Annotated in this window: 104 protein-coding genes and 1 pseudogene (1 of these 105 cut by a window edge); 60 read left to right on the top strand and 45 right to left on the bottom strand. The window is 63.3% G+C overall.

The window, feature by feature from the left end; all coding sequences use genetic code 11:
- The 7 genes from tolB to U6115_RS00485 all read right to left on the bottom strand — a co-directional run.
- On the bottom strand, positions 1 to 187 hold the start of the coding sequence (tolB, locus tag U6115_RS00515) for a Tol-Pal system beta propeller repeat protein TolB (protein ID WP_043572796.1). The gene continues 1,100 nt to the left of window position 1, outside the view; 187 of the gene's 1,287 nt are visible here — the first part of the coding sequence; its start codon is at positions 185 to 187; the stop codon falls past the left edge of the window.
- Between the two features lie 32 nt (positions 188 to 219).
- A complete protein-coding gene (locus U6115_RS00510; RefSeq protein WP_043572794.1) occupies positions 220 to 1,122 on the bottom strand; it encodes an energy transducer TonB in 903 nt (300 codons plus the stop codon).
- A complete protein-coding gene (locus tag U6115_RS00505; RefSeq protein ID WP_043572793.1) occupies positions 1,119 to 1,532 on the bottom strand; it encodes an ExbD/TolR family protein in 414 nt (137 codons plus the stop codon). The genes U6115_RS00510 and U6115_RS00505 overlap by 4 nt, the downstream gene beginning before the upstream one ends.
- 114 nt (positions 1,533 to 1,646) lie before the next feature.
- The gene (locus tag U6115_RS00500) at positions 1,647 to 2,312 is read right to left on the bottom strand and encodes a class I SAM-dependent methyltransferase (RefSeq protein ID WP_043572790.1); all 666 of its coding nucleotides are present in this window, start codon (positions 2,310 to 2,312) and stop codon (positions 1,647 to 1,649) included.
- Between the two features lie 61 nt (positions 2,313 to 2,373).
- Positions 2,374 to 2,553: a DUF3460 family protein gene (locus tag U6115_RS00495; protein ID WP_043572787.1), complete on the bottom strand. Its 180-nt coding sequence runs from the start codon at positions 2,551 to 2,553 to the stop codon at positions 2,374 to 2,376.
- A gap of 64 nt (positions 2,554 to 2,617) precedes the next feature.
- Positions 2,618 to 3,208, bottom strand: coding sequence for a TMEM175 family protein (locus U6115_RS00490; protein ID WP_043572784.1), 591 nt, complete (start codon positions 3,206 to 3,208; stop codon positions 2,618 to 2,620).
- A gap of 40 nt (positions 3,209 to 3,248) precedes the next feature.
- On the bottom strand, positions 3,249 to 4,238 hold the full coding sequence (locus tag U6115_RS00485) for a sensor histidine kinase (protein ID WP_043572781.1): 990 nt from the start codon (positions 4,236 to 4,238) through the stop codon (positions 3,249 to 3,251).
- A gap of 125 nt (positions 4,239 to 4,363) precedes the next feature.
- Between U6115_RS00485 and U6115_RS00480 the strand changes: the two genes are divergently transcribed.
- The 7 genes from U6115_RS00480 to U6115_RS00450 all read left to right on the top strand — a co-directional run bounded on the left by U6115_RS00480 (position 4,364) and on the right by U6115_RS00450 (position 11,064).
- On the top strand, positions 4,364 to 5,134 hold the full coding sequence (locus U6115_RS00480) for a substrate-binding periplasmic protein (RefSeq protein WP_080770157.1): 771 nt from the start codon (positions 4,364 to 4,366) through the stop codon (positions 5,132 to 5,134).
- Positions 5,135 to 5,525: 391 nt separating this feature from the next.
- The gene (locus tag U6115_RS00475; protein WP_043572775.1) at positions 5,526 to 6,695 is read left to right on the top strand and encodes a Re/Si-specific NAD(P)(+) transhydrogenase subunit alpha; all 1,170 of its coding nucleotides are present in this window, start codon (positions 5,526 to 5,528) and stop codon (positions 6,693 to 6,695) included.
- Positions 6,688 to 6,987: a proton-translocating transhydrogenase family protein gene (locus tag U6115_RS00470; protein ID WP_043572773.1), complete on the top strand. Its 300-nt coding sequence runs from the start codon at positions 6,688 to 6,690 to the stop codon at positions 6,985 to 6,987. The genes U6115_RS00475 and U6115_RS00470 overlap by 8 nt, the downstream gene beginning before the upstream one ends.
- Before the next feature lie 4 nt (positions 6,988 to 6,991).
- Complete coding sequence (locus U6115_RS00465; RefSeq protein ID WP_043572771.1) at positions 6,992 to 8,365, top strand: NAD(P)(+) transhydrogenase (Re/Si-specific) subunit beta; 1,374 nt, start codon at positions 6,992 to 6,994, stop codon at positions 8,363 to 8,365.
- Between the two features lie 86 nt (positions 8,366 to 8,451).
- Positions 8,452 to 9,117, top strand: coding sequence for an META domain-containing protein (locus U6115_RS00460; protein ID WP_043572767.1), 666 nt, complete (start codon positions 8,452 to 8,454; stop codon positions 9,115 to 9,117).
- Between the two features lie 49 nt (positions 9,118 to 9,166).
- Positions 9,167 to 9,838, top strand: coding sequence for an META and DUF4377 domain-containing protein (locus tag U6115_RS00455; RefSeq protein WP_080509517.1), 672 nt, complete (start codon positions 9,167 to 9,169; stop codon positions 9,836 to 9,838).
- 404 nt (positions 9,839 to 10,242) lie between these two features.
- Positions 10,243 to 11,064: a class I SAM-dependent methyltransferase gene (locus U6115_RS00450; protein WP_043573085.1), complete on the top strand. Its 822-nt coding sequence runs from the start codon at positions 10,243 to 10,245 to the stop codon at positions 11,062 to 11,064.
- A gap of 48 nt (positions 11,065 to 11,112) precedes the next feature.
- Here the strand turns inward: U6115_RS00450 and U6115_RS00445 are convergent, their stop codons facing one another.
- Both U6115_RS00445 and U6115_RS00440 read right to left on the bottom strand, forming a co-directional pair.
- Complete coding sequence (locus U6115_RS00445) at positions 11,113 to 11,853, bottom strand: glycoside hydrolase family 16 protein (RefSeq protein ID WP_043572761.1); 741 nt, start codon at positions 11,851 to 11,853, stop codon at positions 11,113 to 11,115.
- Positions 11,854 to 11,936: 83 nt separating this feature from the next.
- On the bottom strand, positions 11,937 to 13,565 hold the full coding sequence (locus U6115_RS00440; RefSeq protein ID WP_047237855.1) for a methyl-accepting chemotaxis protein: 1,629 nt from the start codon (positions 13,563 to 13,565) through the stop codon (positions 11,937 to 11,939).
- Between the two features lie 223 nt (positions 13,566 to 13,788).
- Between U6115_RS00440 and U6115_RS00435 the strand changes: the two genes are divergently transcribed.
- Entirely contained in the window at positions 13,789 to 14,610 is an 822-nt protein-coding gene (locus tag U6115_RS00435) for an HDOD domain-containing protein (RefSeq protein WP_043572754.1), read from the top strand.
- 21 nt (positions 14,611 to 14,631) lie between these two features.
- On the opposite strand, the pseudogene U6115_RS00430 reads toward U6115_RS00435, so the two are convergent.
- Positions 14,632 to 15,132, bottom strand: a pseudogene (locus U6115_RS00430) (AMP-binding enzyme); the annotation flags it as partial.
- Between the two features lie 101 nt (positions 15,133 to 15,233).
- On the opposite strand from U6115_RS00430, the gene U6115_RS00425 reads away from it, so the two are divergent.
- Positions 15,234 to 15,383: a hypothetical protein gene (locus U6115_RS00425; protein ID WP_155294733.1), complete on the top strand. Its 150-nt coding sequence runs from the start codon at positions 15,234 to 15,236 to the stop codon at positions 15,381 to 15,383.
- Between the two features lie 59 nt (positions 15,384 to 15,442).
- Here the strand turns inward: U6115_RS00425 and U6115_RS00420 are convergent, their stop codons facing one another.
- The gene (locus U6115_RS00420) at positions 15,443 to 17,317 is read right to left on the bottom strand and encodes a ribonuclease catalytic domain-containing protein (RefSeq protein WP_043572750.1); all 1,875 of its coding nucleotides are present in this window, start codon (positions 17,315 to 17,317) and stop codon (positions 15,443 to 15,445) included.
- Positions 17,318 to 17,434: 117 nt separating this feature from the next.
- Between U6115_RS00420 and U6115_RS00415 the strand changes: the two genes are divergently transcribed.
- A complete protein-coding gene (locus U6115_RS00415; RefSeq protein ID WP_230623331.1) occupies positions 17,435 to 19,021 on the top strand; it encodes a GGDEF domain-containing protein in 1,587 nt (528 codons plus the stop codon).
- Between the two features lie 96 nt (positions 19,022 to 19,117).
- On the opposite strand, the gene U6115_RS00410 is transcribed toward U6115_RS00415, so the two are convergent.
- The 5 genes from U6115_RS00410 to U6115_RS00390 all read right to left on the bottom strand — a co-directional run bounded on the left by U6115_RS00410 (position 19,118) and on the right by U6115_RS00390 (position 23,609).
- A complete protein-coding gene (locus U6115_RS00410; protein WP_043572748.1) occupies positions 19,118 to 19,900 on the bottom strand; it encodes an outer membrane protein OmpK in 783 nt (260 codons plus the stop codon).
- A 246-nt stretch (positions 19,901 to 20,146) separates the two neighbouring features.
- Positions 20,147 to 20,464 (bottom strand): MGMT family protein, encoded by a 318-nt coding sequence (locus tag U6115_RS00405; protein ID WP_043572746.1) that lies wholly within the window; start codon positions 20,462 to 20,464, stop codon positions 20,147 to 20,149.
- Entirely contained in the window at positions 20,464 to 21,114 is a 651-nt protein-coding gene (locus U6115_RS00400; protein WP_043572743.1) for an MBL fold metallo-hydrolase, read from the bottom strand. Before U6115_RS00400 ends, U6115_RS00405 begins: the two co-directional genes overlap by 1 nt.
- Positions 21,115 to 21,256: 142 nt before the next feature.
- Positions 21,257 to 23,167 carry a B12-binding domain-containing radical SAM protein gene (locus U6115_RS00395; RefSeq protein WP_043572741.1) on the bottom strand — a complete coding sequence of 637 codons (1,911 nt, stop codon included), beginning with the start codon at positions 23,165 to 23,167 and terminating at the stop codon, positions 21,257 to 21,259.
- Positions 23,168 to 23,252: 85 nt separating this feature from the next.
- Positions 23,253 to 23,609 (bottom strand): carboxymuconolactone decarboxylase family protein, encoded by a 357-nt coding sequence (locus U6115_RS00390; RefSeq protein ID WP_043572739.1) that lies wholly within the window; start codon positions 23,607 to 23,609, stop codon positions 23,253 to 23,255.
- Positions 23,610 to 23,703: 94 nt separating this feature from the next.
- Here U6115_RS00390 and U6115_RS00385 point away from each other — a divergent pair, with 94 nt between their 5' ends.
- The 4 genes from U6115_RS00385 (at position 23,704) to U6115_RS00370 (ending at position 25,504) form a co-directional block, all read left to right on the top strand.
- Positions 23,704 to 24,012, top strand: a complete 309-nt coding sequence (locus tag U6115_RS00385; protein WP_043572737.1) for an ArsR/SmtB family transcription factor — start codon at positions 23,704 to 23,706, stop codon at positions 24,010 to 24,012.
- Positions 24,013 to 24,014: 2 nt separating this feature from the next.
- On the top strand, positions 24,015 to 24,446 hold the full coding sequence (locus U6115_RS00380) for a YeeE/YedE family protein (RefSeq protein ID WP_043572734.1): 432 nt from the start codon (positions 24,015 to 24,017) through the stop codon (positions 24,444 to 24,446).
- Positions 24,443 to 24,862, top strand: a complete 420-nt coding sequence (locus U6115_RS00375; protein WP_043572730.1) for a DUF6691 family protein — start codon at positions 24,443 to 24,445, stop codon at positions 24,860 to 24,862. The genes U6115_RS00380 and U6115_RS00375 overlap by 4 nt, the downstream gene beginning before the upstream one ends.
- A 63-nt stretch (positions 24,863 to 24,925) precedes the next feature.
- Complete coding sequence (locus U6115_RS00370; protein WP_146008404.1) at positions 24,926 to 25,504, top strand: c-type cytochrome; 579 nt, start codon at positions 24,926 to 24,928, stop codon at positions 25,502 to 25,504.
- A 115-nt stretch (positions 25,505 to 25,619) separates the two neighbouring features.
- Here U6115_RS00370 and prfA read toward each other — a convergent pair whose 3' ends face one another.
- A complete protein-coding gene (gene prfA / locus U6115_RS00365) occupies positions 25,620 to 26,696 on the bottom strand; it encodes a peptide chain release factor 1 (RefSeq protein ID WP_043572724.1) in 1,077 nt (358 codons plus the stop codon).
- Positions 26,696 to 27,949, bottom strand: coding sequence for a glutamyl-tRNA reductase (gene hemA / locus U6115_RS00360; RefSeq protein WP_043572721.1), 1,254 nt, complete (start codon positions 27,947 to 27,949; stop codon positions 26,696 to 26,698). The genes prfA and hemA overlap by 1 nt, the downstream gene beginning before the upstream one ends.
- Before the next feature lie 369 nt (positions 27,950 to 28,318).
- Here hemA and U6115_RS00355 point away from each other — a divergent pair, with 369 nt between their 5' ends.
- Positions 28,319 to 30,979, top strand: coding sequence for a TonB-dependent receptor plug domain-containing protein (locus U6115_RS00355; protein WP_043573081.1), 2,661 nt, complete (start codon positions 28,319 to 28,321; stop codon positions 30,977 to 30,979).
- Positions 30,980 to 31,039: 60 nt separating this feature from the next.
- Here the strand turns inward: U6115_RS00355 and U6115_RS00350 are convergent, their stop codons facing one another.
- Positions 31,040 to 31,501 (bottom strand): GNAT family N-acetyltransferase, encoded by a 462-nt coding sequence (locus tag U6115_RS00350; protein ID WP_043572718.1) that lies wholly within the window; start codon positions 31,499 to 31,501, stop codon positions 31,040 to 31,042.
- 118 nt (positions 31,502 to 31,619) lie between these two features.
- Between U6115_RS00350 and parC the strand changes: the two genes are divergently transcribed.
- Genes parC through U6115_RS00335 form a run of 3 tightly spaced genes read left to right on the top strand, consistent with a single transcriptional unit; the run spans position 31,620 to position 36,836 of the window.
- Positions 31,620 to 33,971: a DNA topoisomerase IV subunit A gene (gene parC, locus U6115_RS00345; protein WP_043572715.1), complete on the top strand. Its 2,352-nt coding sequence runs from the start codon at positions 31,620 to 31,622 to the stop codon at positions 33,969 to 33,971.
- The gene (locus tag U6115_RS00340; RefSeq protein WP_043572712.1) at positions 33,971 to 35,527 is read left to right on the top strand and encodes a two-component system sensor histidine kinase NtrB; all 1,557 of its coding nucleotides are present in this window, start codon (positions 33,971 to 33,973) and stop codon (positions 35,525 to 35,527) included. Before parC ends, U6115_RS00340 begins: the two co-directional genes overlap by 1 nt.
- The gene (locus U6115_RS00335) at positions 35,520 to 36,836 is read left to right on the top strand and encodes a sigma-54-dependent transcriptional regulator (RefSeq protein ID WP_043572710.1); all 1,317 of its coding nucleotides are present in this window, start codon (positions 35,520 to 35,522) and stop codon (positions 36,834 to 36,836) included. The genes U6115_RS00340 and U6115_RS00335 overlap by 8 nt, the downstream gene beginning before the upstream one ends.
- Positions 36,837 to 36,940: 104 nt before the next feature.
- Here the strand turns inward: U6115_RS00335 and U6115_RS00330 are convergent, their stop codons facing one another.
- The 10 genes from U6115_RS00330 to U6115_RS00285 form a co-directional block, all read right to left on the bottom strand.
- The gene (locus U6115_RS00330) at positions 36,941 to 38,233 is read right to left on the bottom strand and encodes a hypothetical protein (protein ID WP_043572705.1); all 1,293 of its coding nucleotides are present in this window, start codon (positions 38,231 to 38,233) and stop codon (positions 36,941 to 36,943) included.
- A gap of 184 nt (positions 38,234 to 38,417) precedes the next feature.
- The gene (locus U6115_RS00325; RefSeq protein ID WP_155294732.1) at positions 38,418 to 38,570 is read right to left on the bottom strand and encodes a hypothetical protein; all 153 of its coding nucleotides are present in this window, start codon (positions 38,568 to 38,570) and stop codon (positions 38,418 to 38,420) included.
- A 510-nt stretch (positions 38,571 to 39,080) separates the two neighbouring features.
- Positions 39,081 to 40,238, bottom strand: a complete 1,158-nt coding sequence (locus U6115_RS00320) for an acyltransferase family protein (RefSeq protein ID WP_043572702.1) — start codon at positions 40,236 to 40,238, stop codon at positions 39,081 to 39,083.
- Between the two features lie 53 nt (positions 40,239 to 40,291).
- Entirely contained in the window at positions 40,292 to 41,293 is a 1,002-nt protein-coding gene (locus tag U6115_RS00315) for a glycosyltransferase (RefSeq protein WP_043572698.1), read from the bottom strand.
- Complete coding sequence (locus tag U6115_RS00310) at positions 41,286 to 42,140, bottom strand: glycosyltransferase family 2 protein (protein WP_080770156.1); 855 nt, start codon at positions 42,138 to 42,140, stop codon at positions 41,286 to 41,288. Before U6115_RS00310 ends, U6115_RS00315 begins: the two co-directional genes overlap by 8 nt.
- Positions 42,141 to 42,158: 18 nt before the next feature.
- Positions 42,159 to 43,079, bottom strand: a complete 921-nt coding sequence (locus U6115_RS00305; RefSeq protein WP_197466041.1) for a transketolase family protein — start codon at positions 43,077 to 43,079, stop codon at positions 42,159 to 42,161.
- Complete coding sequence (locus tag U6115_RS00300) at positions 43,076 to 43,966, bottom strand: transketolase (protein WP_080509519.1); 891 nt, start codon at positions 43,964 to 43,966, stop codon at positions 43,076 to 43,078. The genes U6115_RS00305 and U6115_RS00300 overlap by 4 nt, the downstream gene beginning before the upstream one ends.
- On the bottom strand, positions 43,963 to 45,768 hold the full coding sequence (locus U6115_RS00295) for an asparagine synthetase B family protein (RefSeq protein ID WP_043572695.1): 1,806 nt from the start codon (positions 45,766 to 45,768) through the stop codon (positions 43,963 to 43,965). Before U6115_RS00295 ends, U6115_RS00300 begins: the two co-directional genes overlap by 4 nt.
- Positions 45,762 to 46,835 (bottom strand): hypothetical protein, encoded by a 1,074-nt coding sequence (locus U6115_RS00290; protein WP_146008405.1) that lies wholly within the window; start codon positions 46,833 to 46,835, stop codon positions 45,762 to 45,764. The genes U6115_RS00295 and U6115_RS00290 overlap by 7 nt, the downstream gene beginning before the upstream one ends.
- A gap of 158 nt (positions 46,836 to 46,993) precedes the next feature.
- The gene (locus U6115_RS00285; RefSeq protein ID WP_155294731.1) at positions 46,994 to 47,158 is read right to left on the bottom strand and encodes a hypothetical protein; all 165 of its coding nucleotides are present in this window, start codon (positions 47,156 to 47,158) and stop codon (positions 46,994 to 46,996) included.
- Positions 47,159 to 47,268: 110 nt separating this feature from the next.
- Between U6115_RS00285 and U6115_RS00280 the strand changes: the two genes are divergently transcribed.
- Positions 47,269 to 48,561 (top strand): HlyD family secretion protein, encoded by a 1,293-nt coding sequence (locus tag U6115_RS00280; RefSeq protein ID WP_230623330.1) that lies wholly within the window; start codon positions 47,269 to 47,271, stop codon positions 48,559 to 48,561.
- A gap of 1 nt (position 48,562) precedes the next feature.
- Positions 48,563 to 50,716 (top strand): peptidase domain-containing ABC transporter, encoded by a 2,154-nt coding sequence (locus tag U6115_RS00275; protein ID WP_043572691.1) that lies wholly within the window; start codon positions 48,563 to 48,565, stop codon positions 50,714 to 50,716.
- A gap of 15 nt (positions 50,717 to 50,731) precedes the next feature.
- Here U6115_RS00275 and U6115_RS00270 read toward each other — a convergent pair whose 3' ends face one another.
- Entirely contained in the window at positions 50,732 to 51,637 is a 906-nt protein-coding gene (locus tag U6115_RS00270; protein WP_043572689.1) for a LysR substrate-binding domain-containing protein, read from the bottom strand.
- Between the two features lie 350 nt (positions 51,638 to 51,987).
- On the opposite strand from U6115_RS00270, the gene U6115_RS00265 reads away from it, so the two are divergent.
- The 17 genes from U6115_RS00265 (at position 51,988) to U6115_RS00185 (ending at position 70,354) form a co-directional block, all read left to right on the top strand.
- The gene (locus U6115_RS00265; protein ID WP_230623329.1) at positions 51,988 to 52,290 is read left to right on the top strand and encodes a putative quinol monooxygenase; all 303 of its coding nucleotides are present in this window, start codon (positions 51,988 to 51,990) and stop codon (positions 52,288 to 52,290) included.
- Between the two features lie 194 nt (positions 52,291 to 52,484).
- Positions 52,485 to 53,189: an SDR family oxidoreductase gene (locus tag U6115_RS00260; protein WP_043572686.1), complete on the top strand. Its 705-nt coding sequence runs from the start codon at positions 52,485 to 52,487 to the stop codon at positions 53,187 to 53,189.
- Between the two features lie 47 nt (positions 53,190 to 53,236).
- Positions 53,237 to 54,160, top strand: a complete 924-nt coding sequence (locus tag U6115_RS00255) for an NAD-dependent epimerase/dehydratase family protein (RefSeq protein ID WP_043572684.1) — start codon at positions 53,237 to 53,239, stop codon at positions 54,158 to 54,160.
- Between the two features lie 733 nt (positions 54,161 to 54,893).
- Positions 54,894 to 55,121: an alpha-aminoadipate/glutamate carrier protein LysW gene (locus U6115_RS00250; protein ID WP_216595284.1), complete on the top strand. Its 228-nt coding sequence runs from the start codon at positions 54,894 to 54,896 to the stop codon at positions 55,119 to 55,121.
- Between the two features lie 2 nt (positions 55,122 to 55,123).
- Entirely contained in the window at positions 55,124 to 56,044 is a 921-nt protein-coding gene (locus tag U6115_RS00245) for a RimK family alpha-L-glutamate ligase (RefSeq protein ID WP_047236432.1), read from the top strand.
- Positions 56,041 to 56,649, top strand: coding sequence for a hypothetical protein (locus U6115_RS00240; RefSeq protein ID WP_043572682.1), 609 nt, complete (start codon positions 56,041 to 56,043; stop codon positions 56,647 to 56,649). Before U6115_RS00245 ends, U6115_RS00240 begins: the two co-directional genes overlap by 4 nt.
- A 2-nt stretch (positions 56,650 to 56,651) precedes the next feature.
- Entirely contained in the window at positions 56,652 to 57,971 is a 1,320-nt protein-coding gene (locus tag U6115_RS00235) for a DegT/DnrJ/EryC1/StrS aminotransferase family protein (protein ID WP_043572679.1), read from the top strand.
- Positions 57,971 to 59,014, top strand: coding sequence for an N-acetyl-gamma-glutamyl-phosphate reductase (gene argC, locus U6115_RS00230; protein ID WP_043572677.1), 1,044 nt, complete (start codon positions 57,971 to 57,973; stop codon positions 59,012 to 59,014). The genes U6115_RS00235 and argC overlap by 1 nt, the downstream gene beginning before the upstream one ends.
- The gene (locus U6115_RS00225; RefSeq protein WP_197466043.1) at positions 59,011 to 60,939 is read left to right on the top strand and encodes a M20/M25/M40 family metallo-hydrolase; all 1,929 of its coding nucleotides are present in this window, start codon (positions 59,011 to 59,013) and stop codon (positions 60,937 to 60,939) included. Before argC ends, U6115_RS00225 begins: the two co-directional genes overlap by 4 nt.
- Positions 60,936 to 61,757: a transketolase gene (locus U6115_RS00220; RefSeq protein WP_080509520.1), complete on the top strand. Its 822-nt coding sequence runs from the start codon at positions 60,936 to 60,938 to the stop codon at positions 61,755 to 61,757. Before U6115_RS00225 ends, U6115_RS00220 begins: the two co-directional genes overlap by 4 nt.
- On the top strand, positions 61,754 to 62,698 hold the full coding sequence (locus tag U6115_RS00215; RefSeq protein WP_043572675.1) for a transketolase family protein: 945 nt from the start codon (positions 61,754 to 61,756) through the stop codon (positions 62,696 to 62,698). Before U6115_RS00220 ends, U6115_RS00215 begins: the two co-directional genes overlap by 4 nt.
- Positions 62,699 to 62,713: 15 nt before the next feature.
- On the top strand, positions 62,714 to 63,967 hold the full coding sequence (locus U6115_RS00210; RefSeq protein ID WP_052257927.1) for an ATP-grasp domain-containing protein: 1,254 nt from the start codon (positions 62,714 to 62,716) through the stop codon (positions 63,965 to 63,967).
- On the top strand, positions 63,964 to 65,322 hold the full coding sequence (locus tag U6115_RS00205) for an amidohydrolase family protein (protein WP_047243056.1): 1,359 nt from the start codon (positions 63,964 to 63,966) through the stop codon (positions 65,320 to 65,322). The genes U6115_RS00210 and U6115_RS00205 overlap by 4 nt, the downstream gene beginning before the upstream one ends.
- Positions 65,319 to 66,512, top strand: a complete 1,194-nt coding sequence (locus U6115_RS00200) for an MFS transporter (protein ID WP_047243057.1) — start codon at positions 65,319 to 65,321, stop codon at positions 66,510 to 66,512. The genes U6115_RS00205 and U6115_RS00200 overlap by 4 nt, the downstream gene beginning before the upstream one ends.
- 63 nt (positions 66,513 to 66,575) lie before the next feature.
- Complete coding sequence (locus tag U6115_RS00195; protein WP_043572672.1) at positions 66,576 to 67,850, top strand: ATP-grasp domain-containing protein; 1,275 nt, start codon at positions 66,576 to 66,578, stop codon at positions 67,848 to 67,850.
- Positions 67,851 to 67,916: 66 nt separating this feature from the next.
- Positions 67,917 to 68,207, top strand: coding sequence for a hypothetical protein (locus tag U6115_RS00190; protein WP_043572669.1), 291 nt, complete (start codon positions 67,917 to 67,919; stop codon positions 68,205 to 68,207).
- A gap of 164 nt (positions 68,208 to 68,371) precedes the next feature.
- On the top strand, positions 68,372 to 70,354 hold the full coding sequence (locus U6115_RS00185; RefSeq protein ID WP_043572666.1) for a methyl-accepting chemotaxis protein: 1,983 nt from the start codon (positions 68,372 to 68,374) through the stop codon (positions 70,352 to 70,354).
- 86 nt (positions 70,355 to 70,440) lie between these two features.
- On the opposite strand, the gene U6115_RS00180 is transcribed toward U6115_RS00185, so the two are convergent.
- Complete coding sequence (locus tag U6115_RS00180; protein ID WP_043572663.1) at positions 70,441 to 71,346, bottom strand: LysR family transcriptional regulator; 906 nt, start codon at positions 71,344 to 71,346, stop codon at positions 70,441 to 70,443.
- A 134-nt stretch (positions 71,347 to 71,480) separates the two neighbouring features.
- On the opposite strand from U6115_RS00180, the gene U6115_RS00175 reads away from it, so the two are divergent.
- Entirely contained in the window at positions 71,481 to 72,347 is an 867-nt protein-coding gene (locus U6115_RS00175; protein WP_043573047.1) for an MBL fold metallo-hydrolase, read from the top strand.
- A 51-nt stretch (positions 72,348 to 72,398) separates the two neighbouring features.
- On the opposite strand, the gene U6115_RS00170 is transcribed toward U6115_RS00175, so the two are convergent.
- Positions 72,399 to 72,986, bottom strand: coding sequence for a TetR/AcrR family transcriptional regulator (locus tag U6115_RS00170; RefSeq protein WP_197466045.1), 588 nt, complete (start codon positions 72,984 to 72,986; stop codon positions 72,399 to 72,401).
- A gap of 342 nt (positions 72,987 to 73,328) precedes the next feature.
- On the opposite strand from U6115_RS00170, the gene U6115_RS00165 reads away from it, so the two are divergent.
- The 11 genes from U6115_RS00165 (at position 73,329) to U6115_RS00115 (ending at position 87,380) form a co-directional block, all read left to right on the top strand.
- Positions 73,329 to 74,483 (top strand): GNAT family N-acetyltransferase, encoded by a 1,155-nt coding sequence (locus U6115_RS00165; RefSeq protein WP_052257925.1) that lies wholly within the window; start codon positions 73,329 to 73,331, stop codon positions 74,481 to 74,483.
- Positions 74,484 to 74,583: 100 nt separating this feature from the next.
- Positions 74,584 to 76,008, top strand: coding sequence for an FAD-binding oxidoreductase (locus tag U6115_RS00160; protein WP_080770163.1), 1,425 nt, complete (start codon positions 74,584 to 74,586; stop codon positions 76,006 to 76,008).
- Positions 76,009 to 76,075: 67 nt separating this feature from the next.
- Positions 76,076 to 77,272, top strand: coding sequence for an acyl-CoA dehydrogenase family protein (locus U6115_RS00155; RefSeq protein ID WP_197466047.1), 1,197 nt, complete (start codon positions 76,076 to 76,078; stop codon positions 77,270 to 77,272).
- 63 nt (positions 77,273 to 77,335) lie between these two features.
- Positions 77,336 to 77,854, top strand: coding sequence for a cupin domain-containing protein (locus U6115_RS00150; protein WP_052257924.1), 519 nt, complete (start codon positions 77,336 to 77,338; stop codon positions 77,852 to 77,854).
- 30 nt (positions 77,855 to 77,884) lie between these two features.
- Positions 77,885 to 79,060 (top strand): MFS transporter, encoded by a 1,176-nt coding sequence (locus tag U6115_RS00145; protein ID WP_043572661.1) that lies wholly within the window; start codon positions 77,885 to 77,887, stop codon positions 79,058 to 79,060.
- A 67-nt stretch (positions 79,061 to 79,127) separates the two neighbouring features.
- Positions 79,128 to 79,886 carry an SDR family NAD(P)-dependent oxidoreductase gene (locus tag U6115_RS00140; protein WP_043572658.1) on the top strand — a complete coding sequence of 253 codons (759 nt, stop codon included), beginning with the start codon at positions 79,128 to 79,130 and terminating at the stop codon, positions 79,884 to 79,886.
- A gap of 69 nt (positions 79,887 to 79,955) precedes the next feature.
- Positions 79,956 to 80,444: a flavin reductase family protein gene (locus U6115_RS00135; RefSeq protein WP_052257923.1), complete on the top strand. Its 489-nt coding sequence runs from the start codon at positions 79,956 to 79,958 to the stop codon at positions 80,442 to 80,444.
- Complete coding sequence (locus U6115_RS00130) at positions 80,441 to 81,586, top strand: acyltransferase family protein (RefSeq protein ID WP_197466048.1); 1,146 nt, start codon at positions 80,441 to 80,443, stop codon at positions 81,584 to 81,586. Before U6115_RS00135 ends, U6115_RS00130 begins: the two co-directional genes overlap by 4 nt.
- A gap of 70 nt (positions 81,587 to 81,656) precedes the next feature.
- A complete protein-coding gene (locus U6115_RS00125) occupies positions 81,657 to 82,838 on the top strand; it encodes an efflux RND transporter periplasmic adaptor subunit (RefSeq protein ID WP_052257922.1) in 1,182 nt (393 codons plus the stop codon).
- A gap of 17 nt (positions 82,839 to 82,855) precedes the next feature.
- On the top strand, positions 82,856 to 85,999 hold the full coding sequence (locus U6115_RS00120) for an efflux RND transporter permease subunit (protein ID WP_043572656.1): 3,144 nt from the start codon (positions 82,856 to 82,858) through the stop codon (positions 85,997 to 85,999).
- Positions 85,992 to 87,380, top strand: coding sequence for an efflux transporter outer membrane subunit (locus tag U6115_RS00115; protein ID WP_043572653.1), 1,389 nt, complete (start codon positions 85,992 to 85,994; stop codon positions 87,378 to 87,380). Before U6115_RS00120 ends, U6115_RS00115 begins: the two co-directional genes overlap by 8 nt.
- Here the strand turns inward: U6115_RS00115 and U6115_RS00110 are convergent.
- Positions 87,377 to 88,273: a LysR family transcriptional regulator gene (locus U6115_RS00110; RefSeq protein WP_043572650.1), complete on the bottom strand. Its 897-nt coding sequence runs from the start codon at positions 88,271 to 88,273 to the stop codon at positions 87,377 to 87,379. The genes U6115_RS00115 and U6115_RS00110 overlap by 4 nt on opposite strands.
- A 132-nt stretch (positions 88,274 to 88,405) precedes the next feature.
- On the opposite strand from U6115_RS00110, the gene U6115_RS00105 reads away from it, so the two are divergent.
- The 7 genes from U6115_RS00105 (at position 88,406) to U6115_RS00075 (ending at position 95,875) form a co-directional block, all read left to right on the top strand.
- The gene (locus U6115_RS00105; protein ID WP_052257921.1) at positions 88,406 to 89,596 is read left to right on the top strand and encodes a serine hydrolase domain-containing protein; all 1,191 of its coding nucleotides are present in this window, start codon (positions 88,406 to 88,408) and stop codon (positions 89,594 to 89,596) included.
- A gap of 224 nt (positions 89,597 to 89,820) precedes the next feature.
- A complete protein-coding gene (locus U6115_RS00100; RefSeq protein ID WP_101527485.1) occupies positions 89,821 to 92,592 on the top strand; it encodes a type VI secretion system Vgr family protein in 2,772 nt (923 codons plus the stop codon).
- Between the two features lie 4 nt (positions 92,593 to 92,596).
- Positions 92,597 to 93,334 (top strand): hypothetical protein, encoded by a 738-nt coding sequence (locus U6115_RS00095; protein ID WP_146008406.1) that lies wholly within the window; start codon positions 92,597 to 92,599, stop codon positions 93,332 to 93,334.
- Positions 93,331 to 93,861, top strand: coding sequence for a hypothetical protein (locus tag U6115_RS00090; protein WP_146008407.1), 531 nt, complete (start codon positions 93,331 to 93,333; stop codon positions 93,859 to 93,861). The genes U6115_RS00095 and U6115_RS00090 overlap by 4 nt, the downstream gene beginning before the upstream one ends.
- A 381-nt stretch (positions 93,862 to 94,242) precedes the next feature.
- A complete protein-coding gene (locus tag U6115_RS00085; protein ID WP_146008408.1) occupies positions 94,243 to 94,548 on the top strand; it encodes a hypothetical protein in 306 nt (101 codons plus the stop codon).
- Between the two features lie 369 nt (positions 94,549 to 94,917).
- Positions 94,918 to 95,391 carry a hypothetical protein gene (locus tag U6115_RS00080; RefSeq protein ID WP_146008409.1) on the top strand — a complete coding sequence of 158 codons (474 nt, stop codon included), beginning with the start codon at positions 94,918 to 94,920 and terminating at the stop codon, positions 95,389 to 95,391.
- Between the two features lie 181 nt (positions 95,392 to 95,572).
- Positions 95,573 to 95,875 carry a hypothetical protein gene (locus U6115_RS00075; protein ID WP_146008410.1) on the top strand — a complete coding sequence of 101 codons (303 nt, stop codon included), beginning with the start codon at positions 95,573 to 95,575 and terminating at the stop codon, positions 95,873 to 95,875.
- 304 nt (positions 95,876 to 96,179) lie between these two features.
- Here the strand turns inward: U6115_RS00075 and U6115_RS22760 are convergent, their stop codons facing one another.
- The 6 genes from U6115_RS22760 to U6115_RS00055 form a co-directional block, all read right to left on the bottom strand.
- Positions 96,180 to 96,410, bottom strand: a complete 231-nt coding sequence (locus tag U6115_RS22760) for an ArsR family transcriptional regulator (protein ID WP_080770126.1) — start codon at positions 96,408 to 96,410, stop codon at positions 96,180 to 96,182.
- A 187-nt stretch (positions 96,411 to 96,597) separates the two neighbouring features.
- A complete protein-coding gene (locus tag U6115_RS00070) occupies positions 96,598 to 96,981 on the bottom strand; it encodes a DUF1484 family protein (protein WP_052257878.1) in 384 nt (127 codons plus the stop codon).
- Between the two features lie 70 nt (positions 96,982 to 97,051).
- Positions 97,052 to 97,438, bottom strand: a complete 387-nt coding sequence (locus U6115_RS00065) for a DUF1484 family protein (protein ID WP_043571644.1) — start codon at positions 97,436 to 97,438, stop codon at positions 97,052 to 97,054.
- Positions 97,439 to 97,711: 273 nt separating this feature from the next.
- Positions 97,712 to 98,110, bottom strand: a complete 399-nt coding sequence (locus tag U6115_RS00060; RefSeq protein ID WP_076098103.1) for a DUF1484 family protein — start codon at positions 98,108 to 98,110, stop codon at positions 97,712 to 97,714.
- A gap of 329 nt (positions 98,111 to 98,439) precedes the next feature.
- Complete coding sequence (locus tag U6115_RS22755) at positions 98,440 to 99,057, bottom strand: class I SAM-dependent methyltransferase (protein WP_080770127.1); 618 nt, start codon at positions 99,055 to 99,057, stop codon at positions 98,440 to 98,442.
- The gene (locus tag U6115_RS00055) at positions 99,054 to 99,683 is read right to left on the bottom strand and encodes a hypothetical protein (protein WP_146008411.1); all 630 of its coding nucleotides are present in this window, start codon (positions 99,681 to 99,683) and stop codon (positions 99,054 to 99,056) included. The genes U6115_RS22755 and U6115_RS00055 overlap by 4 nt, the downstream gene beginning before the upstream one ends.
- A 119-nt stretch (positions 99,684 to 99,802) precedes the next feature.
- Between U6115_RS00055 and dndB the strand changes: the two genes are divergently transcribed.
- From dndB to dndE, 4 genes are read left to right on the top strand one after another with little or no spacing between them, the layout of a single operon-like run.
- Complete coding sequence (gene dndB, locus U6115_RS00050) at positions 99,803 to 100,927, top strand: DNA sulfur modification protein DndB (protein WP_043571648.1); 1,125 nt, start codon at positions 99,803 to 99,805, stop codon at positions 100,925 to 100,927.
- Positions 100,924 to 102,402, top strand: coding sequence for a DNA phosphorothioation system sulfurtransferase DndC (gene dndC, locus U6115_RS00045; protein ID WP_043571650.1), 1,479 nt, complete (start codon positions 100,924 to 100,926; stop codon positions 102,400 to 102,402). Before dndB ends, dndC begins: the two co-directional genes overlap by 4 nt.
- An 8-nt stretch (positions 102,403 to 102,410) precedes the next feature.
- Positions 102,411 to 104,375 carry a DNA sulfur modification protein DndD gene (gene dndD, locus U6115_RS00040; RefSeq protein ID WP_043571652.1) on the top strand — a complete coding sequence of 655 codons (1,965 nt, stop codon included), beginning with the start codon at positions 102,411 to 102,413 and terminating at the stop codon, positions 104,373 to 104,375.
- On the top strand, positions 104,376 to 104,756 hold the full coding sequence (gene dndE, locus U6115_RS00035) for a DNA sulfur modification protein DndE (protein WP_080770128.1): 381 nt from the start codon (positions 104,376 to 104,378) through the stop codon (positions 104,754 to 104,756). It abuts the gene before it with no gap.
- Here dndE and U6115_RS00030 read toward each other — a convergent pair whose 3' ends face one another.
- The 6 genes from U6115_RS00030 to dnaA form a co-directional block, all read right to left on the bottom strand.
- Positions 104,757 to 105,947 carry a hypothetical protein gene (locus U6115_RS00030; RefSeq protein ID WP_146008412.1) on the bottom strand — a complete coding sequence of 397 codons (1,191 nt, stop codon included), beginning with the start codon at positions 105,945 to 105,947 and terminating at the stop codon, positions 104,757 to 104,759.
- The gene (locus tag U6115_RS00025; protein ID WP_080770129.1) at positions 105,910 to 107,871 is read right to left on the bottom strand and encodes a ParB N-terminal domain-containing protein; all 1,962 of its coding nucleotides are present in this window, start codon (positions 107,869 to 107,871) and stop codon (positions 105,910 to 105,912) included. The genes U6115_RS00030 and U6115_RS00025 overlap by 38 nt, the downstream gene beginning before the upstream one ends.
- Before the next feature lie 32 nt (positions 107,872 to 107,903).
- Complete coding sequence (locus tag U6115_RS00020) at positions 107,904 to 108,725, bottom strand: restriction endonuclease (protein ID WP_193603932.1); 822 nt, start codon at positions 108,723 to 108,725, stop codon at positions 107,904 to 107,906.
- 186 nt (positions 108,726 to 108,911) lie between these two features.
- Positions 108,912 to 111,302 (bottom strand): DNA topoisomerase (ATP-hydrolyzing) subunit B, encoded by a 2,391-nt coding sequence (gene gyrB / locus U6115_RS00015; RefSeq protein WP_043571655.1) that lies wholly within the window; start codon positions 111,300 to 111,302, stop codon positions 108,912 to 108,914.
- A gap of 131 nt (positions 111,303 to 111,433) precedes the next feature.
- Positions 111,434 to 112,543: a DNA polymerase III subunit beta gene (gene dnaN / locus U6115_RS00010; RefSeq protein ID WP_043571657.1), complete on the bottom strand. Its 1,110-nt coding sequence runs from the start codon at positions 112,541 to 112,543 to the stop codon at positions 111,434 to 111,436.
- A 48-nt stretch (positions 112,544 to 112,591) separates the two neighbouring features.
- Positions 112,592 to 113,992 carry a chromosomal replication initiator protein DnaA gene (gene dnaA, locus U6115_RS00005; RefSeq protein WP_043571659.1) on the bottom strand — a complete coding sequence of 467 codons (1,401 nt, stop codon included), beginning with the start codon at positions 113,990 to 113,992 and terminating at the stop codon, positions 112,592 to 112,594.

Below are 113,992 nucleotides of genomic sequence, written 5' to 3'. Positions count from 1 at the left end.
GGTCGTTGCCTATCACCGGGGTGAGGTTGCCCTGGGTGGGCGCCTCGTCCTTGAACGGCACGATGGAGATGGCGTGGCGGCTGTTGCCGCCGCCGATGATTTCGATATTCAGCTCGGCGCGGGCGCTGCCGGCGGCCAGCATCGCCAGCAGCAGCATCCCCTTCAGTACAGTTCGCAAACTCGGCATGTCTTCCTCGTGACAGGGGTGGCGCCGCCCGCTCAGTGCGGGCGGAAGGTCAGGGTAAAGGTTCGGTAGCCGTCGTTGAAGTTGGCCCCGGCGGGCAGTTTGGGGAAGGTTTTCGCCTCCCAGACCGCTCTTTGCACTGCATCATCATAGGCCGCCTGGCCGCTGCTTTTCACCAGCTGCACGGTTTTGACTTCCAGGGTGGGCAGCAGCGTGATCCGCAGCACCACCGCCGGATTGCCCTGGATGCCGGGCGGAATCTGCACCAGCGGGGTGACCTTGGCCTTGACCATGTCTATCCAGCCGGCGTTGACTCCGGAGCCGTTGACCGCGCCGCCGGCCACGCCGTGCTTGCTGCCGGCCTGGTCGCTGCGGGCGTTGGGCTTGCCGCTGACGCGGGTGCTGTCCAGGCTGGCGAGCAGGTCGTCGGCCTCGTTGTTGTAGGTTTTGGCCGGTTTATGGCCGTGCTTGGCCGGCGGCGGCGGGGTGGCCTTGACGGGCTTTTTCTCTTCGACCGGCTTGGGCTTGGCCTGCTCCGCCGGCTTGGGTTTGGGCTCGGGCTTTTTCGGCTCTTCCGGCTTGGCCACGTGCTTCTTCGCCTCCGGCTTGGGCTCTTCCGCGGGTTTAGGCTTTTCTTCCTTCTTCGGCTTCGGCGCGTCCTTCCGGCCCAGGTTCACCTCGGCCGGCGGCGCCGCGACCACGGGCGCCGGCGCGACCACCGGCGCGGGTGTCGGCGCAGGCGTAGGCTCAACCGGAACCGGCGTCGCTGCGGGCGGCGGCGGCGCGGTGGTCCACAGCTCCAGCGCCAGCGGCGCCGGGCTGGGCGGCGGCGTGGTCTGCAGGCCGCCCCACAGCAACAGGCCGATCACGATGGCGTGGAACAGCGCCGAGGCGATCAGGGTCCAGGGGCGCAGGGAGGAGGGCGATTGCGAACTCATTGCTTCGGCGTTTGCTTGACGGTCAACGCCACGCGCTTGACGCCGGCCTGGTGCAGGCGGTCGGCTATCCGCACCACCTCGGCGTATTTGAGGTTGGCGTCGGCGGAGATGGCCACCGGGCGCGGGTTCTCGCCCACCAGCGCCTGCAGCTGGCTGGCCAGGTCATCCAGCGAATCGACGCGGCTCTTCTGCTCGCCGTCCACCAGCTCGATCTTGCCGGTGGCGTCCACCGTGACTTCTATCGGCCGCACGTCGATGGCTGGCGCCTCTGAAACACTGGGCACGTCGATCACGCCGGGCGTGAACATCGGGGCGGTGACCATGAAAATCACCAGCAAGACCAGCATCACGTCGATATAGGGCACGACGTTCATCTGGTTCATCTGGCGGCGGGGACGGCGGTTTAGCATGACGGATTCTGGCTCGGCTCGGTCAAACGGTCATCATAGCATCGTCAATTCCAACGATGCTGAGGCCAAAAGGTTTCAGAGTGTTTGCTGCTCTGGAAAGTTCTAACGCCGCAATCAGCGCCGCGTGCACAGCGTCAGGCCGTCGCCCACCGGCAGCACGCACATGTGCACGCGCGGGTCGGCTTTCAGGCTGGCGTTGAATGCGTGCACCAGGTGGACGCCGGGCGGGTCTTCCGGCTTGGGCGCCACCACCCGGCCGGACAGGAAGATATTGTCGATGGCGATGACGCCGCCCGGCCGCACCAGTTGCAGGCAGGCTTCGTAGTAGTCGCGGTAGGACGGCTTGTCGGCGTCGATGAAGGCCAGGTCGAAACTGCCGGCCCGGCCGTCGTCCAGCAGTGTTTGCAGCGTATTGAGCGCCGGCTGCAGCCTGAGGTCGATGCGGCCGGCGACGCCGGCCTTGGCCCAGTATTCGCGGGCGATGGCGGTGAAGGTGTCGCTGACGTCGCAGGCCACCACTTCGCCGTCTTCCGGCATCGCCAGCGCCACGGTCAGCGCGCTGTAGCCGGTGAACACGCCGATTTCCAGGTAGCGGCGCGCGCCGATCAGCCGCGCCAGCCAGCCCATGAACTGGCCTTGCTCCGGCGCGATCTGCATCTTGGCCAGCCGGTGGCCGGCGGTGAATTCGCGCAGCTCGCGCTGCACCGGGTGCTCGGCTACGCCGATGTTGAACAGGTAATCGTGCAGGGCGCGGTCTAGCGCCACGGTGCGGCTGGTCATGACTGGGCTTCCGGAAAGACAAAACGCCCGCTGGGGGCGTTTGGAGACGGGCGGCGGCGGATTATTCCGGCTGGTAGACGTAAGGCTTTTGCGGCACTTGCGATTCTTTCCAGCGGCGCTGGTCTTCCAGGTTGGGCTGGCGGTCCCACAGGGTCAGGCGCAGTTCGCGGCGCTGGCTGTCCACTTCCGGGTTTTTCTCCAGGAAGCCATTGATGAACTGGGTGAATTCGGACTGGTACATCGTACCCTCCATGGTGGCTGATGCGTCGATTTTAATCGATTCCGCCGGCCGCCGCCATGCCGCCTCAGTCCGGCTGGCCGTCGCCGTACAGCAGGCATTCGATGCGCCGGTCGGGAATCAGCCAGGCCAGCGCCACCGCCAGGTACAGCAGGCCGGACAGCCAGGGCAGGCGCCAGGCCAGGCAGATCGCCAGCAGGTAGCAGACCGGCGAGATCTTGCCCTTGATGTCGCCGCCCAGCGCCTCGGCCAGCCGGGTGCGGTTGCCGGGCAGGCACAGCAGCGCCTGCTGCATGATCCACCAGGCGATCGAGCACATCAGCAGCACCGCGCCGTACAGCGCCACCGGCAGCGGCTGGAAATGGTTTTCGCCCATCCAGCCGGTGACGAAGGGAATCAGCGACAGCCAGAACAGCAGGTGCAGATTGGCCCACAGCACCCGGCCGTCGATGCGGCGGGTGGCGTGGTAGAAGTGGTGGTGGTTGTTCCAGTAGATGCCGACATAGACGAAGCTCAGCAGGTAGCACAGGAAGATCGGCCACAGCTGCAGCAGCGCGGCGAAGGTGGTGTCGTGCGGAATATGCAGATCCAGCACCATGATGGTGATGATGATGGCTATCACGCCGTCGCTGAACGCCTCCAGGCGGTTTTTCTCCATGCCTCGCTCCTCGTGTTTTGCGCCGCGCCTTGCAAGCAGCTTAGCCGTTCCGCTCCGGCTTGCCGGCGCGGCGGTAGGGCAGGCGGATCCGCGTCAGGTAGCGGTCGCCGCGCAGCTCGCCGGTCAGCGAGGCCTCGGCGTCGAAGAACAGCGCCAGCCGCTCGCGCAGATTGCTCAGCGCCATCCGGTTGCCGCCTGGCCGCGGCGAGGCCGGCGCCGGATTGTCCAGCGTCAGCTCCAGCTGGCCGCCGTAGAGGCGCGCGCCGATGACGATCTCCACCTCGCCGCCCGATTGCTCGGCGCCGTGGTAGACCGCGTTTTCCGCCAGCGGCTGCAGGATCAGCGGCGGCATCGCGGCGTCCAGCGGCGCCTCCACCCGCCAGCTGATCTTCAGCCGCGGCCCCAGCCGCTCGCTTTCTATCGCCAGATACATGCCGGCCAGCTCGATCTCGCGCGCCAGCGTGGAGGCGCGGTCGGGGTCGGCCAACTGGGCGCGGAACAGCTCGGCCAGGTTTTCCAGCACCGTCTCGGCCTGCTGCGGCTGAGAGCGGATCAGCGCGATGGCGGCGTTCAGGCTGTTGAACAGGAAGTGCGGTCGGATGCGCGCCTGCAGCGCGGCCAGCCGGGCTTCGGCCAGCGCCGGCGACAGCGCGCGCTGGCGCAGCGACAGATAGTGCAGCAGCAGCGCCATCGCCAGCATCGCCAGCGCCGGCGTCCGCCAGGCGAAAGGCGCTTCCGGCTGCAGCCGCCATTGGCAGAGCGCGAAGCCGGCGCCGGTCAGCGCGGTGGCCCAGCTCGGGCCCAGCCGCCGGCGGGCCAGCCAGGGGCTGGCCAGCGCCAGCAGCGCCAGCGAAAGCAGGCTGCCGGGCAGCAGCAGCAGCGCTAGCTGCAGCCAGCGCCACAGCGGCTCCGCCGTCGGCGGCGCCAGCAGGCCGTAGATGAATAACAGCGCCAGCGGCAGCAGCAGGATGCGCAGCATCACGCCTAGATTGCGGAAGTCCGGCAGCGGCGTCGGAATAGGGCTGGGCATGGCGGGACACGGGAAGGGGCGATGCTGCGATCATAGCAAGCGGCCGGCGGCGCGGCATCCGCCGCCGGAGAAAAGCGCCGGCGCGGTGTATAACGGAAGCGGAAGATGCGGGGAGGGGCGGAGCGATGAAATCGATGCTGGCCTGCGCGCGCGCGCTGTTGCTGGGCCTGTGGGCCGGCTGGACCGGCGCGGCCGAACTGCTGGTTTCCACCGGCGAATACGCGCCGTGGAGCGGGGCGCGGCTGCCGGGCCAGGGCTTCGTCAACCGGGTGGTGCGCGAAGCCTTCGCCCGCGAGGGCGTGGCGGTGCGCTTCCAGTACCTGCCGTGGGCGCGGGCGCTGGAGGCGCTGCGCAACGGCAGCGTCGAGGCCAGCTCCTTCTGGTTCGACGATCCGGACAAGGCCAGGGAGTTTCTCTACAGCGCGCCGTTGTCGGAGCACCGCGAACTGTTGTTCCACCGTAAGGATCTGGCGGTGCCGGCGTGGGCGCGGCTGCAGGACCTGCACGGCCTGCGCTTCGGCGCCACCCGCGGCTATTCCTACACCGCCGAGTTCCGTCAATTGGCGAAGCAGGGCGCCATCGAGGTGGAGGAAGCGGACGATGACAAGACCAATCTGCTCAAGCTGCTGGCCGGCCGCATCGAGCTGTTTCCGATAGATGAATTCACCGGCTGGCAGCTGCTGGCGTCCAACGCCTTTCCGCGCGGCGCGCACGACCTGGTCACCGCCGAGCCGCGCCCGTTCAGCATCCAGTACGGCCACCTGCTGATGCTGCGCTCCGCCCGCAACGAACAGCTGATGGGCCGCTTCAACGCCGGCCTGGCCAAGCTGCGCGCCGACGGCACGCTGGAGCGCTTCCGGCTCGACCTCTACCGTGGCAGCGGCCTGGGGCCGTGAGCGGCGTCTGATCTGGCGCAAGGCGTTGCCATTTTCGCGGCTTTCCCGTCTTTACAGCGCGGCGCGCTTTTCGCTAGTGTCGATTATTGCGCTGCAATATCAGATTGTTCTTATTTTGTGGGATTTTCCACACCTTGCCGCCGCTGCCGCGCCTTGTCATCGGCATGGCATGTCGAGCTGCTGCAATGGTGGCAAGGCTTAATGACTTTGGCATGATCGTGTCCGATCGCCCAGTTGAGGCTGCCCTGTCCGACGATATACGGTAGTCAATATATGCCTTGCATAACGTAGCGCAGCATGCTTCTAATCATTTTCAAACAGCCGTTCGAAATTGCGCCGCGCGGCGGTTTCAAGCTACTGATTTCACAATTCCATACCAGGAGACACGCAGATGCATATCGTCATCCCAGCCGAACGGCTGGCCGGTGAACGCCGCGTGGCGGCGACGCCTGACACGGTGAAGAAGCTGGTCGGCGCCGGCCATGCCGTCACGGTGGAGCGCGGCGCCGGCATCCAGGCCGCCATCCCCGACGCCGCCTACGCCGAAGCCGGCGCCAAGCTGTCCGAGCAGCGCCAGGCGCTGCTGGCCCAGGCCGACATCGCGCTGACGGTGCGCATGCCGGCAGCCGCCGATCTGGAGGCGCTGAAACCCGGCGCGGCGCTGATCGGCATGCTGGCGCCATATGGCAACCCCCTGCTGCCGGAGCTGGCGGCTAGGGGCATTTCCGCCTTCGCGCTGGAGCTGCTGCCGCGCACCACCCGCGCGCAGAGCATGGACGTGCTGTCCAGCCAGAACAATATCGCAGGCTACAAGGCGGTGCTGCTGGCGGCGGAATACTACCCGCGCTTCATGCCGATGCTGATGACCGCCGCTGGCACGGTGAAGCCGGCGCGGCTGCTGGTGTTGGGCGTCGGCGTCGCCGGCCTGCAGGCCATCGCCACCGCCAAGCGGCTGGGCGCGGTGGTGGAGGCCTACGACGTGCGTCCGGCCACCCGCGAGCAAGTGGAGTCGCTGGGCGCCAAATTCATCGAGGTGCCGATGACGGACGAGGAGAAGGCGGCCAGCGGCGGCGTTTACGCCCGCGAGATGACCGCCGAATTCCTGGCGCGGCAGAACGCGCTGCTGGCCAAGCGCGCCGCCGCGGCCGACATCGTCATCACCACCGCGCTGATTCCGGGCAAGCCAGCGCCGCGGCTGCTGGACGCCGCCGCGGTGGCGGCGATGCGGCCGGGCTCGGTGATCGTCGACCTGGCGGCGGAAGCCGGCGGCAACTGCGAGCTGACCCGCGCCGGCGAAGCCTGGCAGACCGACAACGGCGTGCACCTGGTGGGCCTGGCCAATCTGCCCGCGCTGCTGGCGGCCGACGCCTCCAGCCTGTACGCGCGCAACCTCCTCGCCTTCCTCGGCCTGCTGTTGGGCGCCGAGGGGCTGCGGATCGACCTGGCCGACGACCTCATCGCCGCCACCTTGCTCACCCACCAGGGCGAACAGCGCTTCGGCGCCGCGCCGACCCCGGCCGTCCCCGCGCCGGCACGACAGGAGCCGCATCATCATGGTTGATCCCTTCATCACCAGCTTCACCATCTTCGCGCTGGCGGTTTTCGTCGGCTACCACGTGGTGTGGAACGTCACCCCGGCGCTGCACACGCCGCTGATGGCGGTGACCAACGCCATCTCCGGCATCATCGTCGTCGGCGCCATGCTGCAGGTGGTGGACGTGGGCGGCCAGCAGATCACCGTCACCTCGGTGCTGGGCGCCGTCGCCATCTTCCTCGCCAGCATCAACATCTTCGGCGGCTTCCTGGTGACCCAGCGCATGCTGGACATGTTCAAGAAAAAGAACAGGGGATAATCCGATGCAGAACATTTCCGCGGTTCTTTACCTGGTTTCCGCCGTGCTGTTCATCCTGGCGCTGAAAGGGCTGTCCAGCCCGGCCTCGGCGCGGCGCGGCAATCTGTACGGCATCGTCGGCATGGCCGTCGCCGTGCTGACCACGCTGCTCATCATCGACAAGCCGGTGCTGGCGTTGATCGCCGGCGCCATCGCCGCCGGCGCGGCCATCGGCGCCTGGAAGGCGCGCACGGTGGAAATGACCGGCATGCCGGAACTGGTGGCGGCGATGCACTCGCTGGTGGGTCTGTCGGCGGTGCTGATCGCGGTGGCCGCCATTTTCCACGGCGGCGTCGAGCACACGCCGGTGCAGAAGGTGGAGCTGTTCATCGGCGCTTTCATCGGCGCGATCACCTTCACCGCCTCGGTCATCGCCTACGGCAAGCTGTCCGGCCGCTTCGGCGCCAAGGCGGTCCGCTTCGCCGGCCAGCATCCGCTCAATCTGCTGCTGGCGCTGGCGATGGTCGGCTTCGGCATCGCCTACTTCGCCACCGACAGCCAGGCGGCCTTCCTCGCCATGGTGGCGCTGGCGCTGGCGCTGGGCGTGACGCTGATCATTCCGATCGGCGGCGCCGACATGCCGGTGGTGGTGTCGATGCTGAACAGCTATTCCGGCTGGGCGGCGGCCGGCATCGGCTTCACGCTGGACAATCCGGTGCTGATCATCGCCGGCGCCTGCGTCGGCTCGTCCGGCGCCATCCTGTCCTACATCATGTGCAAGGCGATGAACCGCTCCATCGTCAGCGTGTTGTTGGGCGGTTTCGGCAGCGAGGCCGCCGCCGGGCCGGCGGCGGGCGACGCGGCGGCCAAGGCCTACAAGGCCGGCAGCGCCGAGGACGCCGCCTTCCTGATGGGCAACGCCGACCAGGTGGTGATCGTGCCCGGCTACGGCCTGGCGGTGTCGCGCGCGCAGCACGCGCTGCAGGAGTTCGCCGAATTGCTGCATGAGCAGGGCGTCAATGTCCGCTACGCGATCCACCCGGTGGCGGGCCGGATGCCGGGGCATATGAACGTGCTGCTGGCCGAGGCCGAGGTGCCGTACGAGCAGGTGCTGGAGATGGAGGAGATCAACGCCGACTTCTCCACCACCGATGTGGTGCTGGTGATAGGCGCCAATGATGTGGTCAACCCGGCGGCGCAAAAGGACAAGCAAAGCCCGATCTACGGCATGCCCATCCTGGAGGCGCACAAGGCGCGCAACGTGATCGTGGTCAAGCGCTCGATGAGCGCGGGATATGCCGGACTGGACAACGAGCTGTTTTACATGGATAAAACCATGATGGTGTTCGGCGATGCCAAAAAAGTGGTGGAGGATCTGCTGAAAAACGCAGCGCACTGACCCGCCGCCGCTGTCGAATCGCCCGCCGCCGGCGGGCGGTTCGCCATCCGCCGCCTGCCCCGTCCCGACCAGACAAAGGAACGCGCATGCCCATCCTCAGCTCCATTCTGATCAGCGGCAGCATGATGCTGCCGACCCAGGCCGAACCGAAGCTGCAGAACACCGAATGGCTGCTGGAGGCGCCGGCGCAGGCAGCGCCGCTGCCGACGCTGAGCATCGCCGACAGCCGCATTAGCGGCTTCGCCGGCTGCAACCGCTTCACGCTGGGCATAGACGACGACGGCAAACATCAGGTCGCGGCCACGCGCAAACTGTGCGCGCCGGAGGTGATGCGCCGCGAACAGGCGCTGCTGAAATTGCTGTCGGCGCCGTTCCGCCTGCTGCCGGCCGAGGACGGCAAGCACCTGACCCTGCTGGCGGGCAAGACTGGCTACCGCTTCGTCCGCCAGACCGCCGCCGTCGCGGCGGAGCCGCCGGTGCCGGCCGTCGCCGCGCTGCGGCCGGTGGCCGGCGAGCAGTACTGGTATGTCGCCAGCCAGCCCTGCGGCGCGGGCGCCGCCGCCTGTCTGCGGGTGCGCAGCAGCGAGGACCAGCCCTGGCGCAGCTACGCCGGCTCCATCGCCGGCTTCGTGCCGGAGGCCGGCAGCCGCTATTACCTGAAGCTGCAAGGCGTGCCATCCGTTGATGGCCAGCCGGCGCTGCAATTGCTGAAAGTGGTATACCGTGAAACCGTGACGCCGCTGGCCGACTGAACGGAACCACCGCGGCCGCGGCGCGTCATAGCTTATTTATCAGGAAATCATGATGCTGCAACGCTTGTCCCTATTGGCCCTGAGCGCGACCCTGCTGAGCGCTTGCGCCGCGCCGAGCGCGCCCGCCGTTTCCGCCGCGCCCCCTTCCCTGGCCGAGCTGCAGGGCGAATGGAAACAGACCAATGGCGGCGAGCAGGCCATCTTGCTGCGCATCGACCAGCAGCGGCTGTTCGCCAAGGCCGGCTGCAACGGCATGTTCGGTCCGGCCGCGCTGGAAGACGGCAAGCTGCGCGCCGAACGGCTGGCCTCGACGCTGATGATGTGCCCGCCCGAGGCGATGCAGCGCGACGCCAAGCTGTCGCGCCAGCTGGAGGCCGGCATGACGGCCAGCCTGGACGGCGGGCGGCTGAAGTTGTCCGACGGCAAGGACGCGTTGATCTTCGAACGCCAGCCGCAGGGCGAGATCAAGTTCATCTATGTCGCGCCGCAGCGCAAGGCCTGCGTCGGCGTCGCGCCTATGCAATGCCTGCAGGTGCGCGACGACAAGTCCAAGCCGTGGGAGCTGCATTACGGCGAGATCGAAGGCTTCCAGCCCGAGCCCGGCGTCGCCTACCGGCTGCGGATCAAGGAAGTGAAGGTGGACAATCCGCCGGCCGACGCTTCTTCCATCCGCTGGATTCTGGATCTGGTGGTCGAGCAGGAAGTGGTGAAGAAGCCCTGAGAGGTGGTTCGCGATCTTTCGTATCGAACTTGCGAGAGACGACGCGCAACATGTATGCGATGCGCCCGGAATCCCTTCAAGCCTGCCGCTGGGTGGCAGGCCCGAGGTTTTAAGCGGCTGCTTGTTTGAGCCCCGCGACGTTAGCGCGGGGCGAGTTCAGCCGCGCCTCGGGCCTGACGGGACCCGGCGGGTAGCCGAAGGCCAGGCTTGCAGGGTGGCCTTTAGGGGTGGAGGGGATATTTGGCCAAGCAAATATCCCCTCTCTGCTCGCCGGGCAGCCCCGGCTATGAAAATCATTATCCGCGCAGCGGATTCAAGACGATGAAGATTGCGGGCAGACTCCGGCTCGGGCGCGGGATGAGCGCTCTGCTACAATCGCGGCATTGAAATTGCAGGAGGCCGCCATGAGCCTGATTCCCGAAATCAAACCGCAGCAGTCGCTGGAATTGCTCAAAGAGCTGCACATCCTCACCCGCGACGGCAAGATCAACCAGGACACCCGCCGCAAGCTGAAGCAGGTTTACCACCTGTACCAGTTCATCGAACCGTTGATGGCCGACGTGCTGGCCAGCAAGGGCGCGATGACGCTGGCCGACCACGGCGCCGGCAAGTCCTACCTCGGCTTCATCCTGTACGACCTGTTCCTGAAGGACAAGCCGGGCGCCCATGTCTACGGCGTGGAAACCCGCCAGGAGCTGGTGGACAAGTCGGATGAATTGGCCAGGCGGCTGGGCTTCGCCGGCATGAGCTTCCTCAACCTCAGCGTCGAGCAGTCGATCACCTCCGCCGCGCTGCCGGCGCAGGTGGACATCATCACCGCGCTGCATGCCTGCAACACCGCCACCGACGACGCCATCCGCTTCGCGCTGGCCAAGGACGCCAAGTACATCGTGCTGGTGCCCTGCTGCCAGGCCGAGGTGGCGGCGACGCTGCGGCAGAAGAAGAACGAGACCTTCGGCAAGACGCCGCTGTCCGAGCTGTGGCGCCACCCGATCCATACCCGCGAATTCGGCAGCCAGCTGACCAATGTGCTGCGCTGCCTGCAGCTGGAGGCGCGCGGCTACCAGTTGACGGTGACCGAGCTGGTCGGCTGGGAGCACTCGATGAAAAACGAGCTGATCATCGCCAAGAAGACCGGCAAGGGCAAGAGCAGCGCCCGCGAGCGCCAACTGGCCATCCTGGACGAATTGAACCTGATGGACCTGCGCGAGCGCTTCGCCTACTGATGACGGCGCAATGCGGCGGGGCGTTCGTCCCGCCGTTCGGTTTTCTTCCTAGCGCGCCGCCGCCGGGACGAACTTGAACTCCTGGATCACCACTTCCATCTCCTTGCCGTCCGCCGGCGGCTTGCCCTGGAACAGCCACAGATTGATGTGCACCGGCAGCGGCTGCTGCGGCACGCGCCGGGCGGCGTCGGTCGGGGCGAAGCGCCAGCTGGCGATCGGGTACTGGTCGCCGTCCTGGAAGCCGTGCAGCGACTGGTAATAGACCTGGCCGGCGTTCCAGTCGAAGCGGTGGGTGCTGTAGCCGCCGTTGAGGGCGAAATCGAAGCTGTACGAGGTCGACTGCAGGCCGGCCTGGGCCGGATAGACGGTGTAGTTGCCCATCGGGTTGCTTGAGCTGCCCCAGCGCGAGAATTCGATGTCGATCTCGTTGCTGCCATCGGGGCCGACATCGGGCGTCGGGTAGTTGAACAGGCCCAGCACGATGTTGGGGTCGAACTGGTCGGGCCGGCCGATCAGCTTGAACTGGTAGCGGCCGAAGCCCAGCCGCTGCGGCAGGTAGAGTTCGGCGGCGGTCCATTGGCCGCCGCGCTTGGCGATTTTCAGGTGCAGCCGGCCCTGGGCGTCCAGCCAGGCGTTGTCGTCGTCCCAGACATTGGGGCCGGGGCCGCTGCTGCCCTGATTGCGCACTTCCCAGTCGTAACCGGAAAAACGCAGGGTCTTGGCGGCGGCGGCGCCGCACAGCGCCAGGCCGGCCAGCAGGACTGCGGCGTTACGCAGCGTAGTTTTCATGGTGGGGCTCCGTGGGATGGCGCCGCCAGTGTGCCACGGCGGCATGACGGCCGGGCGACCGCCGCGCCGCAAGGACAGGCCCGCTACAGCCGGAAGCGCGCGGTCACGTTCTGCAGATTGTGCGACAGCGCGTTCAGCTCGCTGGAGGTGGTGGCCAGCTCCTCCACGGTGGCGCTGTTGGCCTCGGCCATCTGCGATACCTGCTCCATGCTCTGCGCCAGGCTGAGGCTGGCGGTGCGCTGCTCGCCCAGCGCGCTGGTGATGTTGCCTATGGTGCCGACGATGGAATGGGTGCTGCCGGCGATCTCCTCCATCGAGTCGCTGGCCTCGCGCGCGCTGCCGGAGACCGCGTCGACGCTGGCCAGGCTCTGCTCCATGCTGCCCACCACTTTCTCCACGCCCTGCTGGATGGCGGTGATCATCTGGGTGATTTCCTGCGCCGAGCTGGCGGTGCGTTCGGCCAGTTTTCTCACCTCGTCCGCCACTACCGCGAAGCCGCGGCCCATCTCGCCGGCGCGGGCGGCCTCGATGGCGGCGTTCAGCGCCAATAGATTGGTCTGGTCGGCCACGTCGCGGATCACGGTGACGATATTGCCGATGCGCTGCACCTCGCCGGTCAGCGTGCGCATTTCCTCCGAGGTGGCGGCCACCGCGCTGCTGACCGACTGGATCTTGCCCACCGAGGCCTGCACCGCGTGGCCGCCGCGGCCTGCCAGGTCGCCGGCCTCCCGCGCCTGGCGCGAGGCCTGGTCTGAGTTGTCGGCGACATGGTTGATGCTGACGGTCAGCTGTTCGATGGTGGCCGCCGCCTCGGCGGTGGCCTCGGACTGGCGCTGGGCGCCGCCGGCCACCTGCTGCGCCATGCTGGCCAGCTCATGGGCCGAGTCGGACACCTGGTTGGCGTTGTCCTGGATGCTGGACACCACTTCGCGCAGGCCCTGGCGCATGTGCTGGATGATGCGGGCGATTTCCACCGCCTCGTCGCGGGAATCGGGCAGCGACTCGTCGGCGCCGGACAGGTCGCCCTGCTGGATGTTGCGCACCAGTTGCGCCGATTTGCGCAGCGGGGTGGTCACCAGATTGGCGACGAACAGCGCCACCGTCACCGCGATGGCCAGCGCGATGGCGGCGGAGATCAGCATGATGGTGACGGCCTGGTTATAGGCGGCCTTGCTGTCGTCCAGCGCCTGCTGCACCTTGTCGTTCTGGTAGGCGGTCAGCTCGTCCAGCGTCTGGGCGAAGGCCGCGTTGGCCGGCACGAAGCGCTGCTTCAAAAAGGCGACCGACTCCGCGTCCTTGTTGGCGCGGATCAGCGCATACAGCGGCGCGTACAGCGCGGACAGCGCGCCGCGGGCCTGCTGCACCCGGGTGAAGACTTCGCGGCCCTTGGCGGACACCAGGGTCTTGTCCAGTTGTTCCAGGCTGGCGGTGTTCTGCGCGCGCAACTCCTCCGCCTTGCTGATATTGGCTTCGATTTCCTGCGGGCTCTGGGCGATGATGGCGTCGCGCACCGCGCGCGCCACGCCCATGGTGGCCAGCACGATCTTGTTGCACAGCGCCGCCTTCGGATAGCGGTTTTCGGTGATTTCCACTTCCTTGGCCTGGATGGCGTTCAGCTTGAGGATGGCTGTCAGCACGATGGCTGCCAGGATCAGAATCATCAGGCCGTAGCCGGCCAGCAGCTTCTGCTTGACGGAGAGTTGGTGCAGCATCGGTTTCTCCCATGAGGCGGCCAGGCCGCGCGGCGATGGGGCCAAGCCGCGGCGCGCCCCATATGCTGAAAAATAGTTGCCGCGCGGCAAATAGGGAAACTCATTCTTGCCATCGCCGGCGGCCGCGCGACGGTACCGATGGCCAGCCGGCGGCGTTTCCCCTTCCATTCGCCATGGCATTGCCTAAGCTCAAACCACCTATACCCGGACGGGAGAGCGAGTGATGCAAGTGGCCGAGATTTTCGAGAAGGCGTCGGGCAAGCTGCCTATGGTGCCCAAGGTGGTGCAGGAGCTGGTGGCCAGTTTCCATCGCAATGACGTCAAGATCGACGAAATCACCGACAAGGTCGGCCACGATCAGGTGCTGACGGCGCGGGTTTTGCGGCTGGCCAACAGCGCGCGCTTCGGCAGCAGCCGCAAGGTGGGTTCGCTGGACGACGCGGTGGTGCTGCTGGGCTTCGACAACCTCAGGGTGCTGGTGATCGCCTCCGGCGTCACCGGCGCCACGCTGGGCATCCACGGCTTCGACATGAAGGCGTTTTGGACGCGCTGCTTCGCGATGGCCAACACCGCCAAGCTGCTGGCCAAGCTGGCGGGCCTGGACGCGCAGCTTGGCTATACCTGCGGCCTGTTGGCCAATATCGGCGAACTGGTGTTGTACGTGGCGGTGCCGGAGCAGGCGCAGCAGATAGACAAGATCGTCGCCGGCGGCGCCGAGCGCATCAGTACCGAACGCATGCTGCTGGGCATGGACCTGACCGAGCTGGGCGCGGAGCTGGCGCGGCGCTGGAATTTCCCGGACGCGATCCAGGAGGCGATCTACAACCAGCACGACCTGCTGAACGAAGACGCGTCGCCGTACGCGCTGCTGATCGGGCTGTCCACCTTCCTGGTGGCGGGCTTCCGCAATGAGATGGGCGTGGCCGACATGCTGGTCAGCCTGCCGGAGCGGGTGCTGGAGCGGCTGGGGCTGGGCCGGGAGCGGGTGGAGGCGGCGATGGAGCCGCTGCAGCAGGCCTGCACCCAGGTCGACGACATGTTCTGATCCGGCCTGCCCGGGCGCGCTTCAGGCGCCCTGGCCGCCGCGCAGTTCGCGCCGCAAGATCTTGCCGACGTTGGACTTGGGCAGCTCGTCGCGGAATTCGACATGGCGCGGCACCTTGTAGCCGGTAAGGGCGTCGCGGCAATGGCGCAGCCGCTCGTCCACCGTCAGCGCCGGGTCCTGGCGCACCACCACGATCTTCACCGCCTCGCCGCTGCGCGCGTCGGGCATGCCGACGCAGGCTACCTCGCGCACGCCCGGATGCCGCGCCACCACGTCCTCCACTTCGTTGGGGTAAACATTGAAGCCCGATACCAGCACCATGTCCTTCTTGCGGTCCACCAGCTTGAGCATGCCGTCGGCGGTGCGCACGCCGATGTCGCCGGTGGCGAAGAAGCCGTCGGGGTGGAAGGCCTTGGCGCTGTCTTCCGGCCGCTGCCAGTAGCCGGCCATGATCTGCGGGCCGCGCACGCAGACTTCGCCGGCCTCGCCGTCGGCCATCGGCCGGCCGGCGTCGTCCAGCAGGCATTGGCCGCCCAGCCGGTTGACCAACAGGCAATTGATGGCCAGCGCGAACACGTGGTACAGCGGCAGCGACGTGGCTACCACGGCGCGGCTTTAGCGGCGTGCCGGCGCGGGCCTCTGCCACCACCTGGGCGAAGTTTTCCAGCGCCATGATGGAGCTGGACTGCGCGGCGGCGGGCCTGCGGCGCTTCCAGCGCGCGATGGACGCAGGCCACGGCGACAAGGACATGGCGGCGTCCTTCCTGGTTTGAGCGCGAAAAAGCCGCCGGGCCCGGCGGCGCGGCGGCTTGGAGTCAGATAGGGGACGGGCTCAGCTTTCTTCGTCCTCGCCGGCCTCTTCGACGTGGTCGAGGCGGCCGGTGTAGCGCAGCTCCACTTCCTGGGTCAGCAGGTCCACCTTCACCACCGACAGCTGCACGCGGTCGCCGCGGGCCAGTTCCGGCAGGCCCGGGATGCGCAGGCGCAGCGGCAGGCCGTCGATGCGCACCAGGTCTTCCTTGATCACGGAAGCGGTCGGCTCGGTGATGTTTTCCTGCAGCAGATACTTCAGGCACCAGTAGTGTTCCATCTTGTCCTGGAACGACAGGTAGGCGCCGTAGGTGGCGTCGAAGTCGCGCAGAATGGCGAACAGCATCGCGTCGCCCTGGGCGAACAAGGGCTTTTCGCCGCGTATCATCGCCGAGAGCTGGCGCTGGTTGATGAAGTCGCTGGCGCGGCGCAGCGGCGAGGTGCTCCACGCGTACTGGGCCACGCCCAGGCCCATGTGCGGCTCGGGGCGGGTGGTCATCCGCACCTTGCCCATGCTTTGCGCGCGGTACATCGCCGGGATGTCGGCTTCGGCCAGCATGCGGCCCCATTCGCTGTTGGCCAGGATCATCAGTTCGGAGACCAGCTTGTCCATCGGCGCGCCGCGCTTGCGGATGGTGATGGACACTTTGCCGTCGACCACGTCGATGTTGTAGTCGTGCTGCACTGGGCGGGTCGGGTCGTATTTGCCGCGGCGCTTTTCCAGCGCTTCGGCGAACTGCCACAGCCACACCAGTTCGCGTTTGAACGGATAGTCTACGCCCGGATCGTTGGCCAGCGTCTGCTCATTGAACACCTGTTCCAGTTCGGCGTGGCGCAGGTTGGCGGCGATCGGCACCAGCTCGATGCGGTTCTCGAACGCCACCGGCTCGAACTCCGGCGTCACCTCGGCGTACAGCGAGAACGCCGGGCAGGCGCGGCCTTCCTGCAAGGTGAAGGCCTGCACCACGTCGTCCGGCAGCATGGTGATCTTGTCGCCGGGGAAATAGGCGGTGGACAGGCGCGACAGCACCATCTTTTCGATGTCGGAATCCACCGGCACGCCCAGCGTCGGCGCGGCGATGTGGATGCCGACGCGCTTGTTGCCGTTGGGCAGCTCCTCGACCGACAAGGCGTCGTCGATTTCGGTGGTGTTGGCGTCGTCGATGGAGAAGGCCTGGGCCGAGGCCAGCGGCAGCTCCGGCAGCGCGGCCGGCGGCGCGTACTTGCCGAAGCCGACGCCCTTGGGGAAGTACTCCATCTGGAAGCCGGCCATCAGGTAATCAGGCACCGAGGGAATGCCGCCTACCTTGTCGGCCAGGCGCAGCGGCGGCAGGCCGGTTTCGCGGCTGGCCTGGTCGAAGGCCTTGTATTCCAGCGTGTTCTTGTCGGGGCGCCACAGCAGAGTCATCAGCTGCGAGCGGATGGCTTCCGGCAGGGCGCCGGTTTTCAGCTCGCGGACCCAGCCGTCGATCTGCTCCTGTTCGCGCTTCTTGCGCTCGACGCCGGCCAGCGCGGCTTGCAGCGCGTCCTGCGGCGCCTTCTTGTAGCGGCCTTTGCCTTTTTTGTAGAAGTACATCGGCGCGCCGTGCAGCCGGCAGATCAGCGCGGCGGCCTCGACGGCCGACGGCGCGTGGCCGAAATAGTCGGCGGCCAGGTCCTGGTAGGAGAACTCGTCGTCCTGGCTGCATTCCCACAGGAAGTCCAGGTCGATGTCCGCAGCCAGCGCGTCCACGGCGGGCAGAAAATCCGCCAGCGGGGAGCTAAACTCCAGAAACACATTGGCGCTCTTGAGCTTGGCGCGCTTGCCGTGCTGGGTATCCACCTGCAGGCTGGCGTCGCTGCGCGAGACTATGCTGCCAACCTTGAAACTGCCGCTCTCTTCGTAAAAAACGTTCATCAAAACATGCCAGGCCGTTGAATTTAAGGGCGGATTATAGCAGTTCGCCCGCGGCTCAGGCGCCATAAACTTGCACGCGATGCGGGCGGAACCGCATCGCGACGGGAAGGCGATGTCATGAAACCGGCTGCGCCCCTCTCCCCCGGCCAACGCACCCAGCTGGCGCGGGAAATCGACCGCATCGGCTACATGCTGGTGTCGCGCTGGGAGCGTCCGCTGGCCGCCCACCTGCTGTCGCTGGCCATGCGGCTGGAGGCGCTGGCGGGTTCGGTGGGGCGGGTCGACATCGCCGCCGAGGCGCGCGAGCTGGCCGACCTGCTGCGGCAGTGGCTGCAGCAGCAGGCGGAACCGTCCGAGCAGGAACGCTATGGGCTGCTGCGCCATCATCTGGGGGTGGTCAGCCAGCTGGGTTTGATGGAGCGGCAAGCGGGTTCGAGCAGCCAGGACGCGGCGGAGCGCAGCGGCAACCCCCTGCTTTACCTATGGCTGCCCGGCGGCATCGACGCCGCGCCGCTGCAAAGGCAGCTGGCCTGTTTCGGCTACGAAGCGCTGGCGCTGGCGCAGGCCGCCAAGCTGGCCAAGGCGCTGCAGGAGGAAACGCCGGCGGCGGTGGTGGCGTTCGCCGACTTCGCCGACGGCGACCCCATCCTGCAGTTGGCGCCGGCGATCAGCGGCAGCTGTCCGCTGGTGCTCACCTCGCCGCGGCGGGATTTTCCGGCCCGGCTGGAAGCGGTGCGGATAGGGGCCAGCGGCTTTCTCGATTGGCCGCTGCAGGTCAACCAATTGGTGGACCTGCTCAGCTTCGGCGACATCGGCGAGCGGCGCGACCCGCTCAGGGTGCTGATCGTCGAGGACATGGCGTCGCTGGCGGGGCTGTATTCGCGCGCGCTGGCCGCCCACGGCGTGGAGGCGGTCAGCGAGACCGACCCGGAGCGGGTGCCGGAGCTGATCGAGCGGCTGAATCCGGACCTGATCCTGCTGGACATGTACATGCCGCAATGCAACGGCATCGAGCTGGCCAAGGTGATCCGCCAGCAGCGGCTGCTGGACGGGATTCCCATCGTGTTCCTGTCGGTGGAGAAGCGCCAGGCGGTGCAGCTGGACGCGCTGATGCTGGGAATCGACGGCTTTCTGACCAAGCCGGTGGCGCCGGAAGAGCTGGTGGTGACGGTGGTGAACCGCGCGCGGCGCTACCGCAAACTGCGCTCCTACATCGCCAATGACAGCCTGACCGGCCTGCTCAACCATTCCCATCTGCACGGCCAGCTGGACAGCGCCGTCGAGCGCGCCCGCCGCGCCGGGCAGCCGCTGTCGCTGGCGATGCTGGATCTCGACTATTTCAAGCAGGTCAACGACAACTACGGCCACCAGGTCGGCGACGAGGTGCTGCTCAATCTGGCGCGCTTCCTGAAGGAGAGGCTGCGGCGCACCGATCTGGTGGGCCGCTACGGCGGCGAGGAATTCGCCATCGTGCTGACCGGCACGCCGGCGGACAAGGCGTGCAAGATGCTGGAGACGCTGCGGCAGGATTTCTGCCGGCTGGAGCAGCAGGTGGGGGAGAGGACCTTCCGCCAGACTTTCAGCGCCGGCGTCAGCTCGCTGGCCAGCGCCGAAGACGCCACCAGCCTGGTGCAGCAGGCCGACGAGATGTTGTACCTGGCCAAGGAAAACGGCCGCAACCGGGTGGAGAGCCGCGGCGGCTGAGGCGCGCAAAACAAAAGCCCCCGCAGTGGCGGGGGCATGCAAGCGGCGGAGCGGCTCCGCCAGCCCGCCCGCGCGAGGCGGGCGAGGTTCTTCTGCTTAGAAGTTGTACTTCACCGAGTAGATCATCGCATTTTCGTTGCCGGCGACACCCAGCTTGTTGATTGCGTAGCGATATTGAACGCCGGCGGTGAAGGCCTTGGTCGGATTCCACCACAGCGCGACAGCGCCGTTTTGGCCAGTGCGCTTCTGCACGGTGCCGCCCGGCTGGGCGACAGTGGTGAAGTAGTCGGAGCGGTCGAATTCGGTTTCATGCCATTGGGTCATGGAGAACGGTTGGCCGAAAGCGGTGAAGTCGAAACCAGCAACATAGCCAGCCATCCAGCCGTTGCGGTGCGCGCCGACTTGGTACTTCAGTTCTTGGTGCATGCCGAGGAAGGGCTTGAACCATACGCGGCCGAAGCTCAGGTCGGTGCCAAGGCCGAGTACGCGGTTTTGATCGAAGAAGTTGTGGCCGCGGGTATCGTACACATGGGTGTACAGCTTGACCGGTACGCCGCCAACTTCAGCCAGGTTGAAACGAGCTACGACCTTGGTGGTGTAGCGACGATCGCCGGCCGGCATTTCGGTGTCGTTGCGGTTCCAGTTTTCCAGGTCGAAGAAACCGTACAGGTCGCCCCAGGAACGGCCCATGCCACCTTCCGCTTCCAGGTATTGGAAATTGCGCTTGGCGCCAAACGGAGCAGCCTGGGTCTTCTCCAGGGTGGTGTCGGACCAGTTCAGCTGATTGAAGCTGACATTGCCAAAGTTGTAGTCACCGGCGTGAGCCAGGGCGGAAGCGGCCAACAGAGACAGGGCCAGCAGCGACTTGCGAGTTTTCATTGTTTCACCAGACTATTTTCATGTAGTAACCGTCCGACAAGCTGTCGGCGAGCGCGCGCAGATTAGACGTAGAAATGGCCTTGTGCAAACAATTTGTCACGCTTCTGTCGCTTTTCTGCAAAGAATGTTTGCTTTGTTGTAGCAAGATGACAAATAAGTTACATTTTGTTGCTGAAATGCCACATGGAAATATCTCTACGTGAAGATAAGTATCTGAGCACGCACCAGTTTCTGGTTTGTTTCAAGTCAAACCATCTGGTCGGGCCAGCCGAAAATCCGCAGGCATACCTTGCCGCTGGCATTGAATTCCACCCCTTCCTCTTCCAATAGCAGCCGCTGCCAGTCGGCATGCTGGCTACCGGGGCGCGACAGCCTGCCGCCGGCGCCCAGCACCCGGTGCCAAGGCGCGGTCACCCCCTCCGGCAGGTTGCCGAGCAGGCGGCCGACATGGCGCGAGTGGCGCGGATAGCCGGCTTGCTCGGCCAGCGCGCCGTAGGTGGTGACGCGGCCCGGCGGCACGTCGGCCAGCAGCGCCAGCACGCGGCGGGCGAATTCGGGCGGCATCAGCGGTAGCGCGGGTCGGCGGCGTAGGGGTTGCTGCGCTTCTCCACGCCTATGGTGGTGAACGGGCCGTGGCCGGGGATGACGGTGGTGTCGTCCGGCAGGATGAACAGCTTTTGCTGGATCGCGTCTATCAGCTGCTGGTGGTTGCCCATTGGGAAGTCGGTGCGGCCGATCGAGCCCTGGAACAGCACGTCGCCGGCCACCAGCAGGCTGGCCGCCGGGCTGTAGAACACCACGTGGCCGGGAGTGTGGCCGGGACAGTGGATGACTTGCAGCGTCTCTTCGCCCACCGTCACCGTATCGCCTTCTTCCAGCCAGCGGTCCGGCGTTAGCGGCTCGCTGCGCGGAAAGCCGAACATGCCGCCCTGGGTGGGCAGCTGGTCCAGCCAGAAGCTTTCCGCGCGTTGCGGGCCTTCGATTTCCACGCCCAGCTCTTCCGCCAGCTTGGCCGCGCCGCCGGCGTGGTCGATGTGGCCGTGGGTCAACAGCAGCTTTTCCACCGTCAGCCCCTGGCTGTCGATCCAGGCGCGGATGCGCCCGATGTCGCCGCCGGCATCGACGACGGCCGCTTTGCGGCTGGCGCTGCACCACAGCACGCTGCAGTTCTGCGCGAACGGGGTGACCGGGATGACGTGATGCTTCAAGGCCATGGCTATGCTCGCGGAAAAACGGAATCTGCCATTCTGGCATGGCCTGCCGGGTTTGGGGAGGGGTGGCCGCGCCCGCCGGGCGGGCGTTTCGCCACTGGCCGCGCCGGCGCGGCGGATCGCCCGGCGATGCCGGGCATCCGACCTACGCGTACAGCGCCCGCTCGATGAACTGGCGCGGCACTTTTGGCTTGGGCACCCGCACGTCGAACCAGCCGCGCACGTCGCCATCCAGGCCGATGCCGTGCATGAAGTTGTACAAAGCCTTGTTCAGGCCGCGGCCCATCAGCTCGTGGTCGGTGCCGGTGGGGTCGATGAAGCCGACGTCGTTCTTGGCGAAGTCGCCTTTCGGCAGCGGCACCAGCTTGACGCCGTATTCTTCCGGATTCTGGCCCACCGGCGAGTGCACGGTGCAGGCGAAGCGGTGGAAGAAGCCCGACTGGATGCAGCCGTTGTCGAACAGCTGGCGCACGTATTCCAGCGCGTCCACCGTGTCCTGCTCGGTTTGGGTGGGGAAGCCGTACATCAGGTAGGCGTGCACCAGGATGCCCGCCTCGGCGAAGCCATGGGTGACGCGCGCCACCTGCTCCACCGACACGCCCTTTTTCATCAGCTTGAGCAAGCGGTCGGACGCCACTTCCAGGCCGCCGGAAATGGCGATGCAGCCGGATTCCGCCAGCAACTGCGCCAGCTCGGGCGTGAACGATTTCTCGAAGCGGATATTGCCCCACCAGGAGATGGATAGCTTGCGCCGCAGCAGCTCCTCGGCCAGCGCCTTCAGCATCTTGGGCGGCGCGGCCTCGTCGACGAAGTGGAAGCCGGTCTGGCCGGTTTCGGCGATGATGGCCTCGATGCGGTCCACCAGCAGCTCGGCCGACGCCGTCTCGTAGCGCGAGATGTAGTCCAGCGTCACGTCGCAGAAGCTGCATTTCTTCCAGTAGCAGCCGTGGGCGATGGTCAGCTTGTTCCAGCGGCCGTCGCTCCACAGCCGGTGCATCGGGTTCAGCATGTCCAGCAGCGACAGGTAGCGGTCTATCGGCAGGCCGTCCCAGGTGGGGGTGCCGACCTCGGAGAACGGCACGTCGGCCTCCTGCATGTTCACATAGCGCACCGCGCCGTCCTGGCGCAGGAAGGTGCGCACCAGGCGGCTGACGCCGCGTTTGCCCTCGATGTGTTCCATCAGCGCCAGCAGCGGCCGCTCGCCGTCGTCCAGCGTCACATAGTCGAAGTAGTCGAACACGCGCGGCTCGGCCAGCTCGCGCAGCTCGGTGTTGGGGTAGCCGCCGCCGAGGCAGGTTTTGACTTCCGGCCAGTGGCGCTTGATAGTCTGGGCGATGCGAAAGGCCGCGTACACCGCGCCGGGGAAGGGCACCGAGATCAGCACCAGCTGCGGCCGGTGCGTCGCCATCGCTTCGCGGGTCAGCGCGTCCAGCGTGTCGTCCACCCAGTTGGGCGCCGCCGCCAGCGCCTTGGCCAGCGGCTCGAAGGTCGGCTGCGACAGCGCCAGCGATTCGGCGTAGCGGACAAACTCGAAGCGGGGGTCCACCGCCTCGCGCAGCACGTCGGCGATATCGTTCAGGTACAGCGTGGCCAGGTGGCGGGCGCGGTCCTGGCTGCCCAGCGCGCCGAAGGCCCAGGCCAGGGGGTCGCCGCCGTCCGGATCGTCCGGGTCCATATACACGTCCAGCGCGGCGAAGCGCGGGCCTTCCGGCAGGTAGTTGCGGCCGGCGATGCGGTAGGACAGCGTGGCGTCGCGGCCCTGCAAAAAGCCGATCACCGCGTCTATCGTCGCCGCGTAGCGTTCGTACGAGATGTCGAACTGCATCATGCAGTCGGTGCGCTGGCGCATGGGGATGCGTTGCACATGCTCGCGCAGCGTCTGCATGCCGGCGCGCGAGAACAGTTGCAGCACCAGCGCCAGCGCCAGGTCTTCCTGCGAGGCCGTGACGCCGCGCGAACGCAAAAAGCCGGTCAGATAGGCGGTGGACGGGTAGGGCGTGTTCAGCTGCGTCATCGGCGGGATGAGCGACAGCACGCGCAGGGAGCTGGCAGACATGCGAAAAATCCGGCGGGTGGTTCAAAAAGCATAGCCGGGCTCAGGCCCGGCTGCGTGCGATTGTCCCACAGCAAACGATGCGAGACTAGGCGGTCTTGGCGCTGAACTGCTCAAAGGCCTCCAGGGCGTTGGCGGAATACATCAAAGAAGGGCCGCCGCCCATGTAGACGGCCATCGCCAGCGCCTCTTCCACTTCCGTCTTGCTGGCGCCCAGCTTGACCAAGGCCTGCGCGTGAAAGCCCAGGCAGCCGTCGCAGCGCGCGGCCACGCCCAGTGCCAGCGCGATCAGCTCCTTGGTTTTCCTGTCCAGCGCGCCGTCGCGGCTGGCGGCGCGGCCCAGGTCGTTGAAGGCTTGCATCACGTCCGGCACGTCGGCGCGCAAGGTGGCCAGGTGTTGGGAGATGGCGTGGGTCAGTTCGGGGTAGTGGATTTCGCTGCTCATGATCGTCGCTCCATCTGCGGGTTAAGATATATTGATTTATATAATATCAATTGATATATTGTAGTCAAGTGTCTAATCCGAAAGAAAGTTTTCCATGCCGTCTCCCACCATCGCCATGATGCGCGCCGCCGCCGGCCAGGCTTGCGGCCTGCTGCGCGCCTTGTCCAACGAAGACCGGCTGCTGTTGTTGTGCCAGCTCAGCCAGGGCGAGCAATCGGTCGGCGAGCTGGAGCAGGCGGTGGGCATCCGCCAGCCCACGCTGTCGCAGCAGCTGGGCGTGCTGCGCAACGAGGGCCTGGTCGCCACCCGCCGCGACGGCAAGCGCATTTTCTACGCGGTGGCCGACCCGAACGCGCTGAGCGTGCTGGCCACCCTCTATCAGTTGTACTGTCCCAAGGAGTAGCCATGCAGCTGGACTGGAGTCATTTCACGCCCTGGAGCGCGCTGGCCGGCGGCATGCTGATCGGCTTGGCCGCCGCCTGGCTGATCCTGCTGAACGGCCGGGTGGCCGGGATCAGCGGCATTGTCGGCCAGCTGCTCTCGCCCGGCGGCGACAAGGGCTGGCGGCTGGCTTTCGTCGCCGGCCTGGTTCTGTCGCCCTGGGCATACCGGCTGTGCGCCGCGCCGCCAGCCATCGCTCTGGATCACCGGCCCTGGCTGTTGATCGCCGCCGGCCTGCTGGTGGGGTTCGGCAGCCGGCTCGGCTCCGGTTGCACCAGCGGCCATGGCGTGTGCGGGCTGGCGCGGCTGTCGCCGCGTTCGCTGGCGGCCACGCTGGCCTTCATGGCCGCGGGGTTCGCCGTCGTCTGGCTGATGCGTGATGGAGGCGTGCTATGAAATCGCTCGCAAGCGCAGGCTGCGCCGGCCTGTTGTTCGGCCTGGGACTGCTGCTGGCCGGCATGGCCAATCCGGCTAAGGTGCTGGCCTTTCTGGATATCGCCGGCCGCTGGGATCCGTCGCTGGCGCTGGTGATGGTCGGCGCCATCGCGACAGCGCTGCCGGCCTTCGCGCTGGCGCGGCGCCGCGAGCGCGCGCTGCTGGGCGGGCCGATGCAGCTGCCCGCCGTTCGGCGGATCGACCGGCCATTGATCCTGGGCAGCCTGATTTTCGGCGCCGGCTGGGGGCTGGCTGGCATTTGCCCGGGGCCGGCGCTGGTATTGGCCGGCAGCGGCGCCGGCGCCGGGATGCTATTCGCCGCGGCGATGCTGGCGGGCATGGCGCTGCATGGCCGCTGGGCGCGGCGCCGGAGCTAGCGGCGGGAAATCCGCGCGCTCGGCGCGTATAATCCAGACGTCATCGACAATGGAGCGCGCAGAGTGAAAACCGCGGGATGGATGGTGCTGGGATGGATGTGGGCGGCGGCCGCGTTGGCGGCGCCGCGGCCGGCGGAGCTGTGCGGCAGCTGCCACGGCGCCGACGGCAACGGCGCTTCGCCGCAGTTTCCGCGGCTGGCCGGCCAGCAGGCGGTCTATATGGAGCAGCAGCTGCTGCTGTTCCGCGACGGCAAGCGCGACGACAAGGCGGCGCACCGCGCGGCGCTGGCCAAGCTGGATGATGCCGGCATCCGGAGCGCGGCCGCGTATTTCGCCGCGCGCGCGCCGGCGGCCAACGCGGCGGCCGGGGCCGATCCCAAGCTCGTCGCCGCCGGCGCCAAGCTGTTCCGCGAGGGCAATCTGGCGGTGGGCACGCCGCCCTGTTTCTCCTGCCACGGCGACCGCGGCGAGGGCAACGCGACGGCACCGCGGCTGGCCGGCCAGCATGCCGCCTATCTGCAAAGCCAGCTGCGGGTATTCGACGTGTCGCAGCGGCCGGCGGCGGCGGAGATGCAGGAAATCGTCAAAACCATGAGCGAGGACGACATCAAGGCCGTGCTCGCCTACCTTCCGGGCATGTAGCCGACAAAAGAAAAGGCCGCGGAAGGCGGCCTCAAGGTTCGGAGAAAAACGACCGCCGGGCGGCCGGTTTTCCGTCGGTGATTCTAGCGCCGTCTGGCGCGCGCGGCAACGCCGCTCAGTCGCCCAGCGCCGCCAGCAGCTCGGCCTGCTGTTCGGCCACCAGCGCGTCGGTCAATTCTGCGATGTCGCCGTCCATCATCTGGTCCAGCTTGTACAGCGTCAGGTTGATGCGGTGGTCGGTGAGGCGGCCTTGCGGGTAGTTGTAGGTGCGGATGCGCTCGGAGCGGTCGCCGGAGCCGATCAGGCTCTTGCGCTCGGCCGCTTCCTTCTGATTCTTTTCCCGCAGCTGGATGTCGTAGATGCGCGCCGCCAGCACCTGCATCGCGCTGGCTTTGTTGGCGTGCTGCGAGCGGCCGTCCTGACACTCCGCCACGATCCCCGTCGGCAAGTGGGTGATGCGCACCGCCGAGTCGGTCTTGTTGATGTGCTGGCCGCCGGCGCCGCTGGCCCTGAACGTGTCGATGCGCAGATCGGCCGGGTTCAGCACCACTTCGGCGATCTCGTCGGCTTCGGCCATCACCGCCACCGTGCAGGCGGAGGTGTGGATGCGGCCCTGGGTTTCGGTGGCCGGCACGCGTTGCACGCGGTGGCCGCCGGACTCGAACTTCAGCCGCGAGTACGCGCCCTGGCCCACCAGCCGCACGATCACTTCCTTGTAGCCGCCGAGGTCGGACTCGCTGGCGGAGACGATCTCCGCCTGCCAGCGGTTGCGCTCGGCGTAGCGGGTGTACATGCGCAGCAGGTCGGCGGCGAACAGCGCCGCCTCGTCGCCGCCGGTGCCGGCGCGGATTTCCAGGAAGATGTTCTTGTCGTCGTTGGGGTCCTTCGGCAGCAGCAGTTTCTGCAGCTCCACCTCCAGCGCCGCCAGCTTGTCCTTGCCCTCGAGGATTTCCGCCTGGGCGAATTCCTTCATTTCCGGATCGGCCAGCATCTCTTCGGCGGCGGCGATGTCGCCTTCGCACTGGCGGTAGGCGGCGAAAGCCTCCACCACCGGCGTCAGCTCGGCGTGCTCGCGGGTGAGCTTTTTGAAGGCCTCCATGTTCTGGGTGGCCGTTTCGCTGGCCAGCAGGTGGGTCACCTCTTCCAGGCGGTCGGCCAGTTGCGCCAGCCTGGTTGCGATAGACGCTTTCATTACGACTCCGGATGTAAACGGTAAAGCCGCGCGATGGCTTGCACCTGCGCGTCGTGCTCCGCGCCGCTGCCCGAGGACAGGGCCTGGGTGGGCGGGTGCATGAGTTTATTTGTCAGTTGGACGGACAAGGCCTCCAACACTTTGTCCGGCGCGTCGCCGCGCGCCAGTTGCTTCATCGCCGCTTCCAGCGCGTGGCGGCGGGTGCGGTCGGCCTCGTCGCGCAGCGCGCGGATCAGCGGCACGGTCTCGCGCTTCTTCAGCCAGTCGGAAAACTCCGCCACCCGCGCCTGGATGATGGTTTCGGCTTCGGCCGCCGCCTGCTGCCGCGCTTCCTTGCCCACTTCGACGATGCCGGCGATGTCGTCGACGCTGTACAGGAACACGTCGTCCAGCTGGGCGACTTCCAGCTCGATGTCGCGCGGCACGGCGAGGTCCAGCATGAACATCGGCCGGTGGCGCCGCGCCTTGATCGCCCGCTCCACCATGCCCTTGCCTATCATCGGCAGCTGGCTGGCGGTGGATGTCACCACCACATCGTAGCGCGCCAGCGCCTCTGGGAGCTCCGACAGCGTGATGGCGTTGCCGCCGAACTGTTCCGCCAGCCGCTGGCCGCGCTCCAGCGTGCGGTTGGCCACGGTGATACAGGACGGGTTGCGGGCGGCGAAATGGGTGGCCACCAGCTCTATCATCTCGCCGGCGCCGACGAACAGCACGTTCAGCTCGGCGATGGACGGGAAGATCTGCTCGGCCAGCTTCACCGCCGCCGCCGACATCGACACCGAGCTTGCGCCCACCGCGGTGCTGCTGCGCACTTCCTTGGCCACCGCGAAGGTGCGCTGGAACAGGCCGTTGAGCATGGTGCCCAGCGTGCCGGCGTGCTCGGCGCTGCGCACTGCGTCCTTCAGCTGGCCCAGGATCTGGGTTTCGCCCAGCACCATCGAATCCAGTCCCGAGGCCACGCGGAAGGCGTGCCGCGCCGCGCCGGAGGCTTCCATCCGGTACAGATAGGGCTCCACCTCGGCCAGGCTCAGGCCGTGGAACTGGCACAGCCAGGACAGCGCGGCGTGCGGGTCCGGACTGCAGCAGTAGATCTCGGTGCGGTTGCAGGTGGAGACGATGGCCGCCTCGCGCGCGGCCTGCGAGGCCACCAGACTGTCCAGCGCGCGCGGCAGGGTTTCAGCCGGAAACGCCAGCTTTTCCCGTATCGACAGCGGAGCCGTGTGGTGGTTGAGTCCGAAGGCAAGCAGATGCATGGGCGGAAAGTGCCGCAGACGAAAACAGGACATTTTAGCCTAAGTGGGCGGCGGCGTCCCGCCGAGCTTGCCCGGACGGCATGGCGGCGGCGGGCGCGCAGGCGGTATAGCGCCGACGCGGCGCGCGGCATGTTGTTTTGTTGAGACACGGACAATGGGCGAGTTGCCGCTGTCATTCATAAAAAAACACAATTTTAATCAAAGTTTTAACAATTCTCTGGTTTTGGCCTGGCGATGCCAGGGGCTGGCATAAGGTGCTGAAGTATTTGCCATGCCCGATGATTAATGCCATTTTCATCGCTTGCGTGCATGTTTCAGGCATGTGACAGAGGCAAGGCAGATTTGCGCCAAAGCAGCGCAAACGCCGTGATGAACAAAGGGAAAATGATGAGAATCAAGATTCTGGCCCAGGCGATCGCCGCCTTCGGCCTTATGGGGGGCGGCTTTGCCCATGCCGCGGACGGTAGCGACAGCCAGCTGGAACGGGTGACCATCACCGGCTCCAACATCAAGCGCATCAGCAAGGAAGGCGCGCTGCCGGTTGAAGTCCTGAAACGGGAAGACATCGAAAAAACCGGCGCTTCCACCACGGTGCAGCTGCTGGACAACCTGACTTCTTCCGGCAGCGTGCTGTCGGGCACCAATTCGGCCAGCTTCGCCGCCGGCGCGGCCACCGCCGGCCTGCGCGGCATGAGCTCCAAGTATGTGCTGGTGCTGATCAATGGCCGCCGCCTGCCGAACTACGCGATGTTCATCAGCGGCACCGACTCTTTCGTCGACCTGAACACGATTCCGCTGGCGATGATCGACTCGGTCGAAATCCTGCGCGACGGCGCTTCGGCGATCTACGGCTCCGATGCGGTGGCCGGGGTGATCAACTTCAAGACCAAGCGCAATTTCCAAGGGGTGAAAGCCACCACCCGCTACGGCCAGACCGAAGACGGCGACGGCATGGAGCAGGGCGCCGGCCTGATGGGCGGCATCGGCGATCTGAGCAAGGACGGCCAGAACTTCATGTGGTCGTTCGACGCTTACCATCGCGAGCCGGTGTTCGCCAGCAAGCATGAGCCGACCAAGACGCTGGATTACCGCCGCTTCGGCGGCAAGGATTCGCGCAGCGGCACTTTGTGGGGCTCTTGGAAAGACTACTCCAACGGCAAGTTCTATAACCCTCTGCCCGGCTGCCCCAAGTCGCTGGTGACGCTGTCCAACGGCAACACCATCTGCCCCAGCGACAACGACGAACTGGGCACCCAGCTGTCGCCGCGGACTTCGCGCTACGGCCTGAACGGCAACTACACCAAGCGGATCGGCTCGGACAGCGAGCTGTTCGTCGAAGCCAGCGTCAACCGCAGCCAGACCTCCCTCGACGGCGGCTACGCCTGGATGAGCCAGGTGCAGATCAAGAACGGCAACGCGGCCTATCCCACCAATCCGGCCACGCTGGCGGCGATGCAGGCGCTCTATCCGCAGTTCACCCCCGGCGACACGCTGCAAGTGACGCGCAGCCTGTATGAGCTGGGCAAGAGCATGGTGGATGTGACGGCCGACACCTACCGCGTGGTCGCAGGCGGCACCACCACCATCGGCGATTGGGATTTTGAAGGCTCGGTGAACCTTGGCGAATCCAAGGTGACCATGCAGACCAGCAATGCCATCCTGAACGCGCCGTTCATGAACATGCTGCAAAACGGCGCGCCCGCCGGCCAGCCCATGTTCGATCCGTTCGCGCAGAACAACCAGGCGGGCAGCCTGACGCCATACGCCACAAACCTGACCAACAGCGCCAATTCCAAGTTGCAGATGCTGGAGTTGAAGACCAGCAAGAGCGAGCTTGCCCAGCTGCCGGGCGGCCCGTTGGGCTTCGCCGCAGGGGTGCAATGGTGGCATGAGTCGATCGAAAGCTCGCCCGACGCGCTGATCCGCAGCGGTTCTATCATGAACTACGCGGCGCAGCAGGGCCTGCAGTCCAGCCGCTCGGTGGCGGCGGCGTATGCCGAGCTCAGCCTGCCGGTGATCAAGAATCTGGAAGCGCAGCTGGCGGTGCGCGCCGACCACTACAACGATTTCGGCGATACGGTGAACCCGAAGTTCGCCTTCTCCTATCGTCCGTGGCAGCAGGTGATGTTCCGCGGTTCGGCCACTTCGGCGTTCAAGGCGCCGTCCCTGCCCCAGTTGTACGCGTCGCGCCAAGCCTACCAGTCGATTTACGACTACGCGCAATGCGCGGACAAGGGCATCTCCACGGCCAATTGCACGTCGGTCAAGCAGCAGATCCGCAGCGGCGGCAACCCGAACCTGAAGGCGGAAACCAACAAGAGCTACGGCCTGGGCGTGGTGCTGCAGCCGATGAAGGAGCTTTCCGCGTCGATCGACTGGTACAAGCTGGACCAGAAGGACACCATCCAGGCGCTGCCGGCGCAGTACGTGGTTGACCACCCGGAATTGTTCCCCGGCTACGTGGTGCGCAAGCCGTCGGGCATCGCCGGCATCCGCGGCGACATCGACTACATCAGCACCCCGTACGCGAACGCCGGCAAGACGATCACCTCCGGCATCGACATCGACGTGCAGTACGATCTGTCGCTGGGGGGCTACGGCAAGCTGAGTTTCCGCGAGCAGCAAACCCGCTACCTGACGTATCAGGACACGGTGCTGCCGACCGATTCGCTGCTGGAGAACGTCGATTACGGCGGCATGCCGCGCTGGAAGAACCTCTTCACCGTCGACTACCGCTACGACAAGTACAGCGCCGCGATCACCGCGCGTTCCTATGCCGGTTACAAGAACGCGGCGTCCCCGCGCGACACCATCGCGGCCAACGTGCCGCAGCGCGTGCCGTCGTACACGGCGTTCGACCTCAACTTCGGCGTGCGGCCGCTCAAGACGCTGGAAATCAACGGCGGCATCCGCAACGTCGGCAACCGCGTGCCGCCGTACGCCGCCGGGGCCAGCCTGGTGACGTTCTCCGGCCCGTCCACCGATCTGTGGGGCCGCACCTACTACATCACCGCCGACTACAAGTTCTGATAGCCAGTCGCCGCGCGCAGGCCATGCCGCTCCCTCGGGAGCGGCATTTTCATTTGCGGCTCAGCCTTCCCGCCGCATGTCCAGGTGCAGTATCCCGCCGTCGTCGTAAGGCTCCGACACCGGTTCGAAGTCGAAGGCGGCATACATCGCGCTGGCGTCCTGCTGCGCCGACAGCATGATGGCGCGGCCCGGGTAGCGCGCCTGGCATTGCGCCACCGCCTGCGCCAGCAGCGCCTTGCCCAGGCCCTGGCCGCGCGCGGCGGGTTCCACCACCACCCGGCCGATGGCGGCGGCGTCCGGGTATTTCTCGCCGGGGGCGATCAGCCGGGCATAGGCCAGCAGCCGGCCGGCCTCGTCGCGGCCCGACAGGTGCAGGCAGTGGGTGTCCACGCCGTCCACGTCGCCGTACAGCGATTGCTGCTCCAGCACGAAAACCCGATCCCGCAGCTGCAGAACCTGGTACAGCGCCAGCGGGGTGAAACCGTCGAAACCGTGGCAATGCCACGCTATCCTGTTTGCCATAGTAGAATTCCTCCATTTCCCGTACCGGCCGTCTTCGGCATCCCGGCACCGTGATGATGCTATACCACCCGGATCGGCCGCGTACCCAAATCCAGATCAAGACACTAGCATTGATAACATGAACAGCAACGACCTCTTCGCCCCGCCGGGTTCCGCCGGCGACCCGCCGCCGCCTCCCGCCGCGCCGGAAGCCGCCAGCGGCGACTGGATTCCGCTGGACCTGTACGCCGAGCGCGCCTACCTCGAGTACGCGATGAGCGTGGTGAAGGGGCGCGCGCTGCCGGAAGTGGCCGACGGCCAGAAGCCGGTGCAGCGCCGCATCCTGTACGCGATGCGCGACATGGGCCTGGCGCACGGCGCCAAGCCGGTGAAGTCGGCGCGGGTGGTCGGCGAAATCCTCGGCAAATACCATCCGCACGGCGACAGCTCGGCCTACGAGGCGCTGGTGCGGATGGCGCAGGACTTCACGCTGCGCTATCCGCTGATCGACGGCCAGGGCAACTTCGGCAGCCGCGACGGCGACGGCGCGGCGGCGATGCGTTACACCGAGGCCCGGCTGACGCCTATCGCCGATCTGCTGCTGTCCGAGATAGACATGGGCACGGTGGATTTCGTGCCCAACTACGACGGCGCCTTCGACGAGCCCTCGCTGCTGCCGGCCCGGCTGCCGATGGTGCTGCTCAACGGCGCTTCCGGCATCGCGGTGGGTCTGGCGACGGAAATCCCGCCGCACAACCTGACCGAGGTGGCCGGCGCCTGCGTGGCGCTGCTGGACGACCCGACGCTGGACACCGCCGGCCTGATGCGATACGTGCCCGGCCCGGACTTCCCGGGCGGCGGCCAGATCATCACCCCGGCGGCGGACATCCTGGCCGCCTATGAAAACGGCCGCGGCAGCGTGCGGGTGCGCGCCAAGTGGGAGATAGACCGGCTGGCGCGCGGCCAGTGGCGCATCGTGGTGACCGAGCTGCCGCCCGGCTCCTCGGCGCAGAAGGTGCTGGCGGAAATCGAGGAAGCCACCAACCCCAAGGTCAAGTCAGGCAAGAAGGCGCTGACCCAGGATCAGGCCAATCTGAAGAGCCTGATGCTGTCGCTGCTGGACCGCGTCCGCGACGAATCCGACAGCGAAAGCCCGGTGCGGCTGGTGTTCGAACCCAAGTCCAGCCGCCAGGACCCGGACGAATTCATGAACATCCTGTTGGCGCAGACCAGCCTGGAAGGCAACGCTTCGCTGAACATGGTGATGATAGGCCTGGACGGCCGGCCGGCGCAGAAAGGCCTGAAGTCCATCCTGACTGAATGGATAGACTTCCGCCGCTCCACCGTCACCCGCCGCCTGGCGCACCGCTTGTCGCAGGTGGACAAGCGCATCCACATCCTGGAAGGGCGGATGATCGCCTTCATCCACATCGACGAAGTGATCCGGGTGATCCGCGAGTCGGACGAGCCGAAGCCTGACCTGATCAAGGCCTTCGGCCTGACCGAGGTCCAGGCCGAGGACATCCTGGAAATCCGCCTGCGCCAATTGGCGCGGCTGGAAGGCTTCAAGCTGGAGAAGGAGCTGTCCGAGCTGCGCGAGGAGCGCGAGGGCCTGCGCCACGTGCTGGACACCCCGGACGCGCTCACCCGCCTGATCCGCGACGAGATCCAGGCCGACGCCGCCAAGTACGGCGACAAGCGCCGCAGCGAGATCAAGGCCGCCGAACGCGCGGTGCTGACGCAAACCACCGCCGACGAGCCGGTGACGCTGATTCTGTCGCAAAAAGGCTGGATCCGCGCCCGCGTCGGCCATAACGTCGACCTGGAGGCGCTGAGCTTCAAGGATGGCGACGCGCTGGCGGCGGCGGTGGAGACCCGCACCGTGTGGTCGGCCATCGTGCTCGACCACAACGGCCGCGCCTACACCATAGACCCGGCCACGGTGCCGACCGGCCGCGGCGACGGCGTGCCGGTGGCGTCGCTGGTGGACCTGCAGGACGGCGCCAAGCCGGCGCAGCTGATCTCAGGCCCCGACGCCGCCCGCTTCATCGTCGCCGGTTCCGGCGGCTACGGCTTCATCGCCAAGATCGGCGACATGGCCGGCCGGGTGAAGGCCGGCAAGGCCTTCATCACGCTGGACGCCGGCGAGAAGGTGCTGGCGCCGGTGCCGGCGCCGCAGGGCGCCGGCCTGGACGCGCTGCAGCTGGTGGCCGCCGCCGACAGCGGCCGCCTGCTGGCCTTCCCGGCAGGCGAGCTGAAGGAATTGTCCAAGGGCCGCGGCCTGATGCTGATGGCGCTGGACGAGGGCGCGGCGATGACGGCGATAGGCCTGGTGGCCGGCGCCAAGGCGCTGCTGTCCACCACCTCGGTGCGCGGCAAGGCCGGCGATGAGAAGCTGGCGCTGGAGGAGTTCATCGGCAAGCGCGGCAAGAAGGGCAAGCTGATGCCGAAGAAATGGCTGGTCAGCGCCATCCGGGAGCTGCCGATGTGATGACACGGACCAGCCAGCCGCAAGCCCTCACCCCCCGCGCCGCGCTGTTGTTCGTCAACGGCTTTCGCGCGCTGCTGCTGCTGGTCCTGTTTTCCATGTCGCTGCTGCCGGGCAGCGACGGCCTGTCGCTGATAGAAGGCGGCAGGCATTTTTATTTGTGGTCCGGCGTCTACCTGCTGCTGATCGCGGTGTGGTTCCTGCTGCGCGAAGGCAAGCTCGGCCACACGCTGCAGCTGACGCTGGCCATCGCCGCCGACATCGCGATGATGGTGTGGCTGATGGCGATGAACGAGGGTATCCGCGGCGGTTTCGGCCTGCTGCTGCTGCCCTACCTGGCCGCCGCCGGCCTGCTGTCCACCGGCCGCTACGCGCTGTTCTACGCCGCCATCGCCACCCTGACGCTGTTCGGCTACGCCGGCGTCGAGCATTGGCTGGGTCTGCCCCATAGCGCCGACCTGTCCTATAGCGCGCTGCTGGCGGCCGCCTGCTTCATCACCTCCATCGCCACCTGGCAGCTGGGGAGGATGGCGCGCGCGTCGGAGGCGCTGGCGGCCAGCCGCGGCGGCGAGATCGCCAACCTCAACCGCCTGAACGAATTGATCCTGCAAAGCCAGCGCGACGCGGTGATGGTGCTGGACGAGGACGGCTGCCTGCGCCAGTTCAACCTGCAGGCCGAGCGCTACTTCAGCCGCCTCTCCCGCGGCCAGTCCATGCCGGAGTTGCTGCCGCTGGTGCGGCGCTGGCAGCAGAGCGGCTATCCGGCGCTGCCCACCTTCATCGAGCACAGCGCGCGCGGCCGCCAGCTGGTGGGGCGGCTGGCGCCGGTGCCGGTGCGCGAGGGCGAACTGCGCGGCGTGGTGCTGTTCCTGCGCGACATGGCGGACATGGCGGAAGAGGCCAAGCGGGTGAAGCTGGCGGCGCTGGGCCGGCTCACCGCCAACATCGCCCATGAAATCCGCAACCCGCTGTCGGCGATCAGCCATGCCGGCGATCTGCTGGCCGAGGATGAGGCGGACCCCGCGCGGCGGCGGCTGGTCCGCATCGTGCAGGACAACACCCGCCGCATCAACGGCATGGTCGAGGATGTGCTGATGCTGGGCCGGCGCGATCGCGTCAAGCCCGAAGCCATCGCGCTGGCGCCGTTCGTCGCCGAGCTGCTGGAGCATTTCTCCATGGCGCAGCCGGACGCCGCCGGCGCCGTCGCCTGCCAGCTGCCGGCCGATTGCCAGCTGCGCTTCGACCGCGGCCACCTGGCGCAGGTGCTGGGCAACTTGCTGGCCAACGCCTGGCGCCATAGCAGCCGCGCCGCCGGCGCGGTGCAGTTGCACGCCAGCGTGGCTGAGGATTACCTTATCCTGCGGGTGATCGACGACGGGCCCGGCGTGGCGGAAGCCGAGCAGTCGCGGTTGTTCGAACCCTTTTTCACCACGGAAAACGCCGGCAGCGGCCTGGGCCTGTACATCGCGCGCGAACTGGCCGAGGCCAACGACGCGCGGCTGGATTACAGCCCGCCCGGTGGCGTGTTCCGGCTGATCTGTCACCTGGCCTATGACTAAGACACCGATGCGGGTATTGGTAGTGGACGACGAGCCGGACATCCGCGAGCTGCTGGAGCTGACTCTGCTGAAAATGGGCTTGCTGCCGGTCTGCGCCGGCAGCGTGGCCGAGGCCAAGGGCATGCTGGGCGCCGGGCCGTTCGACCTGGCGCTGACCGATATGCGGCTGCCCGACGGCGAAGGGCTGGAAGTGGTGCGCCACATCGGCGAGCAGGCGCTGGACGTGCCGATCGCGGTGATCACCGCCTACGGCAGCACCGACAACGCGGTGCGGGCGATGAAGGCCGGGGCTTTCGACTATCTGCAAAAGCCGGTGAGCCTGGCGCAGCTGCGCAGCCTGGTGAAGACCGCGTTGCGGGTGGAGGGCGGCAAGCCGGCGCAGCAGCAGCGGCTGGTTGGCGACTCGTCGGCCATCCAGGAAGTGCTGCGGCTGATAGAAAAGTTGTCGCGCAGCCAGGCCGCGGTCTATATCCGCGGCGAATCCGGCACCGGCAAGGAGCAGGCGGCGCGGCTGATCCACGAGCAGGGACCGCGCGCCGAGCGCCCCTTCGTCGCGGTCAACTGCGGCGCGATCCCCGACAGCCTGATGGAAAGCGAATTCTTCGGCTACAAGAAAGGCGCCTTCACCGGCGCCGACGCCGACCATGACGGGTTTTTCCAGCAGGCGTTGGGCGGCACGCTGTTTCTGGACGAAGTGGCCGACCTGCCGCTGGCGATGCAGGTGAAGCTGCTGCGCGCCATTCAGGAGAAAACAGTGCGCAAGCTGGGCGGCAGCCAGGAAGAGGCGGTGGACGCGCGCATCATCTGCGCCACCCACCAGGACCTGGCGGCGCGGGTGGAGGCCGGCAGCTTCCGCCAGGACCTGTACTACCGCCTGAACGTGCTGCCGCTGCGGATGCCGGCGCTGCGCGAGTTGCGCGAGGACATTCCGCTGTTCGCGCAGCAGTTGCTGCAGCGCTACGCCGGCGACGGCGCGGCGCCGCAGCTGGCGGCGGATGCCCGCCAGGCGCTGCAGGACTACGGCTACCCCGGCAATTTCCGCGAGCTGGAGAACATTCTGGAGCGGGCGGTGGCGCTGGCCGCCGGCCCGGTGTTGAGCCGGGACGATCTGCAACTGACGCCGCCGCGCGAATATTGCCCGGAGCCGGGCAGCGCCGAACCGCTGCAGGACTATCTGGACCGGGTGGAGCGCGAGGCGATCGCCAAGGCGCTGGACGCTACCCATTACAACCGCACCCAGGCCGCCAAACGCCTGGGCGTGACCTTCCGCTCGCTGCGCTACCGGATGGAGCGGCTGGGGGTGAGGTAGAGAAGAAGCGAGCGCGGCGTCGCCGCCGCGCTCCTGGCGCAAGTGGTTCCGACTGCCGCCGCCGAGGCGCGGAAAGGCATTTGCGCGGCGGCGTCAGCCGGTCGTCACTGGCGGGCGACCTTGTCGATGCCGCGCCAATGATATAGCTCGTTCAATATGTATAAGCCGACCTGGGCGGGCCAGCTCTTGTCCAGAATTTGCAGCAGATCGGCTACTGCTTCCGTCCGGCCTTCGTTCAGGCGCTGTATCAACGCCAGCACGCAGGGGAAGCGGTTGAATTCGATTTTATGGCCGCGGACGTAAATGTAGATCTTGTCGGTGTTCTCCGACTCGCGCGCCAGAATCTTGTAGGGCGATTCGATGGCGATCCGGTCCTGCAGCGCTATCTTTTCCAGCCCTTCGCGCGGGAACGGGCTGTTGCGGTAGCCGGCGTTGCTGTGCACCGAGTAGCGCCAGTCCTGATAGGTTTTCCTCAGCAGCTCGCTGTAGTTCAGATTCTTGCATTCATCGGTCAGGCTGTATTTCTCGATGATTTTGTCCAGGCCGCTGGTGTCGTCCAGCGAGTTCTCGTCGTGCTGGAAGTCTTCGGTCTTCTCCACCGGGATCTGTTTGAAAATGCGCTGGTGCAAATGTTTCGCCAGCAGATCGTCGGTATGGCTGTAGCGCCATACGGTGATGCCGACGGATAGTCCCTCCTGCATGCCGATATGGTAGGTGCCTTCCGGCATGAAATACAGGTCGCCGCTTTCAAAGTGGAATTCGGACGCATACGGCCGCAGCTTGGCGAAATCCTTGCGCGTCAGGTTCTGCGTTTCCAGCAGATTCTTGTACTGCTCTCGGTCCCATACATACATGGTTTTGCTGCCGGGGCCGACGTGGAAATGGATCACGCTTTCGCCGCGCTGGTCCTGGTGAATGCCCAATGGGGTTTTGTCGTAATTGCCGATGAAGATGGTGAATTGCACGCCGCCGCGCGGGTAGCCGATCTCGTCGAATAAGGGCGCCAGGGCGACGGCGATTTCTTTTGATAAGGCCTGGTTGAACTTCTCGCCGGAGTTCAAGATGATGCCGAATCGCTGGTCTCCAAATACCCTGGCGGCCCACGTTTCCAGTTCTTCGTTTTCGAGCGGCGCGGATTTTTCGAAAATATCGTCCATCTCGTTCGGTCCCAGCAGCCGTCCTTCGATGTAAATGCGGTAGCCGAATTGCGTGGTTTTCAATTTGGCGAGGTCCGCAATGATGCTGAGGACGTTTTGCTGGTGGTGGCGGAATTTTTCCTGGGGGATGGCGTTCTTGACGACGACGGGCTTGCTGAGGTTTTGCGACCTATCCATGAAATCCGCCCACCAGGCTTCGCTGAAAGCGGTTGCGTCTTTTTTCTCTATGGTTTCATTCATGGTGTTTCTGCCCTGATCAAGATTGAATATGAAATTTCCGCCATGGCGACGCGCGCGAAGAGGGTGGCGAGCATGCGCAGGCCAAGAAAGTCGAGGGCGGCATGCCGCGATGTTTTGCGGCATGCCGCTCTGAGCGAGCGGGAAGCTGCGATGGGTGGCAACTTATTCGCTCATCAAGCAGACATTAATCAACGTGCTGTTGTTCTTGTTGCTTTTCTTGGTGCTGGCCGCCGCCGGATACCGAGATTTCTTCCGCCGGAGTCAGGACTTGAATGCCCAGAAAGTCCTTGATGTCTTGTTCTTTTTCCAGTTGGGCGACTTGGTTTTCCTTGGTCATGGTATTTCCTCTATTTTGATTAGGATTGGAAAGGCGGCCAATCCGTTCCGCTACTGCTCCGCTCTGAACGGCAATTGGTTCAGAAGATGAATATTCATATCAAAAATATCTGCAGCGGTTCAAGCCGGCCGCCTGCGGATTTTGTCGGTAGGAAAGACCGCGCATCGCCTGGCATCGTCCTGCTGGCGAGATGGTTAATTGTTTAAATGTGTAATTTAAATAAACAAAATCCCCATCTGTAGCGATGGTTTGATTGGCGATGTCAAAATTATACTAATGTCATAAATTAAAAGATGCAATAAAATACCGCCAGTGTCAACGGAATGCATGCGCGGTTGTGGGTTTTTAACAATGCGGCGGCAATAAACGATTCGATTGCCGAAATGACTGCGGCTAACGCTTGGGGCTCGGCATGGCGGACGGCGCAATGGCGCCGTGGGGGGAAAGTCCGGCCGCCGCGTCTGGCGCGGCGTGCGCTTGGATTGGCGCCCGCGGGGGCGGGCGCGATGTTTAGCGGCTGGGCAGCGACGCGGCGGCGGCGGGACCGCGCCGGTTCAGGTAGCGGTTGCGGATGCCGCGATTGAGCGGTTCGGCCAGGTAGCGGCCGATCAGGCCGGCTACCAGCACGGTCAGCAGCAGAAAGCCGATGAACAGCGGCAGCCGCGTCCAGTAGCCGACGGCCTCGCGCGGCACCAGATTGCGCAGCAGCGCCAGCACGATGATGTGGAACAGATAGATTTCGTAGCTGTGCCGGCCCAGCCAGCGCAGCGGCCGGCTCAGCCGTTCGGACCCGCCGCGCAGCGTCGGATCGGCGGCGGCGCCGAGCAGGAAGAGCGCGGCGCTCAAGGCCAGCCAGGTGAAGCCGAAGGCCTCGTGGCCGGAAAAGCCGCGCAGGTAGTTGAAGGCCAGCAGCAGCCCGCCGACCCAGCGCAGCAGGCGGGCGGCGCGGCCGAGCAGCGGCCGGCGGCGGGCGATCAGCGCGGCCAGGCAGCCGATGGCGATGGCGTCGAAGCAGGCCAGGTAGCCGTACAGGTAGTCGATTTCATTGTCGGCGTGTTGGCCGCGGTAGATCGGGGCGACGACGATCAGCAGCGCGCAGCACAGCGTCAGCAGGCTGACGCGGCGCAGGCACACGCACAGCAAGGGCAGGGCCAGGTAGAACACCTCCTCCACCGACAGCGACCAATAGACATTCAGGCTGTAGTTGAAATAGCCGACCTGCTGCATCAGCAGATTGTGCCAGAAGGTCAGCACCGAGCCGGCGGCGACCAGGAAGAACGACGCGGGCATCGCCTGGCCATGGTCCTTGTTGATGAAGTAGGGCAGTCCCAGGCAGCCCAGCGCCACGATGATGGCCAGGGCCAGCAGCAGCATCGGCATGATGCGGGCGAAGCGAAAGACGTAGAAGGCGCGGATGTCGATGGCGGCCAGGCTGCCCCAGCGCCGCAGCGACTGCGAGGTGATGAGGAAGCCGGACACCACGAAGAACATGGTCACGCCGTAATTGCCGTTCCACACCAGGCTCTTGAGCAGCCAGGGGGGCAACAGGGTGCCCAGCGGGCTGTCCTTGACGCCGTAGGCCAGCGCGAAATGCAGCAGCAGCACGCAGGAAATGGCGATGCCGCGCAGATTGTCGACATGGTGGTTGCGGGAGGGATGATGGTCCATCGTGTTCTCCTGAACGGGTGGCCCGGCGCGCGGCGGCGCCGGGGGAGAAGGGCTCAGGCCGCGGCCAGCCGCGCCAGCCGCTGCCTGGGATAGTCGCCGTAGGCCCAGTGCTGGACGCCCAGCACGGCGTCGGCCGGCGGCCGCTTGCAGACCAGCGCCATCCGGTACCAGTGGGCGGCGTATTCCCGCTGGCCGGTGCTGGAGTAGATGTCGGCCACCAGGCAGGGGCCTTCGGCGTAGCGCGGATCGGCGCGGATCGCCAGCAGCGCGTAGTCCATGGCCTGATCCCACTCCTCTTTGAGCAGATGGCAGACCGCCAGGTAGTAGGCGCTGTGGAAGCGGCCGATCGGGAAATTGCCCAGCGCCAGCGCCTGGCGGTAGCAGGCGATGGCTTCGTCGAAGCGCTGGCTTTCGCGGTACTCATTGGCCAGGTAGTGCAGCGTGCGGGCCTCGTCCGGCCTTTCTGCCAGCGCCAGCAGGCACAGGCGGATATTGCGTTCGCTGGCGCTTTCCTTGCCTTGCTTGTTTTCCAGGTTTTCGATGCGGATCCGCTTGTCGGGCAGCAGGCCGCCGCCCTGCACCAGGTATTCGTGGATGCGGCTGCGGTAGTGCGCGTCCGGCGTGCGCCGGAACAGCCGGGCCGACACCCAGTGCGCGCCGTTGGAGGATAGGCCGACGCCTATCATGCCTGGATGGGCGCTCCTGACATGCCGCTTGATCTGGGCGTGGCCTTGGCGCAGCACCTCGTCGGCGTCGATCTGCAACACCCAGTCGCCGCTGGCCATCGCCAGCGCCTGGTTGCGCGCGGCGGCGAAGTCGGCGATGCGCCCGTCCGGGCCGTTGCAGCCGGCGTAGCGCTGGACGCGCGCGCCGTAGCGCTCGGCGATGGCGACGGTGTCGTCGCGCGAGCCGGTGTCGACGACGCAGAGCTCGTCGTGGATGCCTTGCAAGCTGTCCAGGCAGCGCGCCAGCACCGCCTGCTCGTCCCTGACTATCATGCAGACGCTGAGGCGGGCCAGGCGGCGCGCCGGTTTCGCTGGCGGCCGCTCAGGCATGGACGGCTCCGCTGTCGGCGGCCGCGCCGCGGACCATGGCGATCCGCCCCTCCAGCCTGGCCAGGTCGCGCGGGTAGCTGCCGCTGAAATTGGCGTCGTCGTAGTTGGCCAGCGCCTGGCGGAACATCCGGTCGCGGCTTTCCCAGCGCGACGCCACCTGCGGGTAGTGGGCGATGCGGGCGTGGTCGTCGTGCGAGATGTGCACGGCCACGCCCTCGTTGACGCGCTCCAGGCCGCGGCCCAGGGTCAGGCGGGAGATCATGTCCTGATCCTCCCAGCCCCAGCCGTGCAGGTCGGAGTTGTAGCCGCCTATGGCCAGGAAGTCGTCGCGCCGCGCCAGCAGCAGGCCGGGAGCCTGGCGGGTGCCGGTTTCGCCGTCTTCCTCATTGTCGACGATGCGCAGGCGGCGGCCGTCGGCGGTGCGGATGTTCAGTTCGTAGCCGAAGGACACCACGTGGCGCGCCTGGCGCGAATTGACTTCCGACTCCTGCACGCCGGCCAGGGTGACGAAGCGGCCGGCGCCTTCCGCCAGGTGGGCGCACAGCCGCAGCAGCAGCGCCGGGTCGGGCAGGATGATGTCGCAGTCGCAGAAGAACAGCGCCGGATGGCGCGCCTGCGAGGCGCCGACGTTTTGCGCGGCGGCCTTGTTGAAGAATTCCTGCCCGTCGACGTTGATGATGTTCAGCTGCGGGAGGTAAGCGCCGCATAGCGCCGCCAGCTGCGCGGCGTCGCCGGAGTAGTTGACGATGTTGACGTCGCCGCCGACGCCATGGGCCGCTGCCAGCAGGCTGGGCAGGGCCTGGGCCAGTTCTTTGCGGTTGCGCCAGGAAATGATGATGGAAAGCATGCGGTTTCTCCGGAAGGCTTAATGGGGGCGGAGCGCGGCGAATTCGGCCACCTTGGCGGCCAGCGCCTCGGCGGACAGACCGTGGCGCGCGCGCAGCGCCTCGTCGGAGCCGGACTTGCCGGCGTAGTCCGCCGGCCAGCCGCAGGCGGCGATCGGCGCCTCCAGCTGCAGGCCGGCCAGCAGCGAGGCCAGGCCGCCCATCACGCAGTGGTCCTCGATCGCCACCAGCCGGCTGACGCCCGCCAGTTCGCGGGCGATGGCGTCGCGGTCGCCCAGGTAGGGGCAGTGCAGCAGGCCGACTTCCATGCCTTGCCGCTGCAGCCGTTCGGCGGCTTCCCGCGCCCAGTGGCTGCCTAGTCCGGTCGACACCAGGGTGAGCGGGCGCGGCGGCAGCAGCCAGCGCAGCGGCGCGGCCTCGCCCGGCAACTGTTCGTCGTAGCCGAAGGCGCGGCGCGGCATGCGGATGTAGTTGGCGGACGGACTTTGCAGGCAGGCGCGCACCGCCAGCTCGACGTCGGCGAAATCGGCCGGCGCCCAGACCTCGATATTCGGCAGCGACAGCATCAGCGCCAGATCGTTGATCGCGGCGTGGGTCTTGCCGTTGCGCGCGGCCAGGCCGCCGGCGTGCGAGCCCACCATGGTGACGGCTTGCCGGCATTGGCTGAGGCCGATCCGCACCTGGTCGTAGGCGCGGTAGCACAGGAAGGCGGCGAAGGAGAAGACGAAGGGCCGGAGCTTGCAGGACGCCATGCCGGCGGCCACCGACAGCATGTTCTGTTCGGCGATGCCGGTCATCAGGAAGCGCTGCGGATGGGCTTCGGCGAAGTGCATGGCGCCGTCGGAATCGGCCAGGTCGCCGTCCAGCACGAAGATGCGCTCGTCGTCCGCCGCGCGGCGCGCCAGGGTGTGGCCGAGATAGTCTGCCAGTTTCATGCTCATGCCAGGCTCCTCAGCATGATGTCGTGTTCTTCGTCGGATACCGTCTCGCAATGGAAGCGCCACGGCGCCGCCTCCACCAGCGGCACGCCCTTGCCCTTTTGCGTGCGCGCCAGGATCACGCTGGGCTGGCCCTTGTGGCGTTGCGCCTCTTGAACTGCCAGCTCCAGCGCCTGGTGGTCGTGGCCGTCGCATTCGATCACGTGCCAGCCGAACGCCCGCCATTTGGCCGCCATCTGCGGCACCGGCTCCGGGTGCGGCGCGTCGGGCGTCGGCGCCCAGCCCCACTCCTGGAAGCGGTTGCAGTCGACGATGGCGTGGATGTGGTCCAGGCCGCAGGCGGCGGCCAGCATGGCGGCTTCCCACACCTGGCCTTCCTGGCATTCGCCGTCGCCCAGCACCACCCAGGTGCGCTGCGCCGAGCCGCGCAGCGCCAGGGCCATGCCTATGCCCACCGACAGGCCCTGGCCGAGCGAGCCGCTGGAGAAGTCCACTCCCGGCACGCTCAGCATGTCGGGGTGGCCTTCGAGGATGGAGTCGAAGTCGGCGTAGTTGTCCAGCGGCTCGGAGAAGAAGCCCAGCCGCCGCAGCACCGCGTACAGCGCCACCGCGGAGTGGCCTTTCGACAGGATCAGGCGGTCGCGCTCCGGGTGGCCGGGCGCGGCCGGCGCCACCCGCAGGCAGCGGCGGTACAGCACCAGCAGCAGGTCGATGCAGCTGAGGCTGCCGCCGTAATGGCCGCCGCCGACGGCGTGCAGCGCGCGGATGATGTCCAGGCGCAGCGCCTTGGCCTCGGCGGCCAGCGTCAGGCCGTCCGGCGCGGCGGCGTGCAGGATGGGGGCCGAGGCCGGATGCCTGGCCGCCAGCGGTGCGGAGATGTCTATGGTCATGATTGGCGTGCTACCCATCGTTGGTGCCAGGCGGCCAGCGTCGCCAACACCCACATCTGCCCGAAGCAGGTGAAGTGCGCGGCCTTGGCCCGGGGTGTGTAGGATCGTATCTGCGCCTCGACTTCGGACAACCAGCCGCGCTGGACGAAGCCGCTGTCCCACAGCGGGGCGTCGCGCAGTTGCGCATAGATGGCGGCGGAGAAGTCCGGGTGTTGCATCCACTGCGCGATCGGGGCGTTGTAGCTGTACAGCGGGCGCTGCATGATGGCGTCGGGCACCCGCTTGGCGGCGATCTCTCGCAACACTTTCTTGTTGCGCCAGCGGTTGTCCTTGCGCCAGAAGCGCTCGGCGGCGCCCAGTCCGCAGGCCTGCTCCGCCACTTCCGGCGCGAGGAAGGGATAGGCGGTGTGGATGCCCTGGCTTCTGGCCGGAGGCTCGAAGCCGGCGAACAGCAGGTCGGGCACCCGGTGCTGGCACTCGTGGGCGACCATCAGCTCGAACAGGTGGGCGTCCGGCTTGTAGCGGCGGCACTGGCGGTAAAACTCGATCAGCTGCGGCGCATGGCTCCACGACTTGTACGGCTGCGGCAGCGCCGCCCGCAGCGCGGAATCGGGATGGAAGCGCGGAATGCCGGAAAACAGGCGCGAGCGCGCCGGCGTCGGCTGCCACATCAGGCCGTCGATGGAGTCGACGGCGTCGGCCGCCGGCCAGCTTTCATCGAAGAAGCGCAGCTTGGCGTACGACTGGAAGAACTTCCAGTAGCCGCCGAATACCTCGTCGGCGCCCAGTCCGGACAACAGGCTGCGGTGGCCGTCGGCGCCGATCCGCGCCAGCAGGTGGCGGTGGGTGATGCTGCTCCAGGCGCTGCAGGGCTCGGCGGCGGCGAACACGTCGGCCAGCGCGGCGGTGGCCTGCTCCGGGCCCAGCTCCACCGCATGATGGCGAATCCCGTAGGCGTCGGTGACGATGCGGGCGTACTGGCTTTCGTTGTGGGGGTAGGGCGCGGTGAACTCGATGGTGTAGGCGTCGAGGCGTTCGCCGCCGGCGCGCATGGCGGCGGTGGCGGCGATGTAGGAGGAGTCGACGCCGCCGGACAGCAGGATGGCCTGGCCGCCGTCGGCGAGCCGGGCATGGATGGCCTGGTCCAGCGTGCGCTCCAGCTGCTCGCGCTCGGCGGCGCCCACCACCTTGGGCGCGTCGAAGCCTATTGGGGTGTAGTAGCGGTGGCTGAGCAGCGGGCCGGCGCCGTTCCAACTCAAGTAGTGAGCGGCCGGCAGTTTGCTGACCCGGCGCGCCAGCGTGCGTCCCGGATAGGGCGCGCCGAACATCAGGTAATGCACCGCGGATTCGGCGTCGAGCTGGCAGTCGAAATCGGGATCGGCCAGCAGCGGCTCCAGTTCGGAACACAACAGGTAATGATGGGCGTCTTCGCGGATGAACAGGCTGCGCTGGCCCATCTGGTCGCGCGCCAGCAGCAGCTGGCCGCGCGCCTCGTCCCAGAACGCCAGCGCGAACTCGCCGGCGCAGCGCTCGAAGGCGCGCGCGCCGTCGCGCTGCAGCGCCTCCAGCGACAGCGCGGCGGCGCCGTAGGTGCGGCCGCGGCAGCACAGCGCCGACTGGCCGCCATGCGGGCCGGCGCTGGTTTGCGGCGCGTGCAGCGCCAGGCCGGCGGCTGACACGAACCAGTCGGCGCCGGCGGCCGGGAAGGTGGCGGGCAGCCGCTGCCGCCAGTGGCCGGCGAAGTCGGCGCGGGCGACGGCGGTTTTGGCGATCAGGCCGTAAATCGGTTCGGCGCTCAGCATGCCGGCCGCTCCAGGTGGCGTTGCAGCAATTGGAAGCGCGGCAGCGCCTCGTCCGGATGCATGGGGTCCGCCAGTTCCCGCAGCGGCGCCGGCAGCGCGGCGCGCAAGGCGTCGGTGAAGTGGGCGGTGCCGTCGGCGGCGATATCGGCCAGGCCGTCGCCGGCGGCCGCTTCGCGCATATAGGGCAGCATGTCGGCCGGCTGGATGCCGGCGGGCAGGTCGAGCGCGACGGCGCCCTGGCCCACCCGCACCGGCCAGCCGCCGGGCAAGCCGCGCGGACCGGGCGCGGCGGTGAGCAACTCCGGCGCGCCGGGCAGCAGCGCGTCGATCAACTGCAGCGCGTGGGCGGCCGATAGCGCGTTCAGGTCCTGGTCTTGCGGAATGGCCGGGCCGCGGTACAGTTCGCCGGCGTCCAGCCGCTCGTCGCCCAGGTACAACAGCGGCGGCGGCAGGCCGCGCGCCGCTTGCGGCTCGGCCCTCACCACCGCGCCGACATGGGCGTGATGGGCGAAGACGCGCAGCGGGCGGGAGGCGTCGGCCGCGCGCCGGCGCGCCAGCGCCAGCGCCAGGATCATGCCGGCGTTGCCTATGCCTATGGTCGGGGCGAGTCCCAGCCGCTCCAGGATCGGGTGGGTGGCGTCCGGGTAGGAACAGTTGACCACCGGGCAGGAGACGCCGCTGTCGCGTACGGCCTGCATCAGGTTGCGGATCACCGGGAGCTGGGCCGGCAGCTGCAGCGCGAAGCCGGCTTGGCGCAGCGCGACCGCTTGCGGGTCATCGCGCTGGAACAGCGCCCACGGCGACATCAGGCTGGCCGCCTGCACGATCAGGTCGGGACGTTCGCGCTCCAGCAGCGCGGCGAGGCTGTCGGCGTCCAGGCCGTCCAGCGGAATGAAGCGTTGCGGCGTCGTCGAGCAGGCGGAGGACAGGCGGGCGAAGGATTCGCCGCGGCCGCGGTCGCGGCTGGCGAGCAGCAGGGAGAGGTCGCGATTCAGCAAGGGCAGGGTCAGAGCCAATCGGCGTCCCAGATCGCCCAATCCCAGAATGAGTATCTTGTCTTGTTTCATTGGCAAGCCTGGTCATGGCCGCTTGTTCAGTCCGGGCCCGGGTGCTCGGGCGGATCGGACCGGCGGGCCGGTATTGCATGGCGCCTGGCCGGGCAGAACCGGAAAGCGAGCGGGGCTGCGCTTTCCGGTGGTTCAGGGGCGGTGAGGCCCGTGAATGCTTACTTGGTGCTTTCCGAAACCAGCTTCAGGTATTGAGCCTGGATTTCGCCGGATTTGGTGTTTTCCGCGCGCAGTTTCAGGTACTTGGCGGAGATTTCGCCGGCGCCGCCGCTGACTTCGCTGATTTCGGTGGCATCCAGTGTTTTCAGGTCTTGCTGGTTCATGGTAAGTCCTCCTTGAATGTCTTCCGGTATTGGAAGATCATAAGTTTTGCAATCGTCATGTTTGTTTGTCAACATATTGGACTATTCGCATAGAAAAATCTGCCAGCCACGTGCCAAATCCACCCACTCCTGAATCCGCGGCCAGCGGCAGCCGCTTGTTCCGCAAGGAAGCGCTGCGCCAGCTGGATACCCACCGCTATGGCAGCATCGTGCTGAAAAGGCCGATCAGCCTGGCTTGGCTGACCGGCTTGTTCAGCCTGATCGCGCTGGCCATCGTGCTGTTCTTCTGCCTGTTCAGCTATACCCGCAAGGCGCAGGTTGCCGGCGTGCTGCTGCCGACCCAGGGCTTGATCCGCCTGCTGCCGTCGCAGTCCGGCACGGTGGCGGAGGTGCGGGTCAAGGAGGGGCAGCGGGTGCAGGCCGGCGAGGTGCTGTTCGTGCTGGCCAACGCGCGCGCCAGCGCCACCAAGGGCGACGCCGAGGGCGCGATCACCCGGTTGCTGGAGTCGCGGCGCGACAGCCTGGCCGGAGATCAGGGCATGCTGCGGCTGCAGGCGCGGCAAAAGCAGGCGGCCTTGCAGCGCCGGGTGGAGGATCTGGACAAGGAAGTGCAGCGCATCGACGAGCAGATCGCGCTGCAGCGGCGGCGGGTGGCGTTGGCGGAGGAAACCGTGGCGCGCAACCGCAAGCTGCAGGAGGCCAATTTCATCTCCGCGGCGGGGCTGCAGGACAAGCAGGCCGAACTGATAGACCAGCAGGCCCGGCTGGCCGACCTGCAACGCTCGCGCGCGGCCACGCTGCGCGACCAGGACGGCAGCCGCGCCGACCTGCGCGACATCCAGACCCAGGCGCAGCGCGACGAGGCGGCGGCCCAGCGCAGCGTCGACAGCATCGAGCAGGACCTGACCGAGAACGAGGCGCGGCGCAAGCTGCTGGTGCGGGCGCCGCAGGCCGGCATGGTCAGCGGCCTGACCGCGCAGCCGGGCCAGACGGTGGCGGCCAACCAGCCGCTGGCCAATCTGTCGCCGGCGGGGTCGCCGCTGGAGGCCGAGCTGTACGCGCCGTCGCGCGCGGCGGGCTTCGTCAGGCCGGGCATGCCGGTGCTGATCCGCTATCAGGCCTATCCGTATCAGAAGTTCGGCCAGTTCAAGGGCACGGTGCGCGAGGTATCGCGCAGCGCCTTGCGGCCGGAGGAGCTGTACTTCACCAGCCCGGGGGCCAGCCCCGACAGCGAGGCGCTGTATCGGGTGAAGGTGACGCTGGAGCGGCAAAGCGTCACCACTTACGGCCAGTCGCAGCCGTTGAAGGCGGGCATGGCGCTGGACGCCAGCGTGCTGCTGGAAAAGCGCAAATTGTACGAGTGGGTGCTGGAGCCGCTCTACAGCATCAGCGGGAAGGTGTGAGATGAGCCATCAGCAACCCGTGCTGCAATTCTGGGGCCGCAAGCGCCTGCCGCTGCTGCTGCAAACCGAAGCCGCCGAGTGCGGCCTGGCCAGCCTGGCGATGGTGGCCGGCTACTGGGGCCTGCGGATAGACCTGGCCAATATGCGGCGGCGTTTTTCGGTATCGCTGAAAGGCACCACGCTGAAAAGCCTGATCGCGATGGCGCAGGGCCTGGGCCTGCAGCCCCGGCCGCTGAAGCTGGACATGCAGCATCTGCCGCAGCTGCAGCTGCCTTGCGTGCTGCATTGGGACATGAACCACTTCGTGGTGCTGAAGGCGGTGGCCGGCAAGCACATCGTGATCCACGACCCGGCGGTGGGCGAGCGCAAGCTGCCGCTGGCCGAGGCGTCCAAGCATTTCACCGGTGTGGCGCTGGAGCTGACGCCGGGCAACACGTTCCGCAAGGCCGAGGCCAGGCAGCAGTTCAGCCTGCTGTCGCTGATGGGCCGGGTGGACGGCTTGGGACGCGGCATCGGCCAGTTGCTGCTGCTGGGCATCGCCTTGCAGGTGTGCGCGCTGGCGGCGCCGTTCTATCTGCAGTGGGTGGTGGACGAGGCGCTGGTGGCGGCCGACCGCAATCTGGTGACGGTGCTGGGCATCGGCTTCCTGCTGTTGGTGCTGCTGCAGACCGCCATCGGCGCGGTGCGCTCGTGGGCCGCCACGGTGCTGGCCACCAGCCTCAATTTCCAGTGGCTGGGCCATGCCTTCGCCCATCTGCTGCGCTTGCCGCTGCCCTGGTTCGAAAAGCGCCACCTGGGCGACATCGTCTCGCGTTTCGGCTCGATCCAAACCATCCAGCGCAGCCTGACCACCCAGTTCGTCGAAGGCGTGATAGACGGCCTGCTGGTGTTGGCCACCTTGGGCGTGATGCTGCTGTACAGCCCGTCGCTGGCGGCGGTGAGCCTGGTGGCGGTGGCGTTGTACGCCTTGCTGCGCTGGAGCATCTTCCGCGCGCTGCGCGAGGCCACCGCCGAACAGATCGTCCACGCCTCGCGGCAGAGCACGCATTTCATGGAGTCGGCGCGCGGGGTGCAGAGCGTGCGGCTGTTCGGCCGCCAGGAGGAGCGGCGCATCGGCTGGATGAACGCGCTGGCCGAGCAGTTCAACGCCGATCTGCGCATTTCCCGGCTATCCATCACCTTTCAAACCGCCAATACCCTGCTGTTCAGCGCCGAACGGGTGGTGGTGGTGTGGCTGGCGGCGCTGGCGGTGATGGACAACCGCTTTTCGGTCGGCATGCTGTTCGCCTTCCTCAGCTACAAGGATCAGTTCAGCCAGCGCATCGCCGCGCTGATCGACAAGCTGTTCGAATTGCGGATGCTGCGGCTGCACGGCGAGCGGGTGGCCGACATCGTGCTGACCGAGCCGGAGCCGGAGTTGAACGATGTGGAGCTGGACCCGGCCCATGTGCAGCCGACGCTGGAAGTGCGCAACGTCGCCTTCCGCTACGCCGACAGCGAGCCGTATGTATTGAAGGACCTGAACCTGACCGTGCCGGCTGGGCAGTGCCTGGCCATCACCGGCGCTTCCGGCTGCGGCAAGACCACGCTGCTGAAGCTGATGCTGGGCCTGATGGAGCCCACCGAGGGGGAAATCCTGGTGGGCGGCATCCAGCTGAAGCAGCTGGGCCTGTCCAATTACCGCAAGCTGCTGGGGACGGTGATGCAGGACGATCAGCTGTTCGCCGGCTCCATCGCCGACAATATCTGCTTTTTCGACCCGCAGCCCGACCAGGAGCGCATCCGCCATTGCGCCGGGCTGGCCGCCATCCACGACGAGATCATGGCGATGCCGATGACCTACAACACGCTGGTGGGCGACATCGGCTCCGGCCTGTCCGGCGGCCAGAAGCAGCGCATCCTGCTGGCGCGCTCGCTATACAAGCAGCCGCGCCTGCTGGTGCTGGACGAGGCCACCAGCCATCTGGACGTGTGGAACGAGAAACTGGTCAACGCCGCCATCCGCAATATATCCATGACGCGCCTGCTGGTGGCGCACCGGCCGGAAACCATCGCCATGGCCGAACGGGTGGTGGTGCTGGAGCAGGGGCGGATCGTGCAGGATACGACGGTGGCCGCCGCGCCGGCCTGCGCATCGGCAGGCACTGCGATCTGAGCCGCGGCGCGGCCGTTACGGCTTCGCGGCCGGCGCGCGCGGCATCAGCCGCATCGCCGCCACTTCCTCCTGCAGCCATTCGACGAACTGCCGCATCTTGGGCTGGTCGTCGCGGCAGAACACGCTGTAGCCATAGCCGGACGGCAGGGCGATATGGGGCAGCATGATCAGCCGGCCTTCGACGATATCTTCGTAGGCGAGGCAGTAGGGCAGCAGGCCGACGCCCAGGCCCGCCACCGCCGACTGCACCAGCAGGCCTGAATGGCTGTACTGATGGGAAAGATCGTAGCGGTGCCGGTCTAGGCCATGGACATTCAGCAAGGTGTGCCAATGTTCGGGCGAATCTTCATACAGCAGCGGGTAGCGGAGTAGCTGCTGCAGGGTGACCGGCCCGGTTTCCGTTACCAGATTCGGGCTGTAGGCCACGATCAGGTCTTCGCTGACCAGCAGCGAGTTCATTGCGTCCCTTTGCAGCTTGTGATGACGGATGGCGATGTCGCACACGCCCTCTTGCAGCGTGCGCAGGGCATCGCTGGAGTCGATGCGCAGATCGAAGCCGGGAAAGCGTTCGGTATAGCGCTGCAGGCGCGGAATCAGCCATTTGATGGCGAACGAATGGGTAGCGGTGACATGCAGCGTCTGGGCGCCCTCGGGGACTCTCAGCATTGAGATTTTGGCGCGGAGGTCGTGCAGCATGCGCGTGATCAGCTGGGATAGCTCCTGCCCTTGCGGCGTCAGGCAAATGTGGCGGGGATGGCGCTCGAACAGCGAAATGCCCAGCGTCTGCTCCAGTTGCTTGACTTGTTGGCTGATGGCGGCGGGCGTCTTGTTCAGCTCGGCCGCGGCCAGCCGGAAGCTCCGGTGCCTGGCGGCGCACTCAAAATCTATGATGCCGGATAGCGTGCGAAGATGCGGATCCATGCTGACTGTCACCAATGAGGCTTATTTATTAAGGCTTGGCCGCAGTTCGACGGGCCGGCGCGCTGATTGCCGGGCGCCAGCGCGCCGCAGCAGTATCTCTGTCAGGACGCGAATGGTCACGCGACAGACCATTATATGACCATTGAGTGACGATGCATACGTTTGGCATACACTATTTTCTCGGCCGCCGCCTGGCACCGTGCATTAGCAAAACTCTCGCCATGGGCAAGAATTTATCGCGCGACAGCGCGGACGGGCCCTGCGTATATTGGGCCGGCCGTCACGCGGGGCGCGGATGGCTCGCGCGCGGGATGCGCCGATCTTTGCCATGTCAAGCCAGGAAGGTATGTATGCAAACTGCGGATGTGTTTCATCTGATCGTGGCCATTTCGGCCCGCACGCCGGCCGATATCGAGCCTATCGCCGATGCGCTGGCGCGCATGCGCCCCACATGTCTGGCGGAGCCCGGTTGCCTGGCGTGGGAGGCCTACCACTCCGCCGATGCCGCGGAGAAGTTCTATCTGGTGGAAACCTGGGCGTCGCGCGCCGCCTGGGAGGCGCATGGAGAACTTTCGGCGATCCAGGACATTTACGTGCCGGAGATCATGCCGCGGATCAACCGCGAAGTGCATCCCTGCTCCCGGATCGGTTGAAGCGTTCCGGCGCCCGCCATCTGGTTTGAGGAGGCGTCGCCCTTTTTCAGCATTAGAAAAACTTGTGCAATGCCGGGCAAATAGTCGTTCGACACGATGCGAGGCCCCGCCTACGCTTGGCGGATCGATGCCCGCGCCGATCGGCGCGCGGCGGATGGCTCGTTTTTCAATCATCCTGAAGGTGAGGCTTGGACATGTCTGCACAAAAGGTCGCCCTGATTACTGCCGCGGGGAAGGGGATCGGCGCCGCCATCGCGCGTGATCTGGCGTCGAATGGTTACCGGGTGGCGCTGATGTCGCGCTCGAACGCGGCCATTGAATTGGCGCGCGAACTCGGCGGCGTCGGCGTTTCGGGCTCGGTCACCGAGTTCGCCGATATGCAGCGGCTGGTTCAGGCCGCGTTGGACGCTTATGGCCGCATCGACGCGGTGGTCAACAATACCGGCCATCCGCCCAAGGGCGACCTGCTGTCCATCCCGGATGAGGAATGGCATCGCGGCTTGGATCTGCTGCTGCTCAATGTGTCGAAACTGATGCGCCTGGTCACGCCGATCATGCGCGAACAGGGCGGCGGCGCGGTGGTGAACGTGTCGAGCTTCGCCGTCGAGGCGCCTGAGCTCGGCATGCCGGTGTCCGCGGTGATCCGGGCTGGGCTGAGCGTCTGGACCCGGTTGTACGCCGAGCGCCACGCGGCGGAGAACATTCGTATGAATACCGTCTTGTCCGGCTTTGTCGACAGCGCGCCTTTCGATGAAAAACGCGCCGCTTCCATCCCGATGGGCCGCTATGGCGATACCGCCGAATTGGCCGCCGCGGTGCGATTCCTGCTGTCGGCGGAATCTTCTTATATCACCGGCCAGAACATCCGCGTCGATGGCGGCTTGGTTCGGGCGGTTTAAGCCGCCGGCGGGCTGCGGCAAACGCCTCACTACATCGGGAGACATTCATGACGAAACAAGTTCTGGTGATCGGCGGAACCCGCTATTTCGGCAAGCGGCTGGTCGCGAAACTGCTGGCGGCCGGGCATCGGGTCACCATCGCCTCGCGCGGCAACGCCGCCGATGATTTCGGCGACCGGGTCGAGCGCATCCGGGTAAACCGTTCGGATCGGGCCGCCATGACGCAGGCGTTCGCCGATGCGCGCTACGACTTGGTCTACGACCAGGTTTGTTACAACCCGGTCGATGCCAAGCTGGCTTGCGATGTGTTTGCCGGCAAGGTGGGGCGCTATGTGATGGCCTCCACCATCGAGGTCTACTATCCGCTGCGGCGCGCCGTGCAGCGGCCGTTCCGCGAGCTCGATTTCGAGATGCGGGGCGAGCTGCTAGAGATGGGAACATCCTGGCACGAGATGGCGACGCCGGATCAAAACTATGTGGCCGGGAAAAGGCAGGCCGAGGCCTGCTTCCATCAGGACGGCCGCTTGCCGCTGGTGGCGGTGCGCATCGGGCATGTGCTGGCCGATGGCGAGGAGGAATTTCTGGGGCGTGTCGCCAGTTACGTCGAGCGCGCGCGCCGGGGCGAACGCCTGCGGTATGCGGTGGCGTCGGGGCGCAGCTCGTTCATCCACGCCGAAAGCATCGCGGATTTCCTGTTGTGGACAGGCGAGCAGGCATTCCTGGGGCCGATCAACGCGGCTGACGATGGCGGCCTGACGGCGCTGGAGATTCATCAACGCGCCGCCGCCGCCTTGGGCGTGCCGGCGCATGCCGAAGCCGACCTGGACGAGGAGGCTGCGACCAGGCTGAGCGTCTTCGACTTTCCTTTCGAGTATGAGATGGATACCGGCAGAGCGCGCGAGCTGGGCTACCGGTTTGCGGATGTGGAGCAATGGATCGGCGGCGTGTTCGCCGGGCATGCTCAAGCCTGATTAGCGGCGGTCGCACGCGGCGGCGCTTTCGCGCCGCCGTTTCTTTTTCTTCGTTTCCCTCGTGTTCTTTCCCGGCTTTCCTTCGGGCGGCTGGCTTCCGCGCGCCGCCGTCGCGTCCGCCATTTCGCGGCGAGGCGCCTGCAATCCCAAATGGGATTTATTTTGAAAAAATAAACATGACGTTAGTGTGGCCATTTTGATGGCAAGCTCGCTTGAAAATAAGACTAATAAAGACAATTCAATTCAGTATCGAATGAAATTCTATTTCAATTCCCTGTTTTAGATGAGTTTTGTCGAGAGAAGATCGGGCAAGAATAACTTGAGCTTAGCCATTGGCATACCTTTTATTTTCCTAAATGAAAATGTATGGAGATGCAATTAATTATGACGTATGATTCTTTTTGAGATTTGCTGGATGAGTAGGAAATAAATTCTAATTTCATGAAACCATATGAAAATTTCTGGAATATAGATTTTTTTATCCAAGAATTTTCATAAATGCCTTTATTTTGGTTTTTTAAATTAGTTGATCCTAATTTATCTTCCATTGCCAGGGTTGGCATCGGGGCGAACTGGTTCGCATGGCGCTGATGCGGATTCGCATATTGGGCGCGCAGGCCGGACGGCAGATCTTGTTTCTCTATATTGGCTGGTTTTGGTCGGGGCCGTCAGGCATGCCTGAACAGCGTCCGAATCTTGGCGGACTGAGATCAAGGGCCGTTCGGGATTGGCGATGGCCGCGACCGATGTGAAGCCGTTTTTCAATATCTCGCATCGAATGGAAGATCAAATGAGTAATGAATGTCTGGTTTGCTCCGAAGCCGTCAACATCAGCGCGGATGTGCTGGTAGGCGAAATCATCGCATGCGGCGCATGCGGCCAAGAACACGAACTGCTGATGGTTGATGGCCAGCCCAAGCTGGCCCTGGCGCCGGAAGTGGAAGAGGACTGGGGCGAGTAAGCATGTCGCAAATAACGGTACTGCTGATTCTGACCAAGATGCGGCCGGAAGAGAAGGCGATCGTCGAGGCGCTGGAGCGCCGGGGCGTCAAGGTGATCGTCAGCGTGGACGGCAGGGATCTGGGCTGGCTGTTGCAGGGCGAGAGCGGAGTCGGGCATCCGCAGGTTGCGATGCTGCGTTGCTTGTCGCAATCGAGAAACGTCGAGTTGGCTCGGTTGCTGAAGGCTTGCGGCATTCCGACCATCAACTCGGTCGATGCGATCGACATTTGTTGCAGCAAAGTGGCGCAGGCGATGCTGTTCCGGCAGTACGACATTCCCGCACCGCAGTCCGTGATCGCCTTCCAAGCCGATGAAATCACGCGCTATGGACAGCGGCACGGCTTCCACTTCGTCCTCAAGCCGGCTTCTTCATCCTGGGGACGCGGCGTGACGCTGATCCGCGATGAAGAGGCGCTGGAGGCGTGGCGGTCGGCGTGGGAAACACATGATGCGCTCTACAAGCATTTCCCGGTGCTGATCCAGGCTTTTGTCGAGAAGCCTGGCTACGATCTGCGCGTGGTGATCGTGGGCGAGCGTCCCATCGTGGCGTTCCGCCGCGCTACCGATCACTGGAAAACCAACACGCACCTGGGCGCGCAAGTCGTGCCTTGCGAGGTGACCGACGCGATCCATGATCTGACGACCCAGGTGGTGGAGGCGATCGGCCCCGGCATCTACGGGCTCGATATCTTCGAGCAAGTGGGGTCGGACGAATTGCTGGTCTGCGAGATCAACCAGAATCCGGAATTCTGGCGTTCGTCGCAGATTCACCAGGTGGACGTCGCCGGCGCGATCGCCGACTGGGTCGCGGCCGACGCCGCCACCTACAACCTTTCTTTCCAAGTCAATTCCGCTACATCGCTTGCAATGGTGGCTTCATGAACAACTTCCAGCAATCGCTCATTCTCTCGCGCGTGATGACCAGCGGCGTGGTGATGAGCATCGAGAAAAACGACCGGCAATTGCCCGGCCTTGAAAGCCTGATTCGCAGCAGGACGGGCCTGCAGCATGTCGCGCTGTTCAACTCCATTACCGGCGCCATTCATGGCGCTCTGCATGGCCAAGGCATCGGCCATGGCGGCCGCGCGGTATTCCCCGGCATTTCGGAACGCGAGTACAAGTTTCTGACCTGGCTGGGGGTGACGTTCGAAGAAACCCGCGCCGAACCGAGAACCTACGGCCTGGCGAGCGTGGCCTGGCGCGATGAGCAGACCGACTTCGCCGCCGCTGCGACCCGGCTGGCGGATGACAAGGTGCAGGTTTATGACTTCGCGGCGCTGGGTTTCGGGCCATGCGCCGCCATCGCCACCAACGATGAGCAGGTGTGGAAACGCGCCGAGCGGCTGAAGATCTTCGGCGCCTTCGACTTGCGGACCATGTGGTCCCAAGCCGAAAGCGAGCCGGATATCCAGCCGACCATCCAATTCAACTACCGACTGAGCCCGCTGGTTGCCGCGTGCGTTCGTCAGGCAATCCAAGGGGACTGATCATGCAAACCGATTTTCCGGCACTGCCGCTGCCGTGGCCGACAGATAGCGTCCTGCGCGACGAACTGGCGCATCTTGGCGGTCCGCCTGTCATTGGCCAAGGCTTCCGCCGCACCCTATTCCCGGTGATCACCAAGGAAGATGTGCTGCAGATGCAGATCAGCATCCTGCGCAATCATTCCACGTCGGTGGCGCAGTTCACCGAGGACTACCGCCAGTATGTCGGCGCGCCGTTCGCCATCGCGACCGCCAGCGGCACGTCTTCGCTGCACCTGGCGCTGATCGGCGCCGGCGTGGAGCCGGGCGACGAGGTGATCGTGCCTTGCTTCACCTTCATCGCGACCGCTCAGGCCATCGTGGCCGCCAAGGCGATTCCGGTGTTCGTGGACATCGACCCGCAGACCTACTGCGTCGACGTTGCCGCGGTGGAAGCCGCGATCACGCCGCGTACCCGCGTCGTGATGCCCGTGCATGTGCATGGCCTGCCGGCCAATATGGCGGCGTTGCGCGACCTCTGCGACCGCCACCAGCTGGCGCTGGTCGAAGATGCTTCCCACGCCCACTCCGCCTCCATCGACGGCAAGGTCTGCGGCTCGCTGGGCGATGCTGCCGGGCAGAGCTTGATGGCGGATAAAAACTTCCCGGTCGGCGGCGAGGGCGGCATCGCCTTCTTCTCCGACGAGGAGAAATACCAGCGCGCGCTCAAATTCCTGGAAACCTCGGGCATCGACTACGCGATGTCGGGCATCGTCGCCTCCTTCGGCATCAGCCAGCTCAAGCGGCTGGGCTACTATGACGCGATCCGCCAGCGCAACGCCGACTATCTGACCGCGCAACTGGCCACCACCGGCCTATTCAGCGGACCGACGGTGCCGGCCGGCTATGTCCATTCCTACAATATGTACCGGATCAAGCTGCATCCGGCCGCCGCCGGCCTGGACGATCTGCCCGTGCATGCGGTGAAGGCCGCGGTGCAGGAGCTGCTGCTGGCCGAAGGCGTGCCGGCGCGCGAATGGCAGAACCGGCCGATTCCGGGCCACCTGCCCTTCCAGAACCGCACCGGTTTCGGCAACGGCTATCCCTTCTCGCTCAGCGACCGCGACTTCAGCGAATACCAGATCGAGCGCTTCCCCAACACGCTGGACATGCTGGAATCGACCCTGACCCTGTGCCGCGAATTGCGTTCTCCGGTAGAGACCGAGCGCATCCAGTCGTACGCGCTGGCGTTCCGCAAGATCGCGGCGCGTCCTGACGTGATCCGCGAGCTGGCGACGAAGGGCGAGTTTCCGCTGCCATATCAACGCGATAGCCGCCTGGGGTAATGATGAAAACGGTAACGGTATCCGTTTTGGGGGCCGCGGGCTTCGTGGGGGGCGAGCTGATCCGCCTCCTGCAGGGCCATCGCCATGTCCAGCTGGTCGACGTGACGTCCCGCGCCCGCGCGGGCCAGCCGATCGGCCGGACCATCCCCTCGCTTCGCCACTTTCCCGAAACCGGGCGGAAGCGGTTCGTGGCGATGGAGTCGATGCAGCCTGTCGACATCGTGTTTTCCTGCCTGCCGGGCGGTGCGCTGCCCGGCATGCTCGAGCAGATTCGCGGCAAGGCGCGCCGGATCATCAATCTCGCCGGCGATTTCCGTCTGCGCGATCCCGAGCTGGTCGCCAAGCACTATCCGCAGACGGCCGCGCTGGGAATGCCGGCGGATGCGCGCTACCTGATTCCGGAGTTCTGGCAAGCCGAGTATGCCGATGCGCCGCTGCTTAATTTGCCAGGGTGCATGGCGATCGCGACCTTCTATTCGCTGTATCCGCTGGTGGCGCGGGGCCTGGTCGAGTCAGACATCGTCGCCGAGGCCAAGACCGGCTCGAGCGGCAGCGGCAAGGAGAGCGCGGAGCACCCGGCCGAGCGCGGCCATAACTACCGGCCGTACAAACTGTCCGGCCACCGGCACGAGCCCGAGATCGTCGAGGCCCTGGCCGAACACGCCGGACAGCGGGTCGACCTGCGTTTTTCCGCCGGCAGCCTGGATAGCCCACGCGGTATTTCGGTGTCGTCTTTCTTCACCTTGCGCGAAGGCGTGCAGGAGCTGGATGTGCGCAAGGCCTTCATGTCGGCCTACGGCAACACGCGCTTCATCCGTTACCTCGGCCCGGCCCAGGGACCGTGGAATATGCCGATGCTCAAAACGGTGGTCGGCTCGAACGCGGTGGAAATCGCCACCGACACGGTTGGCCGCCGCTGCACGGTGGTCAGCGCGCTGGACAACCTGATCAAGGGCGCCGCCGGCCAGGCGATTCAGGCGATGAATCTCGCCGAAGGCTTCGACGAGGCGGAAGGACTAGCCTATGGAGGAATGTGGCCATGACAGCGCTTTTCAATCCGGGATCCGTTCCCGCGCAGGCGCCGGCGCCGGGAGCGGCCATTCCCAAAAGCCGGATGCCGCTTTATGTCATCAAGGTGGGCAGCGCCACGCTGGATGCCGGCAGCGCGGTATTCGGCGAAATCGCGGCCTTGGCTGAAACCGGGTGCCGCGTGCTGGTGGTTGTCGGCGGCGGCAGCGCCATCGAGCGGCAATATGCCGCCGAAGGCCTGCCCTTGCGCTACCACACGCTGGCCAACGGCGACGCGGTACGCACCGCCAGCCGCGAAGATATCGACCTGTTGGTGCGGACCTACCGCGACCAGGTGATCCCGTCGGCGCTCAAGGGCTTCGCCGACGCGGGGCTGCGCGCCTTCGCGGCGCCCGGCCACCAGTTGAGCTTGGTCACCGCCCAGCGCAACCGTCCGATCAAAGTACAGGTGGACGGCAAGGCGTTGGTGGTGCGCGAACATCTGGTCGGCACGCCGGTCGATTGCCAGCGCGCGCTGCTGGGGCATCTGCTCGAGCAGTACGACGTGGTCTGCCTGACCGCGCCGGTGGCCGGCGCCGACGCCGCCGCCGCGGTGCTGAATACCGACGCCGATATGCTGGCGGCCTTTCTCGCGACGGCGCTGCAGGCGGACCATATCCGCTTCGTCACGTCCACGCCGGGCATCCTGCGGGATATCGACGACCCCGAGTCGGTGGTCGCCGATATCTTCCCCGGCGTCGAACTGGACTTCGTCAAGGGACGGATGAAGCAGAAAATGCGCGCGGCGCGGCATGTGATCGAGAACGGGATCGCCGATGTGGCCATCGTCGGCCCGCACTCGTTCGCGCAGGCGGCCGGCGTGACCCGGGTATGGCCGCTCCCGCCGCCGCACCCAGCGCTGGCCAGCCTGACGAAGGCGGTTTCCATCAATTCGGTGTCGAGGGACGAGGCCGAGATCGCGAAATGGCTGGTGGCGTATTGCCGGCAGCAGGGCGTGGACGCCCATGTCGACGCGGCGGGCAATTTCGTCGCCAGCAAGGGGAATGGCCCGCAGCATCTGCTGTTGCTGGGGCATATCGACACCGTCCCCGGCCCGTGGCGGCCGATCCTCAACGCCGACGGCCATTTGAGCGCGCGCGGCGTGGTGGACGCCAAGGGATCGCTGGTCAACTTCGTTGAAACCTTGCTGGCGGCCAGCGTGCCGGAGCACGGCCGTCTGACGGTGGTGGGCGCGGTCGAGGAGGAAGTGTCCTCGTCCAAGGGGGCTTTCCATATTCGCGACAGCCTGATCGCCGACGCGGTGGTCATCGGCGAACCCAGCCGCGCCGATACGTTGACGCTGGGCTACTACGGCTTGCTCAAGATACGCATCGTCGCCTCGGTCCGCCATGCGCACTCGGCCGGTAAAGGCGTGGTGTCGGCGCCGGACCTGATGGTGGAAACGGTGGCCACACTGCGGGACTGCGCGGCCCGTTTCGATCCGGAAGGCATCAGCGCGCTGATCTCGACCAAAAGCTGGAGCGACTCCAACCGGCAGCACGCCGAGGGGATACTCAATTTCCGCGTGTCGCCATCGGCGGATTTGCCGGCCCTGCTGGCGGCGGTCGAGACCTGCGCGAACGAAGAGGTGCGCTGCGATATCGAGCGGGCGACGCCGGGATACGGCACCACGCGGACCTGCGAGCTGGCGCGCTGCTTCGGCAGGGCTTTCGCCTCGCAGGGGATCGCGCCGCGCTACGTGGTGAAGAAGGGCACCAGCGACATGAACACGCTGGCGACGCGCTGGACTGGCGTGGACATGGTGGCGTACGGCCCGGGCGATTCCGCGCTGGACCATACCGACCACGAGTTCGTGACCGCCGAGGAGTTCGGCCGGGCGCGCGAGGTGCTGGATGCGGCGGTGGCGCAGTGGTTCGCGGTGCGGGGAGGGCGGCAATGAGCGAGATCATCGAAACCGGCGCCCAGTCCGCCGCATGGGACAAGGTCGGGCTGGACGAATTGCAGCGCCGCGTGCGGCGCACCATCGTCGACCTGGCGGCGACGCCGACCGGCTGCCATATCGGCGGCAGCCTGTCTGTGGCCGACATCCTGATCGCCGCCTTTGCCAGCGTAGACCGCGCGGCGGGTGACGAGGTGATCCTCAGCAAGGGGCACGCCGCTGCCGGCCTGTACGCGGTGATGCACCACCTGGGCATCATGCCGGAGGACCCGGTCGCCAGCTATGGCGCGGCCGGTTCCATCCTGACCGGCCATCCCAACCACAAGATACCCGGCGTGCGCTTCGCCACCGGCAGCCTGGGCCACGGAGTGGCTTACGGCGTCGGCTGGGCGCTAGCACGCCGGATCAAGGGCGACCGGCGCCGGGCGATCGCGGTGGCCGGCGACGGCGAATTGCAGGAGGGCCTTTGCTGGGAGGCGTTCCAGCTGGCCAGCGGCAAAGGGCTGGGCAACTTCATCGTGATCGTCGATCGAAACGGCGGGCAGAACGACGGCGCGGTCGACGAGATTTCGCCGATGCCGGATCTGCTCAGGCGTTTCGAGGCCTTCGGCTTCGATTGTGCGCAGGCCGACGGCCATGATCCGGCGGCGCTGGGCGCGATCATCGATGCGCATGACGCCAGGGGCGACCGGCCGCTGGCCATCGTCGCCGATACCGTCAAGGGCAAGGGCGTCGGCGCGATCGAGAACAATCCCGCCTGCCACTATGCGGTGCTGAAGCCGGCAGTCGCCAAAAAATGGAAGGAGACCATCGCATGAGTCTGGCTGGTCGAATTGCTTATCGGGAAGAACTGACGCGGCTGGCGGTGGATGACGCCGCCATCGTCTGCCTGGAGGGGGATCTGGGTGGCGCCAAGCATCCGTTCCAGAGCGCCCATCCTGACCGTTTCTTCAATCTCGGCATCGCCGAAGCGGCCGCCATCGATTGCGCCACCGCGCTGGCCTTCAACGGCTTGACGCCGTTCTTCAGTACTTTCGCGCCGTTCGCGGTGCTGCGCGCGGCGGAAAGCATGAAGCTGTCGATGGGTTATATGGCGGCCAACATCAAGGTGGTTGCGCCTTACGCCGGCGTGGCCGGCGGCTGGTTCGGCACCACGCACCACTGTCTGGAGGATCTGGCCATCGTCCAGTCTTTCCCTGGCATCCGCATCCTGGCGCCTTACGGCGAGGAGGAGACGCGTGACGCGGTGCGCTTGATGGCCGAAACCCCGGGCCCGTTCTACATGCGGCTGGGCAGAAACGGCGCCTATGCCAGCCTGGACGGAGAACGAGACCGGCACGGCATCGTCTGGCAGGCGGCCTCCGGTTCGGCCGCGCCGACGCTGGCGGTGGTCTCCGCCGGGGAAATGGCCACGGCGGCGGTGTTGGCGGCGCGGGAGCAGGGCGCCGAATTCGCGCACGCGCATTTGTGGCGGCTGGATAGCGAGGCGCTGGCCCAGGCCGCGGCGGGCTTGGCCGGCTTCGATGCCGTGCTGGTGGCGGAGGAGCATCGCGCGCAAGGCGGCATCGGCTCGGCCCTGGCGCTGCTGTTGCCGGAAGTCCGCGTGCACTCCTTCAATTGCGGCGAGGGTTGGCCCGGCGTCGGCGGCTCGCACGAGGAAGTGCTGGCCTCGCTGGGCTTTACCAGCGAGTCGCTGCGCCAGCGCATAGAACAATTGCTCCCGGCCGCTGCTCGGCGCGCCGGCGACCTATCTCATTGAACAAGGAATCAAAAAATGCATATCTTGATGATCGAATGCAATCCCAATGGCATCGCCGGCATCGCAAACGCGCTGGAACTGGGCCATGACGTCACGCTGGTCTCGGCGGACCCGGATTTCTACCTGAACGTATCGCCGCTGGCCAAGGCCGCTTTCGAGCATCCTCGCTGCCGCGTGATCAAGTCCGACGACGCTTTCGTCATCGATGCGCTGCTGGCGTTGGCCAAGCGCCTGCATGCCGAGAAGCCGGTGCACGGCGTGGCCACCTATAGCGAGTACCACACTGTCCACACCGCCACCGTGGCGCAGGCGCTGGGCCTGCCGGGCATGAGCGTGGAAGGCGCGCTGAATGCCCGCCACAAGCACCGCACCCGCACCAAGCTGGCCGGCTCCGGCGTTCGGCAGCCGCGCTTCGCGCATGTCAGCGACCCGCAGCAGGTGGAGGCGGCAGTGCGCGAAATCGGTTTCCCCTGCGTGGTCAAGCCGTCGGATGGCACGGCCAGCCTGCATGTGCTGCATCTGACCAATGAAAAAGACCTGGAGCAATACCTGGCCGAGCTGGCCAAGATCGCCGATTACGGCCGCGGCGTGGTGCGCATTCCTGACATCCTGGTCGAGGAATTCGTCGAGGGCGAGCTGGTGTCGGTGGAAGCCTGCGTGCAGCAGGGCGGCAAGGTGGTCAACCTGGGCATCACCGACCGCGCGCTGAGCGGTTTCCCCTACTTCATTGAAATGGGCGCCACCTATTTCAAGGGCCATCCGCTGCAGGACGAGCTGTTTGCGATGAACGAGAAGGTGCTGACGCATTTGGGCGTGGACTTCGGCTTCATCCACACCGAATACCTGCTGAGCCAGGATGGCCCGGTACTGTGCGAGGTCAACGGCCGTCTGATCGGTGGCGTGGTGCCCAGCCTGATGCAACTGTCCAGCGGCGTGGATCCGTACCTGGAAGTGATCCGCCAGGCGCTGGGCGAGACGCCCGAGCATCCGGTGCCCGGCGATGTCGTCGCCAGCGTCCGGTGGTTTGGCTCGCCGGTGGACGGCACGCTGTCCAAGATCGACTTCTCCCAACTGAAGAACTTGCCCGGCTATCACGATGCGCTGAGCTACCGGGCGCCGGGCCGTCCCGTTTCCCGTCTGTCGAAGAGCAATTTCGATTGGCTCGGCCACATGGTCTTCACCGGCGATAGCCGCGAGCAGGTCAATCAGCGCTGCGAGGCCGCGCTGGACAGCATTCATCTGGAACTGGCGGTAGGGGTGGCGAAGTGAGCGCAGCCGTTGCCGAAAGCAGGCCGGCGACGGCTGCGGGCGACGGCGCCCGCCGCGCGCTGCGCCGGGTGGCGATTCCGGTGCTTGACTCGTCGCAGCTGTTCGATGTGGAGGTGGAGGATGGGCATTTTGCCTCCATCCGGGCGGTCGGCGAAACGGCGGCCGGCGCCAAGCCGGCGGCCAGTCTGTGGCCGGGGTATACCGAGTGCCATGCGCATATCGCGCTGCCCGCCAATTTCGACGACAGCATAGACGAGCCTGAACTGGTGGCGCTGCAATACCTCTACCACGGGGTGACGCAGGTGGTGGACATGTTTGGGTTTCCGTTGGTCCGGCAGCGCTGGCAGGACGCGGCTGCGGCGTCCTGGCTGCCCTATCCGGAGGTGGCGCACTGCGGCTACGCGATTACCGCGATGTGCGGCTATGACGGCAAGGGCGCGCACGGCACCGAGTTTCCGTCGCCGGTGTTCATGCTGGGCTGCGAGAGCGACCTGGATACGATTCTGGAGGCCAACGCCAAGCTGGGCGCGAGCTTCCTGAAAGTGATGTTCACCGATGGCGTCGAGCAGCCTGGCTCGCCGGTCAAGTTCAACCGGCTGTCGGCGCCGCTGCTGGAGGCGCTGGCCAAGGCGGTGGCGGCGCGCGGCATCCCTTGCGTGCTGGACTGCAATACGCGCGAGGAGGTGCTGCTGGCCTATCGCTTCGGTTTCCGCTATTTCGCCCACGCCGTGCGCGATGTCGAACTGAGCGATGCCGACTGGGCGAACCTGCCGGGGGCATCCTTCGTCTCGACGCTGTCGGGCTTGCGGCCGATGGTGATGAGCCGCGAGGAGTTTCTGGACGAATATGGCCATGCCGGTTTCGTGCAGACGCAGGATGCGGCGAACCTCGATTTCGTGGCGGGCATCGAGCAGCCGTTCGGCGTCGCCCGCAACTGTTTCGAAACCCGGACCGGCGCGCTGCGCGCCATGCGGCAGAACAGCCGCGCCGCGCTGGCCCGCGGCGCCCTGCGAGTGGGAACCGACGCCGGCAACGCCGGCGGCTTCCATGGCTACAGCCTGCTGGCCGAATTGAGGCTGCTGGCGGAGCGGCGGGGCCGGGCCGACGTCGCGCTGCAGACCAACGCCTGTCTCGACGGCCGCCGCTTTTTCGAGCTGCTGGCTGGGCGCGCCGCCTCTGAGCCGTTCGCAGTCGGGGCCGCCGCGACGTTCAACCTGTTTCGCGACGCCGATGCGGCGACCGGCGCCTTGCCGGATGAGACCGTGGTCCGCGGCATCGCGGTGGACCGCGCGCGCATCGCGCAATTCATTCACTCCAGACGCGCTTCCGCGACCAAAGGGAAAGTCTCGCTATGACACCGCAACATAGACGTACCATGTATGGCATCAATATCGGCATCGCGTTGGCGGGTATTGGGAATTTCATCTATTTTCCGCATCTCGTCGCCACCTTGGGATCAAGCTACAGCGGGTTCTGGGCCGGCTTCGTCATGTTCATGACCTATGTCGGCCGTTTGAGCGCCACCTTCAGCTATGAGGGATTTTCGGCGCGGGTCGGCAAGCGCCACGGCATCGTCATCGGCATCCTGGTGGAGGCGGTGGCCCTGGGCCTGATGGCTTTCGCGCATGACGTCGTCGCCTATAGCGCGCTGGCCTTCTTCGTGGGCTTCGGCTCGGGCACCTCCTTCCCCGGGCTGAAGAACGTGCTGGGCGAATTTCCGGAAGCGGCTCGGGCCAAGGCGTTTTCCAGCTTCCAGCTGGCATCCCAGTCCGGCATCATCCTCGGCGCCCTGGCTGGCGGCCTGTTCAGCAATGCCCAGATGCCGCTGGTGTTCCTGGTGGTGTTCCTGCTGTTCATCGGCTACTGCATCGCCGCGTACTTCGTGATTCCGGGCGAGACCCATCCGCCCAAGCGCGACGTGCCGCTGTTCAACGCCGGCATCTTGAAAGGGCTGGAGTTGGGAGAGGGGACCTTCTACTTCCTGTTGTCCAGCTTGTTCTGGCTGCTGTCTCTCAACTTCGTCGTCTCCATGCCCTTGCATATGCAGGCTTATGTCAAGGAGCTGCCGCTGACGGTTCCGTTCTGGATCACCGGCGTGGCGATGCTGTTGCTGCAGATGCCGATCTTCCGTTTCTTCAACGGCCGTTTCCCGCCTGGCTACGTGATGGCGATTGCCTTCATCGGCATGAGCGCCGCCTATCTGATGTTCGGGATGGGCGTCTCCGCCTATTGGGTGGTGGCGGGCTGCCTGATCGTGATCCTGGGCGACATCCTGTTCACGCCTTCGTTTGATATGTGGGTTTCGGCCAAGATCCCGGCCGATCGGCTATCCCGCGCGATGGGCGCGATGCACTTCTTCCGCAGCCTAGGCAACATGCTGGGTTCGTTCCTGGCCGGCTTGCTGTTCGACCTGTCGCGCCATATGGGACGCCCGGGCCTGAACTGGCTGATTGTCGCCGGCCTGGCCTTGTTGTGCGCGGTGGTGAGCTTCGCCAGCGTCAAGAAGCGCGTGCCGCTGGCCGAGCAGTTGTCCGGCGCCAAATAGGCAAGAGCGGGCTCGCGGCGCGCGGGCCTGCGTAACCGTTACGGCAAGGAAAGAGACATAGAAATGACGGAATTGAAATCCATCAATCAGCAACGTCCGACCGTCCTGGTGATTTCCACTGGCTTTCACCTCTATCGCGAATACCTGCTGCGGCAAATCGTAGAGGAGGCGAATGTCTGGCTGTTCACCGATGCTGCGCCGACCTGGCAGATCCCCTATCTGAACGGATACACGCTGGTGAACACGCTGGACGCCGAGGCGATGGCGCGGGAGGCGTTGGCGCTGGCGGCCACGCGGAAGATCGATGGCCTGATCTGCTGGGACGAGATCCGGATGGTGCCGACATCGCGGGTCGCCGCGGCGCTGGGTCTGCCTGGCGGCGAAACGGACGCCTACGCGCGCTGCCGCGACAAGCATGAAACCCGCCAGGCGTTGGCCGCCGCCGCGGTGCCGCAGCCGGAGTCGGTGCTGGTGGCCGACATCGGGCAGGCGGTCGCCACCGCCGCCCGCATCGGCTATCCGGTCATCGTGAAGCCGCGTGGCCTGGGGGGCAGCTACGGCGTCACGCTGGTGAACGACGAGGCGGAATTGACCGCCGCCATGCAGCATGTCGACCAGCATTGCGAACTGCTGGCCGGCAGCGGCTATACCCGCTATGAAAGCAGCGTGCTGATCGAGGAGTACATGACTGGCGAGGAGGTCAGCGTGGACGTGGCCTGGGTGGACGGCCGGATGCATCCTCTGTTCGTCGCGCGCAAGGAAACTGGCTTTTTCCCCCATTTCGAAGAGATCGGCCACGTGGTTCACGGCCACGATCCCCTGCTGGAGGATGCCGAATTCCTGGCCGTGCTGGGAGGCGCGCACCGCGCGGTGGGTTTCCGCAACGGCATTACGCACACCGAGCTGATGCTGACCGCGAAAGGGCCGAAGATCATCGAAATCAATTCGCGTCTGGGCGGCGACATGATTCCGTATATTGGTGGCATTTCCAGCGGCATCCGCGCCGGCGCGGTGGCTGTGGCGGTGGCTTGCGGGCGCGCACCGGATGTGGCTCGGACCCGTCAACGCACGGCCGCCGTCCGTTTCTTGTATCCGGACGGCGACTGCGTGGTCCAGGCGCTGGCGGTGGATCGCGACGCGTTGCCGGAGAATGTCGACGACGTGTGCCTGCTGGTGGAGCCGGGACATACCCTGTATTTCCCGCGCGTCTCCGGTCGTTACGCTTTCCTGACCGCCTATGGCGATAGCGAGGCGGCGTGCAAGGCGGCGCTGGATCAGGCCGCCGCCGCGGTGCGCTTCGAAGCCGAGCCGTTGGCCGAGGCGGCGGAAGCGGTGTAAGCCAGGCGCCGGTTCCCGCCAGACGTCCGGCGGGGCCGGCTCAGCGCCAGTCTGCGGCGCCTGGCGGTGGAGAGCGCCACGCAGCCTGCAGCCGCCGGCCGCCTGTTCCGGCATTTGTTGCTGGCTCAGCACGAAGCGGCTATCTGCTTCTTTCACCCGCGCCAAGCCCTTGGCGGATTTCTGGATGTCGTCATCGATGGCGGGGTCCTTGTCGAAGTTCACCGTCTCGCCGTCCACGCCGGAGTGGAAAGTCTTCCGCTCGCGGCTGGCCACCGACCCGTTCCAGGGGGCAGCCAGCGCCCGGCGCGGCTGTTCCGCGTCAACCAGCTCAGCCTGTTCAAACGCGCGCGCTGGTAGCCGGCGGTAATCCTTCCTTTGTGCCGCGTCGCCGGCTGCGTTACCTTCGAAGGTCGGGGCGCGCCGTGCGGCGGCCTCGCCATGAAGACACATGCGAATGCTATAACGGCGGAACCGGCATCCGCCCGCCGCGGGGGCGGCGTTGGCAAGGCAAGGGGAGACGAATGATTACCACCATAAAAGGCAAGATACTGGCCGGTTCCGGCCTGCTGATCCTGATCGGTTTTATCGTGCTGGCAGGCGCCAACATCTACAACAGCTACCGCAACGCCGAAAACGCGGTGCTGGACCACGCCCGGCTGCTGGCCGACAGCGAGGCCGGCCGCGTGCAGCGGATGCTGGGCAAGACTTACGATTCGGCGCAGGCGATGGCCGAGGCGGCGACCGGCGTGCGCGCCGCGCTGCCGGCCAACGGCCGCTCGCTGCTGTCGGAAGTGGTGAAGCGGCAGCTGCCCAACAACCCGGACGCCGTCGGCTACTGGGTGGACTGGGAGCCGAACGCCTTCGACGGCCGCGACGCCGAGCTGGCCGGCAAGCCGGAAAACGACCATACCGGCCGCTACGGCGTGTACTGGTTCCGCAAGGCCGGCAAGGTGGACGTGGTGTGGGGCAGCGACGGCGTCGACGAAAGCGCTTATTACACCGAGCCGCGCAAGACCGGCAAGCCGATGCTGACCGAGCCCTATGTCGACCCGGATGTGAAAATCCTGATGGGCACGCTGTCCTTCCCGCTGATCCTGAACGGCAAGGTGCTGGGGGTGGCCGGCTGCGACATCGCGCTGGGCCATCTGCAGGAAATGGCGGCCAAGGTCAAACCGTACCAAAACGGCTTCATGAGCCTGTATTCCAACGGCGGCGTGCAGTTGGCGGGCCGCGAGCCGGCGCTCAACGGCAAGGCCGCGCCCGACCTGCCGGCCGAAGCCAAGGCGGCGATCAAGGAAGGCCGGCCGGCCGAATACGAAAGCGCCGACGGCTATCGCCACTTCATCATGCCGATCACGGTGGGCGAGGCCGGCGCGCCGTGGGCGGTGCGCATCTCCATCCCGCTGGACGAAGCCTTCGCCCCGGTGCGGGCCGCCAGCTGGCAGTCGGCCTTCATCAGCCTGGGCATCCTGGCGCTGATCCTGCTGCTGCTGGGCGCCACGCTCAGCCAGCTGCTGCGCCCGCTGGGCCGGCTGCAGGGCGCGATGACCGAGCTGGCCTCCGGCAGCGGCGACCTCACCCGCGAACTGGCCATCGCCAGCCGCGACGAAATCGGCCAGGCCGCCGGCGCCTTCAACACCTTCACCGGCTCTTTGCGCCACATGATGCTGGACGTGCGCCGCCACGCCGGCGACGTGCTGGGCTCGGTGCGCCAGCTATCCGGCGAAGTGGACCAGATCCGCGGCAGCTCCGCCCGCCAGGCGGAAGCCGCCAACGCCACCGCCGCCAGCGTCGAGCAGCTGTCGGTCAGCGTCAGCCACATCGCCGAATCGGCGCGGGTGGCAGAGCTGCGCGCGCGCGAAGCCGACGCCCTGTCCGGCCAGGCGGCGGCCAATGTCGACGCCACCGCGGCGGAAATCGGCCGCATCGCCAGCACCGTGCGCCAGCTGGCCGATGTGCTGGGCGGCATGCAGCAGCGCTCCGACCAGATTTCCGGCATCGTGTCGGTGATCCGCGACATCGCCGACCAGACCAATCTGCTGGCCTTGAACGCGGCGATCGAGGCGGCGCGCGCCGGCGAGCAGGGCCGCGGCTTCGCGGTGGTGGCGGACGAAGTGCGCAAGCTGGCCGAGCGCACCGCCCAGGCCACGCTGGAAATCTCCGGCGTTATCCAGACCATGCAGCGCGACACCGCGCAGGCGTCCGACAGCATGGGCGGCGCGCTGCAACAGGTGGACCAGGGTGTGAGGCTGGCCGGCGAATCGTCGCAGTCCATCCAGCAGATCAGCGGCCACGCGCTGCAGGTGGTGCAGTCGGTGGGCGACATCGCCGCCTCCACCGCCGAGCAGTCCAGCGCCAGCCAGGAAATCGCCCGCCACATCGAAAACATCCACACCATGCTGCTGCAGACCGACGGCTCCATCGAGCAGGCGCAACAGGCCACGGTGGCGCTGGCGCGGCTGGGCGAGGAGCTGGAGTCGCTGATCGGGCGCTTCAAGCTGTAAGCCGGCAGGCGGCGGACCGGCAAGAGCGAGGCGATAGACCGCCTCGCTTTTTTATTGCCGCCGCGCGGGGTTCAGGCGCGTTGCGGCTATGGCCGCGCGCTGTCGATGGTTTGCCGCAAGCTGTCGACGAAGCGCGCCAGCGCCGGATTGCCGGCCTCGCGCCGCCAGACGAAACACAGCGGCAGCGGCACCGACAGGTTTCGCAGCCGGTAAAACCGCGCCTGCGCCGGCGGCCGCGCCAGGTTGGCGGCGTTGACGATGGCGGCGCCGACCCCGGCGCAAACCAGCGCCAGCATCGCCGCCTCGGTCGGCTGCTCCTGCACCACGTTCAGCCGGACGCCGGCTTGCAGGCAGGCGCTGAACAGGCGGTCGTGGTATTCGGGGTAGACGGCGCGGGGAAAGGCGATGAAAGGCCGCCCGGCCAGCGCGCGCAGGTCGAACGGCTGCGTCTCGTCATGTTCTATCCGCCAGGCGCGCGGCAGCGCCAGCACCACGTCCTGCTGCCGCAGCGGCAGGGAGGCGAAACCGTCCGGCAGCGGCTCCAGCTGGTAGATGAAGCCGCCGTCCAGCGCATGGCGGGCGATGGCGGCCAGCTGTTCCGGGCTGTTCAGCGCCGATAGTTCGACGGCGACTTCCGGCGCTTCCGCCTGGAAACGCTGCAGCGCCTGCGGCACCGGGCCATCCCAGCCGGTGTTTTCCACATAGCCCAGCCGCAGCTGTCCGGCCGCGCCGCCGGCGACGCGGCGGGCGCGCTGGCCGGCGGCGTCTAGCGCCGCCAGGATAGCGTGGACATCGCGCAGATAGCTGTCGCCGGCCGGCGTCAGCCGCAGCCCGCGCGGCGAGCGCGCGAACAGCGCGAAACCCAGCTCGCCCTCCAGATCCTGGATCTGGCGCGTGATGGCGGGCTGGCTGATGTGCAGTGTCTCCGATGCGGCGCGGATGCTGGCGTGTTCGGCCACCGCCGCGAAATAGCGCAGATGCCGCAGCTCCATGCTGGTGTTTTCGGTTTTATGATGCTTTTAAGTTATCACAAAATCATAATACGGTATTGGAATGCATTGGTAGTTTCCGGGATAGTAGGGACATGCCTAGCGCGGACATGCCGCCAACCGACCAGAGAAACCAGATGAACGCCCACACCTACACCATCGGCAATGCCCGCGTGACCCGCGTGACCGACACCCTGCTCACCGGCATCACCCCGGCCTATCTGTACGCCGACTGGCGCGACGCCGCGCTGGACGAGCAGCCGCAGCTGCGCGAGCTGTTCGATGCCAGCGGCGAGCACATCATTCTCAGCGTGCATACCTGGGTGGTGGAGCTGGGCGGCAAGGTGTATTTGATCGACACCGGCCTGGGCAATGACAAGGAGCGGCCGTTCAACGCGCTGTTCCACCGGCTGCGCACGCCGTTTCTGCAGCGGCTGGCCGCGCTGGGCATCCAGCCGGAGGATGTCGACCATGTGTTGCTGACCCATCTGCACGCCGACCACGTGGGCTGGAATACCCGGCTGGCGGAGGGCCGCTGGGTGCCGACTTTTCCGAATGCCCGCTACGCGATGCCGCAGGGCGAGCTGGATTTCTTCGCCACGCCGGAGGCCGACAAGCGCCGCGTGGTGTTTGACGACAGCGTGGCGCCGGTGCTGGCCAGCGGCCAGGCCGTCGGCATCGCCGCGGCCGGCGCCGATTACGCAGACGCCTTCCATTTTCACCCGACGCCCGGCCACTGCGCCGGCCATATGTCGATCACGCTGCATTCGGCCGGCGCAACCGCCATCTTCAGCGGCGACGCCATGCACTCGCCGGCGCAGGTCTACCACCCGGAATGGAACTCGGCCTTCTGCCGGGAGCAGGACGGCGCGCGCACCTCGCGCCGCTGGCTGCTGGACTATGCCTGCGAACATCAGGCCACCGTGTTCACCGCCCACTTCGGCGCGTCGTCGGCCGGGCGGGTCGGCCGCTCGGCAAACGGGTATGGCTGGCAGTTCCTGTGAGGCTGGCCGCTTCGCCAGCGGATTCCCGGCCGGCGTCCGCCGGCGGCGGGCTTAGTTGCACTTCATCGCCAGCTTGACGGTGTCTATCAGGCTGGCGCGGTCGGCGCCATCGCGCGCCTGCAGCGATATGCCCTGTATCACGGTGAAATAGAAGTTTGCCAATTGCTTGCAGTCCGCGTCCGCGGGCAGCTCTCCCTTGCCTACTCCGTCTTCCAGCCGGCTTTGTATCAGCTGGATGGTGTGTTGGCGGATTTGCCGCAAATAGTCCTGCAGCGCGACGTTGTCCGGTTCGCAATTGACCAGGCCCAGGATCAGCAGGCAGCCGTTGGCCCCCGGGGAGGCCAGCACCGTATCCACGCTGGCCAGCAGCATGCCATGTATCGCTTCGGCCGTTGTCGCCGCGCTCGCCAGCGCGCGCATGCTGGCGGAGCCTTCCGAGTGCAGATACAGCTCCACCGCTTCGCGGAAGATGGCTTCTTTGGAGCGGAAAGCCGCGTAGAAGCTGGGCGGCTTGATGTTCATCACCTTGGTCAGCTCCGCCAGCTGGGTGGCGTCATAGCCCTTGGCCCAAAAGACGCGCATGGCCGAACGCAGCGCCTGCTCGCGGTCGAAGCTGCGCGGTCGTCCTCTGACGCTCATATATTTTTCCTTTCTTTACTTTCCACTACATAAATAGTTGACATTTAGATATTTGGGCGGCATATTTCGATTTATGTATCAGCTGCTACAAAAATTACCAGCTAGCGCCATGCTTGTCTAGCAAAGGCCGGCTTTCGTCCGCATGCCGCGATGTTTTTGTCGCGCATCTGGCGAGCAGGGCGCTGCGCGGAGGTGGGAGACGGGAGAGGGCGCACAGCCATCTTCCGGCGAGATCGGTTCGTTTTCACTTGAATGGGGTGGCATGAATGAAGTGGATTTCACAAGCGCTGGCTAGACGCGGGCAGGGGCAATCGACTGGATGGTGGGTGGGGTACTGACACGATGGCTCAGCTAGCTGAACTGCATATCGAGTCCGTGCTGATCAATACGGACAATCTGGCCTTGCGTCCCTGGCGTGTCAAAGAGGTGCATGAATTATACGCGGCGATACAAGACAGCCGCTTTCAGCAGTCGATGCTCCAGGCAGACCCTTTCCATCAGGCCAATGCCGCGATGGCCGCCCTGAAAAGCGCGATTGCCCACCCGCGGGCGTTGCCGGTGGCGGAGTTCGCCATCACCCGGGTGCGCGACAACACGATCGCGGGTTCCGCGCTGGTCAAGCTGACCGATGCCCGCACCGCGGCGGTGGAGATCGATTACGCCCTGTATCCCGCTTTTGCCGGCCAGGGCTATGAGGCCGAAGTGCTGGGCGCGTTGGCCGGCTGGATTCTGGAGTGCGGGGCCGCGCGGGTGGAGCTGGTGTGCGGACTGGGCGACATCCATCGCGCCAAGACCGCGCTGGCTTGCGGCTTCCGCTATGAGGGCGTGCAGCGTTGCGCCATCGCCACGCTGCACGGGCTGGAGAGCGGCGGCATGTTCGCCAGGCTGCCCGAAGATGCCGGCACGCCATTGCGGCAGGTTTTTCCCGATTTGCCTCCCGAGGGGCTGAGCGACGGCGTCGTCACCTTGCGGGTCGCGGCGGTGGCCGACGTGGAGGCCTTGCTGGCCGAACAGACCAATGTCGAGGCCAGGCGCTGGTCGCTGATCGAACCGCTGTCGCGCTGCGATATCGCCAGCCGGGTCGAGAAGGCCGCGCTGGAATGGCTGGTCGGGCCGAATGCGTTTTTCAGCATTGTCGATTGCGAAAGCGGAGAGGTGGCCGGGCGCATCGTCCTGCGCGCGGTGGTGCCGCCGCAGGTGGCGGATGTCGGCTACGGGGTGTTGCCGTCGTTCCGCGGCCGCCGTTTTGCCTCGCGGGCGCTGCAGCTGCTGTCGCAATGGGCGTTCGAACAAGCGGGCTACGTGCGGCTGGAGCTCGGCGTCAAACCGGGCAACGTGGCGTCGCGGGCGGTGGCGGAAGCCGGCGGATTCCGCTTCGACGGCATGCGCAAATCCCGGCTGCGCAATAGCGACGGCAGCTTCAGCGACGAATTGCATTTCGTTCGCGTCAATCCCGCCTATCTGGAACCGGACGTGCCGCTGGTCATCGCCAGCTGAGCCGCGGGCGGCATCGCCTAGTTTGCTTACCTTAGATCAAGAAAGATGGAATGTGATGACACAAGATCAACTTCAAGACGCATCGCTGAGTGAAATGCTGATGGCAGGCGGACAACCGTTCAAAACCTGGCTGGCAGGCCTGGTGGCGCAGGTCGCCGGCGACGACAACGTCGGCATGTACCGGCCGCGCTCGCGGAAGGGCGTGATCCGCCCGAATAGCGTGGAGCAGGTGCGCGACGTGCTGCGCCTGGCCTCGCAGAGCGAGGAATCCGTGGCCCTGCATGCGCTCAGCACCGGCCGGAACTGGGGGCTGGGCTCGCGGGAGGCGGCGCAGGACGCCTCGCTCGCGCTGGACCTGTCCGGCCTGAAGCAGGTGCGGGCGCTGGATCTGGATGCCGGCTGGGCGGTGGTGGAGCCCGGCGTCACCCAGGGCCAGCTGGCGGCATTGCTGGCGGGAAGCCCGCGCATGATCAATGTCACCGCCTCCTCCGCCCACAGCAGCGTATTGGGCAACGGCGTGGACAGGGGAGTGGGCTTGCGCCGCCAGCGGGTGGAAGACCTGGTGGGTCTGGAAGTAGTGCTGCCCGATGGCGAGGTGATGAGGGTGGGTTGGTGGCCCGACGCCGAGCGCCCCTCCCCGGTGTATCCGTACGGGCTTGGGCCGTCGCCGCTGCAGCTGTTCTTTCAATCCAATCTGGGCGTCGTGACGGCGGCGGTGGTGAGGCTGATGCCGCGCCCCGAGGCGCTGCGCGTGGTGCGCCTGAGCTTCGCCCGCGAACGGCTGGCCGAGGCGATCGATGTGCTGCAGCGCTGGAGCGCCCAGGGAATGGTGCGCGGCGTGCTCAAGGTCTACGACGCGACCGCCGGCGCGCTGTATGGCGGCGGCATCGGCGAATACCTGACCCATGTCTGCGTGGACGGCACCGCTGCCGTGGTGGAGGCGATGACCACGGTGATCCTCGACGAGGCAAACCGTTCCGGCCTGTTCCTGCACGTATCGCATTCGGATCAGCGCGATCCGCGGCTGAGCGGCAACGTGGTGGCCGAGATGGTCGCCAGCGCCTACGCCGGCGATCCCAGCCGCAACGACACGCTGCTGCAGGCCACGCTGGGGCAGGATGCGGAAAATATCGACGCCGCGGGCCGCGGCTGGCTGTTCTTCCTGCCGCTGATCCCCTTCCACGGCGAAGCCATCGACCGGGCCCAGCGGCTGCTGGCCCAGGTATACGACGAGACCGGCGTGCATTGCGGCGCCACCATCAACGCGTTGAACTCCGACGTCATCGACTACGTGGTCGCCATCAAGTTCGAGCGCAACGCCGACGAGGCGCGCCGCGCCCACCAGGCGCTGGACCGCCTGTACCAGCTGTTCTCCGCCGCCGGCTTCATCCCGTATCGGCTGGATGTGGATCACCAGGACTGGATAGACGGCCTGAGCCCCGATCAGGCGGCGCGCGACTTCGTGCGCGGCATCAAGGGGATGCTGGACCCGCGCGCGGTGATCGCGCCGGGCCGCTACGCGTGAACTCCGCCGGCCAGCGCCGGCCATCGAAAACGCATTATCGAATTTCATTTCGCAGGGAGTGACTGGAATGGCTTATCTGGAAAAAGAAAACATGGGTCAGGCGGCCGCCGACGAATGGACGGCGGAGCGGATTCTGTCCCGCGCCCGCGAACTGGCGCCGGTGCTGCGCCAGCGCGCGGCGGAAATCGAGCAGAACCGCCACTTGCCGGCGGACGTGGTGGAGCTGCTGCGCGGCACCGGCGTGTTCCGCATGGCGATGCCCAAGTCCTGGGGCGGGCCCGAGCTGGATTCGATGCAGCAGACCGAGGTGATCGAGGCGCTGGCCATCGGCGACGCCTCCGCCGGCTGGTGCGGCATGATCGGCGCCGACTCCGGCATCTACTCCGGCTATCTGCGCGAGGAAACCGCGCGGGAGATGTTTCCGCGGCTGGACATGATCACCGCCGGCTGGATTCACCCGGAAGGCCGCGCCGAGCGCGTGGCCGGCGGTTACCGGGTGACCGGCAACTGGCGCTTCGGCAGCGGCAGCACCCACTGCGACTGGCTGGCGGCCGGCTGCGCCGTTTATCAGGACGGCGAACCCGTGCTGGCCGAGAACGGCAAGCCCGAGTGGCGGATCATGTACGCCCGTCCCGATGAATACCAGATCCGCGATACCTGGCATACCACCGGCCTGGCTGGCAGCGGCAGCCGCGACTACGCCGCCGTCGATCTGTTCGTGCCGGAAGAGCGTTCCTTCTCCTTCCGCGAACCGCGCCGCGAGGGTCCGCTGCATATCGCGCCGGACGCCATCCTGCGCAAGATGTCCGGCGTGCCGCTGGGCGTGGCGCGCGCGGCGATAGACCACGTGCGCGAGCTGGCGGCAAGCCGTTTCGACCGGGTGACGCAGCTGCCGTGGCCGCAGAGCTACCGCATCCAGACTGCGCTGGCCCAGTCCGAGATGGAGCTGCACGCGGCCCGCAGCGGGGTGTTCGCCAGCCTGGAGCGGCAGTGGGAAAAGCTGTCGGCCGGACAGCCGCTGAGCACCGGGGAGCGGGTTTCGGCCGCGCTGGCGCGCCACCATGCCTTCGGCACCGCGCGCGCCATCGTCGCCAGGTTGTTCGACACCGTGGGCGGCGCCGCCATATACCGCGCCAGCTCGCCGCTGGATCGCTGGCTGCGCGACACCAACACCATGTGCCAGCACGCGGTGGCGCAGGACATGATTTTGCAGACATGCGGCGAATTGATGCTGGGCGGCCAGCCGGACAATCCGTTCCTGTAAGCGAGCCGGCGCGGGCGGCGCTGTTCCGCCCGCTCTCCCATTTTCTTGTTTGGAGCAGACCTGATGCAAGACAACACCGACAACGATCTGTCGGCGCGACGCGCCGACGGCCCCGGCCACGCCTACCTGCCTGCCGGCAGCGGCCAGCGCGTGTGGATGAGCGGGGACGAGTACCGGATTTTGCTGGATGCCGCCCACAGCGCCGGAACCATGACCTTGCTGGACGCGCTGGTGCCGCCGGCGGGCGGGCCGCCGGAGCACGCCCACGCCGATGTCGACGAGCTGTTCGTCGTGCTGGACGGCGAGCTGGAGATCATGGCCGACGGCGCGAAGTACCAGGTGGGGCCGGGGGGGCGCGTGTTCGTCCGGCGCGGCACGCCGCATGCCTTCCACAACCGCAGCGCGGACCCGGTGCGGATGCTGATTTTCTATACCCCGGCGGGCGTGGAGGAGTTCTTCCTGGCGGCCGGGGTGCCGGCCCAGGACGGCTTGCCGCCGCCGCCGGCGGATGAGGAAAGCACCGCGCGGGCGATCGAGGCGGGATTGCGTTTCCAGGTGTCGCAAGCGGCGCAGCCCGCCTGAGCATTGACTTGAATAAAGAAAGGTAAAGCCATGCCATTGGCAATCTATGTGTTGGGTTTGAGCATTTTCGCCATGACCACGTCGGAGTTCATGGTAGCCGGGATGATGCCGTCGCTGGCGGCGCAGTTCGGCGTTTCCCTGACGGCCATCGGGTACCTGGTGTCGGCTTTCGCCGCCAGCATCGTGGTGGGGGGGCCCATCCTGACGGTGATGCTGCTCAAGGCGTCCAAGAAGAACACCCTGCTGACGCTGGTGGCGCTGTTCTTCGTCAGCCAGCTGATCGGCGCCACCGCCCACAGCTATGAAGTGATGCTGGCGTCGCGGGTGTTGTCCGGCGTAGCCGAGTCGGCGTTCTTCGGCGTCTCGCTGGCGGTGTGCGTCGACATCGTCGGCCCGCAGCGGATCGGCCGCGCCTCCTCCATCGTGCTGGGCGGGCTGATGGTGGCGTCGGTGGTCGGCCTGCCTGCGGCCACGCTGATCGACCAGCATCTGGGCTGGCGCGCCAGCTTCTGGATCGTGGCCGGGATGATGCTGTTCTGCGGGCTGGTGATCGCGGTGCAGGTGCCCAAATCGCCGAAGGCCGCCGAGATCAGCCTGAAGCAGGAGTTCGCCGCCTTCCGCAATGCCGATCTGTGGGCCGCTTACGGCACCAGCGGCCTGATCATCGGCGCCACTTTCGCCGCCTTCACCTACTTTGCGCCGATTTTCACCGAGGTGAGCGGCTTCTCCACCGCTACCGTGCCGGCGCTGTTCGCCTGCTACGGCCTGGCCACCATCGTCGGCACCATGATCACCGGCCGCCTGGCCGACAAGCACACCATGGGCGTGCTGGCCGTCGGGCTGGTGATCCTGATCTCGCTGCTGGCGCTGTTCGCGCTCAAGGCCGAATCGCAGGCGGTGACCATCGTCGCGGTGGCGCTGCTGGGCTTGGTCGGCCTGCCGATGAATCCGGCGATGGCGATCCGCGTGATGCGCGTCGCCAACAACGGCCCGCTGGTGAACACCGTGCATACCGCCGTCATCAATGTCGGCATCGTGGTGGGCTCCTGGGCCGGCGGCTCGGTGATGAGCGCCGGACACGGTCTGCGCGCGCCGCTGTGGGTGGGGGTGGCGCTGGCCATCGCCGGTCTGGTCAGCGTGCTGCCTTTCCTGCGCCGTCACAGCGCGGAAGGCGTGCGCGCAAGGTTGGCGGGCGCGACCCGCTGAATCGCGGCATGCGCCGGGCCGGGATGCTCCCGGCGCCGGGCGCCGCATCTGAATGGAAATGAAAGCAATGGATACGAAATTCGCAGGGAAGGTGGCGCTGGTGACGGGAGCTGGCAGCGGCCTGGGGCGAGAGCTGGCGCTGGAACTGGCGCGACAAGGCGCGGCGGTGGTGCTGGCCGGCCGCAACGAGGACAAGCTGAAGGCGGTGCAGGACGAAATCGAGGCGGCCGGCGCGCAGGCGCTGTCGCACTCGACCGATATTTCGCTGCCGCATGAGGTGGACGGGTTGTTCGAGGCGATACGGCGCCGCTATGGCCGGCTCGACATCGCGGTCAACAATGCGGCGATCTGGGAAACCGGCCTGGTGGCCGAACAGGACGAGGCCGCCTGGCGCCGCATCATCGACACCAATCTGAACGGCACCTGGCGCTGCATGCGGGCGGAGATCGGCTTGATGCAGGAACGGGGCGAAGGGGTGATCGTCAATTTGTCGTCCATCGTCGGCGGCCATTTCGCGATGCCCGGCACCGCCGCTTACGGCGCCAGCAAGGCCGGCATCGAGGCGTTGACGCGCACGGCGGCCAAGGAGTGCATCCAGCAGGGCATCCGCATCAACACCGTCAGCCCGGCGGCGCTGGACACCCCGATGTCGCTGCTGGAGGGCGAAACCGAGGAGGAGCGCGGCAAGCGGCTGGGCGGCATCATCCCCATCGGCCGGGTGGGACGCTTGTCAGAGGTGGTGCAGACCATTTTGTGGATCTGCTCCGGCGATGCCTCGTTCTTCGTCGGGCATGACTTTGTCGTCGATGGCGGCGTGACCGCCTGACCGGATGCCGCCGGAACAGGCCGGCGGCGAGTCCGGCGCGGCGTCGGCAGCATAGGCAGGGAGAAAGCTATGGAAGTCTTGAAAAAGCATCACATCGAATGTGACGGCCAACATTGGCAACAAGAGTACAAGAGCACGCTGGGGCGCTTCCCGACCGGCGTTTGCCTGGCGGTGCTGGAAGAGGGCGACGACAAGATCGCCATCACCATCAATTCGTTCAGTTCGGTTTCGCTGGTGCCGCCCATCATCCAGTTTTCGCTGAAGAACCATTCCCGCTTCCTGGGCAAGGTGCGCGACGCCAGGCAATTCAGCGTGTATTTCCTGGCCCGGCCCCAGGCCGAGGAGGCGCTGATGTTCGCCAAGCAGCCGGCCAGCCCGGTGTCGCCGCAAGTGCTGGGGGATTCCGCGGCCGCCATTCACTGCCGGCTGGAGGACACGTATCAGAAAGGCGACCACACCATGGTATTCGGCGAGGTGAAGGCGGTCGAGCATGGACGCGGCGACGCGCTTGCCTACTACCGGTCTCATTTCACATCGGTAGAGGGCTACGCATCGTGACGTACTTGCAATCGCCGAACGGCCCGGCGCCGCGCCTGCCCTCGTTGACCGGCATGCGATTCGTCGCGGCGGCGCTGGTGTTTCTGTTTCACGCCTCGTTGCTGGCAGCCGTCAAATTCAACCCTTATCAGGACAGCGGCGCGGCGCAGCTGTTTCAGTCCATCTTCAGCAAGGCCGGCTGGCTGGGCGTGTCGTTCTTCTTCGTGCTCAGCGGATTCGTGATGACCTGGTCGGCGCGGGCGGACGACTCCGCCGGCGGCTTCATCCGGCGCCGCCTGCTGAAGATCTACCCCAACCATTTCTTCACCTGGCTGCTGATGATGGTGTGCATGGGGAATGTGTTCGTCGACCCCAGGGTCTGGCTCAGCAATCTGCTGCTGCTGCAGTCGTGGGTGCCGCGCCCGGAGGTGTTCATGGGCGTCAACAGCCCGTCCTGGTCGCTGTGCTGCGAGCTGCTGTTCTACCTGGCCTTCCCGTGGCTGAACCAGCGCATCGCGCGCATTCCGGCCGGACGGCTGTGGCCGTGCGCGGCGGCGGCGGTGCTGGCGCTGTTCGCGGTGCAGCTGGCGGTGGACAGCTGGGTGCCGGCCACGCCCAAGGGGCCGGGCCTGCCGATTTCGCTGCAGCAGTGGTGGCTATCGTATTTTTTCCCGCCGTTGCGGATGTTCGAGTTTGTGCTGGGCATGCTGATGGCGCGCATCCTGCGGGCCGGCAAATGGCCGGATCTGGGCCTGCTGCCCGCGGCGGGCTTGTTGCTGGGCGGTTATCTGCTGGCGCGGGAAGTGCCGTTTTTGTACGGACTGAGCACGGCCACGGTGATTCCGGTGGCCTTGCTGATCACCGCGGCGGCGGCGGCCGACGCGCAGCGGCGCCCCACCGGCTTCAACGGCCGGCGCATGGTGTGGCTGGGTGAAGTGTCGTTTGCCTTTTACATGGTGCATATGCTGGTGCTGGATCTGGCTAGCGCCTGGCTGGATGGCCGCCGTTTCGAGCCCGCCACTGCGACCCTGGTGGTGCTGGCGGCCTTCCTGGCCAGCCTGTTGGCCGGCTGGTTGCTGTACGCGCTGGTGGAGCGGCCGGTGATGCGGTACTGGAGCCGCCCGCGCGCCGCCGCGGTCAGGCTGCAATCGGCCGACGCCTGAGCGGGCGACGCCGCAGAGGCGGCCCGCGCCAAATCAATGCTAATGAAAATTATTTAGTTCCGGGGTGCATATGGATAAGTTTTTGAAGGGACGTGTCGCGGCGTCGTTGCTGCCGCTGGCCGCCGCGCTGGCATTGGCCGGCTGCGGCAAGGATCTGGGCGCGGCGCAAGCGGCGGCGCAGGCGCCGGCGCCTGCGGTGCCGGTTTCGGTGCAGCAGGTGGCGCCGGGCAATGTCGATGTCGCGTACGAGTATGTCGGCCAGTCGGCCGGATCGCGCGAAGTGGAGGTGCGGGCCCGGGTGGGCGGCATCTTGCAGAAGCGGATGTTCACCGAGGGGCAGCCGGTGCGGCAGGGCGATCCGCTGTTCCAGATCGACCCGGCGCCTTTCCAGATCGCGCTGGAGCAGGCTGTCGCCGCGCTGCGCGACCGGCAGGCCGAGCTGACCCGCGCGCAGCAGAATTACGACCGCGTGCAGCCGCTGTTCCGCGAGAACGCGCTCAGCCGCAAGGATTTCGACGAGGCGGCCGCCAATCGGGAAGCCGCCCGCGCCCAGGTGATGGCGGCGCAAGCCAAGGTGAAGGAGGCGCAGATCAACCTGGGCTATACCCGGGTGTCGGCGCCGATTTCCGGCCTGACCAGCCGCGAGGTCCGCTCCGAGGGCAGCCTGGTGGGCGGCAGCGCCGACGCCAGCATGCTGACCAAGATCAGCCAGAACGATCCGATCTATGTCAATTTCAACGTGCCGGAGGCGGATCTGGACGCGCTGCGCGGCCAGCAGTCGTCCGGCGCGCTGAAATTCCACGGCGGCGGCTTCAAGGTGTCGCTGCGGCTGTCCGATGGCAGCCGTTTCGAACGCAGCGGCTCGCTCAACTTTACCGACCACCTGGTGGACGCCTCCACCGGCACCGTGCGCCTGCGCGCCAGCCTGGCCAATCCGGACGGACGGATTCTGCCGGGTCAGTTCGTGACGGTGCTGCTGCAAGGCGCTTACCGCGCCCAGGCCATCGCCATTCCGCAACGGGCGGTGCTGACCAGCCAGCAAGGCAAGGCGGTCTGGGTGGTGGGCGCGGACAACCGGGTGCAGCTCCGCCCGGTGGAGGCCGGACAGGAACAGGGCCTCAATGTGCTGATCAACAAGGGGCTGAAGGCCGGCGACCGGGTGGCGCTGGACAATCTGGTGAAGCTCAGGCCCGGCGCGCTGGTGCAGATCAGCCCTGAGCCGGCCGCAACCGGCGCGTCTTCCCGCAGCTAATACTGGAGCCTCGCAATATGTTTTCCTCCTTTTTGATCCGCCGACCGATCTTCGCCTGTGTGCTCTCGCTGATCATCATGCTGGCGGGGGTGGCGGCGATGGGCGTGCTGCCGGTCGAGCAGTACCCGCAGATCGTGCCGCCGCAAGTACAGGTGGTGGCAAGCTATCCCGGCGCCTCGGCCGAGGTGATCGCCAATACCGTGGCCGCGCCGCTTGAGCAGGCGATCAACGGCGTCGACGACATGCTGTACGTGCAGTCCATCAGCGCCAGCAACGGCCAGTTGACGCTGAACGCCACGTTCAAGATCGGCACCAGTCCGGACCAGGCCACCATCAACGTCAACAACCGCGTGCAGTCGGCGCTGGCGCAGCTGCCGGAAGAGGTACGGCGCCAGGGCGTATCGGTGCGCAAGCAGTCTGCGGCGTTCCTGCAGGTGATCGCGCTGTACGCGGAGAAGGGGCGCTACGACACCCTGTACATGAGCAACTACGCGCTGCTCAACGTGGTGGACGAACTCAAGCGCATTCCCGGCGTCGGCGACGTGATCAACTTCGCCGGCCGCGACTATTCGATGCGGATCTGGCTCAAGCCCGATCGCCTGGCGCAGTTGAAGCTGACGCCCAGCGACGTGGTCGCCGCCATCCGCGAGCAGAACGCGCAGTTCGCCGCCGGCAAGCTGGGCGCCGAGCCCAGCAACCAGGCGCTGGACTTTACCTACACCGTCACCACCCGCGGGCGGATGAGCACGCCGGAGGAGTTTTCCAACATCATCGTGCGGGCCAATCCGGACGGCTCGGCGGTATTGCTCAAGGAGGTGGCCAAGGTGGAGCTGGGCGCGTTGAACTATGACTTCAACGGCAAGATCAACGGCGATCCGATGGCGCCGATCGGGATTTTCCTGGCGCCGGGCGCCAATCAGCTGGAAACGGCCAAAGCGGTCAAGGACACGATGGCCAGGTTGTCCGGCCGCTTCCCCGACGGTCTGAAATACCGCATCCCGTTCGATTCCACCAAGTTTGTCGAGGTGTCGATCGAGGAAGTGTACAAAACGCTGGCCGAAGCGATGGCGCTGGTATTCCTGGTGGTGTTCCTGTTCCTGCAGAACTGGCGCGCCACGCTGATCCCGTGCCTGGCGGTGCCGGTGTCCATCGTCGGCACTTTCGCCGGCATGTACGCCTTCGGCTTCTCCATCAACCTGTTGACGCTGTTCGGCATGGTGCTGGCCATCGGCATCGTGGTGGACGACGCCATCGTGGTGCTGGAAAACGTCGAGCGCATCATGAGCGAGGCGAAGGTTTCCGCCACCGAGGCCACCCTCCAGGCGATGAAAGAAGTGTCCGGGCCGGTGGTGGCCATCGTGCTGGTGTTGTGCTCGGTATTCGTGCCGGTGGCTTTCCTCGGCGGCATCGCCGGCCAGATGTACAAGCAGTTCGCCATCACCATCGCCATTTCGGTCAGCATTTCCGGCCTGGTGGCGCTGACGCTGACCCCGGCGCTGTGCGCGCTGATCCTGCGGCCGGGGCACCAGAGCCGCAATCGCTTCTTCGACTGGTTCAACCGCAACTTCGACGCCGTGGGCGGCCGCTACGTGCGCGGCGTGGCGTTCCTGTCGAGGCGCAGCGCGCTGGGCCTGGCGCTGTTCGGCCTGCTGTTGCTGGTGTCGGCATGGCTGTTCCGCGCCATCCCCACCAGCCTGGCGCCGGATGAGGATCAGGGTTATGTGATCGCGGCGGCTTTCTTGCCCGACGGCGCATCCTTGCAGCGCACCGCCAAGGTGATGGACAAGCTGGACCATCTGGTTTCGCGCAATCCCGCGGTGAAGGACATGCTGTCGATGTCCGGCTTCGACATCGTCACCGGCGGCAAGAAGACCAATGCCGGCGTCTCCTTCATCCAGCTGCAGCCCTGGGAGGAAAGGCGCGGCGCGGCGCAGTCGGCGCAAGCGGTGGTCGGCGACATCTTCGCCAAGACCGGCGCCGGCATCCGCGACGGCTTCATTTTCGCGGTCAATCCGCCGCCGATCTCCGGCATGTCCAATACCGGCGGTTTTGAAGGCTATCTGCAGAACCGCAACGGCGCGTCGCCGGCCGAGCTGGAAGGCGTGTCGCGGCAATTCCTCGCCGCCGCGGCCAAGCGGCCGGAGCTGGCCGGCGTGCAGACCACCTATTCGGCGTCGGTGCCGCAGGTGTATATCGAGCTGAACCGGGCCAAGGCCAAGGCGCTCGGCGTGCCGATCAACACCGTGTTCGATACCCTGCAAAGCACGCTGGGCGAGCTGTACGTCAACGACTTCAACAAGTTCGGCCGGACTTTCCGCGTGCAGCTGCAGTCGGAAGCCTCCTACCGCAGCCACAGCGACAACCTGGCCAAGGTCTTCGTGCGCTCCACCTCTGGCGCCATGGTGCCGGTGACGGCGCTGCTGGACATCCAGCGCAGCACCGGTCCGGAAGTGCTGGAGCGCTACAACCTGTATCCGTCGGCCAAGCTGATCGGCGGCCCGGCGCCGGGCTACAGCTCGGGCGAGGCGCTGGCGGCGATGGAGCAGGTGGCCAAGGAAACGCTGCCCGACGGCTACGCGCTGGCCTGGACCGGCAGCGCGCTGCAGGAGAAGGCGGCCGGCGGCTCCTCCGCCAAGGTGTTCCTGTTCGGCATCGTCGTGGTGTTCTTGATCCTGGCGGCGCAGTACGAACGCTGGACCCTGCCGCTGGCGGTGTTGCTGGCCGTGCCGTTCGCGGTGTTCGGCGCGCTGGTGGCCAACTGGACGCGCGGCCTCGCCAACGACATCTACTTCCAGGTGGCGCTGGTGACGTTGATCGGCTTGTCGGCCAAGAACGCCATCCTGATCGTGGAATTCGCGATGCTCAAGCTGGACGAGGGCATGGAGTTGGTGCAGGCGACCATGCAGGCGGCGCGCATGCGCTTCCGCCCCATCGTGATGACGTCGCTGGCCTTTGTGCTGGGTTGCGTGCCGCTGGCCGTTTCCAGCGGCGCCGGCTCCGCCAGCCGCCACTCGATCGGCACCGGCGTGATCGGCGGCATGCTGGCCGCCACTTTCATCGCCACCTTCTTCATTCCCTTGTTCTTCATTCTGATCATGAAGGCATTCCATAAAAAAGCCCCGGCGGCTGCGGCGGCCGAGGAGGAGGTGCTCAATGTTTAAACCGCTATTTCTCGCCGCCGCGTTGAGCGCCGCCCTGGCGGCTTGCGCGGCGGGCCCCGACTACCAGCGCCCTCAGCTGGCGTTGCCCGACGGCCAGGCGCAGGCGGCGGCCGACGTGGCCGGCTGGTGGCGGCAATTCCAGGAGCCGGAGCTGGACCGGCTGATTGCCGTCGCGCTGGCGCGCAACCAGGATCTGAGCGAAGCGGACGCCCGTCTGGCGCAGGCCGAGGCGCTGGCCGGCATCGCCCGCAGCCAGCTGCTGCCCAGGCTGGACGCCGCCGCCGACAGCCAGCGCCAGCGCGTCAGCGCGACGCTGCCCGCCACGGCGCCGGGCGGCCTTTACGACAGCCGCGATTTCAATCTGCGGGCATCGTGGGAGCTGGACCTGTGGGGCCGCCTGCGGCGCGAGCGCGAGGCGGCGGTTTCCCTCGCCGCCGCCAGCCAGGCCAGCCGCGACGGCCTGAGGCTGGCGGTGGCGGCGCAGGTGGCGCAAACCTATTTCCAGCTGCGCGCCTACGATGCGCAACTGGAAGTCTCCCGGCGCACGCTGGCCAACCGCCGGGCCGCCGCGACGCTGAACGAGAAGCGCTTCCGCCAGGGCGACGCGTCGGAACTGGACTGGCGCCAGGCCGAAGCGGAGGTGGCGGTGGCCGAGGCCAGCGCCGCGCAGTTCGAGCGCAGCGTGGCGCAGACCGAAACCGCGCTGGGAGTGTTGCTGGGACGCGAGCCCAGACAGTTGCTGGGCGAGGGAATCGCGCGCGGCCAGGCGCTGGATGCGCTGAGCCTGCCGCCGGCCTTGCCTTCCGGCTTGCCGTCCGACCTGCTGGCGCGCCGGCCCGACATCGCCGCCAGCGAGGCTGGCCTGGTGGCGGCCAATGCCCGCATCGGCGTGGCCAAGGCGGCCTATTTTCCCAGCATCAGCCTGACTGGCGCGCTGGGCAGCGCCAGCCCGGATTTGCGCCAGTTGTTCAGCGGGCCGGCCTATGTCTGGAGTTTTGCCGGCAACCTGGCGGCGCCGGTATTCAACTTTGGGCAGACGGCGGGAGCGGTGGACGTGGCCAGCGCCGGCCAGCAGCAGGCGTTAGCGCAGTACCGCAAGGCGGTGCAGCTGGCGTTCAAGGATGCGGCGGACGCCTTGAGCGCCATGGCGGCGGCACGGCGCGTCAACGATGCGGAAACCGCGCGCGTCAAGGCATTGCAGCGGGCGGTGCGGCTGGCCACTTTGCGCTATGACAGCGGGCACTCCGCTTACCTGGAGGTGCTGGATGCCGAACGCGGCGCGTTCCAGTCCGAATTGAGCGCGGTGGATGCCCGGCTGGATCTGTTCAACAGCGCGGTGGCGCTCTACAAGGCGCTGGGCGGAGGCTGGCGCGCGAGCTAGGAAGCCTGGCCGTCCGGCAGCGCCCGCTCGGCGAGAAAGTCGATCAGCGCGCGCAGCCGGGACGGCATCTGGCGGCTGGAGCTCCAGACGATGCGGATAGTGCCGCTTGACTCCATGAAGTCGTCCAGCACCAGCTCCAGCGTGCCGTCCGCCAGCGCGTCGCGCACCGAGAAATCCGGCACGCAGGCGATGCCTTTGTCGCGCTGGGCCAGGTAGATCAGCGCTTCGCTATTGGTGCAGATCACGGTGCTGGGCAGCAGCGGGGCCGGTTCGCCGGGGAGGGGGCGCAGCGGCCAGCGCGCCAGTTTGCCGCTGTTGGGAAACTTGTATTGCAGGCAGGCATGGCGTTGCAGATCGGCCGGCCGTTGCGGCCGGCCGCGCTCGCTCAGGTAGCCCGGCGCGGCGACCAGCACCAGGCGGAACGAGCCCAGTCGGCGCGCCAGCAGGCGGGAGTCCAGTTGCTCGCCGGAGCGGATCGCGGCGTCGAAGCCTTCTTCAATCAGGTCCACCAGCCGGTCGCTGTAGTCGAGATCCAGCTCGACCTCCGGATAGAGGCTCATGAATTCGGCCAGCGCGGGGTTGAACAGATTGCCGTCCGGCAGGCTGACGCGCAACCGGCCGCGCGGTCGGTCGGCGCTTTGCGCCAGCTCGCTTTCCGCGGCATCCAGCTCGGCGAAGATGCGCTGGCAGCGGCGCAGAAACAGCTCGCCTTCGGCGGTCAGCGCCATGTGCCGGGTGCTGCGCTGCAGCAGCCGTATGCCCAGCCTTTCCTCCAGCCTGGCGATGCTTTTGCCGACTGCCGAGGCGGAGATGCCCAATTGGCGTCCGGCGGCGACGAAGCTGGAGGTTTCCGCCACTTGTACGAATACGTGTATCCCGTTGAGTTTTTCCATGGTGGCGTTCGAATTGCGGACAAATTTATCCGCATAAAATGGAAATCTAACATGTTTTTATGCTTTTGGTCTTGCCTTATGCTGGTGTGACTGGCAAAGGCCATCCATGACATCGCTAAGAAAGGAAGAGTTATGCTGACTGCGGAATTGTCCAACCCGGTAGTGCAGCCGGGAGTGCATCAATACGGTATCGCCGAGCGGATCGACGACGCCATCCATCGCGCGCTGGCCGAGCAGAGGCTGGTCGGCGCGGTGGTGCTGGTAAGCGTCGACGGCAAGCTGATCTACCAAGGCGCCAAGGGTTGGGCTGACCGCGAGGCGGAACGGCCGATGACGGCGGACGCCCTGTTCCGCTTGTCTTCTTTGACCAAGGTCTACGTGTCCACCGCGGCGCTGGCCATGGTCGAGGCGGGCATCATCGGCCTGGACGACGCTGTCACCCGTTGGCTGCCCCATTTTGCGCCGGCCTTGCCGGATGGCCGCATTCCGGAAATTACCGTCCGGCATCTGCTGACGCACACCGCCGGTCTCGGCTACGGTTTCCTGGAGGGCGAGCAAGGCGGTCCTTACAAGCAGATGGGCATTTCCGACGGCATGGACCATTCGGTGCTGTCGCTGCGGGAAAATATCGAACGGCTGGGCCAAGCGCCTTTGCTGGCCGAGCCGGGCAGCGCCTGGATCTATTCGCTGGCGACCGACGTGCTTGGCGAAGTGCTGGAGCGCGCGACGGGCAGCCATCTGCATGAAGTGGTGCGCAAATGGGTTACCGAGCCGCTGGGCCTGCAGGACACCCGCTTCGCCGCCAGCGATTACCGCCGTCTGACCACGGTGTACGTCAACGAGCAGCCGGCGCCGCGGCGGATGCGCGACCTGGAGCTGGTGCCGATTCTGGAAGGCTTCCGCGGCGTCAGCCTGGCCCCGGGCCGCGCGCTGGATCACAACGCCTTCCCCTCCGGCGGCGCCGGCATGGTGGGAACCGCGGGTGATTTCATGACCTTGCTGGAATCGCTGCGCAGCGGCGGCGGACCTTTATTGTCGGCCGCCATGGCCGCGGAAATGGGTCGCAACCAGACTGGAGACTTGCCGCTGGCCCCCTGGCCGGGCCGGGGATATGGCCTGGGTTTCACCGTGTTGACCGATCCGCAGGCGGCCAATACGCCGGAGTCGCCGGGCAGCTGGCGGTTGGCGGGGGTGTTCGGCCATTCGTGGTTTGTCGATCCGGCCAAGCGCATCAGTGTGGTGGCGCTGACCAATACCTTGCTGGAAGGCATGCTGGGGCAGTTTACCGTCGATATCTGCAACGCGGTTTACGGCCAGGTTTGAGAGGCGGGGGTTTGTCTGCCAAAACGGCCCGGCGGCGATGCCGGGCCGATTTCGTATGGCCAGCGCGCAGGGCTGTGCCGACCGCGTCTGGCTTTTAAGTCGCATGGCTGGACAAATTAAGATGGCAGAATTGTTAACGCGTATTGCTGAGACATATAATGCTTTTTTAATTAACTCAATTGGAATTTTGTCGCCGTGAAAACAAAATTCCTGCCCGCATCGCCATGGACCTCACCAACCTGCTGTCCTCCTTCGCCTCCGCCTTCACCCAGGACCGCCGCCAGCTCACCCTGCAACTGGGCGACGGCCATGTCGCGGCCGAGCAGCTGCTGCCGCAAAGCCTGGACGGCGAGGAAGGCGTGTCCCGGCCCTATCGCTTCACCCTGACCTGCCTGTCGCCCGACGGCGCCATCGAACTCAAGACCCTGCTCGGTCAATCCGCCCGCCTCGGCATCGCTGACGCCCAGGGCCAGGAGACCATCCGCTGCGGCGTGGTGTCCCAGGCCCGCCTGCTCGGCGCCGACGGCGGCTTCGCCCGCTACGCGCTGACCATCGAGCCGCCGTTCGCGCTGCTGCGCCACCGCCGCACCTCGCGCGTGTTCCAGGACCTGACGGTGCCCGACATCGTCCAGCAGATCCTGCAAGAGCACCAGGCCGCCAACCCGGCCTTCGCCCGCGGCCAGGCCATCGAGATCCAGGTCGGCCCGGCGCAGCCCAGAAGCTACTGCCTGCAATACCGCGAAAGCGACTACGACTTCATCGTCCGCCTGCTGCATGAAGAGGGCTATGCCTGGCGCTTCGAGCACGTCGACGGCGACACGCCGCAGGTCAAGCTGGTGGTGTTCGACGACGCCTACAGCCTGCCGCCGGCCGAGGTGGAACGGGTGCGCTTCCACCGCAGCGACGCCACCGAAGACGAGGACGGCCTCACCGACTGGAATGCCAGCCGCCAGATCGTCCCCGGCAACGTGGCGCTGGCCAGCTTCGACTACCAGCCGGTGTCCACCCAGCACAGCGGCGACAGCAGCCAGATCGACCAGGGCCAGGGCGGCCAGGCGCTGCAATCCAGCCTGCAGGACTACGACCCGCAGGGCCTGTACTACGCCGGCGACGCCAACCAACTGAGCCACTACGCCCGGCTGCGCCAGCAGGCGCACGACCGGCAGGCCAAACAATTCGAAGGCGGCGGCGCCGTCCGCGGCCTCACCGCCGGCCAATGGTTCCGCCTGGACGACCACCCGGCGCACGAAGCCGACAGCCACGAACAGCGCGAATTCGTCGTCACCGGCCAGACGCTGCAAGCGCGCAACAACCTGCCCAGCGAGCTGACGCAGCAACTGCGCGCCCTCGCCCCCAGCCTGCTGGCCGACAGCGACAGCCAGGCCGTCCCCTTCGCCAGCCAGATCCAGGCCCAGCGCCGCGGCATCCCGCTGACCCCGGCCTACGCCGGCACCGCCGCGGCCAAGCCCACCAGCTTGGGCGTGCAAACCGCCACCGTGGTCGGCCCCGCCGGCGAAGAAGTCCACACCGACGCCCAGGGCCGCATCAAGGTGCAATTCCACTGGCAGCGGCCCGACGAACACCCCACCATCGGCGCCGGTCTCGACGACAAATCCTCCTGCTGGCTGCGCGTCGCCATGCCGTCGGCCGGCGCCGGCTGGGGCCACCAGTTCATCCCGCGCATCGGCCAGGAAGTGCTGGTCGACTTCATCGAAGGCGACATCGACCGCCCCGTCATCACCGGCGTGCTGTACAACGGCAGCCACCCGACGCCCGACTTCAGCGGCGCCGGCAGCCTGCCCGCCAACAAGACCCTGTCCGGCATCAAATCCAAGGAACACCAGGGCGGAAACTATAACGAGCTGCTGTTCGACGACACCCCCGGCGAAGTGCGCGCCAAGCTATCCAGCGAAGCGGGCAAGACCCAGCTCAACCAAGGCTACCTCGCCCACCCAAGAAGCAACGGCAAAGCCCAGCCGCGCGGCGACGGCTTCGAACTCAGAACCGACCAGCACGGCGCCATCCGCGCCGCCCACGGCCTGCTGCTGTCCACCGAAGCGCAAAACGGCGCATCCGGCAAACAGCTGGCGCGCGAGCACGCGCAGAGCCAGCTCGACGCCGCCCTCAGCCTCTCGCAAGCGCTGGCCGAAACCGCCGCCGGCCAACTGGCCGACAGCATGGAAACCGGGCCCGACGAAATCAGCCCGGACAACGCCAAAGCCGGAAAGAAAACCCTAGGCCACCTGCAACACCACGCCGAGGCGCTGAAGGCCTGGGAAGCCGGCAGCAACACCGACAAGGACGGCAAAACGGCGAAAGACCAAGCCGGCCAGCAGCCGCTGCTGGTGCTGTCCGGCCCCGCCGGCATCGCCAGCCTGACCGAGCAAAGCCAGACCGTCTCCGCCGGGCAAAACCTGAACCTCATCGCCCAACGCGACGCCAACCACACCACCGGCCGGCGTTGGATCCACAACGTCGGCCAGCACCTCAGCCTGTTCGTGGCGGGGGTGAAGGACAGGGTGGCGCTGAAGCTGATCGCGGCGAAGGGGAAGGTGCAAGTGCAGGCGCAGAGCGACGCGATGGAGCTGACGGCGGATCAAGACCTCTCCATCACCTCGGTGAAACAGAAAATCCACCTCAACGGCAAACAGGAAATCCTGCTCACCAGCGGCGGCGCTTACGTGCGGATCAAGGACGGCAAGATCGAGCTGCACGCGCCGGGCACCGTCAGCATCAAGGGGGCCAGCCATGATTGGAGTGGGGGGACGAGCTTGAGTTCACCTATTACTTTACCAGTAATGCCAGGAGCGTTCTTTGACGAGAAGATTCAACTGTTAGATCTTGATGGGCAGCCAATGAGAAATGCGGCGTATGAAATTAAGATGGACTCTGGGCGAATAGTTAAAGGAAAAACAGATGAGTATGGGAATACAGAAAGAATAGTGTCTCAAGAAATTGAGAAGGTCGAGCGTATTAGATTTAAGCCTGTGGAGTAGTCTTGTGAAAGAATATAGAGATTGTGTTTATGAGAAAGATATTTGGATTGATTATAAGTTGCAAGCACATATTTGCACCAATCAAAAAGATATCGGGAAATCTTGTGTTGTTGAGAATGTCAAGGTTAGAAAGCTAACGTCTGGTGAGGTGGCATTATGTCGGCAGTATTTTTCAAATCAAATCCACTATGATAAAGTGTGGTTAATAAATGACAGCGCTAGAGCGCTGGGAGCAAGTTATAAAGATACTTCAATTGTAAGATTTCCATTTGTATTTCTTCCTCGATCATGGCGAGATGATTTCTCTAAAGAACATTCTGCTTTGGCTGTCGTTGCAAATTGGTTGCATGAGATGACTCATGTCTGGCAGTTTTGCGTAGGAGGCAGTCAATTTGAGAGAGGAAATGCAGAAGGAGATTTTAGAACATATGATGAGAACAAAAAAGTATTTGTAAAAAATAGATATGCAATTGAGTGGAGATGGATAAAAAGTTTTTTCTTGCATAATAATGAGCAGCAGGGGGAGTTAATATCGCAATACTATATGATGATAAACTCACCTGAATTTAGGCGAGCAAGAATAGATAGGTGGCCTCTTTTGGAGTTTGCAGTAGAGAAAGAGTTTTTAAATAGTGACCGTGGTGCATCGATGCTGCCAGTGCAAATGCAGAGGCCTGAAAGAGATGATGTTCTTTATCAAAGCCTGTTGGATAAGGCAAGGATTCGGTGGGGTAAGCTATGATTAGGAGTTTTTTTGCGTGGATTCTATCTTGTACATTATCTGTTGTATTGCTCTCTTTGGTAGGGTGTAAAAAGAGCGATCCTGATATTGTGCAAGAGCAGAGTGAAAATGTTGGTGTGCAGGAAGATGATGTAAGTCAAGATGGGGAAGTTGATTTTGATAGAGGAGATTTTGTAATATCTATTAAAAATATGGATCCGCAAAGTACTATTAGTGTAGGAGTTTCAGGCTATTCCGGCTTGAAAGATTCATCCCCTAAATATACATATGAGTTCTATGTCGGTGATGAGTGTAAGGAAAAAGTAAAAATATTTAAAGTCGGATATGGGAATAAGGGGATGGGATTAAAGAGTGAGAATTGTACTGTCGGTGGTAAGAGGCCAGAGGTGGAAATTTCTAGTTCAGAGTGGGAGAAATTAGAAAAATTCTCGGTATACTACATGTATGATGGGGGAGGTCGGGGTCATGAAGTGTTTTTTTGCAAGAAAAACACTTCTTACATTTTATGTGATGGGAAAGGAATTTGATAAGGTGGTTAAATTGGTTTTGACATTAATTTGAAAATGAAATAGGTTGTGCAATACAGTGTAGTACAGGGAGTTATTTAACCATGACGTAGCTTGAGGTCGATTTAGAGATCAAAAGATGGGTTGTGTGTTAAAGGCTATTTCTAATTCTTGACGGCAAGCCTATTGCCATTTAGTGCGGATATGGGGTTCTGCATGAAAATGATGGTAGAGTCGTATGAAGTGGAATTTTCTGCTTTCAATATTTATGGTGTTTTTCTTAGGGTGTAATCGCCCGCAAGAAAAAGAGCAAGACGTTATCGTAGATAACCGCCCACCAGACAAGATTATTGTTTATGCCGAAAAAAGGCGGATGGGATTTACATAGATTTGAAACCTGGAGTGGAAGAAGCAAAAAAATCCATGAATGCCAAGGAGGTAAACCTTGTTTCTCTTTCAATATTAAAGCCCCAGGTGAAGAGAAAAGAAAGGGAAGGTTGGGTTGTCTTGAATAATAATATCCCATTAAATAAATGCCGGGCTGCAATGCCTGATAAAATAGTTTATGGGCAGAAAATGGATAAATGCTTGACTGTTAAGACCAACCAAAAGTATGAGAAGTCTGTGGATTATGAAATATATCTATTTGGAACGGCAGATGAATTGGACTCTGTAGATTTTCAGGTTGAATATAAGAAGTATTATTAAACCGAAATTGCATAATGTGCGATGCGCTGCTCTATTTTTCCGATATTTTGTAGTAAAAAGTTTGTAAAAAGTTGAATCGAAAATGGGTTATTAAAAAGCTCACCCTGCCATCTAGCCAGGTGGGCTTTTTCTACATCTTACCTTGGTGCCAGTAGCAAGCCAGCTATAACTATCGGTGCAGCGGGATGATCAGGGCGAACAATTGGCGCGAGGATAGTGAGGCGGAGCTGGCTATTCGCTTCAGCTGGATGTCTTCAAATGAGGCGATAAATTTTAATCACGCCTATACCTTGACTGCGTTGAAATATGAGTTGAAAGATAAGATTACTGCGTGGAATGTTTTAGAGCAAAACATAAGGAGTGTTTTAGGTGAGTAGGAAGAAAATCCTTGTGATTGCTATGTTTATTTTAATAATAATTTTGGTTATTATGCCTGCCAAGCCCATAGTTGTTAATTATGATCATATGGCAGGAGGGGATGTGCGTGAATTAATAGTATATTTCTCAAGTGATAGGAGTGGTTTGGAGCGACATCATTACATGACATGTTCCTTGTCAGGCGATGTTGCAGGATATGATCAACCTTCAAATCATGGGTTGATGGTTTTAGGTGTAGGCATAAATAAATTGAAAGCCTCGAAAGCATATGAGGCAAAAATTAGCTTTGTTAAGAATAGCGATACACCCCCATATTATGTCACTAGGACAGATTTGCTTGCACAGTTCAGTGGCAAAAATAAAATACCTTGTGTTGTTGCTGAGTCTAATTATTTCTCTCCAGATACTAAGTCTAAGCCATTTTTTATTCCAGTTGCAGAAATTTTAACCGCAATAAAACTATGACGTACTATCCGGGATGAATGATTGCATGCGACAAATTTTCCAGAGGCAGTTTGGGTGGTGTTGAAATAAATAGATAATTTTCCAAGTGTTTATTCTAATGCCGAGTGGTTGTGATAAAATGTTGTCGTGATATTAAATTAAGCTGGTGGATTTGATGTTTTTAAATTTGTAATCTGCGGCAGTGTCCCTGCGCGAAAGATTAATTGAAAGCTTGGGCCTTATTTGTATGCCGCTTCTTATATTTTTCCATGCAATGGCCTTGATGATAAAATGGGCAAGTGCTATTGGCCCAATTCAATATGTTGCTGCTGAGAAAGCTACGGCGGGGGTGGTGTTCAAATTTTCCAGCGAAGAATCTGCGTTGGCTGGGAAGTTAAGCCGGCTAAATTGTCGGGTAGGTAGTCAACCTATTGGTAGCTTTATTAATCTTGATGATGGGCTGTTTTGGAGTGGGAGTATCGAGGAAGTTGGCCATGAAGGATGAGTGTTTATTTACAAGGCAGATGCATTAGAAAATTATGTAGAATTAGGGCGGTGGTTGCTACCTTCCAGTCATAACATTATTCAAAAATTGACAGGAGAGGAAGCTGTGCAATGCCGTGTAGTACAAGGGAGCTATCTTCACAGCCCAACCGCTTCGCCAGCGATGATAGTGCCGATCAAAGCAATTTCGGCAATATATGGTGATTGAGCTATCCGTGATTGGAATGGATTTCGGAATGCCATTTCAATTGAGAAAAATCTCGTAATGGTGTTGATTTTTTGTGTGGTTTTCCGATTTTTTCTATTCAAAATTTAGGAAAATGCAGAGCAAAATGTAATTGTGGTAGGGCGCCCTCACGTGATACCTGTAGTTTACTAATCAACTCATCGCGGGCGCTGCCCACGCGGACTACCCTGGCGCCGGCCTCTTGCAGGCGGCGCGACAAAGTGGGCTGGCTAAGGCCAAGCTGGGCGCAAAGTTCCGCCGCGGTTTTGGGGCCGCTTTGCAGGCTGGCGAGGATGGCTTCAACAGACATGGGCTGGGATTTGAATAGATATTGAATAGATATTGAATAGATACTAATAGATAGAATCCATAAAATACAATAACTTGCTTGTATTCGTGCAGTAAGTTTGAATAGATTCCTGACGGCGCACAGCTAGCCTAGTGTCTGCGCGCCAGCTTAAAGCCCACCCCGCCATCCGGCCGGGTGGGCTTTTTTGCTACACCCTGCCTTCCAGCTGGTAACGGGCCTGCAGCAGCTGGCGGTGCAGCGGGGAGATCAGGCTGAACAGCTGGCGCGAGGGCAGCGGGGTGGCGTCGGCCAGCAGCAGCAGGTTCAACAGCGACTGCATGCCTTCGCTGACGCGGGCCAGCGTGTGGCTGCTGGCGCTGAGGGCTTGTTCGATGTCGCGGTCCAGCTGGGCTAGCCGCTCCACCGACAAGCGCAGCGTGGTGGGGCAGGTAGGGTCATGCGGGCTTTGCAGTTTGGCGATGACTTGGCGCAGCTCCACCAGCGCCGCCGCGGTGGCGGGAAGTGGGGCTAGTTTGGGGGCGACGTCGGCCTGGCCAGCGGCGGGCGGGACAAATGGCGAGACATTGGACATGGCGCATCCTTTACGGAACGGAATGATGAAAACAGCCGGGCCAGCGCGCCGGCCCGGCTGAGGCGCGCGCTTAGCGCACCTGGGCAAGCAGCGTCAGCGCCTTGTCCATGCGCGCATCCAGCGGCAGCAGCAATTCCCGCAGCCGGCTGGAGGGCAGGCGCAGGTCGTCGCCCAGGCAAGTCAGCAGGTCCCGCACCGCGTGCTGGCTCTGCTGGCCGTCGGCCAGGTGGCAGATGGCTGCCACCACCGCGCCTTCAATGTCGCCGCATAGTTCGTTTAGCCGCGCCAGCGGCTGGTTCAGGCTGGCCAGGTCCGGGTCGGCCAGCATGGCTTGCAGCTGGGCCAGGGCTTGCTTCAGCCCTGCCAGCGCGGCGGTAGGTTTGGCCGGCTGCGGCCGGCGGTTTGCCGCGCGGGCTTGGGCGGAAGTATGGGGCGCCAGTTCGGTGTGATGGGTCATCAGTGTTCTCCAGGGAGAAAGCCCGCCCACCCGCGCGCGCGCCAGCGCCTGTCCGGCCAGCGGCCGGGGAAAGGCCAACGCGCGCGGGCGAGCGGCAAGTCAGTGCGTCCCGTGCGGGGGCGGAGCAAGCGGCGAGGGCGGAAGGTGCCTGATGCGCAGGCGGCGCGGGGCGCGATGGGTGAGTGCGCCCCCAAGGTGCCGCCACGCCGCTGGCCACCCCAACACGGGGTTCTCAGCGGCCGCCGCGCCCGGATGGGCCGCGGCGGCAGCGGCTTACAGCACGCCGGTCAGCCGGCTAAGCGACGCCTCCACCCGCTTGTCCAGCGGCTGCAATAATTGCAGCAGGCGGCTGGAAGGCAGGCGCACATCGTCGCCCAGGCAGGCAAGCAGGTCCAACAGCGCCTGCAGGCCCAGCTGGCTGTGGGCCAGGTGGCAGATGGTTTCCACCACCGCGTCCTCAATGTCGCGGCACAGATGCGCCAGCTGCGCCGCCGGCACGCGGGCGCAGGCCTGCGGTTTGCGGGCTAGCTGGTCCTGCAAGGCGGCAAAGGCATCATGCAGCCTATGCATGGCCAGCAGGCTGGGCTGAGATAAAGAGGCAGACGCCCCGGATCGGAGCAAAGGGCTGGGGGATACGGTAAGGTGAGACGCACTGCGGGAAATGCTAGTCATAGCAAGATCCTCACGGAGATGAGTGCTCAATCCTGCTTTCCCGACGCCAATCGGGGGTGGCAGGCGCATGGCGGGATTGGCGTTACCGGCATCTCCTCCGGCGTGTCTCGCGACACTCCCACCACGGCCCGCCATAAATTGCGCGTAGCAATGATGATCGAACTGGCGCGGCGAACGCGGCAGTTCGATGGAAGATGTAACAGGACGCCAATCCCGGTGCCGCTATTGAACGGCACGGGAGGATTATCTAGTGGGAAGCCTTGCTAGGCAAGCGAAGAAGTACGTATTAGCAGGTGAGACTGGGCAGTCTAGAGAAGCTCACGAGGTAGCTAGGAAAGTGGGGGCGATTCAGGTCTCAAGACTACTTTCTGCCACTTAACGTCATTGCGGCTCATTGAGTCCTTAGTTTTTCGTCCGACATAGACTGGGGCAAGGCCAACTTTTCCAGCATGCCGGAGTAGTTCCTCAACACTTACCGGGTACATGACTCTGTCACTACTGGGAATGCCTAGCCTGAGAGTAATTGCAATGTATCCATCAGAAGCAAGTAGGCTCCGAAGGACGCGTAGCGATGCTAGCCGGTTGCGTATTGGGATATGCATCCAGACTGCGCTGAGCAAAATAAATTTGTAGCGATATGGAAGGGTTTTGACTTTATCGAGTCGAGGTAGCTTGTCATCAAGCCAGGTGATTGATGATTTGTCATGATGGCTTATAGCCAAACTGCGTAGACCTTGGCTTGGTTCGACAGCGATTACTTGGTAACCCCGCCTAGCTAGTGAAGCTGCATCACGGCCTGAGCCAGCGCCAACGTCCAGACACAGCGAATCTTTGGGAGGTAGAAAACGCAAAAATGCTTGATGCATTTTTGTGAAGTCTAGCTCCTCGTATGCATCAAAATAATGCTGGCTCGCTTGACTGTAAGCAGTCCATGCGCGCCTGCTCATGGAGACTTCCTAACAACTGGCGATGAGGTGGGGGGCGAGGAAGTCGCATTATCTTTTTTTGTGCCGGTAGGTCTTGAAGAATGGAGAGCGGGCTCGGATGCTTGGGGGCGCCTTTGAGCTTTTTCAGCCGTTTGTTGCTGTTTATCGGTAACCAGTTGAATGACGGTGGGGTTGGGTCTGGCGTTAAACTTGTCAGAATTCAGTGCTCCGAAGAAACCGGTAGTTGCTGCCGAAAATAGGACAATAGTCCAGCACCAGACAACAATATTTTTGCTTTTCGGAAGAGAGATAGACTCGAAGGTTGCCTGTTTTTCGAGTTCACGCTGAATAAGTTTACGTAGGCGATGCAGAGTAATGATCGTCATGACGTCTGCGACGATGGCAAATGCAAATACCCATGCTCTAGGTTCTGCTACTTGCAGGTTCGCTGCTCCATACCAAAGCCCACCTGTGATTGCCATGGCAATGCTTGGAACTTGCCACATCAACTGGTTCAGGGCTCGCATGTGGTTACCTGCTTCCACATAGGCGAGCTCCTTTTGCTTGTATTTCCATTTTGTCTCTTCAAGTTGAAGAGCGTATTCCTGCTGTTTTGCGAGCTTTTCCAGCTCATATTCTTTCGTCATGGTCTAGCTCACGGTTCAAGTTGATGCATTTTACCCGAAGGCACTTGTGCTATCGATGCGAGAATGCAAATAACGTATGTTTGTCTATAAAAACACAAACATGCTAAACTTCCATCACTATGGCGAACTCCTTTTCCTATGTTTTTCCTGCGATTCGAGGGGTACAGGCAGGGCGTGAGTACTACGTCTCCATGTGCCCACTTCGCCTGCTTGCCAAGTTGTTCGAGTTCGACAACGAGGAGCTGATGCCCGAGCTGAGGGCTCAGCGTACTCTGAACCGTGCTCGTATCCCGGATATTGCTCGCTACATCATCAGCAATGCTGATAGCTATACGTTTTCTGCCATTACGGCATCAATTGATGGCGCCGTGTCATTCGAACCGGTTGCTCAGGACAGTGCCATCAACTTCCGGATGGGGACCCTTACGGTCGATATGCATGCCAGGTTCATCGTGAATGATGGCCAGCATCGCAGAGCGGCAATTGCACAGGCCTTACAAGAGGCTCCAGAACTCGCTGATGAAACCATAGCGGTTGTGTTCTTTCTTGACCGAGGGCTGGAGCGATGCCAGCAGATGTTTGCGGATCTTAACCGCCATGCCGTCAAGCCATCGTCCTCGCTGGGAGTTCTCTACGACCATCGAAGTGCCGCCGCAAATGTGGCAAGACATCTCAGTCTAACGTCGAAAGTGTTCCATAACCTGATTGAGTCAGAACGCTCATCGTTGTCAGGTCGTTCACGGAAGCTGTTCACTCTCAGCGCACTGCACTTTGCCATTTTGGAGATGCTTTCCGAGAAAGAGCTTGAGGACTTTACGGCTTCTTCCAAAAAGTGTCTGGAGTACTGGGAGGCAGTAGCTGCCCATTTCCCGGAGTGGCGATATGTCCGAGAAGGGAAAATGACTGCTGGTGAAGTCCGACAAGACTTCATCCATTCCCATGCAATTGTTCTGCAAGCATTGGGACGCGCAGGCAAGTTTGTCTACCAGGAAAATTCTGGTGATCTGGCCCAGATCCTGAGCAAGCTCAGAGAAATCGACTGGTCGCGGAAAAATATTGAAACCTGGGAGGGGCGGGCTATGATCGGTGGCCGCATGTCCAAGTCCAGCCAGAACATCACATTGACCTGCAACGAAATCAAACGCGTCCTAGGCTTAGCCTTGACCGTAGAGGAGCAAGATGTTGAGACGGCCTTTTTGGCAGTCCGCACGGCTCCTAAGCAATCCAAACGAGGCCTTAAGTGAGCACGCCTGTTGACACTATCATCGCGGAAATCCAGACCCTGTATCAGTCGGATTCCATCCCCTGGATTATTGGCTACAGCGGAGGCAAGGACTCAACAGCCTCCTTGCAGTTGGTCTGGAAAGCCGTTGCACAGTTACCGGCATCCAAGCGAACCAAGCTTATTTATGTAATCAGTACCGACACCTTGGTTGAGAACCCGGTGATTGCCTCCTGGGTCAGCAACTCTTTGGAGTGCATGCGGCATGCGGCTGACGCGCAAAACATGCCGATTGTGCCGAATCGATTGGTTCCTACTTTGGAGAACCGTTTTTGGGTGAGTCTGATTGGCAAGGGCTACCCTGCACCACGTAATCGTTTCAGATGGTGTACCGACCGGCTCAAAATCAGTGCTTCCACCAAGTTCATCCAAGAGCTATCAGAAAGCAATGGCGAGGCGATTCTGGTTCTTGGCCAACGGCGCGGTGAGAGCAATGCACGTGACAAAGTCATGGATACCTACAGCGGGAGCACGCGCGACCGGTTGAGTAGGAACAAAGATCCGCGCCTGTCACGTGTATGGGTATACCTGCCGGTAGAAACCTGGACTAGTGACGATGTATGGGAGTACCTGATTACAGATGACAACCCTTGGGGAGTCAGCAATCAGGAGCTGTTCCATATTTATCGCGGTGCAACGCAGGATGCCGAGTGCCCGATTGTTGTGGATACATCGACTCCAAGTTGTGGCGATAGCCGGTTTGGTTGCTATGTTTGCACGATGGTTTCACAAGACAAGTCGATGCAGGCGATGATCCAGAACGATGATCAAAAAGCCTGGATGCAACCCATCCTCGATTTTCGTAATAAGCAGCTGACTACTGTCGATCGTGATGTGCGCGATTTTCGCCGCATGAGTGGCCAGCTCAAGGTACTGAATGGTTCTCTCATCCATGGCCCGTACTTGCAGTCCAAGCGTGTCGAGCTGCTACGTGAGCTCTTAGCAACCCAGAAAATGGTGAAGCAAGCGGGTGACAAAGTTGGCTACCACAATGTGGAGCTGATCTCACTGGAAGAGCTGGAAGAAATACGCCGTATCTGGGTGGAAGAAAAAGGCGAAATCGAAGATTTACTACCTGGCATTTACGAATCGATCTATCAGCAGCCCTACCCAGGCAAGGAAATCGAGTCGGTTCCGTTGGACACAAGTGATTTCGAATTGCTCAAGACTGTAACAGAAGAGCTTGACCCGGAAGCGGCTGAAACCTTGTATCGCTTGACGCGCAGTCTGTTGGCTGAGCAATTCCAGGCCCAACAGACCCTGAAGCGCTCCCAGCATCTGGATCGTCTGGAGTCGATTTTGCAGAACAATGCATTCCGGACGGAAGAGGAAGCATTGGCATTTGCCATGAGTACCCAGCAACAGGAAAGCAACGAACAGCAGATTGATGAAGCAAGCGACGACGACAGTTCAGATGCTTCGACAATACTAGCCTGAGCAATAACATGGCAAAAATTACATTTACTGATATTTCCATCGAAAACCTGGGGCCATTCCGCGAGCGTCAGACCTTGCCACTTTCCGTACGGGACGGCAAGCCGGTTATTTTGATCAAAGCACTGAATGGCAGTGGCAAGACGACCTTACTGACCGCCATCCAGATTGCACTGTATGGCTACAAGGCAATTAATCTGGCTCGGAAGTCAGAATACGATCAGCTTATCCAGAGCCTGTTAAGACAAGATGCTGTGGGTAATGCGGCTGTTGAAGTTAATCTGCTTGTCGAAGTGGGAGGGAGGCAGCAGCCTGTTGCCGTACGGCGCGAATGGAGAGCATCCGCAGGGAGTCTGCAAGAAAACATGACAGTAAGTAGCCATGGAATGATAGACATGGCTTTTACAGAGAGTTGGGATGAATTTATCAATGGCATCCTGCCAGCGGAGTTAGTCCAACTTTTCCTGTTTGATGGGGAAAAAATTGAGGCGCTTGCCAGCCCGGACCGGTTACCCGATCTGTTGCGCCGTGCTACAGAGGTCTTCTTGGGTCTGGGTGGAATCGACTCGTTGGCAACGGATCTGAAGGCAGTAGAGCGGCGAACCAATCTGCGTAACAAGGAAAGCAGTGGTGAGCATGCCAAGCTACGTGAAGATGCTGAAAAGTTTGCTCAACAGCTTGAGGAAACAGAACAATCCATCACTGTTCTACAGCAGAAAAGAGCTAGCCTGCAAAATACGCTGGATGCAGCCACGTCAGAGTTGGAACACTACAAGCTGGATGCCCAGCGTCAGGGCCTGACAGCCTATGAACAAGCTGCAGAGTTAAAGGCGGAAGTTGATAGCGCGCGGAAGCGAAATGAACAAGCACAGGCAGAATTGATCGATGCGATAGAGCATCCATTACTTCCCCTAACCTGGCTTGGTCCGTTGTGGGACAAATATAAGGCCCAATGGGATGTTGATCAGCTGGCGCAAAATGCTACTTTGCTTGCCAGTGAATTTGAAAAGCGCGATAGCCGTTTACTACAACAATTGCCTTTGCCCTCCACTGAGAAACAGCGTTTAGCCGAGTTGTTACAGGCAGACTTGCTGAAATTCAAAGCAGAAAATGTACGCCAACCGGTATTGCAAGCTGGTGGTAATCCCCATGAAATTCAGCCACGCCTGGAGCAGGCCGTCTCATCGCTACAGCAATGTGTGGCACAGGTTGCCCAAACAGAATCCACCCTATCCAAGGCTGAACGCGCGGTTGGGAAAATACCTGCAGAGGCACAGCTCTCCAGTGTTCTGGGTGGCTTGCAGCAGCGTGCGCATAAGGTTGCAAAAACCGAGTCAGACTTGCTCGTACTAACGGCTAAGCTATCAGAGCTACAGACCTATCGTATTCATACAGAAACACGCCTGAATGCGGCACACAAACGTTTGCAGGAAGAGTTCAAGGATAAAGCCCTGGAGCAGCATGGTTTGCAAGCCGCTGGGCGGGCGAAAAAAGCGTTGTTGGTTTTCCGTGAACGGTTACTGGCCAGCAAAGCCGCTTGGTTGTCTGACATGATCACGCAATCTTTCCAGCAACTGCTGCGCAAGAAGCGGCTGGTGGCAAAGGTCAATGTCGATCCAGACACCTACACGGTTTCCATTATCGATACCGCAGGCCATATGCTCCCGATGGAACGGTTGTCGGCTGGTGAGCGGCAGATTCTGGCGATTTCGGTACTTAGTGCTCTGATTCAAGAGAGAAAAGGGCGCTTCCCTGTGGTGGTTGATACCCCACTGGCACGCTTGGATCAGAAGCATCGTGAGTCACTGATCAATAATTTCTTCGGAAAAGTCTCTCATCAGGTACTTGTGCTTTCTACTGATGAAGAAGTGCATGGCCCAGCCTATACAGCGCTACAGCCCTATATGGCCGCGTCGATGGGCCTGGAGTTTGATGAAGTGCGACGTAGCACTTCTGTTGTCGCTGCGGAGATTTAAATGATACAGATCGATCGAATTAGATTAACAGCAGTTGCAAAAAATCAATTAATTACGCTGAAGCGCAAAACAGGCATCAATCATTACAATACTTTATGTAGATATGCATTCTGCTTGTCATTAGCTAATGAGGCTATCCCTCCTATTGAAAATCTTAATTTCAATGGTGGGATCGATATTGACTGGCGAACTTTTACTGGAGGGAATGAGGTATTATATCTCAACTTACTTTTGCTTCGAGGAAAACAAGATGGTATTGCCTTCGATGAGGAATTATCTAAGAAAATTTTATACAATCATATTCATCGAGGGCTTTCATACTTGGTCAGTATGTCAGATACAGAGTTGCATCAAATGATTACATTGCGTTGCGCTTCCTAGCTAAACAGATCTTTCTTGAATTCCAGTAATGATGGATTTTTTTGATTCTAAAATTACGGATGCAGAAAACTCAAATTTTTTCTCATATTGCGTTACGCTTGAATTCCAGTTGCTTCCTCCTAGTGTGCTTAAATAACCTTTAATATCATTGAAAACCGAACTGGCATCTGTTGTTGAAATGGATCCAAAATAATGTGTATAAATAAGGTGATTTCTAATCGAGTTTAATTTATTGAAACAATTCTCCCTTTGTGGGTCCGCGGCCATGCCGTTGGCTGATAGTGCGGCATAGCTAGTCATTAGATGTATCTCATTTTTTCCATTGTAGCTAATTTTAAATTTTGGAGCGCTTGGCGTAAAATTTATTAAATCAAAATCATCACATAGGCTCATAAGTAATAAATCGGCTGATCTATGACAGAGAAGAATCGCCAAGCTATAATTTGCTTCATAAAAACGCAAGTTTGCCTGAAACATGCAATAGGCAGAGGCCTCATTAATTGCATTTATTCTATCGGATTTGTTTATTCCGCTGAATTTTCTTAGAATACTGGCATGCATTTTCATGTGGTTCAGCAAGTTGGAATGTGCATTTCCATTTCCATCGAATTCTCTTTCCCAGTTCACGATAAAATTATTAAATTTTACTGTATTGTCTGCCGTACTTAACCACCACTTTTTATGTGTATTGACCACATTTGGTAGAGAAAAGGGAGCCTCCCATAAAAATGGGTAAACAAAATCTTCTAAGAGAGAGATCTTTTCATCGAGAAATTTTTTAATGTCTAAATTTTTCTCTTTAATCTCTTCTCTCAGCTCTTTTATTACATCGCATGCAGTTTTAATTTGCCAGGATTTAAGTGCATGATTTATACGCCTAATGAGAAATGCTGGCCTGCTTGGCAACCGCTCCCAAAGGCTAAGGTAACCATTCTTTTCTGCGGCGTATGCAATACAGATATCCAATATGGGGTACAGATCCGGTGAGATGACATAAATTTTTCTTGGGAAAATTGCATTAATTTTAATGAATTTAAAAAAATCAATCTCATCTGCGCTTTTAACAATATATATACAAGACTGAGCGTTTGGTTTATTTTTATCCCAAACTGTTATTAAGTTTAAGGTTTGCATAAACTGTAAGGCACTCAAATCAATATTGAATTGTATTTTTCTCAACTTGTAAGACATTTGCAAGTTCGGCAACGACTTGTTTCATTCTTTCTTCAGTTAAATCTCTAATTTTAGTTTCAACAGCTTTTCTGTCATTTATGTCATTCGATAGTTGTTTGCTTTGGAGTCCAATATAAACTTCTGTGGAAACTAGTTCTGAAAGATTTTGTTTGGTGTCCTTAATTAGCTCATCACTGAGTTTGCCAAGATAGTCTTGCAGTTTGGTATCCGCATATTTATGCAATACCTCATCAACAGATTTTCTATCAAAAGAATCAGAGTATTCTTTTTCTAGATGATCTAGAAATGTTGTCTTAGTTATCTCATGCAAGAATGAGATTAATAAGATGTGGCACCAAGCATCTTTGCTCCATGCCGAAGAAAAATTAACTCGCTCATTTTTCCACAACATTCTCTTGGTATAGGACCTTGTCGGGGATAGATAATTTTTATCAATCGAAAAAATTAGTATTTCAAAGGCGGAGATAAGCGCAGTAGCGATTGCAGTGGGAGAAAACTCATATCTACCAAGTAATTGATTTAAATTGATCCAGGATCTAACTAACCCTTGCTGGAATGCATGCAGCAAATATACATGGTCTGATGGTGAGATATTAACCCAAGATTGGAATTCATCTAAGCAAACGCGACAACGGTCTTCAAGTATCTCCTTCTCTGAATAGATGTACTTCGATAGGTAGTCTTTTTTTAATGAAGCAAACCCTGCATTATGCTCCATCTCTAATTTGTTAAGCTTTTCAAAGGCAGCTCTAACTGTGGTTTCAACTCGAGAGTAAGGACTTGGGTTGCGAAGTAAAATATTTAGACTAGGAGTTAAAATATTAGTGATGGACTCTTTGACACGATTGTCAATGATATCAATGCCAATAGCCTTGTCTTCAATTTGACTAAGATCGTAATTCTCACCATTGTAATCCATACTAATAGTAGATAGCTGCAATATGCTTCCAGCAACGCCAGCTTCAAAGAAGTGATCTTTTAATACATCAAATATAATACCAATAGTGGTTAGTGCTGTATTTCTGGTTCTTTTCCTTGTTAATTCGTCAATTCGTTGGTTCCACTCAAGCAGGTGTAGAGCTGAAAAGCCAGTATCATCAATTTTTTTCAACTCATCTGCAAATTCGCGGACGGCCATCGCCGAATATGAGTCGTCCTGTAGAAGGATGATGAAGTGGCCACTAACTTTTTTCTGTTCTAAGTTTACACGAACAAATAGCTCTCTAAAGTCGTCAACCATATCTTGTTGTGAGATACTTTTATCCGCTGATGGGCTGAACATGATACATAGTGGAACCTCAACATCTTTCAATATGTGGCTGTTAGCACCTTTGTGTATTAGGTTAAGTGCAGCGAGTCTATGTTGGCCATCTAACACGACTAGTTTAACTTTTTTAGGATTTAGTCGAAGTTGTGCCGCAAAATCAAAATAGCGAATTTCCCCATAATTTTTACTTGAATAAACTCGATCTGATTCATCAGGGTCGTCTGTTATTCCAAAGCTAAGTTCAAATGCATTCTTGTCCCATGTTGAAATGAATGATTTGTTATTTATATCATCGTCATTAATAAGCTCACTATGTTCTTCATATTGCTTTTTAATTTTGTTGGTTTCGTCAACAATTACAATGCATGCGAGAAGAGGTGGGAAGAATACAATTTTTTTCTCACTCTGCATTAGATAGTCATTGGCAATTGCTCTCACACGGCTTGAATCAATGTCTCGTTGGATTAGCTCGTCAAATTTTATCGTGTTTACATTGAATAATTCTGACGCTGTAGTAAGAGCATCTAACTGATCAATTGGCAAGCTAGCCATTATATAATTTACAGGATAGCTCTTTTCTGTCTTAAATCTGCCGAATCCCCCGCGAATGACTGTTGTCATTTTCTCAATTGTTTGAAATTTAGTCATTTTCATAATTGTATTCCGATTCTTTTATTCAATGTAGTCTATAGGGCAAATGTAGGAATTTCCATTTGACTTGCTTCTACACGAAATTTATTAGTTATCATTAAGTTTATTATTGAGTCGCCATCCAAGAGGACTATTGGAATGGCTCCACTTTGTATGGATGCAGAAATTGCACCGCTTGAAAAATTTGAAGTAGTAAAGAAGATGCCTTGCTCAAATTTTCCTTGCGTGGCACCTCTAAATTTGTCGATTTCGTCCCGGTGTACTGTGTTTTTTTTCCATCTTTTGCATTGAAATGCCACATTTAAATGCGCTAGCCCTACGCGAAGTTTTCCATATCCGTCGATACCTCCATCCTTGCTAATATTTGTGACCTCGACATCTTCGAAGCCGTATGCGAGCATTAGTTCTCTAGCAAAGTGCTCAAATTCAAGTGGAGAAAGTTCTTTTAATTGGATGAGCATATGCTCTTTGAATAATGAAATATAATTTAAGTGTTTATTCCATAAATCAATTTCTGCATCCAGTAAGGGATTTTTTTCTGAAGCGAGGCCATCGTTGTGGTTTTTATGTTGGAGTGGCTCAGCTTTACAAGTTGATACGGTTGGATTGGATAGTGGTATATACGTATTATTGCCAACGATTTCAAAGTGTTTGGTTGCAGAAGCACTTGGAAAGTCAATTCCAGCACAATGTCTTCTTATTTGCATAAGAACTATGTGTTTTGGATCTTTGGCTTGGAATGGATAAAGAGACCTAGCAACAATTAAGTTGTAGGCCTCTCTGGCTGTTAGGGGTTTACCACTTTCGCGCATGACCAATTTGATTGCCTCTACTATGGTCATAGGTGATTTTGACATTGTAGATACCTTCATGGTGAACGCTATCAGCAGAACAATGCTGTTGATAATTTTAAAAGCAAAGTTATGCCGATGGCGTATTCACTGTGATTCTGTCGCTACTTGAGTTGTATAAAATAAAAATTAGGAATACCCAAAAATCTAGAAAAGTGGGAAAAATCTAGATATTCGTGGGATCCTACAACCTTACACGTCGATGTTCCGCGCGATCAGCGCATTGCCTTCGATGAACTGCCTGCGCGGCTCTACCTCGTCGCCCATCAGGGTGGTGAACACGTCGTCTGCGCCCATCACGTCTTCGATGCGCACCTTGAGCAGGCGGCGCACGGTCGGGTCCATGGTGGTTTCCCACAGCTGTTCCGGGTTCATCTCGCCCAGGCCTTTGTAGCGCTGGATGTTCATGCCCTTCTTCACTTCGGCCAGCAGCCAGTCCAGCGCTTCGCCAAATTCCGCCACGGGGCGCACGGTTTCGCCGCGCTTCACTTGGGCGCCCTGGCGCAGCAGGTTGTTCAGCAGGTCGCCGGTTTTCTTCAGCTCGGCGTAGTCGCCGCTGTCCAGGAAGTTTTGGTCCAGCACCGTCACCAACACGTTGCCGTGCAGCTTGCGGATGATCTTCACCAGGTGGCCGTCGTTCTTTTCGTCGCGCAGCAGCTGCAGGTCGATGGTTTCGGCCGGCAGCAGCGCTTGCAGCGCGGCGACGCAGGCGGCGGCTTCAGCCTGGCTTTGCAGCGACAGCGGGCCGCTCTTCAGCATGGCTTCCAGCACCAGCGGGTCGATCACGCGGCTTTCGCGCTCTATCACCGCGCGGGTCAGCAGGAACTGGCGGGCGATTTCGGCCAGGGTGTCGCCGGCCAGCGGGGCTTCGCCTTCGGCCGGGATCAGCTCGGCTTTTTCCAGCGCCAGTTGTAGCAGGTACTGGTTCAGCTCGTAGTCGTCCTTCAGGTAGCGTTCCTGCTTGCCGTGCTTAGCCTTGTACAGCGGCGGCTGGGCGATGTAGATGTGGCCGCGCTCCACCAGTTCCGCCATCTGGCGGTAGAAGAAGGTGAGCAGCAGGGTGCGGATGTGCGCGCCGTCCACGTCGGCGTCGGTCATGATGATGATGCGGTGGTAGCGCAGCTTGTCCGGGTTGTATTCGTCCTTGCCGATGCCGCAGCCCATGGCGGTGATCAGCGTGGCCACTTCCTGGCTTTGCAGCATCTTGTCGAAGCGGGCGCGTTCCACGTTCAGGATCTTGCCCTTCAGCGGCAGGATGGCCTGGAATTTGCGGTCGCGGCCTTGCTTGGCGGAGCCGCCGGCGGAGTCACCCTCCACCAGGTACAGTTCGCACAGCGACGGGTCTTTTTCCTGGCAGTCGGCCAGTTTGCCGGGCAGGCCCAGGCCGTCCATGATGCCTTTGCGGCGGGTGATTTCGCGGGCTTTGCGCGCGGCCTCGCGGGCGCGGGCGGCTTCCACGATCTTGCCGCAGATGATCTTGGCGTCGTTCGGGTTTTCCAGCAGATAGGTTTTCAGCGCTTCGCTGATCACTTCGTTGACCACCGGGCCGATTTCGCTGGAAACCAGCTTGTCCTTGGTCTGGCTGGAGAACTTGGGGTCGGGCAGCTTGACCGACAGCACGCAGGTCAGGCCTTCGCGCATGTCGTCGCCGGTGGTGTCCACCTTGGCCTTTTTGGCGACTTCGGCTTCTTCGATGAACTGGTTCAGCGTGCGGGTCATCACCTGGCGCAGCGCGGTCATGTGGGTGCCGCCGTCGCGCTGCGGAATGTTGTTGGTGAAGCACTGAACGTTCTCTTGGTAAGAGTCGTTCCATTGCATCGCCACTTCCACCGTCATGCCGTCTTTTTCGCCAATGCCGTAAAAGGTCTTGGGGTGCAGCACGTTCTTGTTGCGGTTCATGTATTCGACAAAACCGGCCACGCCGCCGGAGAAGGCGAAGTTTTCTTCCTTGCCGCTGCGCTTGTCCAGCAGCTGGATGCCGACGCCCTGGTTCAGGAACGACAGCTCGCGGATGCGCTTGGCCAGGATGTCGAAGTGGAATTCGATGTGGCCGAAGGTTTCCACGCTGGCGAAGAAGGTGACTTCGGTGCCGCGGTGGCTGGTATGGCCGGTGACGGTGAGCGGGGCCACCGCGTCGCCGCGGCGGAATTCCATTTCATGCACCTTGCCGTCGCGCCAGATCTTCAGCTTCAGCCAGTCGGACAGCGCGTTCACCACCGATACGCCCACGCCGTGCAGGCCGCCGGAGATCTTGTAGCTGTTGCTGTCGAATTTGCCGCCGGCGTGCAGGATGGTCATGATGACCTCGGCGGCGGAGCGGCCTTCTTCCGGGTGGATGTCGGTGGGAATGCCGCGGCCGTTGTCTTCTACGGAGACGGAGTTGTCCGGGTTGATGGTGACCTTGATGGTGTCGGCATGGCCGGCCAACGCCTCGTCAATGGCGTTGTCCAGCACTTCAAACACCATGTGGTGCAAGCCGGTGCCGTCCTGGGTGTCGCCAATGTACATGCCGGGGCGCTTGCGCACCGCATCCAGGCCTTTAAGCACCTTGATACTGTCCGCGCCGTATTCTTGTTCGCTCATACTCACACTTTCCAAATGGCGGCGCTCTGGCGCGGCGGGGGTGGTTTCCCGCTGCTGCCGGCGCGCTGCCGGTCATTCTTAAACCCGGTTGGGAGGCCGCGGCCTCCCGCTCACATCACGGTGTCGCGCTGTCAGATGCGCATCGGCATCACGATGTACTTGAAGTTGCTGACGTCCGGAATGGTGAACAGCGCGCTGCGGTTGGAGTCGCCAAACGCCAGCTGCAGGGTGTCGGTCGGCAGGTTGGTCAGCACATCCAGCAGATAATTGATGTTGAAGCCGATTTCCAGCGTGCCGCCCTGGAAGGCGATTTCCAGCTCTTCTTCCGCTTCTTCCTGTTCGCTGTTGGTGCACAGGATGGACATCTTGCCCGGCGCCAGCACCAGGCGCACGCCGCGGAATTTCTCGTTGGCCAGAATGGCGGCGCGCTGCAAGGCGTGCAGGAATTCCAGGCGTTCGATCAGGAAGATCTTTTCATTGTCCAGCGGGATCACGCGGTTGTAGTCGGGGAACTTGCCATCGACAACCTTGCTGATGATCACGGTGGCGCCGAAGCTGAAGCGCACCTGGTTGGCCAGCACTTCGATCTTGATTTCGTCGTCGCTGTCCTGCAGCAGCTTGTACAGCTCGATGATGGTCTTGCGCGGCAGGATCACCTCGGCCTTGGGCAGGGTGGCGGTGACGTCGGCGCTGGCGAAGGCCAGGCGGTGGCCGTCGGTGGCCACCAGGCGCACCTGGTTGCCGTCTGTCTGCATCAACAGGCCGTTCAGGTAGTAACGGATGTCCTGCACCGCCATCGCGTATTGCACCTGGGAGATCAGGCGCTTCAGTTCGCGCTGGCTCAGCGTGAAGCTGGAGTCGCTGGCGTTGCCCACCGACAGCAGCGGGAAGTCTTCCGCCGGCAGCGTCTGCAGGTTGAAGCGGCTCTTGCCGGCCTTCAGCGTCAGGCGGCCGCCGTCCAGCTGTTCCAGCGTGACGGTGGCGTTGCCGGGGATGGCGCGCAGAATGTCCTGCAGCTTCTTGGCGGACGTGGTCAGACGGAAGTCTTCGCCCGGCAGTTCGTCGGCGCTGGCGGTGGTGATCTGGATTTCCAGGTCGGTAGCCAGAAAGCCCACCTGGCCGCCCTTTTTCTCGATCAGGACGTTGGACAGGATGGGCAGGGTGTGGCGACGCTCGACAATGCCGGTCACTGCCAGCAGGGGCTTGAGCAGGGCATCGCGTTCGGCTTGCAGGATCAGCATGTGGCGGGCTCCCGTTGAATGGTGAAGAGTCGGTTCATGGTTGAATTATCAGTTGCGCAGCATGGCCAGCAGCGTGTCGTAGTCGTGGGCGATGTCGGCGTCGTTGGCGCGCATTTCATTGATGGTTTTGCAGGCGTGCAGCACCGTGGTGTGGTCGCGGCCGCCGAACGCGTCGCCGATATTGGGCAGGGACAGCTGGGTCAGCTCCTTGGCCAGCGCCATCGCCACCTGGCGCGGCCGGGCGATGTCGCGGCTGCGCTTCTTGCTGTGCATGTCGGACAGCTTGATCTTGTAGTACTCGGCCACCGTCTTCTGGATGGCGTCCACCGTCACCTGGCGGTTGCCGGCGGCCAGGATGTCCTTCAGCGCTTCCTTCACCAGCTCCAGCGTGATGTTCTGGTTGGTGAAGCGGGCGTAGGCCACCACGCGCTTGAGCGCGCCTTCCAGCTCGCGCACGTTGGAGCGCACGTTCTGGGCGATGAAGAAGGCCACGTTGTGCTCCAGCTTGATGCTGTCGGCCTCGGCCTTCTTCATCAGAATGGCCACGCGCATTTCCAGCTCCGGCGGCTGGATTTCCACCGTCAGGCCCCAGGAGAAGCGCGAAATCAGCCGCTCTTCCATCCCTTCAATCTGCTTGGGGTAGCTGTCGCAGGTCATGATCACCTGCTTGCCGCCCTCGATCAGCGCATTGAAGGCATAGAAGAATTCTTCCTGGGTGCGGTTCTTGCCGGCGAAGAACTGGATGTCGTCAATCAGCAACAGGTCCAGCGAGTGGTAGTAGCGCTTGAATTCGTCAAACGCCTTGTGCTGGTAGGCGCGCATGATGTCGGCCACATAGCGTTCGGCGTGGATGTAGCGGATCTTGGCCTGCGGGTTCTTCTGGAACACGTGGTTGCCGATCGCCTGGATCAAGTGGGTTTTACCCAGGCCGACGCCGCCATAGACGAACAGCGGGTTGTAGGCCTGGTCGCCCGGGTTTTCCGCGATCTGCATCGCCGCCGCGCGCGCCAGCTGGTTGCCTTTACCGGTCACCAGCGTGTCGAAGGTGAACGAGGGGTTCAGGCGCGTGCTTTCATGGCTGCCGCCAATGGCCTTCACCGCCGCCTGCTTGGCGGGGGACGGCGCCGCTGGCGCGCTGGCCACGGCCTTGGCTGGTTCCTTGGCCTTGGGCAGGCTGCTGGCCGCCGGTTGCAGCGGCTTGGCCGACGGCGCGCCCAGGCGCAGCTCCACCGGGCATTCGCCGATCAGTTCCACCGCCAGTTCCTCGATGCGGCCCAGGAAGCGGTCCTTGATGAACTGCATGATGAAGCGGTTGGGCGCGAGCAGCGCAACGCCCTCGTCGCCGGCTTCGGCGGTGAGGGGTTTGATCCAGGTGTTGAACTGTTGCGAAGACAGTTCGGCTTCCAGGCGAGCGAGACAAGCAGGCCAGAATTGATCCAGTTCGGTCAT

Source organism: Chromobacterium subtsugae, from assembly GCF_035919665.1.
GTDB lineage: Bacteria > Pseudomonadota > Gammaproteobacteria > Burkholderiales > Chromobacteriaceae > Chromobacterium > Chromobacterium subtsugae.
The sequence above is the reverse complement of the archived record's forward strand: the minus strand, read 5'-3'. Positions and strand labels throughout refer to the sequence as shown.

Coding starts and splice junctions, on each gene's coding strand:
- U6115_RS00510 (WP_043572794.1), bottom strand. CDS start 1,122: ATGAGTTCGCAATCGCCCTCCTCCCTGCGCCCCTGGACCCTGATCGCC.
- U6115_RS00505 (WP_043572793.1), bottom strand. CDS start 1,532: ATGCTAAACCGCCGTCCCCGCCGCCAGATGAACCAGATGAACGTCGTG.
- U6115_RS00500 (WP_043572790.1), bottom strand. CDS start 2,312: ATGACCAGCCGCACCGTGGCGCTAGACCGCGCCCTGCACGATTACCTG.
- U6115_RS00495 (WP_043572787.1), bottom strand. CDS start 2,553: ATGTACCAGTCCGAATTCACCCAGTTCATCAATGGCTTCCTGGAGAAA.
- U6115_RS00490 (WP_043572784.1), bottom strand. CDS start 3,208: ATGGAGAAAAACCGCCTGGAGGCGTTCAGCGACGGCGTGATAGCCATC.
- U6115_RS00485 (WP_043572781.1), bottom strand. CDS start 4,238: ATGCCCAGCCCTATTCCGACGCCGCTGCCGGACTTCCGCAATCTAGGC.
- U6115_RS00480 (WP_080770157.1), top strand. CDS start 4,364: ATGAAATCGATGCTGGCCTGCGCGCGCGCGCTGTTGCTGGGCCTGTGG.
- U6115_RS00475 (WP_043572775.1), top strand. CDS start 5,526: ATGCATATCGTCATCCCAGCCGAACGGCTGGCCGGTGAACGCCGCGTG.
- U6115_RS00470 (WP_043572773.1), top strand. CDS start 6,688: ATGGTTGATCCCTTCATCACCAGCTTCACCATCTTCGCGCTGGCGGTT.
- U6115_RS00465 (WP_043572771.1), top strand. CDS start 6,992: ATGCAGAACATTTCCGCGGTTCTTTACCTGGTTTCCGCCGTGCTGTTC.
- U6115_RS00460 (WP_043572767.1), top strand. CDS start 8,452: ATGCCCATCCTCAGCTCCATTCTGATCAGCGGCAGCATGATGCTGCCG.
- U6115_RS00455 (WP_080509517.1), top strand. CDS start 9,167: ATGATGCTGCAACGCTTGTCCCTATTGGCCCTGAGCGCGACCCTGCTG.
- U6115_RS00450 (WP_043573085.1), top strand. CDS start 10,243: ATGAGCCTGATTCCCGAAATCAAACCGCAGCAGTCGCTGGAATTGCTC.
- U6115_RS00445 (WP_043572761.1), bottom strand. CDS start 11,853: ATGAAAACTACGCTGCGTAACGCCGCAGTCCTGCTGGCCGGCCTGGCG.
- U6115_RS00440 (WP_047237855.1), bottom strand. CDS start 13,565: ATGCTGCACCAACTCTCCGTCAAGCAGAAGCTGCTGGCCGGCTACGGC.
- U6115_RS00435 (WP_043572754.1), top strand. CDS start 13,789: ATGCAAGTGGCCGAGATTTTCGAGAAGGCGTCGGGCAAGCTGCCTATG.
- U6115_RS00420 (WP_043572750.1), bottom strand. CDS start 17,317: ATGAACGTTTTTTACGAAGAGAGCGGCAGTTTCAAGGTTGGCAGCATA.
- U6115_RS00415 (WP_230623331.1), top strand. CDS start 17,435: ATGAAACCGGCTGCGCCCCTCTCCCCCGGCCAACGCACCCAGCTGGCG.
- U6115_RS00410 (WP_043572748.1), bottom strand. CDS start 19,900: ATGAAAACTCGCAAGTCGCTGCTGGCCCTGTCTCTGTTGGCCGCTTCC.
- U6115_RS00405 (WP_043572746.1), bottom strand. CDS start 20,464: ATGCCGCCCGAATTCGCCCGCCGCGTGCTGGCGCTGCTGGCCGACGTG.
- U6115_RS00400 (WP_043572743.1), bottom strand. CDS start 21,114: ATGGCCTTGAAGCATCACGTCATCCCGGTCACCCCGTTCGCGCAGAAC.
- U6115_RS00395 (WP_043572741.1), bottom strand. CDS start 23,167: ATGTCTGCCAGCTCCCTGCGCGTGCTGTCGCTCATCCCGCCGATGACG.
- U6115_RS00390 (WP_043572739.1), bottom strand. CDS start 23,609: ATGAGCAGCGAAATCCACTACCCCGAACTGACCCACGCCATCTCCCAA.
- U6115_RS00385 (WP_043572737.1), top strand. CDS start 23,704: ATGCCGTCTCCCACCATCGCCATGATGCGCGCCGCCGCCGGCCAGGCT.
- U6115_RS00380 (WP_043572734.1), top strand. CDS start 24,015: ATGCAGCTGGACTGGAGTCATTTCACGCCCTGGAGCGCGCTGGCCGGC.
- U6115_RS00375 (WP_043572730.1), top strand. CDS start 24,443: ATGAAATCGCTCGCAAGCGCAGGCTGCGCCGGCCTGTTGTTCGGCCTG.
- prfA (WP_043572724.1), bottom strand. CDS start 26,696: ATGAAAGCGTCTATCGCAACCAGGCTGGCGCAACTGGCCGACCGCCTG.
- hemA (WP_043572721.1), bottom strand. CDS start 27,949: ATGCATCTGCTTGCCTTCGGACTCAACCACCACACGGCTCCGCTGTCG.
- U6115_RS00355 (WP_043573081.1), top strand. CDS start 28,319: ATGAACAAAGGGAAAATGATGAGAATCAAGATTCTGGCCCAGGCGATC.
- U6115_RS00350 (WP_043572718.1), bottom strand. CDS start 31,501: ATGGCAAACAGGATAGCGTGGCATTGCCACGGTTTCGACGGTTTCACC.
- parC (WP_043572715.1), top strand. CDS start 31,620: ATGAACAGCAACGACCTCTTCGCCCCGCCGGGTTCCGCCGGCGACCCG.
- U6115_RS00340 (WP_043572712.1), top strand. CDS start 33,971: ATGACACGGACCAGCCAGCCGCAAGCCCTCACCCCCCGCGCCGCGCTG.
- U6115_RS00335 (WP_043572710.1), top strand. CDS start 35,520: ATGACTAAGACACCGATGCGGGTATTGGTAGTGGACGACGAGCCGGAC.
- U6115_RS00330 (WP_043572705.1), bottom strand. CDS start 38,233: ATGAATGAAACCATAGAGAAAAAAGACGCAACCGCTTTCAGCGAAGCC.
- U6115_RS00325 (WP_155294732.1), bottom strand. CDS start 38,570: ATGACCAAGGAAAACCAAGTCGCCCAACTGGAAAAAGAACAAGACATC.
- U6115_RS00320 (WP_043572702.1), bottom strand. CDS start 40,238: ATGGACCATCATCCCTCCCGCAACCACCATGTCGACAATCTGCGCGGC.
- U6115_RS00315 (WP_043572698.1), bottom strand. CDS start 41,293: ATGCCTGAGCGGCCGCCAGCGAAACCGGCGCGCCGCCTGGCCCGCCTC.
- U6115_RS00310 (WP_080770156.1), bottom strand. CDS start 42,140: ATGCTTTCCATCATCATTTCCTGGCGCAACCGCAAAGAACTGGCCCAG.
- U6115_RS00305 (WP_197466041.1), bottom strand. CDS start 43,079: ATGAGCATGAAACTGGCAGACTATCTCGGCCACACCCTGGCGCGCCGC.
- U6115_RS00300 (WP_080509519.1), bottom strand. CDS start 43,966: ATGACCATAGACATCTCCGCACCGCTGGCGGCCAGGCATCCGGCCTCG.
- U6115_RS00295 (WP_043572695.1), bottom strand. CDS start 45,768: ATGCTGAGCGCCGAACCGATTTACGGCCTGATCGCCAAAACCGCCGTC.
- U6115_RS00290 (WP_146008405.1), bottom strand. CDS start 46,835: ATGAAACAAGACAAGATACTCATTCTGGGATTGGGCGATCTGGGACGC.
- U6115_RS00285 (WP_155294731.1), bottom strand. CDS start 47,158: ATGAACCAGCAAGACCTGAAAACACTGGATGCCACCGAAATCAGCGAA.
- U6115_RS00275 (WP_043572691.1), top strand. CDS start 48,563: ATGAGCCATCAGCAACCCGTGCTGCAATTCTGGGGCCGCAAGCGCCTG.
- U6115_RS00270 (WP_043572689.1), bottom strand. CDS start 51,637: ATGGATCCGCATCTTCGCACGCTATCCGGCATCATAGATTTTGAGTGC.
- U6115_RS00265 (WP_230623329.1), top strand. CDS start 51,988: ATGCAAACTGCGGATGTGTTTCATCTGATCGTGGCCATTTCGGCCCGC.
- U6115_RS00260 (WP_043572686.1), top strand. CDS start 52,485: ATGTCTGCACAAAAGGTCGCCCTGATTACTGCCGCGGGGAAGGGGATC.
- U6115_RS00255 (WP_043572684.1), top strand. CDS start 53,237: ATGACGAAACAAGTTCTGGTGATCGGCGGAACCCGCTATTTCGGCAAG.
- U6115_RS00250 (WP_216595284.1), top strand. CDS start 54,894: ATGGCCGCGACCGATGTGAAGCCGTTTTTCAATATCTCGCATCGAATG.
- U6115_RS00245 (WP_047236432.1), top strand. CDS start 55,124: ATGTCGCAAATAACGGTACTGCTGATTCTGACCAAGATGCGGCCGGAA.
- U6115_RS00240 (WP_043572682.1), top strand. CDS start 56,041: ATGAACAACTTCCAGCAATCGCTCATTCTCTCGCGCGTGATGACCAGC.
- U6115_RS00235 (WP_043572679.1), top strand. CDS start 56,652: ATGCAAACCGATTTTCCGGCACTGCCGCTGCCGTGGCCGACAGATAGC.
- argC (WP_043572677.1), top strand. CDS start 57,971: ATGATGAAAACGGTAACGGTATCCGTTTTGGGGGCCGCGGGCTTCGTG.
- U6115_RS00225 (WP_197466043.1), top strand. CDS start 59,011: ATGACAGCGCTTTTCAATCCGGGATCCGTTCCCGCGCAGGCGCCGGCG.
- U6115_RS00220 (WP_080509520.1), top strand. CDS start 60,936: ATGAGCGAGATCATCGAAACCGGCGCCCAGTCCGCCGCATGGGACAAG.
- U6115_RS00215 (WP_043572675.1), top strand. CDS start 61,754: ATGAGTCTGGCTGGTCGAATTGCTTATCGGGAAGAACTGACGCGGCTG.
- U6115_RS00210 (WP_052257927.1), top strand. CDS start 62,714: ATGCATATCTTGATGATCGAATGCAATCCCAATGGCATCGCCGGCATC.
- U6115_RS00200 (WP_047243057.1), top strand. CDS start 65,319: ATGACACCGCAACATAGACGTACCATGTATGGCATCAATATCGGCATC.
- U6115_RS00195 (WP_043572672.1), top strand. CDS start 66,576: ATGACGGAATTGAAATCCATCAATCAGCAACGTCCGACCGTCCTGGTG.
- U6115_RS00185 (WP_043572666.1), top strand. CDS start 68,372: ATGATTACCACCATAAAAGGCAAGATACTGGCCGGTTCCGGCCTGCTG.
- U6115_RS00180 (WP_043572663.1), bottom strand. CDS start 71,346: ATGGAGCTGCGGCATCTGCGCTATTTCGCGGCGGTGGCCGAACACGCC.
- U6115_RS00175 (WP_043573047.1), top strand. CDS start 71,481: ATGAACGCCCACACCTACACCATCGGCAATGCCCGCGTGACCCGCGTG.
- U6115_RS00170 (WP_197466045.1), bottom strand. CDS start 72,986: ATGAGCGTCAGAGGACGACCGCGCAGCTTCGACCGCGAGCAGGCGCTG.
- U6115_RS00165 (WP_052257925.1), top strand. CDS start 73,329: ATGGCTCAGCTAGCTGAACTGCATATCGAGTCCGTGCTGATCAATACG.
- U6115_RS00160 (WP_080770163.1), top strand. CDS start 74,584: ATGGCAGGCGGACAACCGTTCAAAACCTGGCTGGCAGGCCTGGTGGCG.
- U6115_RS00155 (WP_197466047.1), top strand. CDS start 76,076: ATGGCTTATCTGGAAAAAGAAAACATGGGTCAGGCGGCCGCCGACGAA.
- U6115_RS00150 (WP_052257924.1), top strand. CDS start 77,336: ATGCAAGACAACACCGACAACGATCTGTCGGCGCGACGCGCCGACGGC.
- U6115_RS00145 (WP_043572661.1), top strand. CDS start 77,885: ATGCCATTGGCAATCTATGTGTTGGGTTTGAGCATTTTCGCCATGACC.
- U6115_RS00140 (WP_043572658.1), top strand. CDS start 79,128: ATGGATACGAAATTCGCAGGGAAGGTGGCGCTGGTGACGGGAGCTGGC.
- U6115_RS00135 (WP_052257923.1), top strand. CDS start 79,956: ATGGAAGTCTTGAAAAAGCATCACATCGAATGTGACGGCCAACATTGG.
- U6115_RS00125 (WP_052257922.1), top strand. CDS start 81,657: ATGGATAAGTTTTTGAAGGGACGTGTCGCGGCGTCGTTGCTGCCGCTG.
- U6115_RS00120 (WP_043572656.1), top strand. CDS start 82,856: ATGTTTTCCTCCTTTTTGATCCGCCGACCGATCTTCGCCTGTGTGCTC.
- U6115_RS00115 (WP_043572653.1), top strand. CDS start 85,992: ATGTTTAAACCGCTATTTCTCGCCGCCGCGTTGAGCGCCGCCCTGGCG.
- U6115_RS00110 (WP_043572650.1), bottom strand. CDS start 88,273: ATGGAAAAACTCAACGGGATACACGTATTCGTACAAGTGGCGGAAACC.
- U6115_RS00105 (WP_052257921.1), top strand. CDS start 88,406: ATGCTGACTGCGGAATTGTCCAACCCGGTAGTGCAGCCGGGAGTGCAT.
- U6115_RS00100 (WP_101527485.1), top strand. CDS start 89,821: ATGGACCTCACCAACCTGCTGTCCTCCTTCGCCTCCGCCTTCACCCAG.
- U6115_RS00090 (WP_146008407.1), top strand. CDS start 93,331: ATGATTAGGAGTTTTTTTGCGTGGATTCTATCTTGTACATTATCTGTT.
- U6115_RS22760 (WP_080770126.1), bottom strand. CDS start 96,410: ATGTCTGTTGAAGCCATCCTCGCCAGCCTGCAAAGCGGCCCCAAAACC.
- U6115_RS00070 (WP_052257878.1), bottom strand. CDS start 96,981: ATGTCCAATGTCTCGCCATTTGTCCCGCCCGCCGCTGGCCAGGCCGAC.
- U6115_RS00065 (WP_043571644.1), bottom strand. CDS start 97,438: ATGACCCATCACACCGAACTGGCGCCCCATACTTCCGCCCAAGCCCGC.
- U6115_RS00060 (WP_076098103.1), bottom strand. CDS start 98,110: ATGACTAGCATTTCCCGCAGTGCGTCTCACCTTACCGTATCCCCCAGC.
- U6115_RS22755 (WP_080770127.1), bottom strand. CDS start 99,057: ATGAGCAGGCGCGCATGGACTGCTTACAGTCAAGCGAGCCAGCATTAT.
- U6115_RS00055 (WP_146008411.1), bottom strand. CDS start 99,683: ATGACGAAAGAATATGAGCTGGAAAAGCTCGCAAAACAGCAGGAATAC.
- dndB (WP_043571648.1), top strand. CDS start 99,803: ATGGCGAACTCCTTTTCCTATGTTTTTCCTGCGATTCGAGGGGTACAG.
- dndD (WP_043571652.1), top strand. CDS start 102,411: ATGGCAAAAATTACATTTACTGATATTTCCATCGAAAACCTGGGGCCA.
- dndE (WP_080770128.1), top strand. CDS start 104,376: ATGATACAGATCGATCGAATTAGATTAACAGCAGTTGCAAAAAATCAA.
- U6115_RS00030 (WP_146008412.1), bottom strand. CDS start 105,947: ATGTCTTACAAGTTGAGAAAAATACAATTCAATATTGATTTGAGTGCC.
- U6115_RS00025 (WP_080770129.1), bottom strand. CDS start 107,871: ATGAAAATGACTAAATTTCAAACAATTGAGAAAATGACAACAGTCATT.
- U6115_RS00020 (WP_193603932.1), bottom strand. CDS start 108,725: ATGTCAAAATCACCTATGACCATAGTAGAGGCAATCAAATTGGTCATG.
- gyrB (WP_043571655.1), bottom strand. CDS start 111,302: ATGAGCGAACAAGAATACGGCGCGGACAGTATCAAGGTGCTTAAAGGC.
- dnaN (WP_043571657.1), bottom strand. CDS start 112,543: ATGCTGATCCTGCAAGCCGAACGCGATGCCCTGCTCAAGCCCCTGCTG.
- dnaA (WP_043571659.1), bottom strand. CDS start 113,992: ATGACCGAACTGGATCAATTCTGGCCTGCTTGTCTCGCTCGCCTGGAA.